General features: G+C 63.8%; 110 protein-coding genes and 2 pseudogenes (3 of these 112 cut by a window edge). 58 read left to right on the forward strand and 54 right to left on the reverse strand.

Annotated features, from left to right (window positions below; genetic code table 11):
- Window positions 1-29, forward strand: partial view of an amino acid ABC transporter permease gene (locus tag ACN2XU_RS13665; protein WP_419411010.1) — the end only. The gene continues 670 nt to the left of window position 1, outside the view; the window shows 29 of its 699 coding nt (coding positions 671-699); its start codon lies off the left edge, out of view; it ends in the stop codon at window positions 27-29.
- On the forward strand, window positions 1-732 hold the 3' portion of the coding sequence (locus ACN2XU_RS13670; RefSeq protein ID WP_419411011.1) for an amino acid ABC transporter ATP-binding protein. Its footprint begins 6 nt before the window's first position; only the last 732 of its 738 coding nucleotides appear in the window; its start codon lies off the left edge, out of view; its stop codon occupies window positions 730-732. The genes ACN2XU_RS13665 and ACN2XU_RS13670 overlap by 35 nt, the downstream gene beginning before the upstream one ends.
- Window positions 729-1613: a polysaccharide deacetylase family protein gene (locus ACN2XU_RS13675; RefSeq protein ID WP_419411012.1), complete on the forward strand. Its 885-nt coding sequence runs from the start codon at window positions 729-731 to the stop codon at window positions 1611-1613. Before ACN2XU_RS13670 ends, ACN2XU_RS13675 begins: the two co-directional genes overlap by 4 nt.
- On the forward strand, window positions 1610-2092 hold the full coding sequence (locus tag ACN2XU_RS13680; protein WP_419411013.1) for a GAF domain-containing protein: 483 nt from the start codon (window positions 1610-1612) through the stop codon (window positions 2090-2092). The genes ACN2XU_RS13675 and ACN2XU_RS13680 overlap by 4 nt, the downstream gene beginning before the upstream one ends.
- On the opposite strand, the gene ACN2XU_RS13685 is transcribed toward ACN2XU_RS13680, so the two are convergent.
- Genes ACN2XU_RS13685 through ACN2XU_RS13705 form a run of 5 tightly spaced genes read right to left on the reverse strand, consistent with a single transcriptional unit; the run spans window position 2072 to window position 6208 of the window.
- Window positions 2072-2665 carry a cupin domain-containing protein gene (locus tag ACN2XU_RS13685; RefSeq protein WP_419411014.1) on the reverse strand — a complete coding sequence of 198 codons (594 nt, stop codon included), beginning with the start codon at window positions 2663-2665 and terminating at the stop codon, window positions 2072-2074. The genes ACN2XU_RS13680 and ACN2XU_RS13685 overlap by 21 nt on opposite strands.
- A 60-nt stretch (window positions 2666-2725) precedes the next feature.
- Window positions 2726-3487 carry an ABC transporter ATP-binding protein gene (locus ACN2XU_RS13690; RefSeq protein ID WP_419411015.1) on the reverse strand — a complete coding sequence of 254 codons (762 nt, stop codon included), beginning with the start codon at window positions 3485-3487 and terminating at the stop codon, window positions 2726-2728.
- Entirely contained in the window at window positions 3484-4317 is an 834-nt protein-coding gene (locus ACN2XU_RS13695; RefSeq protein ID WP_419411016.1) for an ABC transporter ATP-binding protein, read from the reverse strand. Before ACN2XU_RS13695 ends, ACN2XU_RS13690 begins: the two co-directional genes overlap by 4 nt.
- Window positions 4317-5219 (reverse strand): ABC transporter permease, encoded by a 903-nt coding sequence (locus ACN2XU_RS13700; protein ID WP_419411017.1) that lies wholly within the window; start codon window positions 5217-5219, stop codon window positions 4317-4319. Before ACN2XU_RS13700 ends, ACN2XU_RS13695 begins: the two co-directional genes overlap by 1 nt.
- Entirely contained in the window at window positions 5219-6208 is a 990-nt protein-coding gene (locus ACN2XU_RS13705; RefSeq protein WP_419411129.1) for an ABC transporter permease, read from the reverse strand. The genes ACN2XU_RS13700 and ACN2XU_RS13705 overlap by 1 nt, the downstream gene beginning before the upstream one ends.
- Before the next feature lie 237 nt (window positions 6209-6445).
- Between ACN2XU_RS13705 and ACN2XU_RS13710 the strand changes: the two genes are divergently transcribed.
- Complete coding sequence (locus ACN2XU_RS13710) at window positions 6446-8035, forward strand: ABC transporter substrate-binding protein (RefSeq protein ID WP_419411018.1); 1590 nt, start codon at window positions 6446-6448, stop codon at window positions 8033-8035.
- A gap of 57 nt (window positions 8036-8092) precedes the next feature.
- On the opposite strand, the gene ACN2XU_RS13715 is transcribed toward ACN2XU_RS13710, so the two are convergent.
- From ACN2XU_RS13715 to ACN2XU_RS13745, 7 genes are all read right to left on the reverse strand, one after another.
- Window positions 8093-8842 (reverse strand): ABC transporter permease, encoded by a 750-nt coding sequence (locus tag ACN2XU_RS13715; RefSeq protein WP_419411019.1) that lies wholly within the window; start codon window positions 8840-8842, stop codon window positions 8093-8095.
- A gap of 80 nt (window positions 8843-8922) precedes the next feature.
- A complete protein-coding gene (locus ACN2XU_RS13720) occupies window positions 8923-9360 on the reverse strand; it encodes a cupredoxin domain-containing protein (protein WP_419411020.1) in 438 nt (145 codons plus the stop codon).
- 179 nt (window positions 9361-9539) lie between these two features.
- Window positions 9540-10712 (reverse strand): MFS transporter, encoded by a 1173-nt coding sequence (locus ACN2XU_RS13725; protein WP_419411021.1) that lies wholly within the window; start codon window positions 10710-10712, stop codon window positions 9540-9542.
- Window positions 10709-12031 carry a protoporphyrinogen/coproporphyrinogen oxidase gene (locus ACN2XU_RS13730; protein ID WP_419411022.1) on the reverse strand — a complete coding sequence of 441 codons (1323 nt, stop codon included), beginning with the start codon at window positions 12029-12031 and terminating at the stop codon, window positions 10709-10711. The genes ACN2XU_RS13725 and ACN2XU_RS13730 overlap by 4 nt, the downstream gene beginning before the upstream one ends.
- Window positions 12031-12882: an AfsA-related hotdog domain-containing protein gene (locus tag ACN2XU_RS13735; protein WP_419411023.1), complete on the reverse strand. Its 852-nt coding sequence runs from the start codon at window positions 12880-12882 to the stop codon at window positions 12031-12033. The genes ACN2XU_RS13730 and ACN2XU_RS13735 overlap by 1 nt, the downstream gene beginning before the upstream one ends.
- Window positions 12879-13691: a tryptophan synthase subunit alpha gene (trpA, locus tag ACN2XU_RS13740; RefSeq protein ID WP_419411024.1), complete on the reverse strand. Its 813-nt coding sequence runs from the start codon at window positions 13689-13691 to the stop codon at window positions 12879-12881. Before trpA ends, ACN2XU_RS13735 begins: the two co-directional genes overlap by 4 nt.
- Window positions 13691-14359 carry a phosphoribosylanthranilate isomerase gene (locus tag ACN2XU_RS13745; RefSeq protein ID WP_419411025.1) on the reverse strand — a complete coding sequence of 223 codons (669 nt, stop codon included), beginning with the start codon at window positions 14357-14359 and terminating at the stop codon, window positions 13691-13693. The genes trpA and ACN2XU_RS13745 overlap by 1 nt, the downstream gene beginning before the upstream one ends.
- Window positions 14360-14748: 389 nt before the next feature.
- Here ACN2XU_RS13745 and ACN2XU_RS13750 point away from each other — a divergent pair, with 389 nt between their 5' ends.
- The 3 genes from ACN2XU_RS13750 to ACN2XU_RS13760 all read left to right on the forward strand — a co-directional run bounded on the left by ACN2XU_RS13750 (window position 14749) and on the right by ACN2XU_RS13760 (window position 19531).
- Entirely contained in the window at window positions 14749-15639 is an 891-nt protein-coding gene (locus ACN2XU_RS13750) for an outer membrane lipoprotein-sorting protein (RefSeq protein WP_419411026.1), read from the forward strand.
- Window positions 15640-15711: 72 nt separating this feature from the next.
- Window positions 15712-18153, forward strand: a complete 2442-nt coding sequence (locus tag ACN2XU_RS13755) for an efflux RND transporter permease subunit (RefSeq protein WP_419411027.1) — start codon at window positions 15712-15714, stop codon at window positions 18151-18153.
- Complete coding sequence (locus tag ACN2XU_RS13760; RefSeq protein ID WP_419411028.1) at window positions 18140-19531, forward strand: UbiD family decarboxylase domain-containing protein; 1392 nt, start codon at window positions 18140-18142, stop codon at window positions 19529-19531. The genes ACN2XU_RS13755 and ACN2XU_RS13760 overlap by 14 nt, the downstream gene beginning before the upstream one ends.
- A 59-nt stretch (window positions 19532-19590) precedes the next feature.
- Here ACN2XU_RS13760 and ACN2XU_RS13765 read toward each other — a convergent pair whose 3' ends face one another.
- From ACN2XU_RS13765 to ACN2XU_RS13780, 4 genes are all read right to left on the reverse strand, one after another.
- Window positions 19591-20538, reverse strand: coding sequence for a D-ribose ABC transporter substrate-binding protein (locus ACN2XU_RS13765; protein WP_419411029.1), 948 nt, complete (start codon window positions 20536-20538; stop codon window positions 19591-19593).
- A 95-nt stretch (window positions 20539-20633) separates the two neighbouring features.
- Entirely contained in the window at window positions 20634-21683 is a 1050-nt protein-coding gene (locus tag ACN2XU_RS13770; protein ID WP_419411030.1) for an ABC transporter permease, read from the reverse strand.
- A 22-nt stretch (window positions 21684-21705) separates the two neighbouring features.
- Complete coding sequence (locus tag ACN2XU_RS13775; protein ID WP_419411031.1) at window positions 21706-23247, reverse strand: sugar ABC transporter ATP-binding protein; 1542 nt, start codon at window positions 23245-23247, stop codon at window positions 21706-21708.
- A complete protein-coding gene (locus ACN2XU_RS13780; protein WP_419411032.1) occupies window positions 23247-23894 on the reverse strand; it encodes a DUF2291 family protein in 648 nt (215 codons plus the stop codon). The genes ACN2XU_RS13775 and ACN2XU_RS13780 overlap by 1 nt, the downstream gene beginning before the upstream one ends.
- A 443-nt stretch (window positions 23895-24337) precedes the next feature.
- Between ACN2XU_RS13780 and ACN2XU_RS13785 the strand changes: the two genes are divergently transcribed.
- The 4 genes from ACN2XU_RS13785 to ACN2XU_RS13800 all read left to right on the forward strand — a co-directional run bounded on the left by ACN2XU_RS13785 (window position 24338) and on the right by ACN2XU_RS13800 (window position 29376).
- Window positions 24338-25906: an FGGY-family carbohydrate kinase gene (locus ACN2XU_RS13785; protein ID WP_419411033.1), complete on the forward strand. Its 1569-nt coding sequence runs from the start codon at window positions 24338-24340 to the stop codon at window positions 25904-25906.
- Between the two features lie 3 nt (window positions 25907-25909).
- A complete protein-coding gene (locus ACN2XU_RS13790; protein WP_419411034.1) occupies window positions 25910-27418 on the forward strand; it encodes a glycerol-3-phosphate dehydrogenase in 1509 nt (502 codons plus the stop codon).
- A gap of 1 nt (window position 27419) precedes the next feature.
- A complete protein-coding gene (locus tag ACN2XU_RS13795; protein WP_419411035.1) occupies window positions 27420-28352 on the forward strand; it encodes a sugar phosphate isomerase/epimerase family protein in 933 nt (310 codons plus the stop codon).
- 67 nt (window positions 28353-28419) lie between these two features.
- On the forward strand, window positions 28420-29376 hold the full coding sequence (locus tag ACN2XU_RS13800; RefSeq protein ID WP_419411036.1) for a sugar-binding transcriptional regulator: 957 nt from the start codon (window positions 28420-28422) through the stop codon (window positions 29374-29376).
- A 232-nt stretch (window positions 29377-29608) separates the two neighbouring features.
- Here ACN2XU_RS13800 and fsa read toward each other — a convergent pair whose 3' ends face one another.
- On the reverse strand, window positions 29609-30262 hold the full coding sequence (gene fsa / locus ACN2XU_RS13805) for a fructose-6-phosphate aldolase (protein ID WP_419411037.1): 654 nt from the start codon (window positions 30260-30262) through the stop codon (window positions 29609-29611).
- Window positions 30263-30266: 4 nt separating this feature from the next.
- Window positions 30267-31295, reverse strand: a complete 1029-nt coding sequence (locus ACN2XU_RS13810) for a class 1 fructose-bisphosphatase (RefSeq protein ID WP_419411038.1) — start codon at window positions 31293-31295, stop codon at window positions 30267-30269.
- Window positions 31296-31440: 145 nt separating this feature from the next.
- Between ACN2XU_RS13810 and ACN2XU_RS13815 the strand changes: the two genes are divergently transcribed.
- The 3 genes from ACN2XU_RS13815 to derI are packed head-to-tail and all read left to right on the forward strand — an operon-like array spanning window position 31441 to window position 33465.
- Window positions 31441-32226, forward strand: coding sequence for a DeoR/GlpR family DNA-binding transcription regulator (locus tag ACN2XU_RS13815; protein WP_419411039.1), 786 nt, complete (start codon window positions 31441-31443; stop codon window positions 32224-32226).
- Window positions 32223-32990: a triose-phosphate isomerase gene (locus ACN2XU_RS13820; RefSeq protein WP_419411040.1), complete on the forward strand. Its 768-nt coding sequence runs from the start codon at window positions 32223-32225 to the stop codon at window positions 32988-32990. Before ACN2XU_RS13815 ends, ACN2XU_RS13820 begins: the two co-directional genes overlap by 4 nt.
- A gap of 19 nt (window positions 32991-33009) precedes the next feature.
- Window positions 33010-33465 (forward strand): D-erythrulose-4-phosphate isomerase, encoded by a 456-nt coding sequence (gene derI / locus ACN2XU_RS13825; RefSeq protein ID WP_419411041.1) that lies wholly within the window; start codon window positions 33010-33012, stop codon window positions 33463-33465.
- Window positions 33466-33728: 263 nt separating this feature from the next.
- Here derI and ACN2XU_RS13830 read toward each other — a convergent pair.
- Together ACN2XU_RS13830 and ACN2XU_RS13835 are read right to left on the reverse strand one after the other, a co-directional pair.
- A pseudogene (locus ACN2XU_RS13830) lies at window positions 33729-34438 on the reverse strand (IS6 family transposase).
- Window positions 34439-34725: 287 nt separating this feature from the next.
- On the reverse strand, window positions 34726-35490 hold the full coding sequence (locus tag ACN2XU_RS13835; RefSeq protein WP_419411042.1) for an IclR family transcriptional regulator: 765 nt from the start codon (window positions 35488-35490) through the stop codon (window positions 34726-34728).
- A gap of 224 nt (window positions 35491-35714) precedes the next feature.
- Here ACN2XU_RS13835 and ACN2XU_RS13840 point away from each other — a divergent pair, with 224 nt between their 5' ends.
- From ACN2XU_RS13840 to ACN2XU_RS13920, 17 genes are all read left to right on the forward strand, one after another.
- Complete coding sequence (locus ACN2XU_RS13840) at window positions 35715-36551, forward strand: cyclase family protein (protein ID WP_419411043.1); 837 nt, start codon at window positions 35715-35717, stop codon at window positions 36549-36551.
- Window positions 36552-36677: 126 nt separating this feature from the next.
- On the forward strand, window positions 36678-37619 hold the full coding sequence (locus tag ACN2XU_RS13845) for an alpha/beta hydrolase (protein WP_419411044.1): 942 nt from the start codon (window positions 36678-36680) through the stop codon (window positions 37617-37619).
- Window positions 37620-37623: 4 nt separating this feature from the next.
- On the forward strand, window positions 37624-37968 hold the full coding sequence (locus ACN2XU_RS13850; protein ID WP_419411045.1) for a cupin domain-containing protein: 345 nt from the start codon (window positions 37624-37626) through the stop codon (window positions 37966-37968).
- Window positions 37969-37972: 4 nt separating this feature from the next.
- Window positions 37973-38782: an SDR family NAD(P)-dependent oxidoreductase gene (locus ACN2XU_RS13855; RefSeq protein WP_419411046.1), complete on the forward strand. Its 810-nt coding sequence runs from the start codon at window positions 37973-37975 to the stop codon at window positions 38780-38782.
- 4 nt (window positions 38783-38786) lie between these two features.
- The gene (locus ACN2XU_RS13860) at window positions 38787-39713 is read left to right on the forward strand and encodes a 3-hydroxyacyl-CoA dehydrogenase family protein (RefSeq protein ID WP_419411047.1); all 927 of its coding nucleotides are present in this window, start codon (window positions 38787-38789) and stop codon (window positions 39711-39713) included.
- Window positions 39714-39857: 144 nt separating this feature from the next.
- On the forward strand, window positions 39858-41126 hold the full coding sequence (locus ACN2XU_RS13865; protein WP_419411048.1) for an ABC transporter substrate-binding protein: 1269 nt from the start codon (window positions 39858-39860) through the stop codon (window positions 41124-41126).
- Window positions 41127-41199: 73 nt separating this feature from the next.
- Window positions 41200-41928, forward strand: a complete 729-nt coding sequence (locus ACN2XU_RS13870) for an ABC transporter ATP-binding protein (protein WP_419411049.1) — start codon at window positions 41200-41202, stop codon at window positions 41926-41928.
- Entirely contained in the window at window positions 41921-42628 is a 708-nt protein-coding gene (locus ACN2XU_RS13875) for an ABC transporter ATP-binding protein (RefSeq protein ID WP_419411050.1), read from the forward strand. Before ACN2XU_RS13870 ends, ACN2XU_RS13875 begins: the two co-directional genes overlap by 8 nt.
- Window positions 42629-42633: 5 nt before the next feature.
- Window positions 42634-43497, forward strand: coding sequence for a branched-chain amino acid ABC transporter permease (locus ACN2XU_RS13880; RefSeq protein ID WP_419411051.1), 864 nt, complete (start codon window positions 42634-42636; stop codon window positions 43495-43497).
- Complete coding sequence (locus ACN2XU_RS13885) at window positions 43494-44549, forward strand: branched-chain amino acid ABC transporter permease (RefSeq protein WP_419411052.1); 1056 nt, start codon at window positions 43494-43496, stop codon at window positions 44547-44549. Before ACN2XU_RS13880 ends, ACN2XU_RS13885 begins: the two co-directional genes overlap by 4 nt.
- A gap of 3 nt (window positions 44550-44552) precedes the next feature.
- A complete protein-coding gene (gene kce, locus ACN2XU_RS13890) occupies window positions 44553-45485 on the forward strand; it encodes a 3,5-dioxohexanoate:acetyl-CoA acetone transferase (protein WP_419411053.1) in 933 nt (310 codons plus the stop codon).
- Between the two features lie 99 nt (window positions 45486-45584).
- Window positions 45585-46577, forward strand: a complete 993-nt coding sequence (locus ACN2XU_RS13895; protein ID WP_419411054.1) for a TRAP transporter substrate-binding protein — start codon at window positions 45585-45587, stop codon at window positions 46575-46577.
- A gap of 58 nt (window positions 46578-46635) precedes the next feature.
- Window positions 46636-47145, forward strand: a complete 510-nt coding sequence (locus tag ACN2XU_RS13900) for a TRAP transporter small permease (RefSeq protein ID WP_419411055.1) — start codon at window positions 46636-46638, stop codon at window positions 47143-47145.
- Window positions 47142-48443, forward strand: coding sequence for a TRAP transporter large permease (locus ACN2XU_RS13905; protein ID WP_419411056.1), 1302 nt, complete (start codon window positions 47142-47144; stop codon window positions 48441-48443). Before ACN2XU_RS13900 ends, ACN2XU_RS13905 begins: the two co-directional genes overlap by 4 nt.
- Before the next feature lie 3 nt (window positions 48444-48446).
- Entirely contained in the window at window positions 48447-49403 is a 957-nt protein-coding gene (locus ACN2XU_RS13910) for a D-2-hydroxyacid dehydrogenase (protein ID WP_419411057.1), read from the forward strand.
- Window positions 49403-50572 (forward strand): M24 family metallopeptidase, encoded by a 1170-nt coding sequence (locus tag ACN2XU_RS13915; protein WP_419411058.1) that lies wholly within the window; start codon window positions 49403-49405, stop codon window positions 50570-50572. Before ACN2XU_RS13910 ends, ACN2XU_RS13915 begins: the two co-directional genes overlap by 1 nt.
- Window positions 50573-50584: 12 nt before the next feature.
- On the forward strand, window positions 50585-51550 hold the full coding sequence (locus ACN2XU_RS13920) for an amidohydrolase family protein (RefSeq protein WP_419411059.1): 966 nt from the start codon (window positions 50585-50587) through the stop codon (window positions 51548-51550).
- Here ACN2XU_RS13920 and ACN2XU_RS13925 read toward each other — a convergent pair.
- Window positions 51489-52049, reverse strand: coding sequence for a LysR substrate-binding domain-containing protein (locus ACN2XU_RS13925; protein WP_419411060.1), 561 nt, complete (start codon window positions 52047-52049; stop codon window positions 51489-51491). The two genes, ACN2XU_RS13920 and ACN2XU_RS13925, sit on opposite strands and share 62 nt — an antisense overlap.
- A gap of 42 nt (window positions 52050-52091) precedes the next feature.
- On the opposite strand from ACN2XU_RS13925, the pseudogene ACN2XU_RS13930 reads away from it, so the two are divergent.
- A pseudogene (locus tag ACN2XU_RS13930) lies at window positions 52092-52793 on the forward strand (IS6 family transposase).
- A gap of 104 nt (window positions 52794-52897) precedes the next feature.
- On the opposite strand, the gene ACN2XU_RS13935 reads toward ACN2XU_RS13930, so the two are convergent.
- The 15 genes from ACN2XU_RS13935 to ACN2XU_RS14005 form a co-directional block, all read right to left on the reverse strand.
- Window positions 52898-53593: an RraA family protein gene (locus ACN2XU_RS13935; protein ID WP_419411061.1), complete on the reverse strand. Its 696-nt coding sequence runs from the start codon at window positions 53591-53593 to the stop codon at window positions 52898-52900.
- On the reverse strand, window positions 53593-54276 hold the full coding sequence (locus ACN2XU_RS13940) for an alpha/beta fold hydrolase (protein ID WP_419411062.1): 684 nt from the start codon (window positions 54274-54276) through the stop codon (window positions 53593-53595). The genes ACN2XU_RS13935 and ACN2XU_RS13940 overlap by 1 nt, the downstream gene beginning before the upstream one ends.
- Entirely contained in the window at window positions 54273-55391 is a 1119-nt protein-coding gene (locus ACN2XU_RS13945) for a cobalamin-independent methionine synthase II family protein (RefSeq protein WP_419411063.1), read from the reverse strand. The genes ACN2XU_RS13940 and ACN2XU_RS13945 overlap by 4 nt, the downstream gene beginning before the upstream one ends.
- Before the next feature lie 73 nt (window positions 55392-55464).
- Complete coding sequence (locus tag ACN2XU_RS13950; protein ID WP_419411064.1) at window positions 55465-56430, reverse strand: cupin domain-containing protein; 966 nt, start codon at window positions 56428-56430, stop codon at window positions 55465-55467.
- A complete protein-coding gene (locus ACN2XU_RS13955; RefSeq protein ID WP_419411065.1) occupies window positions 56427-57416 on the reverse strand; it encodes a nuclear transport factor 2 family protein in 990 nt (329 codons plus the stop codon). Before ACN2XU_RS13955 ends, ACN2XU_RS13950 begins: the two co-directional genes overlap by 4 nt.
- Window positions 57413-58435: a LacI family DNA-binding transcriptional regulator gene (locus ACN2XU_RS13960; protein WP_419411066.1), complete on the reverse strand. Its 1023-nt coding sequence runs from the start codon at window positions 58433-58435 to the stop codon at window positions 57413-57415. Before ACN2XU_RS13960 ends, ACN2XU_RS13955 begins: the two co-directional genes overlap by 4 nt.
- Window positions 58435-59199 carry an SDR family NAD(P)-dependent oxidoreductase gene (locus ACN2XU_RS13965; RefSeq protein WP_419411067.1) on the reverse strand — a complete coding sequence of 255 codons (765 nt, stop codon included), beginning with the start codon at window positions 59197-59199 and terminating at the stop codon, window positions 58435-58437. Before ACN2XU_RS13965 ends, ACN2XU_RS13960 begins: the two co-directional genes overlap by 1 nt.
- On the reverse strand, window positions 59199-60251 hold the full coding sequence (locus ACN2XU_RS13970; protein WP_419411068.1) for an ester cyclase: 1053 nt from the start codon (window positions 60249-60251) through the stop codon (window positions 59199-59201). The genes ACN2XU_RS13965 and ACN2XU_RS13970 overlap by 1 nt, the downstream gene beginning before the upstream one ends.
- Window positions 60248-61558, reverse strand: coding sequence for a histidinol dehydrogenase (gene hisD, locus ACN2XU_RS13975; RefSeq protein ID WP_419411069.1), 1311 nt, complete (start codon window positions 61556-61558; stop codon window positions 60248-60250). Before hisD ends, ACN2XU_RS13970 begins: the two co-directional genes overlap by 4 nt.
- Before the next feature lie 2 nt (window positions 61559-61560).
- Window positions 61561-62097 carry an ester cyclase gene (locus ACN2XU_RS13980; protein ID WP_419411070.1) on the reverse strand — a complete coding sequence of 179 codons (537 nt, stop codon included), beginning with the start codon at window positions 62095-62097 and terminating at the stop codon, window positions 61561-61563.
- Window positions 62094-62813 (reverse strand): HNH endonuclease, encoded by a 720-nt coding sequence (locus ACN2XU_RS13985; RefSeq protein WP_419411071.1) that lies wholly within the window; start codon window positions 62811-62813, stop codon window positions 62094-62096. Before ACN2XU_RS13985 ends, ACN2XU_RS13980 begins: the two co-directional genes overlap by 4 nt.
- Entirely contained in the window at window positions 62810-63964 is a 1155-nt protein-coding gene (locus tag ACN2XU_RS13990; protein WP_419411072.1) for a carbohydrate ABC transporter permease, read from the reverse strand. Before ACN2XU_RS13990 ends, ACN2XU_RS13985 begins: the two co-directional genes overlap by 4 nt.
- Window positions 63964-64986: a carbohydrate ABC transporter permease gene (locus ACN2XU_RS13995; RefSeq protein ID WP_419411073.1), complete on the reverse strand. Its 1023-nt coding sequence runs from the start codon at window positions 64984-64986 to the stop codon at window positions 63964-63966. Before ACN2XU_RS13995 ends, ACN2XU_RS13990 begins: the two co-directional genes overlap by 1 nt.
- 125 nt (window positions 64987-65111) lie before the next feature.
- Window positions 65112-66320 (reverse strand): ABC transporter substrate-binding protein, encoded by a 1209-nt coding sequence (locus tag ACN2XU_RS14000; RefSeq protein ID WP_419411074.1) that lies wholly within the window; start codon window positions 66318-66320, stop codon window positions 65112-65114.
- A 60-nt stretch (window positions 66321-66380) separates the two neighbouring features.
- Window positions 66381-67427, reverse strand: a complete 1047-nt coding sequence (locus tag ACN2XU_RS14005; protein WP_419411075.1) for an ABC transporter ATP-binding protein — start codon at window positions 67425-67427, stop codon at window positions 66381-66383.
- Window positions 67428-67544: 117 nt separating this feature from the next.
- Between ACN2XU_RS14005 and ACN2XU_RS14010 the strand changes: the two genes are divergently transcribed.
- A complete protein-coding gene (locus ACN2XU_RS14010) occupies window positions 67545-68546 on the forward strand; it encodes an ester cyclase (protein WP_419411076.1) in 1002 nt (333 codons plus the stop codon).
- Between the two features lie 71 nt (window positions 68547-68617).
- Here ACN2XU_RS14010 and ACN2XU_RS14015 read toward each other — a convergent pair whose 3' ends face one another.
- Window positions 68618-69673, reverse strand: coding sequence for an MBL fold metallo-hydrolase (locus tag ACN2XU_RS14015; protein ID WP_419411077.1), 1056 nt, complete (start codon window positions 69671-69673; stop codon window positions 68618-68620).
- Window positions 69674-70106: 433 nt separating this feature from the next.
- On the opposite strand from ACN2XU_RS14015, the gene repA reads away from it, so the two are divergent.
- The 3 genes from repA to repC all read left to right on the forward strand — a co-directional run bounded on the left by repA (window position 70107) and on the right by repC (window position 73615).
- A complete protein-coding gene (gene repA / locus ACN2XU_RS14020; protein ID WP_419411078.1) occupies window positions 70107-71291 on the forward strand; it encodes a plasmid partitioning protein RepA in 1185 nt (394 codons plus the stop codon).
- A complete protein-coding gene (gene repB / locus ACN2XU_RS14025) occupies window positions 71291-72256 on the forward strand; it encodes a plasmid partitioning protein RepB (protein WP_419411079.1) in 966 nt (321 codons plus the stop codon). Before repA ends, repB begins: the two co-directional genes overlap by 1 nt.
- 261 nt (window positions 72257-72517) lie before the next feature.
- Window positions 72518-73615, forward strand: a complete 1098-nt coding sequence (gene repC, locus ACN2XU_RS14030) for a plasmid replication protein RepC (protein WP_419411130.1) — start codon at window positions 72518-72520, stop codon at window positions 73613-73615.
- A gap of 114 nt (window positions 73616-73729) precedes the next feature.
- Here repC and ACN2XU_RS14035 read toward each other — a convergent pair whose 3' ends face one another.
- The 12 genes from ACN2XU_RS14035 to ACN2XU_RS14090 form a co-directional block, all read right to left on the reverse strand.
- Window positions 73730-74113, reverse strand: coding sequence for a Na+/H+ antiporter subunit G (locus ACN2XU_RS14035; RefSeq protein ID WP_419411080.1), 384 nt, complete (start codon window positions 74111-74113; stop codon window positions 73730-73732).
- Window positions 74114-74123: 10 nt separating this feature from the next.
- Window positions 74124-74393: a K+/H+ antiporter subunit F gene (locus tag ACN2XU_RS14040; protein ID WP_419411081.1), complete on the reverse strand. Its 270-nt coding sequence runs from the start codon at window positions 74391-74393 to the stop codon at window positions 74124-74126.
- Window positions 74390-74881 carry a Na+/H+ antiporter subunit E gene (locus tag ACN2XU_RS14045; RefSeq protein WP_419411082.1) on the reverse strand — a complete coding sequence of 164 codons (492 nt, stop codon included), beginning with the start codon at window positions 74879-74881 and terminating at the stop codon, window positions 74390-74392. The genes ACN2XU_RS14040 and ACN2XU_RS14045 overlap by 4 nt, the downstream gene beginning before the upstream one ends.
- Before the next feature lie 3 nt (window positions 74882-74884).
- Window positions 74885-76519, reverse strand: a complete 1635-nt coding sequence (locus tag ACN2XU_RS14050) for a monovalent cation/H+ antiporter subunit D (protein WP_419411131.1) — start codon at window positions 76517-76519, stop codon at window positions 74885-74887.
- Window positions 76519-76926, reverse strand: coding sequence for a Na+/H+ antiporter subunit C (locus tag ACN2XU_RS14055; RefSeq protein WP_419411083.1), 408 nt, complete (start codon window positions 76924-76926; stop codon window positions 76519-76521). The genes ACN2XU_RS14050 and ACN2XU_RS14055 overlap by 1 nt, the downstream gene beginning before the upstream one ends.
- 1 nt (window position 76927) lies before the next feature.
- Window positions 76928-79804, reverse strand: coding sequence for a monovalent cation/H+ antiporter subunit A (locus tag ACN2XU_RS14060; protein WP_419411084.1), 2877 nt, complete (start codon window positions 79802-79804; stop codon window positions 76928-76930).
- A 147-nt stretch (window positions 79805-79951) separates the two neighbouring features.
- Window positions 79952-80686, reverse strand: coding sequence for a FadR/GntR family transcriptional regulator (locus ACN2XU_RS14065; RefSeq protein WP_419411085.1), 735 nt, complete (start codon window positions 80684-80686; stop codon window positions 79952-79954).
- Window positions 80683-81675: a galactofuranose ABC transporter, permease protein YjfF gene (gene yjfF, locus ACN2XU_RS14070; protein ID WP_419411086.1), complete on the reverse strand. Its 993-nt coding sequence runs from the start codon at window positions 81673-81675 to the stop codon at window positions 80683-80685. Before yjfF ends, ACN2XU_RS14065 begins: the two co-directional genes overlap by 4 nt.
- Window positions 81672-82721, reverse strand: a complete 1050-nt coding sequence (locus ACN2XU_RS14075) for an ABC transporter permease (protein WP_419411087.1) — start codon at window positions 82719-82721, stop codon at window positions 81672-81674. Before ACN2XU_RS14075 ends, yjfF begins: the two co-directional genes overlap by 4 nt.
- Entirely contained in the window at window positions 82721-84256 is a 1536-nt protein-coding gene (locus ACN2XU_RS14080) for a sugar ABC transporter ATP-binding protein (protein ID WP_419411088.1), read from the reverse strand. Before ACN2XU_RS14080 ends, ACN2XU_RS14075 begins: the two co-directional genes overlap by 1 nt.
- Window positions 84257-84377: 121 nt before the next feature.
- Complete coding sequence (gene ytfQ, locus ACN2XU_RS14085; RefSeq protein WP_419411089.1) at window positions 84378-85328, reverse strand: galactofuranose ABC transporter, galactofuranose-binding protein YtfQ; 951 nt, start codon at window positions 85326-85328, stop codon at window positions 84378-84380.
- A 92-nt stretch (window positions 85329-85420) separates the two neighbouring features.
- Window positions 85421-86014: a UbiX family flavin prenyltransferase gene (locus ACN2XU_RS14090; protein ID WP_419411090.1), complete on the reverse strand. Its 594-nt coding sequence runs from the start codon at window positions 86012-86014 to the stop codon at window positions 85421-85423.
- Window positions 86015-86250: 236 nt separating this feature from the next.
- Between ACN2XU_RS14090 and ACN2XU_RS14095 the strand changes: the two genes are divergently transcribed.
- The 21 genes from ACN2XU_RS14095 (at window position 86251) to gcvPB (ending at window position 107893) form a co-directional block, all read left to right on the forward strand.
- Entirely contained in the window at window positions 86251-87024 is a 774-nt protein-coding gene (locus tag ACN2XU_RS14095; RefSeq protein ID WP_419411091.1) for a response regulator transcription factor, read from the forward strand.
- 323 nt (window positions 87025-87347) lie between these two features.
- Window positions 87348-87878 carry an anthrone oxygenase family protein gene (locus ACN2XU_RS14100; RefSeq protein ID WP_419411092.1) on the forward strand — a complete coding sequence of 177 codons (531 nt, stop codon included), beginning with the start codon at window positions 87348-87350 and terminating at the stop codon, window positions 87876-87878.
- Between the two features lie 263 nt (window positions 87879-88141).
- Entirely contained in the window at window positions 88142-88888 is a 747-nt protein-coding gene (locus ACN2XU_RS14105) for an ABC transporter ATP-binding protein (protein ID WP_419411093.1), read from the forward strand.
- Window positions 88889-88893: 5 nt separating this feature from the next.
- Window positions 88894-90276, forward strand: coding sequence for an ABC transporter permease (locus ACN2XU_RS14110; RefSeq protein WP_419411094.1), 1383 nt, complete (start codon window positions 88894-88896; stop codon window positions 90274-90276).
- Window positions 90277-90386: 110 nt separating this feature from the next.
- Complete coding sequence (locus ACN2XU_RS14115) at window positions 90387-91178, forward strand: outer membrane lipoprotein-sorting protein (RefSeq protein ID WP_419411095.1); 792 nt, start codon at window positions 90387-90389, stop codon at window positions 91176-91178.
- Window positions 91179-91224: 46 nt separating this feature from the next.
- Complete coding sequence (locus ACN2XU_RS14120; protein ID WP_419411096.1) at window positions 91225-92739, forward strand: hypothetical protein; 1515 nt, start codon at window positions 91225-91227, stop codon at window positions 92737-92739.
- A gap of 69 nt (window positions 92740-92808) precedes the next feature.
- Complete coding sequence (locus tag ACN2XU_RS14125; RefSeq protein ID WP_419411097.1) at window positions 92809-93516, forward strand: response regulator transcription factor; 708 nt, start codon at window positions 92809-92811, stop codon at window positions 93514-93516.
- Entirely contained in the window at window positions 93513-94820 is a 1308-nt protein-coding gene (locus ACN2XU_RS14130) for a sensor histidine kinase (protein WP_419411098.1), read from the forward strand. The genes ACN2XU_RS14125 and ACN2XU_RS14130 overlap by 4 nt, the downstream gene beginning before the upstream one ends.
- Before the next feature lies 1 nt (window position 94821).
- Window positions 94822-95481 (forward strand): transglutaminase-like domain-containing protein, encoded by a 660-nt coding sequence (locus ACN2XU_RS14135; RefSeq protein ID WP_419411099.1) that lies wholly within the window; start codon window positions 94822-94824, stop codon window positions 95479-95481.
- Between the two features lie 293 nt (window positions 95482-95774).
- Window positions 95775-96155 carry an ectoine synthase gene (locus tag ACN2XU_RS14140; protein WP_419411100.1) on the forward strand — a complete coding sequence of 127 codons (381 nt, stop codon included), beginning with the start codon at window positions 95775-95777 and terminating at the stop codon, window positions 96153-96155.
- A 102-nt stretch (window positions 96156-96257) separates the two neighbouring features.
- Window positions 96258-97187 carry a beta-ketoacyl synthase N-terminal-like domain-containing protein gene (locus ACN2XU_RS14145; protein ID WP_419411101.1) on the forward strand — a complete coding sequence of 310 codons (930 nt, stop codon included), beginning with the start codon at window positions 96258-96260 and terminating at the stop codon, window positions 97185-97187.
- The gene (locus tag ACN2XU_RS14150; RefSeq protein WP_419411102.1) at window positions 97184-98407 is read left to right on the forward strand and encodes a beta-ketoacyl-[acyl-carrier-protein] synthase family protein; all 1224 of its coding nucleotides are present in this window, start codon (window positions 97184-97186) and stop codon (window positions 98405-98407) included. The genes ACN2XU_RS14145 and ACN2XU_RS14150 overlap by 4 nt, the downstream gene beginning before the upstream one ends.
- Window positions 98407-99588: an acyl-CoA dehydrogenase family protein gene (locus ACN2XU_RS14155; RefSeq protein WP_419411103.1), complete on the forward strand. Its 1182-nt coding sequence runs from the start codon at window positions 98407-98409 to the stop codon at window positions 99586-99588. The genes ACN2XU_RS14150 and ACN2XU_RS14155 overlap by 1 nt, the downstream gene beginning before the upstream one ends.
- Window positions 99589-99620: 32 nt before the next feature.
- Window positions 99621-101177 (forward strand): AMP-binding protein, encoded by a 1557-nt coding sequence (locus tag ACN2XU_RS14160; protein ID WP_419411104.1) that lies wholly within the window; start codon window positions 99621-99623, stop codon window positions 101175-101177.
- Between the two features lie 40 nt (window positions 101178-101217).
- Complete coding sequence (locus ACN2XU_RS14165) at window positions 101218-101469, forward strand: acyl carrier protein (protein WP_419411105.1); 252 nt, start codon at window positions 101218-101220, stop codon at window positions 101467-101469.
- A gap of 40 nt (window positions 101470-101509) precedes the next feature.
- Window positions 101510-102556 carry a hypothetical protein gene (locus tag ACN2XU_RS14170; protein WP_419411106.1) on the forward strand — a complete coding sequence of 349 codons (1047 nt, stop codon included), beginning with the start codon at window positions 101510-101512 and terminating at the stop codon, window positions 102554-102556.
- A complete protein-coding gene (locus ACN2XU_RS14175; protein WP_419411107.1) occupies window positions 102553-103263 on the forward strand; it encodes a beta/alpha barrel domain-containing protein in 711 nt (236 codons plus the stop codon). Before ACN2XU_RS14170 ends, ACN2XU_RS14175 begins: the two co-directional genes overlap by 4 nt.
- Window positions 103260-103691 (forward strand): response regulator transcription factor, encoded by a 432-nt coding sequence (locus tag ACN2XU_RS14180; protein WP_419411108.1) that lies wholly within the window; start codon window positions 103260-103262, stop codon window positions 103689-103691. The genes ACN2XU_RS14175 and ACN2XU_RS14180 overlap by 4 nt, the downstream gene beginning before the upstream one ends.
- Window positions 103692-103869: 178 nt before the next feature.
- Window positions 103870-104952, forward strand: a complete 1083-nt coding sequence (locus tag ACN2XU_RS14185; protein ID WP_419411109.1) for an ATP-NAD kinase family protein — start codon at window positions 103870-103872, stop codon at window positions 104950-104952.
- Between the two features lie 20 nt (window positions 104953-104972).
- Window positions 104973-106352, forward strand: a complete 1380-nt coding sequence (gene gcvPA, locus ACN2XU_RS14190; protein WP_419411110.1) for an aminomethyl-transferring glycine dehydrogenase subunit GcvPA — start codon at window positions 104973-104975, stop codon at window positions 106350-106352.
- A complete protein-coding gene (gcvPB, locus tag ACN2XU_RS14195; protein ID WP_419411111.1) occupies window positions 106349-107893 on the forward strand; it encodes an aminomethyl-transferring glycine dehydrogenase subunit GcvPB in 1545 nt (514 codons plus the stop codon). The genes gcvPA and gcvPB overlap by 4 nt, the downstream gene beginning before the upstream one ends.
- A 218-nt stretch (window positions 107894-108111) precedes the next feature.
- Here the strand turns inward: gcvPB and ACN2XU_RS14200 are convergent, their stop codons facing one another.
- The 5 genes in view from ACN2XU_RS14200 to ACN2XU_RS14220 are tightly spaced (at most 51 nt apart) and all read right to left on the reverse strand, a layout consistent with a single transcriptional unit that may run on beyond the window.
- Window positions 108112-108822: an SDR family NAD(P)-dependent oxidoreductase gene (locus tag ACN2XU_RS14200; RefSeq protein WP_419411112.1), complete on the reverse strand. Its 711-nt coding sequence runs from the start codon at window positions 108820-108822 to the stop codon at window positions 108112-108114.
- Entirely contained in the window at window positions 108822-109604 is a 783-nt protein-coding gene (locus ACN2XU_RS14205) for an SDR family oxidoreductase (RefSeq protein ID WP_419411113.1), read from the reverse strand. The genes ACN2XU_RS14200 and ACN2XU_RS14205 overlap by 1 nt, the downstream gene beginning before the upstream one ends.
- 51 nt (window positions 109605-109655) lie before the next feature.
- The gene (locus ACN2XU_RS14210; protein WP_419411114.1) at window positions 109656-110573 is read right to left on the reverse strand and encodes a dihydrodipicolinate synthase family protein; all 918 of its coding nucleotides are present in this window, start codon (window positions 110571-110573) and stop codon (window positions 109656-109658) included.
- Window positions 110574-110593: 20 nt separating this feature from the next.
- On the reverse strand, window positions 110594-111991 hold the full coding sequence (locus ACN2XU_RS14215; protein ID WP_419411115.1) for an aminotransferase: 1398 nt from the start codon (window positions 111989-111991) through the stop codon (window positions 110594-110596).
- Window positions 111992-112014: 23 nt separating this feature from the next.
- Window positions 112015-112085, reverse strand: partial view of an ABC transporter ATP-binding protein gene (locus tag ACN2XU_RS14220; RefSeq protein ID WP_419411116.1) — the end only. The gene runs 1048 nt beyond the window's last position; 71 of the gene's 1119 nt are visible here — the last part of the coding sequence; its start codon lies beyond the right edge, outside the window — the gene reads right to left on this strand; its stop codon occupies window positions 112015-112017.

A 112085-nucleotide genomic window follows, 5' to 3' on the forward strand; every position in this document is an offset into this window, starting at 1 on the left:
CACCTCGCGGTCAACGACATTCACGCTAACTACGGCAAACTCACCGTGCTGCACGGGATCGACTTCGACGTCGACCGGGGCGAGGTTGTCTCTCTCGTGGGGCCGTCCGGGTCGGGCAAGTCGACCGTGCTGCGCGCGCTGGTCGGGCTGACCCCCGTGACGAAGGGCGCCGTCGAGGTCGACGGCACCCGCATCGACTATGCGGCCCCGCGCGCGGTCAAGGCCGCCCGCGACCGCATGGCCATCGTCTTTCAACAATACAACCTGTTCCAGAACATGAGCGTGCTGCGCAACGTGACGCTGGCTCCGACCAAGGTGCAGGGCCGCCCGCGCGCCGAGGTCGAGGCCGAAGCCATGGATCTGCTCAAGCTGGTCGGCATGGATCACAAGGCGCACGCCTACCCCGACGAACTCTCCGGCGGCCAGCAGCAGCGCATCGCCATCGCCCGCGCGCTCGCGTTGCGGCCTGAAATCCTGCTGCTCGACGAGGTCACATCGGCGCTCGACCCCGAACTGGTAAACGAGGTGCTGGACGCCATCCGGCGTCTGGCCTCCGAAGGCATGACCATGCTTCTGGTCAGCCACGAAATGGCATTCGTCCGCGAAGTGTCATCCAAGGTCGTCTTCATGGATGCCGGCCGAGTGGTCGAGGCGGGCGATCCCGCCACCATCTTCGATGCCCCCAGCAGCGACCGGGCCCGCGACTTCTTTGGCAAGGTGCTGCGCGGATGACCGACACGCCCTATCATTGGCCGGAGGAACACTGGCGCGCCCGCGTCAACACCGTTCGCGCGGGGCGCCGCCTGTGCCCGCCGTGGCCCGGTGGTGCCCGCGCCGCTCTCGCGCTGTCGTTCGACTGCGATCATGAAACCTTCGAACTGGGCACCGGTCGCAGCGCCGTCGGCCGTCTGGCATGGGGCGAATATGGCCGCCGCAAGGGTGTCCCGCGCATCCTTGACACGCTCGCACGTCATCAGGCGCAGGCCACATTCTTCATTCCTGCGGTCTCTGCCCTGATCGACCCGGAGGAGCCGCGCCGCATCACTGCGGCGGGCCACGAAATCGGGGTGCACGGCTGGATTCACGAGGTGAACGGCACGCTCACGCCCCTCGAAGAGGCCGAAGCGCTCACCCGCGCCCGCGACACGCTGGAACAGATCACCGGCCAGCGGCCCGTGGGCCACCGCGCCGCGCATTGGGATCTGTCCGACGACACGATACGGCTGGTTGCTGATGCTGGTTTCCTCTACGATTCCAGCATGATGGCGGACGACGATCCCTACGAACTCCTGACCGGGGGCAACCCAACCGGGCTGATCGAACTGCCGGTCGACTGGAATCGCGATGATGCGGTCTATCTGCTTTACAACAGAACCCCGCCGACCCGCCCCACCCTGACACCTGATCAGGTGGGGGATATCTTCCTTGCCGAACTCGATGGTGCCCGGACCGAGGGCGGCCTTTGCCAGCTTGTCATGCACCCCTTCGTGATCGGCTACCGGTCCCGGATCGCGATCCTGGATCGCCTGCTTGCACAGGCGCGCGCGGCAGGGGATGTCTGGATCACGACCCATGCCGAGATCGCGCGGCATTGCGCACAGGAGATGACATGACCTTCCCACAGGACCTCGCCGCGGCCATCCGTGCGGACGACGCATGGCGCGCCTTGCAAACGCATGTCGAGACCACCGTTGGCGCAAAGCTCTTCACAATCATGACCGTTGACATGGAGGCGATGCTCGCCCGGCGCGCCTACAGCTCGGATCCGGTCAACTACCCGGCCGCAGGGACGAAACCGATCACTCCGAACCGCTGGTTCGATCATGTTCACGGCCGGGGAAAAACTTTCGTCGCCAACACGTTGGAAGAGATCGACACGGTGTTTCCCGATGCAAAGCTGATCGGCGCGTTGGGCTGCGGATCAGTGATCAATCTGCCGATCAGCGACAATGGCCATCTGGTTGCAACCATGAACATCCTGCACGAAGCAGGCCACTACACCCCCGAGCGTGTCACCCTCACCGAAGAGATGCTGGCCGGTCCCGCCCATGATGCCTATCACAAGGCGCGTTCATTCGGCCCGCTTTTGTGACGCGTTCAAATCGCCAAAGATGTCCAAAGTCCCGGTCCAGAGCACCCGGGCCGGCGTGTCGAACGGATTGGACCAGGCGTGCGCGCGCGTGCTGTCATAATGGGCGCTGTCACCCGCGGACAGCACCATGCGCTGCCCCTCAAGCGTGAACTCAAGCCGTCCATCCAGCAGATAGAAGGTTTCTTCCCCGGCGTGGCCGGTTTTTTCGGACTTGTAACCCGGTTGGATCGTCAACACGAAACACGACAGCTCGGAGCCGGGAAACACCGCGCCGAGCCGCTCATACGTCACCTCTGACGCGCCCAGCAAAAAGCGCGGGCGCGCGCCTTCGCGTGTAATACAATCCGCCGGCTGTGGCTTGCCGACAAAAGCCTCCATCCCCACCCCGAGCGCCGCAGCGATCCGGGCCAGCGTTGTCAAAGTCGGGGTGGCCTTGTCCCGCTCGATCAGGCTCAGGTAACCCGTCGAAATGCCCGCGGCCTCCGACACCTCGTTCAAGGTCATGTCCAGCTTTTGCCGACGTGACCGGATCATACCGCCGATCCCGAGCGTCTCTTCCAGAGTTCCGTCCAAATTCCGCCCTCCCTGCGCAGGTTTAGCACGGGTTTTCGTTCATGCACCCGCATAAGTGCACTACCCCGCATGGCGAACCCGCTCTCCGGCCCCAAGGCTCGCGGCATAAAGCTCCCGCGAATAGGGTGCATCCAGCCGACCATCGCGCAACCGCGCAACCGGGGCCTCTTCGACAAGCTGCCCTTGGCGCAACACCCCAAGCCTGTCGCACAGGAAGCTGACCACCGGCAGCGAATGCGTGACCAGGACATACGTCAGCCCCCGCTCCTCCCGCAAACGGACAAGCAGGTTCAGGATTTCCGCTTGCACGCTCACATCCAGCGCGCTTGTTGGCTCATCCAGCAACAACAGCCTCGGGTTCAGCATCAGTGCCCGGGCAATCGCCACCCTTTGCCGCTGTCCACCAGAAAGCTGATGCGGAAAGCGAAACCGATAACGCGGATCGAGTCCGACGCTCGCCATCATCTCGATGACGCGGTCATCGCGCTCTGCGATCCCATGGATCTGCAGCGGCTCCGACAGGGTGGCATCTACCGTGCGGCGCGGATGCAGGGAGGCGTAAGGGTCCTGAAAGACCATCTGGCAGTGGCGGGCGAATTCTCTCTGGCCGATGCCGCGCCGCATCGCCCCGTCGAGCGCAATGGTTCCGCGCCAATCCTGCGCCATGCCGACAACGGCACGCAGGATCGTCGACTTCCCCGACCCGCTTTCGCCAACCAGAGCGTAGCTTTCCCCCTGCGCGACACGCAGCGAAACATCCTGAACCACGTCGACGCGGCCATAACGGACGAACAGGTTTTCGATGGTCAGCGCGTCACTCATGTGCCGCCTCCGGCGTTGCGGTCCATGACCGGCAGGAATTTACGCGTCTCGTCCATGCGCGGCACGGACTCCAGCAGGCCACGCGTATAGGGATGTTTGGCAAGCTGCAGGGCACCGCCCTCCAGTTCCTCCACCACCTCGCCCCGATTCATCACCAGAATGCGGTCGCAGTAGCGCGCCACCAGATCGAGATCGTGGGAAATCAGGATCAGCCCCATACCGTTTTCCACGATCATCTCTTCGATCAGGTCAAGCACCTGCGCCTGCACACTGACATCCAGCGCAGACGTCGGCTCATCCGCGATCAGGATATCGGGCTTGGGGATCAACATCATCGCGATCATCACGCGCTGCCCCATGCCGCCCGAAACCTCATGCGGATACAGCCCCATCACATGCTCCGGATCGTTGATCCGCACCTTTTCAAGCATGGCCAGAACCCGTGCCCGCACCGCGCCCCGCGCAATGCGTTCATGCACGCGCAGCGCCTCGACGATTTGCGCGCCCACGGTCATCACCGGGTTCAGCGAATAGCGCGGGTCCTGCATCACCATGGAGATCCGCGCACCCCGGATGGCCCGCATCTCGCGGTCGCTCATGCCCATCAGATCACGGCCCTCGAAGGCCAGCCGCGCAACACTGACCCGCGCAGGCGGGCGCAGCAGCCGCAGAATGGCCCGCCCGGTCAGCGATTTGCCCGATCCGCTTTCGCCCACGATCCCGAGACGCTCGCGCCCAAGATCGAAGGTCACGCCACGCACCACCTCGACGCGCCCTCGCGGGCTGGGAAAGCTGACGCGCAGATCGCGCAGTTCCAGAAGCGGCGGCATCAGCGGCCCTCCCTCTGCTTCGGGTCCAGCACATCGCGCAGCCCGTCACCCAAAAAGCAAAAGCCCAGCGAAACGATGATGATGGCAAAGCCCGGCATCGTCGCCACCCACCACTGATCAAGAATGAACGAGCGCCCGCGTGAAATCATCGCGCCCCATTCCGGCAGCGGCGGCTGCGCCCCAAGCCCGAGAAAACCCAGGCCCGCCGCAGTCAGGATGATCCCCGCCATGTCCAGCGTCACCCGGATGATCGTCGAGGACAGGCACAGCGGGATGACATGCAGTCCGATCACCCGAAAATGCGACGCGCCCTGCAGGCGCACGGCGGCGATGAACTCCGAATTGCGGAAGGTCAGTGTTTCGGCCCGCGCGATCCGCGCATAGGCCGGCCAGGCCGTCACTGCGATGGCAATGATCGCATTCTGCAGCCCCGCCCCGAGCGCCGCGACGAAGGCCAGCGCCATGATCAGCTTCGGCAGCGACAGGAACACATCCGTCAGCGCCATCAGCACCCGGTCCACCCAGCCCCCGAAATATCCGGCCACGGCCCCGATGATCAATCCAAGCGGCGCCGAGATCACCGCCACCATGACCACGATCAATAGCGTGATCCGGGCGCCATGGATAATCCGGCTCAGGATATCGCGGCCCAGCTCATCCGTGCCCATCCAATGCGCCGCTGACGGCGGCAGGAGCCGATCACCCAAGTTTTGCCCGACCGGCGAATAGGGCGCCAGCCACGGCGCGAACAGGGCCACGATCACCAGCAGTGCGATGATCGCCGCACCCAGCATGGCCAGGGGATTACGCGCAAAGGCGCGCGCGATGGACCACGCCTGCCCGGCCTGCGCCTGAAGGCGGGAGGCGGGCGCATCATCGGTCAGCCAATCAATCAAGGCCATCAGCGACTCCTCGGATCGAACACGCGGTAAAGAAGGTCGGAGAGCCGGTTGATGACGATGAAAACCGTTCCGATCAGGATCGTCGCCCCCAGCACCGCCGCCATATCCGCCCGAAGCAGCGCCGTCGTCAGGTAGTTCCCGATCCCCGGCCAGCTGAACACGATCTCAACCATCACCGAACCTTCGAGCAGGACGGCATAGCTCAGGCCGATGACCGTGATCAGTTGCACTCGGATCGGGTAGAAAGCGTGTTTCCAGATCACCGCCCATTCGCTCACACCCTTGACCCGCGCGGTGGTCACGAACTCCTGTGCGAGCTGATCGAGCATGAAACTCCGGGTCATGCGCGCGATATAGGCAAGGCTGAAGAAGCCGAGAATGGCGGACGGCAGGATCAGATGGGATACCGCGTTGGCGAACACCGTCCAGTCCCCGGCGAGCAGCGCATCCACTGTCAAAAGCCCGGTGACCGTCGGCACCAGCCCGTCATAGAAAATGTCGATGCGCCCCGGCCCCGCGACCCAGCCAAGCCCGGCATAGAACACCGCCAGCCCGATCAGACCCATCCAGAATGCGGGCACCGAATAGCCAAGTAGCCCCAGTACCCGGATGATCTGATCAAGCCAGCTGCCCGCACGCGCCGCCGCGACCACGCCCATCGGCACGCCAAGCAGGACACCGATCGCGATGCCCACCGTGGCCATCTCGATCGTGGCCGGAAAGAACCGTTTGAGATCGTCCACTACGGGGCGGCCCGTGGTCAGGGACGTGCCGAGATCGCCGGTCAAGACGTCGCGCACATAGATGACAAACTGCGTCAGCAGCGGCTTGTCGAGGCCAAGCGCGATGCGCGTCGCGTCATAGACCTCCTGGCTGGCGCGATCGCCAACCACGGCCACGACCGGATCAATGGGCACGATCCGCCCGATAAAGAACGTGATCGCCAGCAGCCCCAGGAACGTCAGCAGCGTCACAACGACAAACTGCATCACACCGACTGCGATGTCAGCCAGTCGCGCGGTTGCTGAATGGGCGGTTTCGGACAGATCTGCGGACAAGATTGACCTCTAGCACGGGTTCTGGGTTAATATGTACGCATTACGAACAAAAGTTCTTTATATGTAAAGATCAATCTGCTTACAGTAAAATTATTTTACGACTCAGGTCCACCCGGGCCGAAAATCAGGCACCGAAAAAGGTGCAATCCGACCAACGGGAGTTGTCACATGAAAACACACCTCAGACATTTTACCGCTGCGCTCACGGCGCTTGCCCTTCTGGGAGCGCCGGCCAGGGCCGAAACGCCGCCCAATGTGCTTGTCGTGGCGCAGAACATCGACGACATCGTCGCACTGGACCCGGCACAGGCCTATGAATTCACCTCCAGCGAATACATGGCGAATGTCTATGACCGGCTCGTGCAGTACGACGCCGAAGATACGACGGCGCTTGTCGGCGGCCTTGCCGAAAGCTGGGAGATGGACGCCGACGCCCGCACCATCACCTTCAAATTGCGCGACGGTGTGAGCTTTCATTCCGGCAATCCGCTTACGGCCGCAGACGTGATCTACAGCTTCAAGCGCGTCGTGGCGCTGAACAAGAACCCGGCCTTCATCCTGACCCAGCTGGGCTGGACCCCCGAAAACTTCGAGGAGATGGTGTCCGGTGACGGCAATACGGTCACCCTCAAGTACCAAGGCGAATTCTCCCCGGCTTTCGTGATGAACGTTCTGGCCTCGCGTCCCGCGTCCATTGTCGACAGTCAGCTTGTCATGTCGCACGAGGTTGACGGCGACATGGGCAATACCTGGCTGAACACCAATTCCGCCGGAACCGGGGCCTTCACGATGCAGATGTATCGCCCCGCCGAAATGCTGCGTCTCAGCGCAAATCCCGACTACTACAAGGGCGCGCCGAAGATGGAGCAGATCATCATCCGTCATGTGGCAGAGGCGGCGACACAGCAATTGCTGCTCGAAAACGGCGACGTGGACATCGCGCGCAACATGACCCCGGAACAGGTGGCGGCCCTGCCCGAAGAGGGGTTCAAGGTCGGCATCCATCCTCAGGCCGCGATCCACTTCATTTCCTTCAATCAGAAGGTCCCTGCCCTGCAGTCAGAGGCGCTCTGGGAGGCCTCCCGCTATTTGATCGATTACGAAGGACTGACAAGCACCCTGCTCAAAGGGCAGATGGAAACCCATCAGGCCTTCTGGCCCAAGGGCTTCCCCGGCGCTCTGGAAGACACGCCCTTCTCCTATGATCCGGAAAAGGCCAAGCAGATCCTCGCCGATGCCGGTGTCGAGTTGCCGATCACCGTGGAAATGGATGTCTTCAACTTCGCGCCGTTCACCGATGTGGCTCAGTCGATCCAGGCCAGCTTTGCCGAGGCAGGGATCAACTTCGACATCGTGCCCGGCACAACCGCGGCGATCATCACCAAGTACCGCGCGCGCGAGCATGAAGCGATCATGCTGTATTGGGGGCCTGACTTCAACGATCCGCACTCCAACGCCAAGGCCTTCGCCTACAACAAGGACAACTCCGACGACGGGTATGCCTCCACCACAACGTGGCGCAACGCCTGGGCGGTGTCCGACGAGATGAACGCCCGGACCATGGCGGCCCTCTCCGAAAGCGATCCGGCCAAACGCGAAGAGATGTACCTGGATCTGCAACGGGACGTTCAGGCCAACGCGCCCTTCGTCATCATGTACCAGGCAACCTTGCAGGTCGCGATGGACGAGGACGTCTCCGGCTATGTCCACGGCGCCAGCTCTGATCTGGTCTTCTATCGGCTTGTCGAGAAGAACTGATCCCAGCCGACCGGCCAGACACGCCCGCGATCTTATTGATCGCGGGTTTTTCTGTTCTCAGGCGTGGCGCCAGCGCGTCACGTGCCGCTCCCAGGGCTGCAGCAGCACCCATTCCACCAACAGCATCACACAGATGAACGAAAATGCGTAGACCAGAACCATCGCCACGTCGAACAACTGAAAATACAGGTGGATCTGAAACCCGACCCCGGACGATCGGCCAAGGAATTCAACCACAAGCACGATCTTCCAGATTACCGCCACACCCGAGCGCGCAGCGGCGGCGATGAACGGGGCAAGCTGCGGCAGGACCACATGCCGAAGCCGGGTGATCCAGTTCAGACGATAAACCCGCGCCATGTCATCAAGCTGCGGATCGAGCGCCCGCGCCCCTTCCCGGATCACCGTGGTGACATTGGGCACCTTGTTCAGCGTGACCGCGAGGATCGCGGCGGTCTCGTTCAGACCGATCCAGAGATAGCACAGGACGATCAACACCAGCGCCGGCAGGTTGAGAAAGATCACCAGCCACGGATCGAGCCAGGCATTGAGCCGGGGCGAGCGCCCCATCGCCAGCCCAAGCGCCACACCAAGCCCCATGGCCAGTGTGAACGCCCAGATCACCCGCATCAGCGTCGCGCCCAGATGCATGAACAGCGCACCCGACCGCAGCTCCCGCACGAAGGGCTCAAAGAGATCCCATGGCTGCGGCAGGGTCTGCGGGTCCGCGGTCAGAAAGGCCGCCAGAACCCACAGGCTCAGAAGCCCCAGGATCGACAGAAAAGGGGTCAGGCGAGGATCAGTCACGAAGTCTCTCTATCACGGGATTCTGCGCCGGTCTCGCGCCCCGTACGGCATGACAACCGTCCGAAAGCGCAAAGCCGTGCCTACTGAATGGTGATGGTGACTTGCTGCGTCTCGCCGGTGGTGCCACGAATGCGGATCACATGCTGGCCGGGCTTGATCGCAACAAAGGACAGCTCCATCACGCCCGCCGCATCGAACTCAAACGAATCGATGGCCATCGGGCGGATTTCGATGTCGTTGATGACAATCTCGTCCATCCAGATGTTGCGGAAGAAATCCTTGCCCTCAAGGCCCATCTCGCCAGAGCCATCTGATGTGATCTCCATCTCGTAATACGCGCCAGACTGCAGCGTGACATCCTCGCCGAGCGGCTGCCCGGAGGACAACGTCAACTCAATCGTCTCGCCCCTGTTGCATTTGGCCAGAAGCCCGGCAAAGCCAAAACTGTCACACAGCGGCGCAGCATACGCGGGCGCACCCAGCAAGCAGGCGGCCAGCGCCGCACTCAGCATCTTCATGTCTTTCCTCCCTTGGTCCGGCGTCATGGTGCCGCGCAAAGGCTGCGCTCCGACACCACCAATGCGGCCACCTCCATGGCCACGTCGATGCCGGTCATGTCAGTCGAATTTCCCTCTCTTGTCAGCATGGACCTTTGTCGCGGTATCAAGACGAATCGCCCGCGCACCGGCGCACGGGCTCAGGCAATGTTCTGTGCGATCCACCGCCCCCACGGCCGCAGTCGGTCCCGCTTGGCATACAGGAACACAACCAGAGCAAGCCCGGCAGCCAGCGCGATGAAAGGCGCGCCCGCGCCGCCGCCCGACACCAGCAGCGCCAGCGCAGAGGCACTGACCTGCCCGGCATAAAGCGCCGAAGCAATCAGCCCCGCCGTGGCATTTGCCGTCTCCGGGCGACCCGCCGCCATGATCCGCCGCACGGTCAGCGGCAGGAGTACACCAAACCCCGCCCCGAGTAGCATCGCCGCGATCAGCAACGCGGCCACCGAAGCGCCCAGCCCGAATTCCACAAGCCCGAGGATCACCGCACCGATTGCCGCCACTTCCACGCTGCGCTCCGGCACGGCCTCCATCAAAGCGGCAATCTTCCAGGAGGTGATCCCGCTGACCAGCGTCGCGCTAGCAATGGTCAGACCGGCCAGCGCGGGCGCGGCGCTGAGCGCAGGCATGTAGGGCGCCTGCACCGGGATCAGGTAGAAGGCCGTCATGGCCAGCGCGATGGTCGCCAAGGGCCGTTTGAGCGGGGCAAGATCTGGCCGCACCGTCCCCTGCCGCAATGCTGGCTTCCAGTCGAAACCAGAGGCAAAGAACGCCACCGGCAAGGCCAGAAGATAGAGCACAAAGGGCACCCGCCAGCCCATCTGCGACAGCAGCCCGCCGAGCAGGACAAACACCACGCCGCCAAAGGTGTTGATCGCCGATTGGCGATTGATCACCTGGGCGCGCTCCGCCCCCTGATAAAGCGCCGCAATGGCCGCCGTGGCAAAGCAAAGCACCGCCGCCGTGGCAAGCCCGAGCCCGACCCGCGACAGCAACAGCCAGACAAACCCGGGCGCAAATCCGCCCAGAACGCCGAACCCCGCCAGCGCGCAGAGCGCCAGGACAAACCCCTTTCGCTGATCCATTCGCGCCGTCTGCCGCCCGATCCATGGACCGGCCAGCATGATCACAAGGGCAGGCAGCACAAGCGCCACCCGGCCCCATCCGGTCGCCGCGCCCGACAGCGCCGCGTCCATCAACGGCACCGCCGGGGCGATCGCCGCGCCGCTCATCACCGCAGAGGCGCTCGCCGCCCAGATCACCGCGCGCCGGGTCGGCGCGAGGTTTGGCAGGCTTTGGGCCCCGGCGCTCATTCCGCCGCCCACCGCTGGACGGGAACGCCGCGACGCTGCGCCGGGGCCAGCAGACGCTGCACCGCAAGATCCGCAGAGGTCAGGCACCCTTCCATGGTGTGCCCTTCGAGGAAATCCCCGGCGATTTCCAACCCGCTGATGCTTTCGGCGGCGCGCAGGATATCCTTCTTCACCGTAGTGAAATATGGCGCATAGCCGCAGATCCCGCCGGGATGCCGGGCCACATGCACCCGCAGACGCCCGGCCTTGATCGGCAAACGCTTCGAAAAGGTCTCCTCCGCGATCTGCACCAGATCCACATCGGAGCGGTCGAGGATATTGCGCGCCGCCTTGCCCGAGAGGGTGTAGCGCACATGATGCGGCGAATGCAGCCGGTTGGCCGAGCAATGGCCAAGGGGCGCGCCCGGCTCGAACATGATCGAATGCACCCCGTCCTTGAACACCGGCGCATCATAAACGACGTTCACCATGGCCAGCGGAAAATACCGCAGCTGATCCAGCGCCACCCGGCCATAGGCGGGTAGATCCGTCATCTGGCGCAGCACATGAGCAGGCACCGCTGAGATCACCCGGCTTGCCGGTATCATCCGCGGTCCGGTCTTTTCCTCCAGCATCAGACCGCTGACATGGCCTTCGTATGTCAGGATCTGCCGCACCTTGGAGCCAAAACGGATCGTCTTGCCCTTGGCAAGGTTGTCGTGGAACTGCCCGATGCCGCCCGCGATGGCATGGTGCGAGCCTTTGCCAAAGCCGGAGGCAAACAGCATCATCAAAGATGGATAAAGCTCCGACGGCTCCGCCCCGCCCATGATGATCGAAAACAGGCGCAGCGGCCCCTCGTTCAAACGTTTGGTGAAATGCTTGTCGATGGTCGCGTGATCCCAGCGCTTCTCCACCTGCTCGATCAGGCCCGAGGTGTAATTCAACCGATCCGCATTCTGCCGGGCATAGCTGAGGAAGTTGCGGAACTGCAATGCCCCGCGCGGCCCAAGCGCCGACGCCAGCCGCAGATCGCCCGTCAGGGTCTTGGACTTCTCCAAAGCCACCAGAGCATTGTTCATGACGATGTGAAAACCCGGATGCTGATCTTCGAACTCGGTGATCCCGAACTCCTGCAACAGCGCATTGAACCGGGGCCATGCGCTGGAGAAATTCTTGCCGCCGATCTCGAAGGCATGTTCGCCCTGCTGAATGCAGGCCGCGCGCCCACCGACATGAGAGCCAACCTCGTGAATGACACTCGGAATGCCGCGTGCGGCGAGATAATGCGCCGCACCAAGACCGGACACCCCGGCACCAATGATATGAACGGGATCCATCAGGATTCTCCTTGAACGGTTTTGACCCGGCTCTTGGCGCGGGCGGTTTGAATGGAACATTTGGCAAAAGGTTTCTGTCCGGCATAAAGCCAGGCACAGCGGCTGAGCCGCCCCCGGCCCATCTCGGTGAATTCCCGCGCCCCGCGCAGGTACACGCCCCCGGTCAGGTCCGACTGCGGCGCGATCTGCTCGATGCTGACGCCGGTCAGAATGTCACGCATGCGGTGATCGCCATCACCGGTGGCGTTGAGATATCGCTGCACCTGCATGAAGCACTCCAGCAGATAGAGCGGATGCACCGCCTGCGTCGTGTCGGCAAACAGGCACCGGGGCGAGATCGGCAACAGCCGCGCCTCGATGGACGCCTGAGACACAACCGGTGTGGTGATCAGCACATTCTCTTCGCGCCGCTTGTTGAGCAGCGCGCCGTCGCAGGGCACCAACCCATGCCCCGGCTGGAACGTGGCGCGGCGCGGCAGGGGTCGCAGTTGCCGTGTCAGATCGACATCGATCCGCGCCCGCACCCGTCCGTCCTGATGGATTTCGACCTTGCAGCATTGCCGCCCGTTGCGCTCCGCGCTGTAGGTCTCGACGGTCACCGGCGCATCGAACATCACATACTGGACGAATTCGGCGCGAATGGCGCTGACATAGCAGGGGGCCGTGGCGCAGTTCTGTGCCGCCTGCACCGCCCCCTCCAGCAGCAACAGCCCCGGCACATGATCGAGCGGATGATCAAAGAAGAACGGATGCGCCTGATCCACGATCAGCCGGGCCGCGCCGGGCCGATCCGATTGCACGTATTGCAAAACCGTGTTGCGCAGATCCATGCGGCGATCAAGAGCGCTCATATCCGCGTCTCCCGGTTCAGACTGTCAATGAAATCGGCCGTCTCCCGGGCCGGGTCCAGCCCGGCGGCGAGCGCAGCCTCGACCACCCCGGAAATCGCACTGCCGACAATCGCGATATCCGCCCCGGCGGCAAAGGCCCGGCCCACATCGCGCGGCGTTTTCAGCCCGAACCCGAGGGCAACGGGCAAATCTGTATGGCTGCGCAGCGCCTCGATCTGGCAGGTCAGATCCGCCGGATCGACCGAGCCCCCGGACCGGCCATAGCTCGAAACAAGGTAAATGAACGCACCGGCCCGGCCCAGAACCCGCTGCCGCACCTCCGGCAGGGCATTGGCATAGATCGTGCCGACCTGCGGCAAACCCGCCCCTTTGGCAGCAATATCAAACCGCGCTGTCAGGGCCGGCGGCAAACCATGCGGCAGCACACCGGCAAACCCGGCGCGTTTCGCCATGCCAAGGATTCGCTCGAATCCCTCGGGACGCAGGGTATGGCTCGAATCCGCCAGAAGGATAATGTCGATACGGTCGGTGAACTCCGCCGCCATCTCGATCACCGACTGTGCGCTGATCTCATTGCTCAACGCGCGCTTGTGCGCCTGCAGCAGCGTCTTGCCATCGGTAAAGGCATTGCGGAACGGCAGGCACAGCTCAACCATCGCAATCCCCGCCTCGGCACAATGACGCAGAAGCGCGCGGGTGACATCAAGCGACGGATCGCCCGCCATGATCAGCGGACAGAGCTTGCGCGTCCGCACCGGGGGAACGGACAGGATCGGGGTGGCCCGGAAAAAATCTGGTGTATGGTTCATCATGAAGCCGCCTGGAACAGGGTGGAGGGAGAGGAGGCGAGCACGAGCATCCGCGCCGCCTTGCGGTGAATGGCACCGCCTTTGATCCGCGCAGCGGAATCCACGTCCACCGCTTCGAATTCCGAGGTCTCGGACAGGTCGCTGATGCGATCCGGGGTCAGCCCCCCGGCAAGCCAGATCCGCGCATCGCCAAGACGCTCGCGCCAGCGAGCCGCCGTCGCGGCGCGCAGGCTCACACCGGTCGAGCCAATCGCCCCCCGACCACCAATCCGATCGATCAGGAACACGTCACAACCGGCCTGCCGGTAGGGATCAACCAGCCGCTCGATGGGGCTCTGCCCGGCATCATCCACATGCACCGTCTTTATAACGGTCAGCCCCTTGTCCTTGAGAAAGGCAATGTCCCGCGGTGCGTTGAACCCGTGCAATTGCACATGCCGCACCGGCGCGTGTTTCAGCAGCGCCCAGAGCTCTGCCACCGGCCGCCGCACACAAACGGCCACCGGCCGCACCCGCGCCGCCGCCTCGGCAAGCGCCACGAATTTCGCATCACTCAGGCTCTTTGAATGCCCGTCAATGCCGGTCCACAATCCCGCATACCCGGCACCTTCCTGTTCAAGAATGTCGAGCTCTTCGCGATTGGTGATACCGCAGATCTTCAAATCCATATTTATTTCTCCGGAATCATAATTACGGAATTCATTTCATGGATAGACGATACAAAAGTGCCGTGTGATGTAGTGTTCAATATTCAAGTGAGTTGTTTTCCCGGCGCACATTGCGTCATGCCCGGGAACAGTCTGTGACATTCGCGAAACCGTCACAATATCCTTGATACAAAGGCGTTACCCACGTCACCGTCACAAGAAAAACGCTTCAGGTTCCCCGAAAACAATCGTCAAGGTTGCGCCATACTCTGTCACAGGACCAAATGTTCTGTGTGAAAACGTCTTACAAAAAGTCGAAACGCCTTTTTGTTTTCACGCAGATTCAGGCGAGGTTGGCTGCGGAATAAAAATGACCGTTCCATTTCAAATCTGACCTGAGGAAATCAAAAATGTTCTCCAAGACCCGGACCTCCCTTTTTGCTCTCGCAACCGCCGCCGTCGCCTCCTTTGCGGGCATGGCCCAGGCCGACGCGCTGCTGCCGCAGGCAACGCCGACCTCGCCGCTGATGAATGATTGCCGCGATGTGATGGAAGCGGTGCAGAACCGCTACAACGGCTACGACAGCTGGCGGATCGTCCACATGAAGATCACAGACGAGACCGGCGCGATCAAAACCCGCCGCATTGCCGCCGCACACAAGAATGACGGCATCAACCGCCGTCTGCGCTCCTATGTCTTCGATCCCTCCGAGCTGGCCGGCGTCGAATCCTCCGTCCGCGACAGCTTCGAGCCGGGTCTGCCGGACAAGGTCTGGGTCTACCTGCCCTCCGCCGACAAGATCATCGACGTCAAATCCGAGGATCTGTCGCAGCGCCTGTATGGCTCCGATCTTGCCGTCGGCGAGATGCTGATCCGCCAGGCCGACGATTACGACTGCAAGATGCTCGGCACCGGCGAGTTCCGCGGCTACCCGGTCTACAAGATCTACGTGACCCCGCGAACCGAAGAGGAAGTCATCCGCCTTGGCCTGCGCGACGGTGAGCTTTGGGCCGACACAGAGACCTTCATGCCGATCTATTCGAGCTTCAACGCCGACGCCCCGAACGAACAGCGCGTCCTGGAAACGCTCGATCTGCGCTGGGTGAACGGCGTCTTTGCCCCGGCCCGCTACCGCGTCTCGACCATCAAGGAAGGCCGCGTCGTGTCCTTCTCCGATTTCGAGACCGAGGGCGAAGCCTTCAACATCGGTCTGCCGAGCCGCTGGTTCGAGCTGGACGATCTGTCGAACCCTGCCAGCGATTTCAAGGATTTCCGCTCCGACAACATCGCCGCCAACTGATCCGACACAGGGGCGCGGCCGCACCAAAGGCGGCGCCCCGATTTCCCCAAACCCTTTTCAGGAGCCTGATCCATGAACCCGCTTTCCTTCGTCGAAGGACTGATGACACGCTTTCTCCAGACGGTGTACACGCACCGAATCAAGGCCGTCGTCCTCCTTCTTGCCGTTGTCTTCGGCTATGTCGCGACCAATCTTCCCAACCTTCAGAAAGACGGCCGCGTCGAAGCCTTCATGCACGAAAGCGATCCGGCCCTGGCGGGCTATTACGACATGCGCCGCGAGTTCGGTCAGGACAATCGCCTGATCGTCGCGGTCCGGTCGGAGAACGTCTTCTCCACCGAGTTCCTGAGCAAATTCTCCAACATGCACCGCGACCTGGCGGACGATGTTCCCTACGTGTCGGAGATTTTCTCGCCCTACAACATTCCCTTCATCGAACATGAAGACGGCGGCGTGTACCTTGAAGAGCTGGTGCGCAACATGCTGCAGCGGGGCCGCGATCCGCAGGAGCTGCGCGAGCGTATCCTCGATACACCGCTCTATCAGAACTTCATCGTGTCCAAGGACGGCAGCACCGCCGCCGTGGTGATCGAACCTTATCGCTACGCCCCCGCCGCCAACGACTGTGTGCCCGATCCCTCCTCCGGCGCGACCTGCGAAATCGTCTTCACGCCGCTCAGCGAACGCCCGCTTCTCGGCGCGCCGCACTACGCCGAGATGACCGCCGCCGCCCGCGAGATCGCTGCGCGCTATCAGGCCGAGGGCTTTGACATCTCCATCGCCGGGGCGCCCGTCCTGTCGACCGAAATCGTCGCCATGATGGAAGGCGACATGCCGCGCTTCACCCTCGCCTGCGTGCTCCTGACCGTGCTCGCGATGCTGTTCCTGCACCGCAGCTTCCTTGTCGCGATCGGCGCGTTCCTGAGCTTCGCCACCGCGATCTTCTCGACCCTCGCCACGGTCTCGCTCACCGGCACGGCCATGACGCCGCCGGTACAGCTGCTCATCCCGATGACGCTGGTCGTGGGGCTGTGTACCTACATCCACTTCATCGCCACGGTTCTGAAAACCCGCAGCACCGAAAAGGATGGCCGCGAGGCGCTCAAACTAGCCGTGAAGAAGGCGAACACGCCGATCCTCTTTACCGCGCTGACCACCGCAGGCGGACTTGTCGGTCTTGCCGCCGCACCGCTGGCGCCGATCACCGCGCTTGGCATCTTTGGCACCGTTTCGGTCGGCGTGTCCTACCTCCTGGCCATGACCTGGGCGACGCTGGTTTTCCGCACCCTGCCCGAGCGCTACCTGAACAAGCAATCGGACAAGCCCGGCTTCATCGCCACCGCGCTGACCCGTGGCGCCATGATCGCCGCAGAGGCCCCGCGCCGCACCCTTGCCCTGTGTGCCGGTGTGACACTCGCCGCCGCTCTGGGGATCGTCAACCTCAGCTACTCGCACAACTCCCTGCTTTGGCTGCCGCAGGACAATCAGGCCCGCCTGTCCACGGAATTCGTCGACGACACCTTCAACGGCACCGTGAACCTCGAAATGGTCATTACCCCCGCCGAGGGTCTGGACTTCCGCGATGAAACCCTGCTCAAGACCGTGGAGGCCACGGCGCGGGAGGCCTACGCTACCGTCGACATCCCCATCGGCCGACACACCTCCATCATCTCCTTCATCGAAGAGACCAACCAGGCGATCAATGACGGCGATCCCGCCGCACGGACCATCCCCGGTCAGGACGAGATCTGGGATCAGCTGCTGCTGCTCGAAGGTCAGGGCATCGACGACATGAAGCGCTATGTCTCCATGGACTACTCCTCAGGCCGCGTGTCCTTCCAGACGCCGTGGCTGGAGGCCAAACTCTACACCGACGTGATCGAAACCATCGAGACCCGGTTCGAAGCCGCCCTTGGCGACACCGCCACGGTCGAGAGCACCGGCCTGATCGCCCTGCTTGCCAAGACCTCGAAGAAGGTTCTGGACAGCATGACCGTCTCCTATGCCATCGCGCTGACGCTGGTCACCGGGATGATGGCGCTTGCCCTGCGCTCCGTCGGCCTCGGCCTTGTGAGCATGGTGCCGAACATCGCGCCCTTCGCGGTGCTGCTCGGGATCATGGGCTATCTCGGCATCCCGCTTGACACCTTCACCGTGCTGATCGGCGGCATCATCACCGGCCTGATCGTCGATGACACGCTGCACTTCTTCCACGGTGTGCGCGATCGCCTGCAGGACGGTGACGAGATGAAGGAAGCGATCCGCAAGACCATGACCGACATCGGCCGTGCGGTCTTCACCACCACGGTTGTCGTGATGGCCGGGTTCGCGGTGTTCACCCTCTCCTCGATGTCGAACATCCAAAGCTTTGGCCTGCTGATGGCGACCGGGGCGCTGCTTGCCCTGCTCTCCGAGGTCTTCATCGGCCCCGCCGTGCTGATGGTCTATGACCGCCTGCGCCAGCCGAAGGAGACCCGTGGCACCGCCCCGGTGTTGACCGATGCCCCGGCCTGAGCCGCAAAAACCGGAGGCCGCGTGCGATCTGCGCGCGGCCCTCGCCAGCCTCAGAGGCCCGGCCACGCCGGGTCTCTTCCACGTCAAAACTGGCCTCACCCCGGATCAGGCCTGCACGGATTTCGCCTATGAACACGCCGGCCTGCCCGCCCGTCCCCGGCCCGGCGCGGAGCCCGCCGTGCTCTACAAACAGCGCAAGGGGCCGGACCTATTGCTCGGGCTTTACGGCTGCGAGGCGCGGCTCCGGGGCTGGCTTCCGGCGCTCGCCGGGCGCGCCATCCCGCAGGCGGTGCGCAGCCTCTCCCCCCTGCCGCCGCGATCCGCCCCCTCCGATCACATCGAAGCGGCGCTGGACCTCACCGCCCTGCCCATCCCGCAGATCACACCCCGCGATGCCGGACCCTACATCACCATGGGGTTTGTCATGGCCGGAGACACCGGCCCGAGCCTCGCCCTCTCTGCCCACCGCATGCTTGTCCTGGGAAAGGACCGCCTCGGCATCTCCATGCTGCCGAGCCGCGCCCTGCGCCACCTCGCGAAAAGCGCCCACGCCAATGGCCGCGACCTCCCGGTGTCCATCAACATCGGCGTGCCGCCCGCCGTCGCCGTGGCCTCCGCCACCGCAACCGCCCATCTGCCGGAGGAGTTCGACAAGCTCTCCCTTGCCGGGGCTCTTGCCTGCGAGCCGGTTTCCCTCGCCCACGGCGACGCGCCCTTCCTGCCACAATCGGAATACATCCTGCATGGCCGCCTGACGGCAAACACCGCGCCCGAAACTCTGAAGGATCGGCCCAAGGGCGTCGCCCTGCCGGAATTCCTTGGCTATGACGGCCACGCCGGGCCGGATCTGCTTGTCATAGACGTCGACCGGATCACCCACCGCCCGAACGCGCTGCTGCAATCCTGTATCGGACCGGGCAAGGAGCAATCCTCGATCCTCGCCCTTGGCGGCGTCCTGGCCATCGCGCTGGCGCTGCGCACACAGGGCGGGCTGTCCCAGATCGCCGACCTGCGCTACAGCGCCGCCGGGGGCGGGATGCTCCTGCTCTATGTCGCGCTGCAGCCGGGGGCCGCCGCGCAGCTTGATCTCGCGCAGCTGGCGAAAAGGCTCATCGGGGTCATGCCTTTCACCAAGACCATCGTCTTCACCGATGACGACATCGACCTGTCCAGCGATCATGACGTGCTCTGGGCGATGACCACACGCTGTACCCCGGCCCGCGACACCCATGCCATCCACGGTCTGCCGCCCCTGCGCATGGACCCCTCGCAATGCGGCGATTGGGAGGCCAACGGCGGCACCGCGCCCTGCCGAAGCTGGATCAACGCAACCGTGCCGGAGGCCCTGCGCACCCGGACCCGGCGCAGCTTTGCATAACGAAAAGACGCGCCCCGGGAGGGACGCGTCTCTGTCTGCCGATCAACAGGGAGTGAAGTTTACTCGGACAGAACGAACGGCGCGGTGTAGTTCGCCACATTCTCCGGGGTGATCAGGAGGCAATCGAACAGCTGCTTTTCCTCCGCGACCATCGGCTCGCCGTTCTTGATGTAGTAATCCGCCTGCTTGACCGCCTCGGCGGAGAACACGGCAACCGGCTGCAGCACGGTATAGGCCATCTCGCCCGCCTTCACCGCGTCCACCGCATCCGGGGAGCCGTCAAAGCCGCCGACGACCACACCCTCAAGCTTGCCGGCTTCCTTCAGCGCGGCAATCGCCCCAAGCGCCATCTCGTCGTTACCGGAGATCACAGCGTCGATTTCCGGGTTGGCCTGAATGATCGACTGCATCTTGTTGTAGCCTTGGGTCCGGTCCCAATTCGCGACTTCCTGCGCGACCTTCTCCAGATCCGGATACTGGCTCAGCACGGTGTTATAGCCGTTCGACCGCGTGGCGGCGTTGTTGTCGGACGGGTTGCCGAAGAACTCGACATACTTGCCGGAATCGCCGACCATCTCCTGCCAGGTCACCGCGCCAAGCGCCGCGCCCTGCGCGTTGTTGGAGACAAGCTGCGCGATGGCGATGCCGCTCTCGTTGATCTCGGCGTTCACGAGGAAGACGGGAATGCCCGCATCGGTCGCCTTGCGCACCACACCCACGGAGCCGTCCGCGTTGGCCGGGTCGAGGATGATCGCCTTGGCACCGTTGGTGATCGCCGCGTCGATCAGGTTGCTCTCGACGTTGGTGTCACCCTTGTGCGCCGAGACGCTGGCCTCATAGCCAAGCTCTTCGGCCGTCGCCTTGGCCACTTCGCCTTCGGTGAACCAGTAGGGGTTGGCCGGGTCGGTGACGATGATGGAAATCAGGCCCTCGGCCCAGGCGGAACCCGCCATCAACGGCAGCGAAGCCGCAGCAGCCAGAAGCGCGCGTTTGGTGAAGGTGATCATGTGTAGTCTCCCTTTGGGTTTATATGCCGTAAAGGCGGTTTTCGCAGCCGGGATCTCCTCACCCCGGCCAGCGCGAAACTGTCGTGGGGTGAGGGTCAGCCGCGCTTCCCCTTGCCCCCGTATTGAATGGAATTGAGCATCACGGCGAGCACGATGACCGCGCCGGTAAACACCGTCTGCCAGTAGGAGCTGACGCCGATGATCACGAGGCCGTCCGACAGAAAGCCGATGACAAACGCCCCGAGCAGCGTCCCGCGCACCGTGCCGCGCCCGCCCATCAGGCTCGCCCCGCCCACGACCACGGCGGCAATCGCCGTCAACTCATAGGTGGTGCCCGCCGTCGGACCAGCGGAGGTCAGCTGAGAACTCAGGACGAGGCCGGCAATCGCCGCACAGACACCCGACAGCATATAGACCGCGATCTGCACGTATTTCACCGGCACACCGGACAGCTCCGCGGCCCGTTCGTTGCCACCCGAAGAATAGAGCCAGCGGCCAAACGCGGTCCGCGACAGCAGCAGCCCTGCGGCAATCGCAACCACCGCCAGCACGATCACCCCAACAGGCACGCCCGCGAAGCGGTTGAAGCCCAGCCAGTCAAAGCCGGTGTTGCCGAAGGACGCATCGCCGCCAAGGTTGTTGTAGGTCAGCCCGTTGGTCATCAACAGCGCCACGCCCCGCGCCACATAGAGCGAGCCAAGCGTCGCCACGAAGGCCGGCACCTTGAAGAAGGCCACCAGAACCCCGTTGCAAAACCCCACGAACGCCCCGACCGCCAGCGTCAGCACCACAACGGCCCAGACCGGTGGATAGAGGATCACCCCGGCGCTCTCGATCTCGATGCCCTGCATCAGGAACCCGGCAAAAACCCCGGTCAGCCCCAGCACAGATCCGACCGAAAGGTCGATCCCGCCGTTCAGAATGACCAGCATCATGCCAATGGCCAGCAGGCCGAAGATCGCCACATGGTTCGCCATGATCAGAAAGTTCGACACCGTCGCATAATTCGGCGAAAGGATCGAAAAGGTGATGATGATCGCGATCAGCGCAAAAAAGGCCCGCCCTTCCAGCAGCAGATGCACGATGCCCGCGCCGCTGCGTTTCTTCGAGGGCCGCGCCCCGGCGGAGGTCGTTGTGTCCGTCATGTTGCGTTCTCCTCGCGTGTCATCAGGCGGCCCGGCTCTCGCCGGAGGCGGCCATGATCGCTTCTTTCGTTGTGTCTGCCGTGAACTCGGCGGCGATCTTTCCGCGCCGCATCACGATGATCCGGTGCGCAATGCTCAGGCACTCGCCGACTTCGGAGGTGGAATAGACCACCGCCATGCCGCGCATGGCGTGTTCGGCCAGGATGCGGAACACCTCGGCCTTGGCCCCGATGTCGATGCCCCGGCTCGGCTCATCGAGCAGGATCACATCCGGATGCGTCACCAGCATCTTGCCAATGACCACTTTTTGCTGATTGCCGCCGGAGAGCGAGCCGATCGGCGCGCCCGGGCCGTCGGTCTTGACGGTGACTTCCTTGATGGATTCGTCGATGATCCGCCGCTCTTCGCGCAGGTTGGTAAACAGCCCCCGGGTGAACCGCCCGATCGAGGACAGCGACAGGTTCCGCCCGACCGTCATGGTCTGCACCAAACCGTCGCGCTGCCGGTCCTCCGGCACGAGAACCAAACCGGCATCGATGCGCTGTGCAATGCTCATGCCCAGCACGGAAGTGCCGTTCAGCAAAACCTCGCCCGCGACCGGTGACAGGCGCCCCGCGACCGTCTCCATCATCTCCGTGCGCCCCGCGCCCATGAGCCCGTAGATACAGACGATCTCGCCCTTCCGGACCGTCAGATCCAGCCCATCCACCGCCAGACCATCGCCGGTGTGCGACGCCACGGACAGGCCCTTGAGTTCCAGTGCGGGCGCGCCGAAGGCGCTCTGCGGCGGCGCGCCAAGGTCGAAATTCTCCCCCACCATCGCGCGCACGATCCACTCAAGGTCGATGTCCGCGCGCGGCGCATAGGCCGTCATCACCCCGTCCCGCAGCACCACCGCATGGTCGGTGATGGTCAACGCCTCTTCGAGGTGGTGGGAGATATAGACAATGCTCACGCCCTTGGCCTTCAGGTCTTCGATGACCTTGAACAGCACCTCGACCTCGGAGGCGGACAGCGCGGAGGTCGGCTCATCCATGATCAGGATCCGCGAATTCACCGACAACGCCCGCGCGATCTCGACGATCTGCTGCTGCCCCAGACGCAGATTTTCCACCGGGGTCAGCGGATCGATGTCTTCTTCCAGCTCCCGCATGAGCGCGGCGGTCTGGCGGGCCTCTTCGGCAAAATCCACGCCCATCGGCCCGATGATCTCGCGTCCCATGAAGATGTTGTCCCGCACGGTCATGTTCGGCGCGAGGCTCAGCTCCTGATGGATGATCGAAATGCCCAGATCCCGCGCTTCCACCGTCGACTTGATCGCCACCGGCTTGCCATCGAGCAGCAATTCGCCCGAGGACGGCAAATGCACGCCCGACAGGATCTTCATCAACGTCGATTTGCCCGCGCCATTCTCTCCGAACAGGGTGGTCACCTGGCCGCGATGCACGTCGAAATTGACACCCTTCAGCGCCTGCACCGCCCCGAAACTCTTGGCGACATTGCGCGCGGCGAGCACCACCTCTCCGGCTTCCGGCTGCGCGGTCCGAGTCTCGTCATGGATCATCACTGCACCTCAAGCGTGACCGGTGTCACCAGCCAGTTCTTCGGGTTGATCATGGTAAACGCACCGGTGACGGTGATCGTCTTGCCCTGCAGGGTGTCCCGATCGAGACCGTCCAGCGTTTCGGCCGCCATAGCCCGGTTAATCCCCGCGCCGGCGTCCTGGTACTCGATCTGGTTCTTGAAGGCGCCGAACGCGATATCGCCGACCACGTCGCGCAATTCGGTGCCGTTGATCGCCGGACCGGTCTGCACGCGGATCTTCGTGCCTTCGGGCAGGTCCGCCACTTCCACCGGGACAATGCCGGATTTGCCTTCCCCCGCCACGCCGGTCAGCGTCACCGCCATCACCGGGAATGCGCCCGCCATTGTGCCATGCGCCGCGATCGCGGCGGCCTTGTCGGCCTTGAGATCGGCAGCCAGCGTCGCGGCCTCTGCGGCGCGCGCCTGCACCGCCTCCCGAATGCGCGGGAACTCTGCCGCGCCAAAGCGATCAGGTTCAAACGCCTGCTGCCGCAGGTCCGCCTCGGAGCCGACCGTCACCACGGTGGTATCCAGCGCGATGGCCCCCAGCACCACAACCGCCGCGATAGCGATATAGAGCCCGCGCCGCGACCCGGTCGCGCCTTTGGCTTTCGATGTCTCGCTCATGGCCATGGCCTCCACACCCCTTTCTGATTGCCCCCGAACAGCGTCACCGCCCGGCGCTCCGAACCTGCCACTGCAGGCCCCGTGATTCCCCGACCTCGACGGCGGGGCAAAACTTTATCGCAGGGTTTGGCCAAGCGTCTGTCTGCATTTGGCTTTCCTCCCCTCGCCGCCGCCCCTGACCTCCTCAGATCAGATGTGGGAACCGGCGCTCCGCAGGCCCATCGGGCATGGCGGATTGAACAGACCATATGTGAAATAAATTTCGATGTCTGCAAAAAAATTCAGACGATGGATTTTTTTTGTGCTACACCGGGATCAAACAGGGCGCGAAAAATCTGCCTCATGGTTGTGCGTGCCCTGCGCCGCCACAGGAAGAAAAGCCCGAAAACCAAAGGGGGGAGACGTGCTCACACGCGACCAGACCGAGCAGCCGGAGACCGGTCATGCCTGATTCGAGCGACCTCATCATCGGCATCGACGCGGGCACATCGGTGATCAAGGCCGTGGCCTTCGACCTCACCGGCCATCAGCGCGCCGCCGCCTCCGTGCGCAACCGCTACACCATGGGCGCGGGCGGCGCCGCCATCCAGAACCTCGGCACGACCTGGGACGATTGCTGCGCCGCGCTGCGCGGCCTGGGCGAAAAGATCGACAACCTCGCCGCCCGCACCGCGGCGCTGGCCCTTACCGGACAGGGCGACGGAACCTGGCTTGTCGGCGCGGGCAACAGGCCCGTCACGGACGCCTGGCTCTGGCTCGACGCGCGCGCCGCACCCACCGTCTCCCGCCTTGCCCTGGGCCCTTTGGACCGCGCCCGTTTCGAGGCCACCGGCACCGGCCTCAACACCTGTCAGATGGGCAGCCAGATGGCGCATATGCAGGCCACCCATCCAGAGATGCTCGATCAGACCGAAGCCGCCCTGCATTGCAAGGACTGGCTGTATCTGAACCTCACCGGCATCCGCGCCACGGACCCCTCGGAGGCCAGCTTCACTTTCGGCAATTTCCGCAATCGCCACTATGACGACACGGTGATCGAGGCGCTCGGCCTGACCCATCGACGCGGCCTCCTGCCGGAGATCATCGACGGCACGCAAACGACCCACCCCCTCAGCGAAGACGCGGCCGCCCAAACCGGCCTGCGCGCCGGAACTCCCGTCTCGCTCGGCTATGTCGACATGGTGATGACGGCCCTCGGCGCGGGCGTGCACACGGGCGACGCGGGCGCTGCATGCTCCACCGTCGGCTCCACCGGCGTGCATATGCGCGCCGTCACCTCCGATCAGGTCCACCTGAACGCCGAAGGCACGGGCTATGTCATCTGCCTGCCGGTGCCCGACCTCGTGACGCAGGTGCAAACCAACATGGCCGCGACGCTCAACATCGACTGGGCGCTGGCGCTGGCCGGGGATCTCATGGCCGAAATGGGCGTCACGGCCACCCACGCCGATCTGGTCGGCAAGATCGACACCTGGATGGCGCGCTCCACCCCCGGCGCCCTGCTCTATCACCCCTATATCTCCGAGGCCGGAGAGCGCGGCCCCTTCGTCAATGCAAACGCCCGCGCAAACCTCACCGGCCTCAATCAGACTCACCGCTTCGCTGACATCATGCGCGCCGTGATCGAGGGTCTCGGCATGGCCGCCCGGGATTGTTATTCCGCCATCGGAGCCATGCCGAGCGAACTCCGCCTCACCGGCGGCGCGGCTCGCTCTCCGGCCCTGCGCCGCGTGCTCGCCGCCGCGCTCAACACGCCCGTCAAAGTCTCCTCCCGGGAGGAGGCCGGAGCGGCGGGCTGCGCCATGATGGCGGCCGTCGCCATCGGCGCGTATCCGGACATGAACGCCTGCATCGCCGAATGGACGACCCCGCTTCTTGGCGAAGCCGAAGCGCCCGACGCCAAGCTCGTCCCGGTCTACGACCGGCTTTTCACCAATTACCAGGCCACGCGCACCGCCCTCCCGCCGATCTGGGACGGGCTCGCCGCCAGCCGCGCCGCAAGAGGACACTAAGCCATGAGCGATCCCATCAAGACCGATCTTTTCGTCATCGGAGGCGGCATCAACGGCGCGGGCATCGCACGCGACGCCGCCGGGCGCGGCCTCTCCGTTGTCCTGTGCGAAAAGGACGACCTCGCCGAAGGCACCTCCTCCCGCTCGGGCAAGCTCGTGCATGGGGGCCTGCGCTACCTCGAATACTACGAATTCCGCCTCGTCCGCGAAGCGCTGATCGAGCGCGAAGTGCTGATGAGGAACGCCCCGCACATCATCTGGCCCATGCGCTTTGTCCTGCCGCATTCGCCGCAGGATCGTCCCGCGTGGCTCGTGCGCCTGGGCCTGTTCCTTTACGATCACCTCGGCGGCCGCAAAAAGCTGCCCGGCACCCGCACCCTCGATCTCAAACGCGATCCCGAAGGCGCCGCGCTCAAGGACAGCTACACCAAGGGGTTCGAATATTCCGATTGCTGGGTCGATGATGCCCGTCTTGTCATCCTCAATGCCGTCGACGCCGCCGAACGCGGCGCAAGCGTGCTCACCCGCTCCCCCTGCATCTCCGCCCGCCGCGAAAACGGCGCATGGCATGTCACGACCAAGAACACCCTCACCGGCGAGACGCAGACCTTCGAGGCCAAACTGCTGGTCAACGCCGCCGGACCCTGGGTCACGGATGTCGTCACCCGCGTCGCCGGATCGAACTCCGCGCGCAATGTGCGCCTCGTCAAAGGATCGCACATCATCGTGCCGAAATTCTGGAAGGGCGAGAACGCCTACCTGGTGCAGAACCACGACAAACGCGTGATCTTCATCAACCCCTACGAGCGCGACAAGGCGCTGATCGGCACCACCGACATCGCCTACGAGGGCCGCGCCGAGGATGTCACCGCCGACGAAAGCGAAGTCCAGTATCTGCTCGACGCCGTGAACAGGTACTTCAAGGAACAGCTCACCCGCGAGGACGTGCTTACCACGTTTTCCGGCGTCCGCCCGCTGTTTGACGACGGCCAGGGCAACCCCTCCGCCGTGACCCGCGACTACGTCTTCGATCTCGACGAGACCGGCGGCGCGCCGTTGCTGAACATCTTCGGTGGCAAGATCACCACCTTCCGCGAACTGGCCGAACGCGGCCTGCACAAGATCACCCACCTGTTCCCGCAGATGCGCGGCGACTGGACCGAAAGCGCCCCCCTGCCCGGCGGCGACATGCCCGGTGCGGATTACGAAGACTTCCGCAATCGGATGAAGGCCGATTTCCCGTGGATGCCGCGCGCGCTGCGCCGCCACTATGGTCGTCTCTACGGCACCCGCACCGCCCGGATCGCAGGCTCCGCCACCTCGCTCGACGGGCTGGGCAAACATTTCGGCGGCTACCTCTACGAGGCCGAAGTGCGCTATCTCGTGGAGCATGAATGGGCGCAAACCGCCGAAGACATCCTCTGGCGCCGGACCAAGCACCGCCTGCACCTGAGCGACGCCGAACAACAGGCCTTCACCGACTGGTTCAACGCCCGCGCGGAGGCGGCCTGACATGCCGCTGACGCTCTCGCTCAACACAAATCCGCTGGTCAACCGCTTTGCCGATCCCGACGATCTGATCGACGCCATCGCCCGCGACATTCGCATCCGCGATATCCAGCTGACGCATGAGTTCATCAACCCAAGCTGGCCCGCCCCGGTGATCCGCCGCCTCACCCGGCAAATGGACCGCGCGCTTCAGCGCACCGGCGCCCGCGTCACCTCCGGCATGACCGGGCCTTATGGGCGCCTCAACCACTTCGGCCACCCGGACCCGGAGGTCCGCCGCTACTACGGCGACTGGTTCAAGACCTTCGCCGACATCATCGGCGATCTCGGCGGCGCCTCTGTCGGCACGCAATTCGCGATCTTCACCTATCGCGACTACGACAACGAGCAGCGCCGCGAAGAGCTGATCCGGATCGCCATCGAGCACTGGGCCGAGGTGGCAGAGCACGCGAAGGGCGCGGGGCTGGAATTCGTCTTCTGGGAACCCATGTCGGTCGGCCGCGAATTTGGCGAAACCATCGACGCCGGCCTGAGCCTGCAAGACCGCCTGTCCGCCGCCGACATGGCCGTCCCGATGTGGATGATGGCCGACATCGACCACGGCGACGTCACCTCCCCGAACCCGGACGACACCGACCCCTATGCCTGGGCGCGCGCTGTCCCGAAGGTTTCCCCGATCATCCACATCAAACAGTCGATGAGGGACAAATCCGGCCACCGCCCTTTCACCGCCGCGTTCAACGCCAAAGGCGCGATCCAGCCGGAACCCCTCCTCGAAGCCTTCGCGGCGGGCGGTGCACAGGACAACGAAATCTGCCTCGAACTGTCCTTCAAGGAACGCGAGCCCAACGACCGGCAGGTGATCCCGCAGATCGCCGAGAGCGTCGCCTTCTGGGCACCCCATATCGACAGCGGCGAGAAGGACCTGAAGGTCTGATCCCACGCCGACCTTGCTTTTTGCAAGGTTAACGGCAATGGAAAGAAGCCCGTGGAGAGAGAAGAACATGGCCAAGGACCGCAGCACAGCCGACAGCGAGCATTCCCTCGCCATCCGCGCCGCATGGCTGCACTACGTCGGCGGCCTGCGCCAGGCCGAAGTCGCCAAACGCCTCGGCGTGCCGTCAGTCAAGGCACACCGCCTGATCGCCCGCGCCGTCGCCGAAGGGGCAGTGAAAGTCTCGATCGAAGGCGAAATCATCGAATGCATAGAGCTGGAACAGGCCCTTTGCGCCCGCTTTGGCCTCGAAACCTGCGAAGTCGCCCCGGACCTCGAAGAGGACGGCCTGCCCCTGCGGACACTGGGCCTCGCAGGCGCATCGCGGCTCCGACGCTGGCTGGAAGGTGGCGAAGAACTGACCATCGGCATCGGCCACGGCAGAACCCTCGCCGAAGCTGTCCGTGCAATGCCCCGATTCAATGCAGGCACCCTGCGGTTCGTGTCTCTGCTCGGCGGCCTCACCCGCAACTTCGCCGCCAACCCGCACGACGTGATGCACCTGCTGGCAGAGAAAACCGGCGCCCGTGCCTATGTCATGCCGGTACCGTTCTTCGCCAACACCAGCGAAGACCGCGAAGTCCTGCTCTCTCAGCGCGGCGTGGCGGAAGTCTTCCAACTGGCAGAAACCGCACCCCTGAAAATCGTCGGCATCGGCACGGTGGAGCCGGAAACCCAATTGGTGACCTCGGGAATGATCGAACCGTCCGAGATCGACGCCATCTCCGCTGCAGGCGGCGTCGGCGAAATGCTCGGACACTTCTTCGACCCTTCGGGCAACGCACTGGAAACGCCTCTGACGTCCCGCACCCTCGCCGTCTCGCTGGACGACACCCGCAAAGACCGCATCATCGCACTCGCCGGCGGCGGAGAAAAAGTACGCGCCATCCATGCCGTCCTGAAAAGCGGCAGGCTATCAGGTCTGATTACCGACGAGGTCACCGCCCGCGCCTTGCTCAACATGTAATAAGTTGCGCCGCGCTTTGCGCGTCGCCCGGGGGCGCGGGCTGACGCCCGCGTAGGCTAAAAGCCCCTGTTCGTATGCATTCGAACCGGGCGCGTAACGAAAAAGTCTATTTGGATATTTGATCAGAGAAGAAACAGAGCGATGTGACCTGGATTCTTCTCTGTCCAAATATCCTCGGGGGTCCGGGGGCGAAGCCCCCGGCTGGTCGACGCGCGAAGCGCGGCGAAACCTCTCAGAGGATCGATTGCCCTGTCGCTGCCCAATCCTTCGAGAACTGCTCCAGGCCCTTGTCCGTCAGGACATGGCCCGCCAGCCCCTTGATCACGCCAGGCGGGATCGTCGCCACGTCGGCCCCGGCAATCGCAGCCTCTTTCACGTGATTCGCGGTGCGGATCGAGGCTGCAAGGATCTCTGTTTCGAACCCGTAGTTGTCGTAGATTGCCCGGATATCCGCGATCAACTCCATGCCGTCTATGTTAAGATCGTCCAATCGGCCAATGAATGGCGAAATATATGTCGCTCCCGCCTTGGCCGCCAGCAGCGCCTGATTGGCGGCAAAGCAAAGTGTCACGTTCGTCTTGATGCCCTTGCTGGTGAAGTGGCGGCAGGCCTTCAGCCCGTCCAGTGTCAACGGCAGTTTGATCACCACATTGGCCGCGATCTTCGCCAGGTGCTCGCCCTCGGCAACCATCCCGTCAAAGTCCAGCGCCGCCACTTCGGCCGACACCGGCCCGCCAACGATTGCGCAGATCTCGGCGATGACTTCCTTGAAATCGCGTCCGGATTTGGCGATCAGCGACGGGTTCGTCGTCACCCCGTCAAGCAAGCCGTAGTCGTTGAGCTCCTTGATGTCGTCGATGATGGCGGTGTCTACAAAGAATTTCATCTGATCAGTCCTTCTGTTCGGTCAGGTATGTTTTCACGGTGTTCACTTCGTCCACGCTGCCGAACACCAGCGGCACGCGATCGTGCAGATGCGCGGGGGCCAGATCGAGGATCGGGGTCACCCCATCGGTCGCCGCTCCTCCGGCCTGTTCCATCAGGTAGGCAATCGGAAACGCCTCGTAGGCCAGCCGCAGGTACCCGTCCTCATATCCCGGCCGCGTGTCGCCTGGATACATGAACAGCCCGCCGCGGCGCAAAATCCGGTGCAGATCGCCCACCGCCGCCGCGATCCAGCGCATGTTGAAGTCCATACCGCGCGGCCCGCTCGCCCCGTCCAGGACATCGCGCACATAGGACTGCAGGCCATCGCTCCAGCGCCGATAATAGGAAACATTGAACGCCACGGTCGTGGTCTTCGGTTTTACCGTCACGCCGGTCTCGTCGACAAAGAATTCGCCCCGGACCGGATCGAACGTCGCCAGAACGACCCCCGCGCCGGTGCTGAAGCCAAAGTCCACCGAATGGCCGAAGGACACGTAACACGCCGCGATCATCTCGCGCCCAGTGCGCAGGAAACTCTCCCCCGCCGGGAAGATCGCGAACAAAGCCCCCAGCGGCGCGCCGATCCCGATGCTGCCCGAGCCGTCGATCGGGTCCATGGCAACGTCGAAAATCCCCTTGGGATCAAGCGTCTCGACCTCTTCGGCCTCCTCGGACAGGACTTTGGCCACCCGCAGGCCGCGCATCGCGTCGATCATGTGATCATGCGCCGCCACATCGAGCGCCTTCTGCCGGTCGCCGCTGTCGTTCTCGCCCACGATATGGGTGGGATCACCGGGCAGCATGCCCTGGGCCAGACGCAGCGCCAGCGGCACCGCCTCATCCGCCAGCGCGAGGATCAACGTGGCCAGCGCCTGCCGCGCCTCATCCGCCCCGGCCCAGCCATGCAGGTACTCGGGCAGCGTGGGCGCGGCGATCGGCGCGTCGCGATCCAGCGTCAGGGGCATCACGTCGCTCGTCATTACATGGGGCATGGCTCTCTCCTTGCGTGGTTCCACCTATCATGGCCTCACGCGAAAACACAAGAATTAATCACATCCATAAATCCCAAAATCACATCATTGACGATATTTATGTGATGTGCGATGTTACAAAACAGACAATCTAGGGAACTCACCGGTGAAACGCGACGACAGGCAACAGGCGATCATGGATCTGCTGGTGACGGATGGCACCGTCGAGCTTGACGCGCTCGCGGAGCGCTTCGCCGTCTCCCGCATGACCATTCATCGCGATCTCGACGAGCTCGAAGGCGCCGGGCTGCTGCGCAAGCTGCGCGGCGGCGCCACCATCCAGTCCGGGACCCAGTTCGAATCCGACTTCCGTTTCCGCGAACGCCAGAACGCCAGCGCCAAGGCCACCATGTCCCGCGCCGCGCTCGACCTGATCGAGCCTGGCATGACGGTGATGATCAATGACGGCTCCATGACCGCCGTGCTGGGCCAGATGCTCGTGCAGAAGCGCCCGCTGACCGTCATCACCAACAATGCCGCCGTGATCGACACCCTGCGCGGCGAAAACGGTATCACCCTGATCGCCCTTGGCGGCGCTTATTCGGCAAAATACAACGCCTACCTCGGCAAGATTACCGAAGATGCGCTCTGCGGCCTGCGCGCGGACATTGCGTTCATCTCCACGCCCGCCGTCATGGGACTTGAGACCTTCCATATGGAGGGCGACGTGGTGCAATCGAAACGCCGCATGATGGATCAGGCCACCGCGCGGGTGCTCGTGGTCAATCACAGCCGCTTCGGTCAGGCCGCGCTCTACCGGCTCGCCGGCCTCGACGAATTCGATCACATCATCACCGATGCCGCCCCGAGCGCCGAGGCACGCGCCGCGCTCGAGGCCGCAGGCGTTCCCCTCACCATCGCATCCGACGACACGCAAAAGGCCACAGCATGAGCACCCCCGACATCTGGATCGGCACATCCTGGAAAATGAACAAGACCCTCGCAGAGGGCGAAATCTTCGCAAAAGCGCTGGCCGCGGCGGACGCATCGCGCGATCCCCGCATTCAGCGCTTTGTCGTCCCGTCCTTCACCGCGGTCCGAGAGGTTAAGCGGCTCCTCAAGGATACCTCGGTGAAGGTCGGGGCACAGAATATGCACTGGGCCGACGCGGGCGCCTGGACCGGCGAGGTCTCGCCCCTGCAACTGACCGATTGCAAGCTCGACATGGTCGAGCTTGGCCATTCCGAGCGCCGCGCGCATTTCGGCGAAACCGATGAGACCGTCGGGCTCAAGACCGAAGCCGCCGTGCGTCACGGGCTGACCCCGCTGATCTGCATTGGCGAGACGCTGGAGGAGCGCGAATCCGGCCGGGCAAGTGAAGTTCTGGAAAGCCAGGTGCGCGGCGCCCTGGGCAAACTCTCCGAGAGCCAGACATCCGCCCCCGTCCTGCTCGCCTATGAACCGGTCTGGGCGATCGGCGAGAACGGCATCCCGGCCACCTCCGACTACGCCGACGCGCGGCAGGCGGAGATCATCGCCGTGGCCCGCGACGTGCTGGGCCGCAAGATCCCCTGCCTCTACGGCGGGTCCGTCAATCCGGGCAACTGCGAGGAACTCATCGCCTGCCCGCATATCGACGGCCTGTTCATCGGGCGCTCTGCCTGGGATGTCGATGGCTACCTCGACATTCTGGCCAAATGCGCCAAAACCCTCTGACCCTGAAAAGGAACATGACATGAAAATTGCAGTTGCCGGAGACAGCGCAGGCGAAGGCCTCGCGAAAATCCTTGCCGAACACCTCTCCGCCAATCACGAGGTGTCGGAGATCTCGCGCACCGACGCCGGGCCCGACGCCTTTTACGCCAACCTTTCGGACCGCGTGGCCTCTGCCGTCCTCGCGGGGGACTATGAGCGCGCCATCCTCATCTGCGGCACCGGCATCGGCGTTTGCCTTTCCGCCAACAAGGTCCCCGGCATCCGCGCCGCGCAGTGTCACGACACCTATTCCGCCGGGAAGGCCGCGACCTCGAACAATGCCCATATCATCACCATGGGCGCCCGCGTGATCGGTCCGGAACTGGCCAAGGAGATCGCCGACACGTGGCTTTCGAAAAAATTTGACGAAAACGGCGCTTCGGCAGGGAACGTTCAAGCGATCAACGACGTTGACACCAAGTATAACAAGACCTGAGATCCTCCCCTTGCTTCAGGTCACCATGGCCCATGGCGTCTCCTCCCTCAGCGCCATGGGCCTTTTTGTGCCCGGCCCCATGCCCGTCAGGCGGGAATAGCCCAGGCCTCTCCCGGCTCCAGCGCCCGAAACCGCTCCGGCGCGACCCCATGCCTCCCAAGCGCGGCCTGCAACGCCCCCCAAGGGGGCCTCGCGCGCCTCATTCGTCAGGGGACTGTTGCCTTGTTTCTGCCGGTGCTTGAAAGCCCGGCAAGACGCCAGGGTCACACAGCATTTTCCAAGGGCCCGCAGATGAATTCGATCTCGCCTTTGACGCTTGGCTTCTTGTGACGGATATGCCCGCGTTTGATGGTGCGGATTGTCTGCTGCCGCTGAAGGGCGCCTTGGCCGATCGCAAGAATCGGAAGCTCTCACGATATCCGAGTCGCCGTTTCATGGCCGCGTGATCGCTCTCGATCAGATTGTTTCGCCACTTTCCATCAATGTGCCGGATGCTGTCAAAGCGAGGGTCATAATGGTGATTGACCTCTCGAATGACGCGACGATGGCTGTGCGCCTTTTCCGTCACCATCGTAGTTGGCCGGTGCAAGCGCACACGCTCGATTGCCTTGTTGGGAAAGGCCTGTGCCGCCTTGGCATCGCGTCGCGCGGTGAGGCGGAAGTCGACCATCCAGGCATTTACACCGATGGCGCGCCAGAAATAGCGCCCCTTGCCACCGACGCGGATGCAGGTTTCGTCGACATGCCTGTCTACACTTGCACGGCGTAAGTGTTTCTCGCTGCGCTTGGTCAATTCGAGGCCGAACTCGTGAACCCGGGGAAAGATGGTCGACCGGTCAACGATGACATCACGCTCTGCCAGGAGATCCAACACGTCCTGGCAGGACACCGGGTAGCGCAGAGACCAACGCACCGCACAAAGGACGATCTCACGCGGAAAGCGATGATGCTTGAACGGGGATTTACGCAGCATGCCCAACCTCAAAAGCGCGAAACTGACCAAACCAAACGATTAACGCAACAGCCCATGCATCGTGAGAAAGCCTGGGTCGTCACCGAGGGGCTGAACCGATTGCCGATGGCGATCGTCCGGATCGCTTCGGGTGCCGTGCTTCTGCGAACCGTTCCGCCGTCGTCCCGTTGGAGAAGTCCAATGGGCACGCCGCGTCCTGTAACCGATGCGGATCACAGGATCAGCGGCCCGTGGCACAGGGTTTGCAAGTCACTCGTCGACCGAGATGCCTTCTCTCGGGGCCCGGCTCAGCTCGACGACAGCAGCTTGCCCGCATGATCGCGGGCGCGACGGACGGCGGCCTCGACCGTGGGGCGGACCTCCTCGAAACGTGCAGAGGGGACCGGTACGGAGATACCGTACAGCCCACCGCTCCAGTCGCGTACCGCGACGCCCACCGCCGAGATGCCGTCAGTATGCGCGTCGAGGTCGTAGGCCAGACCAGTGGCGCGGATCTCCGCGAGTTGCCCCAGAAACTCGGCCTCGTCCCGCTGCAGGCCCTTGCGCTGCCATTCCTCGCGCGCGAGGTCGAGCGCTTCGCCCTCCTCCATCTCGGCAAGGCAGGCGAGACCGTTGGCCGTCGTCGTCAGCGGAAAGGCGTCGCCCACCGCTGACACGGTCCGCAGCCGGTGTGTGCCCGGGATCTGGTCGAGGAACAGCATCGCCCCGCCACGCAGCACCGAAAGGTCGGCTGTCTCGCCGGTTGCCTGCGACAGCTCCGAGAGCACAAGACGGCAGGTCTCGATCACCGAATTCCGGCTTTGCTCGGCCAGGGCGGTGATCTCTGGCCCGAGCCTGATTCGTCCCGCCCGCGATCCGGCGGCAAGCAGCCGTTCGGCCATCAGCGCGGCGACGATTCGCTGCACCGTGGAGCGCGGCAGCTCCACCGCCTCGGCGATCTGCCCAAGGCTCATCCCGGCCCGGTCATGCTTTAGCGCGCGCAGGATTTTCGCCGCGCGTTCAATGACCTGAATGCCGCCCTTTCCACTGTCTTCCCGTGTCGTCCCGACCATGATGGTGCCTCCTCCGAACCTGTCTTACCCGCCCGCATCGTGAGTGCAATGCTCTCGTGCACAACCCACAATACGGTACTTTGTTCGCGCGATAAAATACTATTTGACCGTATCGTGGTCATTCTGTATCGTTTTGAGCAGGGATGGGAGGAACCATACATCCTGCAGTTTCAATTCGGAAAGCCGCGCGACCTCAGGTCTGCGCGCACAGGGGAGCCATGCCAATGGTCATGATCAGAGGGATCGAATTCGAGGGAAACACCGACAACACGATGGGGGTAGAGTTCTACAACCTCAGCCATCGCTTCGGCTTCCAGAACCCGAACTGGCCGTATTTCGAAGACACCAAGATCGAGCGCATTCACTACATGGCGAAGTCCGGCGTGCTATCGCAGCGGATCACCACGACGATGCATGCAACCACGCATATTGACGCACCAGCCCACGTGGTTCAGGGCACACCTTTCATCGACGAAGTGCCGCTGCCGCATTTCTTTGGCACCGGCATTGTCGTGAACCTGCCCAAGAAGAAGTGGGAGCCGATCACGGGCGAGGATCTGGAAAAGGCCTGCGGTCACGCGATTCGCAAGGGCGACGTACTCATCATCAACACCGGCTGGCACAAGCAGTACGAGGATGGCGATTACTTTGCCTATTGCCCGGGCCTCGTGAAATCGGCGGCGGAGTGGATGATCGAGAAGGGTGTGAAGGTCGTCGGCCACGACACGCAGGCCAACGACCACCCGCTGGCCACCGCCATCGGCCCGCAGCGCAACGGCCCGCTGCTGCCGCATCTCGAGGCAGAGTACAAGGAATGGTCCGGCGGGCGCGGCTGGGAAGAGGACTTCCCGGAGTGGGAGCCGGTGCACAACCTGCTGTTCAAGAACGGCATTATGGGCATCGAGAATGTCGGCGGCGACCTTGACGCGGTGTCCGGCAAACGCTGCACCTTCGCCTTCTTCCCGTGGAACTGGGACCGCGGCGATGGCTGCATCGTCCGCCTCGTGGCGATGATCGACAAGGGCCAGCAATACCGCATCGAGGCCGGCGAAACCTTCTGACCAACGATCGTGGGGGCGCTCCCCCACCACCCCCCGAGACACCCTCGGGCCAGAACAGGGCGCGGCCGCCTCAGGCCGCCCCGACAAACACCGAAAGAGGAGCCGGTGCCTTATGGGAGGGGAGACATGAAATTCCTTTTGACGACCGTGCTATGCGCGTCCGGTCTGGCCGGAGCCTCCATGGCCCAGGTGTCTCAGACGCCGGACATCGCCGCCAAGCTGCCCGATCTGGGCCGCGAATTGAGCCGCGAGATGGTTGGCGGGACGAAGGCGCTTTATGCGCCGTTGCATGCCGCCGCGGATGAGACAGGGCTCAGCGTCCAGCGCGACCTGTCTTACGGGCCCGATGCCCGAAACATGCTTGATGTTTACGCGCCGGAGGCCGCGGACGGATCGAACCCGGTCATGATCTTCGTCCATGGCGGCGGGTTCGTGCGGGGCGACAAGGCGGATGTCGCCGGGATCGGTCGCTGGTTCGCCCGGAATGGCGTGGTGGCCGTGACCATGAATTATCGCCTTGCGCCCGACCATCCTTGGCCCTCCGGGGCAGAAGACGTGCGGGCTGCGCTGGAATGGATTGGCGCGCGTGTTGCGAACATGGGCGGCGATCCGTCGAAGGTTTTTGTCGTCGGCAACTCCGCCGGGGCCATGCATGTGGCGGATTACGTCTTTCGCGAAGATCTTCAGGCCGAGGATGACGGCGTGATCGGCACCACCCTGATTTCACCCCCGACCGTCGACCTGACTGCGCGCGACATAGATCCCTCTCGCGATGCGCTTTACTATGGCATCGACGGCGACCGGTCAGAGCAATCTGTCGTGAACGCTCTCGAAGGCCGGAAGATCCCGGTCATGATCGCCTACGCCGAGCACGAGCCCGACGTCATCATTAAGCAGACCCGCCTTCTGATCGAAGCGCTCGCAACGCGAGACGGCCGCCTGCCACTGATTACCGGCGTGCCCGGACATAACCACATCTCGATCGTCGAACATATCGGCACAGCGGACCAGTCGCTCGCATTCGAAATGCTGAGCTTCATGACGTCGCGTGCTTTGGAGGAGAAGTAAGCCCATGTTGTTGAAGAAGTTCGAAGACGCCCGCGCTTACGACGCCCCGAACCACTGGGGCTGCCACGGCCTGCGCCTGCAAGGCTTCGAGGAGGGCGGACCGACGAACCAGTGGGTCGGTTTCTCGCAATTCCTGCCCGGCGGCGGCGCCGGTCCCGACAGCACCCCCTTCGAAAAAGTCTACGTCGTGCTCGACGGCGAGATGACCGTCGAATGGGACGGTCACACCGAGGTGTTGCGCGCCATGGACAGCCTCACCGTTCCGCCCGGACAGGTGCGGCGCATCGAAAACCGCACGAACCACGTCTGCCGCATGCTCGTGGTCATCCCCTATCCGCCAAAGGACTGAGCTTATGAACCAGATGACACATGCACTGGCCGATCCGCTGTCGATGTTCGACGTAGAGGGCAAGGTCGCGCTGATCACCGGGGCCTCCGGGGCCTTTGGCATGGTGGCGGCGCGGGTGCTGGCGGGGGCGGGCTGCAAGCTCGTGCTCTCTGCCGGGAACGCCGAGGCGTTGGGCGAGATCGCCGAAGAGGTACGCGCGCTTGGCGCCACAGTCACCACCATCAACGCCCGCCCCGACACGGAGGAAGCCTGCACCAACATGGTGGCGCAGACCGTGGCGGCGCATGGGGCGCTCGACATCCTCGTCGTGGCCTCCGGGATGAACAAGGTCGCCAAGATCGACGAGATGGCGGTGGAGACATTCACCTCGGTCATGGATGCCAACGTCACCCAGAGCTGGATGTTGGCCAAGGCCGCGACGTCGCAGATGAAGGCGCAAGGATCGGGCGGCAAGATCGTCCTCGTCTCCTCGGCCCGCGGGCTTCTGGGGCATCCGGCGGGCTACACCGCCTATTGCGCCTCGAAGGCGGCGGTCGACGGCATCACCAAGGCGCTCGGCTGCGAGCTTGGCCCCACCGGCATCACGGTGAACGCCATCGCGCCGACGGTCTTCCGCTCGCCGCTGACGGCCTGGATGTTCGAGGACACAGAGCAGGCACAGACCGTGCGCAATGGCTTTCTCACCCGCGTTCCGAAGGGCCGTCTGGGAGAACCGGAAGACCTCGCCGGGCCGCTGCTCTTCCTCGCCTCGAAGGCGTCGGATTTCTACACCGGGCATATCCTCTATGCCGACGGCGGCTACACGGCGGGCTGAGCGGATGGCGAAGAACCAGCAGATCGCCGTCATCGGCGCAGGGCTCATGGGCCATGGCATCGCGCTGACGCTGGCGCGGGCGGGGCAATACGTGGCGGTCTCGGACCCGGTGCCCGAGGCGCTTGCCGCCCTGCCCGACCGGGTCCGCGACAGCCTGACCCTCATGGGGGCGGACGACGCCGAGATCGCCCGCGTTCTCAAGCGCATCGAGCTGATGGACAGCCTGCGCGGCGCGGTGCGGCAGGCGGCCTTCGTCTTCGAAGCCGCGCCGGAGAAGCTGGCGCTGAAGCAGGCGATCTTTGCCGAAGCCGAGGTCCATGCGCCCGAGGACTGCATCCTCGCGTCGAACACCTCGGTCATGCCGATCACGCAGATCATGTCGGGGCTCAGGCGGCGCCATCGCGCGCTCGGCACTCACTGGTGGAACCCGCCGCACCTGATCCCGCTGGTGGAGGTCATCCGCACGGAATGGACCGACGATGCGGCGATGGACGCGATGATGACCCTGCTGACCGGCGCCGGGAAGACGCCGGTGCGGGTCGAAAAGGACGTGCCCGGCTTCATCGGCAACCGGATGCAGCATGCGCTCTGGCGCGAGGCGATCAGCCTCGTCGAACGCGGCATCTGTTCCGCGGAGGCGGTCGACACGGTGGTAAAGAACTGCTTCGGGCGCAGGCTCTCGGTCCTGGGGCCGCTGGAGAACGCGGACCTCGTGGGCACCGACCTGACGCTCGACATCCACAACACGGTGCTCGCCGATCTTGAGGACCGCAAGGGGCCGTCGCCCTACCTCGAACGACTCGTGGCCGAGGGACGGCTGGGGATGAAAAGCGGCGAGGGCTTTCGCAGCTGGACGCCGGAGCAGGCGACGCAGACGCGTGACCGGGTGACCACCCATCTGCGGCGGCTGGACGGCATCCTGACCGACTGACGCCGGCTTGAGGCCGGACGGAGACGACGAGACATGACGGGACGGAGGCGGCGCCAAGACCGCCCCGGCCACTGCAAGGGCAGAAGGAGCCCGTGCACAGCCCTGCCGCAGAAGCGGTCGGGATTCCAAAAGGGAGAAAAGACAATGACGCATCCAAGGACACGTCGCCAGTTCCTGACCGGGACCGCCGCGATGCTTGCCGCCCCAGGGATCCTGCGGGCCAGCCGCGCCTATGCCGCGACGCCGATCCTGCGCGTGGGCCATGTCAGCCCGCGCACCGGCCCGCTGGCGGGCTTTGCCGAAGCGGACGACTACGTGCTGCGGCAGGTTCAGGAGATCTACGGCGCGGGCATCGAAAACAACGGCAAGGCCTGGACTGTCGAGATCATCTCGAAGGACAGCCAGTCCAACCCGAACCGCGCCGCAGAGGTGGCCGCCGATCTGATCCTCGGCGACGAGGTGGATATCATCGTCGCCGCCTCGACCCCGGACACGGTCAACCCGGTCGCCGATCAGGCCGAGGTGAACGAGGTGCCCTGCATCACCACCGACTGCCCGTGGCAGCCGTATTTCTTTGGCCGCGGCGGTGTGCCAGGCGAGGGTTTCGACTACACCTACCACTTCTTCTGGGGGCTGGAAGACGTGATCGCCGCCTTCCTCGACATGTGGGGTAAGTCCGGCGTGGCACCCAAGGTCGGCGGGCTCTTTCCGAATGACGCCGACGGCAACGCCTGGGGCGATGCGGAACTGGGCCTGCCCAAACCGCTGGCCGCCGCGGGCTATGACCTGATCGATCCCGGTCGCTACCAGCCGCTGTCGGATGATTTCTCCAACTACATCGACGCCTTCAAGGCGGGCGGCGTGGAGATTGTCACCGGCAACATGATCCCGCCGGACTTCGCGACCTTCTGGACACAGGCAGCGCAGCAGGGCTTCGGCCCAAAGCTCGTGACCATCGGCAAGGCGCTGCTCTTCCCGAGCGTGATCGAAAGCCTCGGGCCGCGCGGCGACGGGCTGTCGTCCGAGGTCTGGTGGTCGCCCGCGCATCCCTTCACCTCCTCGCTCACAGGGGCCAGCGCGGCGGATCTGGCGCATGGCTACACCGAGGCCTCGGGGCGGCCATGGACCCAGCCCATCGGCTTCAAGCACGCGCTCTTCGAGGTGGTGGCCGACGTGATCGCCCGGGCCGAAGATCTCGACGATCCCGATGCCATCCGCGCCGCGATCCCGCAGACCGACATGGACACCATCGTCGGTCGGGTGAATTGGTCCGACGGGCCGATGGCCAACGTCACCAAGACGCCGCTCGTCGCCGGGCAGTGGCAGAAGCACGGCGACGCCTTCGACCTGAAGATCGTCGCCAACGCCCATGCGCCGATGGTGCCGACCACGGGCGCACTGAAGCTCCTCTGAGTGCGCCGCCGCGCGGGGAGGGACGCCCACCGTCCCTCCCCCATCTCCAGACACATCCGAACGGTCCAGACACATGACGCCCATCCTCGAACTCGACAGGCTGACCAAGCGCTACGGCGCGGTGACGGTCGCGGACGACCAGAGCTACGCGCTCGCGCCCGGCGAGGCGCTCGGTGTCATCGGGCCGAACGGCGCGGGCAAGACCACGATGTTCAACCTCATCACCGGTACGGTCACGCCCGACAGCGGCAGCGTCCGCTTCGAAGGGCGCGACGTGACCCGGCTGAACGCCGCCACCCGGTCGCGCATGGGCATCGCCCGCAGCTTTCAGGTGCCGCAGCCCTTTGCCCAACTCACGGTCTTCGAAAACGCGATGATCGCCGCGACGCAGGCGGCGGGGCTGTCGGGCCGCACGGCGGAGCGACACTGCCTCGCGGTGCTGGAGCAGACCGGCCTGCTGCCCCGCGCCAACGACCGCGCCGGGGGGCTGACGCTGCTGTCGCGCAAGCGGCTGGAGCTGACCCGCGCCATGTGTGCGAAACCGAAGCTGCTGCTGCTCGACGAGATCGCCGGAGGGCTGACCGAAGCCGAATGTCGCGCGCTGGTCGACACTATCAAGGACATCCGCGCCACCGGCGTCTCGATCATCTGGATCGAGCACGTGGTGCATGCGCTGCTCGCCGTGGTCGACCGGCTGATCGTCATCGATTTTGGCCGCAAGATCGACGAAGGCGTCCCGCGCGAGGTGATGAACAGCAAGGCGGTTCAGGAAATCTATCTCGGGATCGAAGCCGATGCCTGATCCCATCCTGAAAATCCGCGGACTCGCCGCCTTCTACGGCGACTTTCAGGCACTTTACGGGCTGGACCTGCATCTCGACGCGGGCGAGGTGCTGGCGATCATCGGTGCGAACGGAGCGGGGAAATCGACTCTGCTGCGCTCGATCTCCGGGCTGATGCGCAACGGGGCGGAGCAGATCGCCTGGCGCGGCCAGCCCATCGGCGCGCTGCGCGCCGATCAGGTGGCAGAGCAGGGCATTGCGTTGGTCCCGGAGGGGCGGCAGCTGTTCCCCTCGCTCTCGGTCGAGGAGAACCTGATCATCGGCGGCCGCATCGGACGCCCCGGACCATGGTCGCTGCGCCGGGTCTACGATCTGTTTCCGATCCTTGAGGAACGGCGGCATCAGGCTTCCACCTCGCTCTCGGGCGGGCAGCAGCAGATGGTCGCCATCGGCCGTGCGCTCATGGCGAACCCCGACCTCATCCTTTTCGACGAGATCAGCCTGGGCCTCGCGCCGATCATCATCCGCGACATCTACGCCGCCCTCCCGGGCATCGTCGACGGCGGCATGAGCGCGATCCTCGTCGAGCAGGACATCACCAAGGCGCTGGCGGTGTCGAGCCGCGTCTATTGCCTGCAGGAGGGCCGGATCTCCCTCGAAGGCGCCTCGGGCACCATCTCGCGCGAGGCGATCTCGCGCGCCTATTTCGGAATGGAGTGACGGGCATGGACTGGATCAACGCCATCGTGCAGGGGACGCTTCTGGGCGGTCTCTATGCGCTTTTCGCCGCCGGGCTGTCGCTGATCTTCGGCGTCATGCGGCTGGTCAACATCGCCCATGGCGATCTTATCGTGCTGGCGGCCTATCTCGGGTTGACGACGTCGGTCGCGCTGGGGCTGCATCCGCTGCTGGCGCTGGTGGTTGTCGTTCCCGCCATGGCCGGGATCGGCTACGCGCTGCAGCGCGGCGTGCTGAACCGAACACTGGGCGAGGACCTGCTGCCGCCGCTGCTGGTGACCTTCGGCCTGTCGGTGATCCTGCAGAACGCCCTGCTCGAAGGCTATTCCGCCGATCCGCAGAAGCTCGACGCGGGCTCCATCGAGACGGCGAGCGTGACGCTCGGATCGCTGACGCTGGGCTGGATGCCGGTCCTGACCTTCGCAGTGGCGGTGGCGGTGATCGCGGCGCTGCAGTGGATGTTCTACCGCACGCCGCTGGGGCGAGCGTTTCGCGCGACCTCGGACAATCAGGACATCGCGCAGGTCATGGGCCTGAACAAGGCGCATGTCTTCGGCCTCGCCATGGCGCTGTCGCTGGCGGTGGTCGCGGTGGCAGGAATCTTCCTCGGCATACGCACCAGCTTCGACCCTTCCATCGGCGGCGGTCGCCTGATCTTCGGCTTCGAGGCGGTGATAATAGGCGGTCTCGGCAACCTCTGGGGCACGCTCGCAGGCGGCGTGATCCTCGGCGTGGCGCAGACCGTCGGCGCGCGGATCGATCCGGGCTGGCAGCTTCTGGCGGGGCACCTCGTCTTCCTCGCGATCCTTGCCCTGCGCCCCAACGGCCTTTTCCCGAGGATGAACGGATGACCCTTGCAGACTACACCGTCCAGCGCACGTCGCGTGCGGCCCGCATTGCCGCAACGCTCGGCGCAATCGCCCTCGTGGCGCTGATCGCCGCCCCCTGGTGGGCCGGTCGCGCCGACATGCGGCTGATCTCGGAACTGTGCCTCTATCTGGCACTTGCCAGCCTGTGGAACCTGATGGCGGGCTACGCCGGGCTCGTCAGCGTCGGGCAGCAGGCCTATGTCGGCCTCGGCGGCTACGTGCTGTTCGCGCTGACCATCCTCGCCGGGATCGACCCGCTGGTGGCCATCGGGCTCGCCGGGATCGCGGGTGCGCTGATCTCCGTTCCGGTCGCGACGCTGATCTTCCGCCTGAGGGGCGCCTATTTCGCCATCGGAACATGGGTCATCGCAGAGGTCTTCCGCCTGCTCTTCTCCCAGCTCTCAGTGCTTGGCGGCGGCTCGGGCACCTCGCTGCCCGCAGGCATCGTCAAGGGCTTGGCCGACAGCCGCGACGGGCGCGAAGCGCTCTCCTACTGGCTGGCGCTCGGCGCGGCGGTGGCGGTGGTCGCGGCGGTCTACCTGTTCCTGCGCTCGCGCAAGGGGCTGGCCCTCACCGGCATCCGCGACAACGAACTGGCCGCCGCCTCGCTCGGCATCGACATCTGGCGCACCAAGTTCCTCGTCTACGTCGTGACCTCGGCCCTGACCGCAATGGTCGGTGCGCTGATCTTCTTGCAAACGCTGCGGATATCGCCTGACGCGGCCTTCAGCGTCAACGACTGGACCGCCTTCGTCATCTTTATCGTCGTCATCGGCGGCATCGGCACCATCGAAGGCCCGATCATCGGCACGCTGATCTTCTTTGCCCTGCGCGAGACGCTGGCAGACCTCGGCACGATCTACCTGCTCGTGCTGGGCCTCGTCGCCATTGTCGTGATGCTGAAAGCACCGCGTGGCGTCTGGGGGCTAATCCGCGACCGCTTCGACACCGACCTCTTTCCGCTGGGCTACCGCGTTATGGCGCCCGCCCGGCAGACCTCGAAACCGACCATTGCCAACACCAAGGAGGCCTGACCCATGGCCCGCAAACCCCGCACCATCATCACCTGCGCCGTCACCGGGGCGATCCACACGCCCACCATGTCGGACGCCCTGCCCTACACCTACGACCAGATCGCCGAGGCCGCCATCGAGGCCGCCGAGGCCGGGGCCTCCATCCTGCACCTGCATGCGCGCAATCCCGAGACCGGCGCACCCTCGGTCGATCCAGAGGACTTCAAACCCTTCCTGCCGCGCATCAAACAGGCGACGGATGCGGTGGTGAACATCTCCACCGGCGGCTCGCTGACCCTCTCGATCCAGGACCGCATCCGGCCCGCGGCGACCTTTTCCGCCGAAATGTGTTCGATGAACATGGGGTCGATGAACTTCAGCTTCCATCCGCTGGCAAAGCGCTACACCGACTGGAAATTCGACTGGGAGAAGGACTACGTCGCGGGCTCAGACGGCAACATTTTCCGCAACACCTTCCGCGACATCGAGGAAGCGGCGAAGACGCTGGCCCCGCACGACATCAAGTTCGAGCATGAATGCTACGACGTGGGGCACCTGTACAACCTGCGGTTCTGCATGGACATCGGTCTCTTCAAGGCGCCGATCTTCATCCAGTTCGTCATGGGCATCCTCGGCGGCATCGGCGCGGACATCGACAACCTCGTCTTCATGAAGAAGACCGCCGACAAGCTGTTCGGTGACGACTACCGGTGGTCGATCCTCGCGGCGGGCGCGGCGCAGATCCCCATGGCCACCACCGCAAGCCAGATGGGCGGCAATGTCCGCGTCGGGCTGGAGGACAGCCTCTTCATTCAGCGCGGCGTGTTGGCCGACAGCAATGCCCAGCAGGTGCACAAGATCCGCCGCATCGTCGAGGAACTCGGCTGCGAGGTCGCCTCGCCGGAGGAAGCCCGCGAGATCCTCGACCTGAAAGGCGGCGACCGGACGGCGTTCTGAGGCAGTCCCGGCGGAAGAGGAGCCGCCGGGACCGCCGCGAGAACGCGAAAGACGGAGGACGGGCCGCATCCCGTCCGCGACAAGGGAGGACTTATAATAATGATGATGATGAAGACATTCCGCGCGCTCGGCGTGATGACTGTGCTGATGCTGGGCACCGCTCCGGCCATGGCGGAGACGCTGAAGGTGACCACCTTCCTGCCGCCCGCCCATACCTTCGTCGAGGCGATCAGGGACTGGGGCGCAGAGATCGGCGCGGCCTCCGGCGGCGAATTGCAGCTCGAGGTCTTTCCCGCCGCCCAGCTCGGCCCGCCGCCGCGCCAGTTCGACATCGTGTCGTCGGGTGGCGCCGACATCGGCATCTTTTTGCACGGGCTGACGCCGGGCCGTTTCCCGCTGACCGAACTGGCGGGGCTGCCGCTGACTCATCCCTTGGGCGGCGACAGCAGCGCCGTCAGCTCGCGCCGCCTGACCGAACTCGCCCCCGACTACCTCGCCGCAGAGCATCCCGGAACAAAGATCCTGTGGCTCGCTGTGACGCCGCCGCTGAAGGTGAACCTCGCCAAGGCGAATCCGGCGGACCTGGGCAACCTGAAGGGGCTGCGCATCCGCTATGCTGGCGAGACATGGCAGAAGATCATCGAGGCGATGGGCGCCGCGCCGGTGCCAGTGCCCCCGGGCGAGGCCGCCGATGCCATGGCCAAGGGTGTGGTGGACGGGGCGACCTTCCCCTTCGAGGCGACCAAGGCCTTCGACCTCGGGCCGGTCACCGACTACACGCTGGAGCCGGGGCTGGCCTCCGCGACCTTCGCGGTGGTGATGAGCCAACGCAGCTACGACCGTCTCTCGCCGGAGCTGCAGAAGATCATCGACGAGACCACCGGCCCCGACCGCGCTGCGTGGTTCGGCGAACGCTGGGACGCAGGCGAGGCCGAGGGGCGGCAGTACATGGTCGACGCCGGGGTGAAGATCGTGACTTTGGACGACGCCGGGATCGACGGGCTGAAGACCGCCTTCGAGACCATTGTCGCCGACGGCATGGCTCAGGCCGGCGACAAGGCAGATGCCTTCGTCGATGCCTACACCAAGTGACGCGACCGGGCGCAGGGTCGACCCCTGCGCCCTCCCCACGATGGAAAAGGATCGAAGCATGACGGAAATGGACAGGGACGGCGACCGGATCACCCGCGCGATGCATGCGGTGGCAGGGGTCGCGCTGGTGGTGATGATGCTTTGCGTGGTGGCGGACGTGATGCTGAGGGCCGCCTTCGACACGCCGGTCAAGGGCGCTTACGACGTGGTGAGCATCGCGCTGCTGGTGATGACCATGTTCGGCATCGCGCCCGTCGTGGCGCGGCGCGGCGAGATCCTGATCGACCTGATCGACGCGGTGCTGCCCCCGCGCGGGCTGCGGGCTTTGAGCGTGCTGGCGGCGGTGACGGGGATCGTGCTGTTCGCCTTCCTCGGTTGGGCGATGATCCAGCCGGCGATGGACGCCTGGGCCTGGGGCGAGCGCTCGCTTGAACTGGGCATTCCGAAATGGCCGCTCTGGGCGGTGGCTTTCGTGGGGCTGGCGGGTATCTTCTGGGCCTACGTCCTGCAACTGCGGGTCGTGCTGCGGTCGGTCCCCACCGCCCCCAACGAGGAGGGTGCGCTGTGACCCCCTTCGTCACCGGCCTGTCCGGCATCACGCTGATGCTGATGCTGCTCTTCCTGCGCCAGCCGGTCTGGCTTGCGCTGACGTTGATCGGGCTTGGCGGGAACATCCTGCTGAACTCCGTCTTTTCGGCAAAATTCCTCGCCGGGACGACTATGTTCGACGTGGCGTCGAGCTACAACCTCTCGGTCATCCCGCTGTTCATCCTGATGGGAGAGATCGCCACCGGATCGCGCATGTCCGCCGAGCTGTTCAACGCGGCGCGCGTGATGCTGTCGGGACTGCGCGGGGGCTTGGGCATCGCGACGCTGACCGCCTCGGCGGCCTTCGGGGCGATCTGCGGCTCCTCGGTCGCCACCGCCGCCAGCATGACCCGCATCGCCATGCCCGAGATGGCACGCGCCGGATACGATCGGGGCTATTCAGCGGCGACGGTTGCCTCGGGCGGATCGCTCGGCATCCTGATCCCGCCGTCGATCATCCTTGTGATCTACGCCTCGATCACCGAGACCTCCATCGCACGGCTCTTTGCCGCCTCGATGATCCCGGGCCTCGTGCTGCTGCTCCTTTACATCGCGATCGCCATGCTCGTCGCGGGCCGTGGCGAGACCACGCGCGAGGCCCCTGCCACGCTGCGCCAACGCCTGACCGCCCTGCGCGAACCCTGGCAGTTCGTCCTGCTCTTCGTGCTGACCATCGGCGGCATCTATGCCGGGCTCTTCAGCCCGACCGAGGCGGCCTCCGTCGGGGCCTTCGGTGCCATCACCCTCGGATTTCTGCGCGGCACGCTGAAGGTCGACGGGCTGATCGAGGCGATCCGCAACAGCGTCGCTGTCTCCTGTGCGCTTTTCATGATCATCATCGGCGCGACGCTGTTCTCCAACTTCGTCGTTCAAACCCGGCTGCCAGACAACCTGCTAGGACTGGCGGAACAGGCGGGACTGTCGGTCTGGATGGTCATGGCTCTGATCGTGGCGATCTACATTCTGCTCGGCTGCTTTCTCGAAGGCATCGGCATGGTGCTCATCACCGTCCCGGTCTTTCTGCCGATCGTGGTGCAATACGGCTTTGATCCGATTTGGTTCGGCGTCTTCGTCGTAGTGCTGGTGGAGCTGGGGCTGATCACGCCGCCGGTGGGGATGAACCTCTTCATCATCCGGGCGCAGGTGCGGGACATGCCGATGGCGACGCTCTACCGAGCGATCCTGCCTTTCTTGCTGGCGCCGGTCGTGCTGGTGGCGCTGTTGTTTGCTGTGCCGGGGCTGGCTCTCTGGCTGCCGCGCGTCCTGTATGGAGGCTGACCCATGACCCGAAAGACCGTCCTGATCTGTCACGAGCTGCCCGACTGGAGCGATTTCTACGTCGCGAAGCTGGGCGAGACATGGCCGCAACACCGCTTTCTGGCCGCCCATGACGAGGCTCAGGCGATGGACCTCGCGCCGCAGGCGCAGGTCTATATCGGCCTCGCGCCCAAGATGACGCCCGCGCTGGTCGCCCGCATGAGGCAGCTCGAATGGGTGCAGTCGCTCACCACCGGGATCGACGCGCTGCTGCACATGGAGAGCTTTCCGCGCGGGCTGCCGATCTCGCGCGTGGTGGGGGTGCAGGGGCCGCAGATGGCCGAGCTGGCGCTGACGCTGATGCTCACTCTTGCGCGGCGGGTGCCGGATCTACTCGCGGCGCAGGCGCGCGGGGACTGGGACCGGCGACCGCAGGCGCTGCTGCACGGCAAGACTCTCTGCCTGCTGGGGCTGGGCCAGATCGCCGAGACGCTGGCGCTTTATGCGCAGACGCTGGGGATGACGGTGACGGGTGTCTCGGGCCGCGAGAGCGCACCGCGTGTGGACCGCATCTTCCCCCGCCGGCAGATCAAACAGGCGGTGGGGCAAGCGGATTTCACCGTCGTGCTGACACCGCTCACCCCCGAGACGCGGCACATCGTCGACGCGGAGCTGCTGGCGGCGATGAAGCCCACCGGCTTTCTTGTGAACCTCGCGCGGGGCGGTTGCGTCGACGAGACGGCGCTGCTCCATGCGCTGACCTCGGGACAGATCGCCGGGGCCGGGATCGACGTCTTCGAGACCGAGCCGCTGCCCGCTGACAACCCGCTCTGGTCCGCGCCGAACATCGTCATAACGCCGCATGTCGGCGGCTTTGCCGACTGCTACCACGAACAATGCCTGCCAACGGTGCGCGAGAACTTCCGCCGCTACGCTTCGGGCGGGCCAGACGCGCTGGCCGACGCCGCAAGGAGGTCCTGATGCAGACCAATTCCCCGATCACCCCGCAGGAGCTGGAGCGACGCTGGACCGTCACCCGCAGGGTCATGAGAGACCTCGGCCTCGATGCGCTGGTGACGCAGGCGCGCGAAGACTGGATGGGCGGCTACGTGCGCTGGCTGACCGATGTTCCGGCGAACAACGGCTATCCCCGGACGGTGATCTTCTTTGCCGACGGACCGATGAGCGTGGTGGAGATGGGGGCCTTCGGCACCGACCGCGCCACCGACCCCGACGATCCCGCCACGCGCGGCGTCTCGCGCGTGCTGGGCACGCCATCCTTTCCGACGATCCATTACACCATCGACTACGACAGCCGCCTAGTGACCGAGGCGCTGCAGGCCCGCGGGGCGCGGCGGATCGGGCTGCTTTGTCCCGGCGCCCTGCCCCACGGGCTGATGTGTGCCCTCACCGAAGGGTTCGAGACGGTGGACACCACCGAGGCGTTCGACACCGTGAAGGCGGTCAAGAGCGCCGAGGAGATCGCGCTGATTCGTCAGACCGCTGCCCTGCAGGACAGGGTCTTTGCCGAGGTCTGCGATTTCATCCGGCCCGGGGTCACCGACCGCGAGGTCTCGGACCATGCCGAAGCGGTTGGGCGCAGGCTCGGCTCGGACCAGGGCATCCACCTCGGGCTGTCCGCACCGGTGGGCGAGGCCTCGCGCTTCCTCAACCGCCCCTTCCAGACGCGCGAGATGCGAGCGGGCGATCACCGCTCCATCCTGATCGAGGTCAACGGACCCGGCGGCATTTACCTCGAGATCGCGCGGACGCTGGTTCTGGGCAAGGCGCCCGACGCGCTGCTCGCCGCCTTCGAACATGTGAAGGCGGCGCAGGACCACACGCTGCGCCAGATCCGCCCCGGTGCCGCCCCTGCCGACATCGCCCACAGGCACGACGTCTGGATGCAGGCGCGCGGCCTGCCGCCGGAGACCCGGCTCTATGCCCACGGGCAGGGCTGCGAGATGGTCGAACGCCCGCTGATCCGCCACGACGAGACCATGCCGCTGGCGGAAGACATGCTGCTCGCCGTGCATCCGGGCTACGATGAAGGCAACGTCTTCGCGGTAATCTGCGACAACTATCTCGTGACGAAAACCGGCGTGAGCGCCTGCCTGCACCGTACTGAAAAGAAGATCTTCGAAATCTGAAGGACGATCACCATGACAAAGACCCCGAAAATCGCGCTCGAGGAACATTTCCTGCATCCCGATTTCGTCGACTACTGGGCGACCACCGCGCCCAACATCAGCCCATCCCTCTTTGGCAAGGCCCGCACCGCGCTGGAGGATTTCGGCGAGATGCGACTGGCGGCGATGGACAGCATCGGCGTCGAGCGGGCGATCCTGTCGCTAGCCGGGCCAGGGGTGCAGGCGGAGACGCGCACTGACACCGCCGTGCGGCTGGCGCGCAAGGCGAATGATGTGCTCGCAGAGCAAATCGCGAGACGTCCCGAGCGTTATGGCGGCTTCGCCCATCTCGCGATGCAGTCGCCACAAGACGCCGCCGACGAGCTGGAACGCTGCGTGCGCGAGCTGGGCATGCAGGGCGCGATGGTGAACGGGCAGACCGGCGGAGCCTATCTCGACGACGACCGCTATGCGCCCTTCTGGGAGCGGGTCTCGGACCTCGAGGTGCCGGTCTACATCCACCCCAACAACCCGCCGGAACAGACACACATGTACCACGCCCACCCCGAGCTTTGGGGGCCGGTCTGGTCCTGGACGGTGGAGACGGCGACCCATGCGCTGCGGCTGGTCTTTGCCGGGACCTTCGACCGCTACCCGGGCGCGCGGCTGGTGCTGGGGCATCTGGGCGAGACCCTGCCCTACCTGATGTGGCGGCTCGACAGCCGATGGGACATCTCGAACCGCGGCGAGATGCGGCTCGAACGCAAGCCATCGGACTATTTCCGGCAGAACATCTGGGTGACGACCTCGGGCATGTGCGCCGACGCGCCGCTGCGCTGTGCGCTGGACATGCTGGGGCCGGAGCGGGTGATGTTCTCCGTTGACTACCCCTTCGAGCGCAGCGCGGAGGCGGGCGACTGGATCGAGGCGGCCCCGCTCACGGAGCGCGAGCGGGCGCAGGTTTGCCACGAGAACGCGCGGGCCCTGTTGAAGCTGTGAAGAGCAGGGCGCTGACGGGCGGACCGCAGGGAAAGCGCCGCCCGAACGCAGCAAGGGTCATGGCGGGGCTGTTGCCCCGCCTGGCTCCCCGCGCGACTGCGCGGTCGACGCGATACAGGCCCGCGCCAGCTTGCCGTTCAGCTTCGCCAAGGTGTCTTGGCGAGGATATCCATGAAGGCCTGACCGGCGGGCGCACCAGACCGATGCCCCGCTGCAGGCCAAAATCGCCGATCTTCGGCCGGGGCAGCCTGTCGGTGCGTGGCACGGCCAGCGTCAGCTCCGGCAAAACGGTGATCCCGAGACCCTGCGCCACGAAGGCCCCCGCCGTGGCGAGATGCGCAACCTCAAACCGCGGCAAGAGCGTGTGACCCAGCCGAAGGCAGGCGCTGTCCGGCAGCGCCCGCACCGAGGTTCCCTGCGCCATGGCGATGAAGGGCATGTCGAGCAGATCGGTCAGACCATAGGGCCCGTCCGGCGCACCGATGGCAACAAAGGGCATTGCCAAGGTGTTGGGGGTTACGTTCTCGACTAGGTGGAGGGTCTGAAAGGGACGGCCGAGATGCCGCGCCTGAAAGGCTACCGTTTTCCGCGCGAGATCATCGCCTAGGCGGTCCGGTCCTACCATTGCTTCGCCCTGAGCACGGCGGATGTTGAAGACCTGCTGGCGGAACGCGGAGTGATCGAAAGTCGGGAGGCCGTCAGGCAAAGGGTGAACCGATTTGGAGACCACTTTGCGCATAATGTAAAACGTAACAGCCCGGCAGCGGCGGTCATATGGCACCTGGACGAAGGTGTTGTGCCGATCGCAGGCATGAAATTCTGGCTCTGGTGGGTAGTCGATGCAAACGGTGACGTTCTGGACATGCTTGTGCAACCGCATCGAAACGCCAAGGCGGCAAGGCGATTCATGAAGCGGGTGATGGCCCGTTCCGGCTATCCACGCGTTGTAATCACAGAAACATTGCGCAGCTAAATCAAGCAGATCCGTGATCTCGCCCCGAACACGGAGAACCCGGCGCACAAGGGATTGAACAATCGCATTGAAGGCTCATATCGGCCAACCCGGAAACGCGAAGAGCTGATGGGGCGATTCAAGTCTGCGCGCCAGGCGCAGCGCCGCCCACGACCAGATCAATATCGTTTTCCGCCCCGCCGCTACCGCATGTCCGCGAACGCCCGACGCCAAACCAGACCCGACGCTTTCGATCTATGGCACGGATGCACCCTCGAGATGACCGCCTGACGCCACCACCTCCTGCTAACCGCGTCAAGTATCCGACAACTTGTCAATGCCGGTCGTTGCCCTCCTGCACGCTGCCAAAAATCCGCACGATACGGAAATATGGATCAGGTGCGGGATGCCTCGAAACTCGTCCATGCCTTTTCGAAAGCATCGAAGTCAAAGCCGTCTGCGCTTGCCGGTTCAAGGATCAGCTTCTCGGTATCCTGCAGTTTGTGAATGGCCGCTTTCAACGTAGGGATAACTTCGGGCGGGATGACCAGCCCGCCATGCCGGTCCGCATGGATCAGGTCGCCATCACGCACCTGCATCCCCATGATCGTGACCGGCGTGCCGATCTCGCGAACATGAACAAATCCGTGGCTGGGCCCGATGGAACCTGCCACCACAGGAAAGCCATTCGGCAGGTCGCCAAGGTCGCGCATCACACCATTGGTCAAGGCGCCAGACAGGCCAAAGCCCTTGTGGACCGTCGTGTTGATCTCGCCCCAATAGGCGCCGATGCAGTTGGGGTAATCCATGTCCTCGACCACCGCGACGGCGGGACGCGGCCCGCTTGCCATGTGGCGGTAATAGTCCATCCGGCGGGCTTTGATGACCTCGGGGGCCTCGGTCGGCGGGGCCAACGCGGCGATGCGCGCGGTGCGGGCGTAGCCGACCATGGCGCACGCGCCAGGATCAGAGGCCTGCATCGTGCCACGGGTAAACGCGGCAAAGCCGCGCTTGCCCTGCGCGGTTTCGATGGCGTTGCAGACGGTGGGCGTGTCGACCTGTTTCAGCAGGGTCAGAAGGGCGTCGTTCATCAGGCCTCCAGCCAGCGGCGCAGGGCCGCCGTTGTCTCGGTTGGTTTTTCCAGCGTGGGCAGGTGCCCGGCCCCGTCGATCACGGTCAGGGTGGCATCGGGCAGCAATTCATGCATCAGGGTATGGCGGTGGACCGGGCAGAGCCGGTCTTCGGCGCCGCACAGCACCAGCGCAGGGCGGTCAAAGGCGCGCAGCGTATCGCATTGGTCCGGGCGATCGCGCAGCGCCAGCGACTGGTTGACAAAGGCGTCAGGCCCCAGCGTAAGCGCCATATCCATGCACAGGTCAAGGATCGCTGCGTGGTGCGGCCCGTCCGACAGGTAATGCGGCTTCATCTCGTCGCGCATCACTTCGGCCAGCTTGCCCGCGCGGACCCGGTCGATTTGCGGACCACGACGGGCCTGCACCTCGGGCGTCTCGGCCAGCGGGTTGGTGTCCAGCAGCGCCACCCGGTCGACCCGGTCCGGGGCCTGCCGGATCACTTCCATCGCGAGGATGCCGCCCATCGACAGCCCGACCAGCGCAAACCGATCCGGCAGATGCCGCAACAGCCGCGCCGTCATGGCCTGCACCGTGTCATCTTGCATCGGCACAAACACCGTGCCGGGCAGCTTCGCGACCTGCGGGCCAAAGAGCCGGGCATCGCACATCATGCCCGGCAGGTAGATCAGCGGCAGGCTCATGCCAGCGCCGCGCCCTCGGCCAGTGCGCCGAGCTTGGCATAGGCGATTTCCGGGTCCACCGCGCCAAAGCCCGCAAAGGTGCCAAAGCCGCAATCGCTGCCCGCGATCACGCGGTCCGCGCCAACGATATCCGTAAACCGCGCAATGCGTTGCGCCACCAGTTCGGGGTGCTCGACGAAGTTCGTGGTGGTGTCGACGACCCCCGGCACCAGAACCTTCGCTTCGGGAATGTCGCCCTTGCGGTCGCGGAAGACGGTCCATTCGTGACCGTGGCGCGGGTTCGACGTTTCGAACAGCACATAGCGCGCCTTGGCCGACATGAGCGTGTCGAACATCCTGGCCATCGGGATATCGCAGACATGCGGTCCCTCGTAATTGCCCCAGCAGATATGGATGCGGACCTTGTCCTCTGGCACGTCCTGAAGCGCGTGGTTCAGCGCCTCCACATGGCTGGCGGCAACCTTGACGAACTCGGCGTCGCTGAGGTCGTTGAACAGCATGTGCCGCGACAGGGCCAGATCAGGGCAGTCCAGTTGCAGGTCCAGCCCGCTGGCGACGATGGTTTCGTATTCGGCCTTCATCGCGTCGGCCAAAGCGGCCAGATAGGCCTCGCGCGTCTTGTAGAAATCGTTCTGCAAGAAGAGCGAGATCACCCCCGGCGACGCCGCATTCATGAAGCCGCGTTCGACGCCATGATCAGTCATCGCCGCCTTGAGGTTGGCAATGTCCTTTTCCAGCTCGCCCTGCCCTTTGGATTTCACCTCACCCACACACATGGGCCGGGCATATTGCGGCGTGCCGCCGCTATCGGCGATGCGTTGCAGGAAGCCGGGGAACAGCTTGAGATCGGCGGGCGCGTTGCGCGGGCTGTCGCCGTCGAAGCCGGTGTAGCGGTCCTTGACGTAAGTCGCGTAGCTGATCTTGGACGTCTCGCCATCGCTGACGATATCGACGCCAGCCCTGGCCTGCTTGCCCACGGTTTCCGACACGGCGGCGGTCATGCAGGCGTCAAAGGCGGCTTGATCGTAGGCCTCGCCCCGTTCACGGGCAAAGATGAAATCCACCACCGCCTGCGTGCGCGGCAGCGATCCGACATGGGTTGTCCTGACGGGCATTGCTGGCTCCTCCGTCTGCGCTGCCCGCCGAATTGTCAGCTGACAACTTATTAATTTTCATTAACTTTTTCGATCAGCCCTGCCACGTCAGCCCGGCCGGATCGCCGGTTCCGACGACGTGATACAGAGCCGCTTCGCCGGTCATGGACGGCACCGCGCTGTGGGCGAGGTGTTCCGGCACGGACATGGTGTCGCCGGGGGCGAGCGTGACGCTGCCGTCGTCCCACGCCACGCGCCAATGCCCCTTGACTGGCATCAGGACGGACGGCCTGTCATGGCTATGTTTGGCCTCGGAGACGGAGGCGCGGGTGATGAAATCGACCTCGAACCCCGGCTTGTCCTTCAGCAGGCCGGTTTCACCGATCACCTTGCAGGGCTTGCGATCCGCCAGCGCGACCATGTCCCAGTAGCGCGCGACGTGGTTCGGCAGGACTTCCGCCGTGGTGGGTTCGGGGCGTTTCGCCAGCTCCTCGTCGTTCATGAGCGGCATGGGCTTGACGCCCTCGGGCAGGCGCTGCTGGCGCGTGGTGTCATAGAGCTTGCCATCCTCGCCCAGAACCAGGCCGTGGTCGGCGGCGTCCTGGATCACCTGCGGCGCCCACATCACGCCCCCGCCCGCGTCGTCGCCGCCAAGGATCGCCATGATCATCCCGTAATCGGTGCCGATATTCTCGAAGCCCCGGAAGATGCCGGTCGGGATGTTGAAGATGTCGCCCTGCTCCAGAACGACCTCGCCCGCCGTGCCCCAACGCCCCCAGAAAAAGCGCCAGCGCCCGGACAGGACAAAGAACGCCTCGGCGGTGCGGTGATCGTGCAGGCTGTTGCGGCATTTCGGCGGCTGCCCCGCCGCGCCGATGTTGAAGCCGTGCGGGATGGTGATGTGCACGTGCTGGTCGGGGGATTCCGACACACCGCCGCCGATGATGGTGAAGTTCTCTTTCTGGTCGGAGCCGGGCGTGTGGGCGTCGATGAATGCGGTCTTGCACGGTTGCAGATCGCCGTAGCGGACGATGCGGGGTTCCATTTCGGCGGGGGTCATAGATCACCTGTATGCAGAAGAATTTGTTTCCAGATCGCGGTTTCGTCGAACAGCGTCCATTCGCGGCGCAGTTTGGGCTGGCCGCCGATCACCGCGCCCCATTCGGCGTGGCTGATCCCGAGGACAAAGATTTCGGCACCCGTGGGATTGCCGAAGGCGCCATAGCCCTCGTGCTTGCCATGCAGGGTCCAGCGAAGGGCCGAGCGCGGCGGCATCGACGGGTCGTCTCGGCCGATCTGGTGCGTGATTGTGAAGGCCGCGTTGGGCAAGGCCGCGCGCAGCCCCATCCAGAACTGGTCCGCCCCGTCATGCGACAGCGTATCGACGCCGCCGGGGTAATGCAGGTTCGCGGCGCGATCGTATTCCGTGGGGATGGCAGTGAAATCGGCCCCCATGATGCGCTGCAACAGATCTGCGTGCCGCTGGCCCCATTCATTGTCGTTTCCGGTTCCGCTGTAGGGCCCCGGAACCTCGGTCGCGGGCGTGTAAGGGCGCACGCAATTCGCCGCGCCGCCCTCCCGCGCGATCAGATCACGGGCATGGTCACGCGGATCGATGCCCAGTTGCCGGACGATGGCCCCCTGATCACGGATCAGCCATTCGTCGTTGATCCGGTTGTTGATGGCGTGGCAGTCGGCGAGGATGCGATAGTGCAAGGTCTTGCCGGTCGGCGCGCCGTAGACGCCGGGGCGCGCGTGGGTGGCGGTGGAATGCAGACGGTGCGACGACAGCATGCCCTCTTCCGGCGTGCCGGACCAGATCACGTCCTCGCCATACAGCGTTCGGTCGGGAAATTCGGCCAGCGTGGCCATCGTGGCGGCGATCACGCCCTGATTGCCCGTCACCACAGACGCGGGCGACCGCACCACGATATCCGGCGCGTAATAGTCATGCAGGGTTGCGATGCCGCGATCTTCCCAGATCTCTTTCGTGATGCCGATGATGTAATCGGGGAAGTCGGTGAATTTCGGATCAAAGCCCTTCATGGTGTGTATCCTTCTGGAATGCGGGCCGATCCGCGCAGGATCAGCGGGCTGTCGATGACGATCTTGCCGGTTTCGGCGTCCGGGTCCTCGATGCGGGACAACAATGCCTTGACCGTTTCATCGACCATGCGGTTGGCGCGTTGGCGCACAGACGTCAGGTCATAGGCGGGCCAAGCGGCGGGCGGTACGTCGTCATAGCCCACCACCGACACGTCGCCGGGAACGGACAGGCCCAGTTCGAACCGGATCACATCCATCACGGCGAACGCCATGTGATCGTTCGCGACGAACACGGCGTCGGGGCGGTCGGGACGGTCGAACATCGCCCGCGCCGCATCCCGTGCCTGATCGAGGTTGAAATTGCCCACGCCGCGCGCTTGCAAATCGACCCCTGCCGCCGCAAGCCCGCTCAGGAAGCCGGCCTCTCGGTCACGCTGGGTCGAGGCGCCCTCCCACCCGGCGATATGGGCAATCCGGTCATGCCCGCCCGCCAGCAGGAATTCGGCCACCTTGCGACCGCCCGCGACATTGTCGGACGTCACCGAGCTCACGCCCTCGCGGTCTTCGTAGCGGTTGAACAACACCACCGGCACGCCCGCCTGTTCGCAGCGTTCGGCAATGTCCGATGACATGGCGACCGACGCGAAGACGATGCCATCGACCTGGTAATCGAGGATTTCCTCGACCACCGCGTCGATGTTGTCTGCCGTCTGCGAGGCCATGAAGACCAGCACGTGGTAGCCCTGCACCTGCAACGCGGTCGACAGCTTTTCCAGCGCTTCGGGGTAGAAGTAGTTTTCAAGGTAAGCGACCACCAACCCGATCATCCGGCTTTTTCCCGACGCCATCGCGCGCGCCAGGATGTTGGGCCGATAGCCCAGTTCCGCCGCCGCCTTGCGCACTTTTTCGACGGTCTTCTGCGATGCCGAGGCGCCGGGGGTGAACACCCGGCTCACCGCCGACTGGCTGACCCCGGCCCGCGCCGCCACATCCGCTGCTGAAACCTTGACCCGTTCCATCAATCCGCCGTCCAACCTCCGTCGATCAACAGCGAGGTGCCGGTGATCAGCGCCGCCGCATCGGAGGCAAGAAAGACCGCAGCGCCCATGATGTCTTCGACCTCGCCGACGCGGCCCAGCTTGATCTTGTCCTCGATCCATCGGCGTCTTTCGGGGATCGCCAGCGTCTGTTCGCCCAAGGGGGTGCGGATGAAGGTCGGGCAGATCGTGTTGACGCGGATCGCGTGCGGCCCCCATTCGATGGCCATCGCCTTGGTAAAGCCTTCGACCGCGTGTTTGGTGGCGCAATAGACCGCCCGGTCGATGCCGCCCACATGCGCCATCTGGCTGGAAATGTTCATCAGCGATCCGGGTTTACCGGCCGCGATCAGCCCCTTGGCCACGGCGCGGGTCAGGAAATAGGCGGCCTTGACGTTCAAATCGGTGACGGCGTCGTAATCCTGCGCTGTGGTGTCCACCGCAGGCGTATGCCGCGCCAGCCCGGCCGAATTGACGAGGATGTCGAACGGGCCGCGCTGCACCACGGAGGTGTCGGTCGCAGCAAGGTCGGTGATGTCCAGCGCCAGCGCCTCGGCCTGCCAGCCCGCATTGCGCATCTGCGCCACGGTCTCGTCCAATGCCTCGGCCCGCCGCGCGACCAGCGTCACATGCGCCCCCGCCTCGGCGAGCGCCACGGCACAGGCCTGCCCGATCCCGGACGATGCCCCGGCGACAAGCGCGCGGCGGTTTTCAAGACGAAAGGACGGGGTGCGGGGCAAACTCATCAGCGATCTCCTACCGGAAAGGGAACACGGCCCGGCACGCGGGCCTTGTTGAACTCGCGCATCCGCGCCAGCACGTCGACCCCAAGCTGCCGGTAGGCATCGAGAATATCCACCAGCACCCAGTTCTCGCGGATCAAGCCGTTCTCCAGCCTCCAGAAATCGAGACTGCGCATGGTGATCTTCTGCCCTGCGGGCGCGATGCCCATCCAGCCGTCATGCGTCACCGTCTGGATCATGTCGGGCCAGCCGGTCACGGCGGCGTAATCGCCGTCACCGAAGAAATGATATGTGATCTCGTCCACGAATTGCCCGCGATCCGGCATGGCTGAAAGGAACGGGATCTGGTGCCAGTTGCGAAAGCCCGCGATGCCGCGCCCGGTGCCGATGCCCGCAGGCCCGTACCAATTCATGCGCGGATGCCAGAACCGCTCCATCTCCATCACCTCGGGGCCGCCTTGCGACGGGTGTCGCTTCATGTGATCGAGCATGTCGATGATGTGCTGCTGGGACGTGTTCGCTCGTGCCGCATCCCACGGACCCGGCACGATCCCGTTCTGGGTCATCGGCCCCGGAATGCAGAATTCGAGCCCCAGCGACGGCGCCATCGGCCACGCGCCCGCCTGGATCATGACTTCGGGAATGTCCCAAAGCGTCTGAATCTCGGTGACGCGGCCCTCTTCGAACCGGTAGAATTCGTGAAAGCGCATATGCGCCAGATGGCCGGTCGGCGGGATGTCGAGCCACGGCCCGACGAAGGTGCCGACATAATGCCCGCCGCAACCGACCCAATCGGCCACGTGTTCATCCGGTCCGGCCATGACGATCCAGTCGCGGCGTTCGAGGTCCGGCATGGCATCGAACAGCGGCGCATAGCAGGCATCGAAGAACGCCCCCGGCCCGGTCATATCCCCGAACGGGTGCGGCATGTGGATGACCGCATCCGGCGCGATGACCTCGGCCAGCGCCTTGCGCACGGCGTCAGGATCGAAATCCGCCATCGCCGCGCGCAGCGGCGCCAGCGCCGCCTTGTTCCGGGTGTGCACGTCGCTCATTCCGCCGCCGTCCCGTAGGCGACGTTCTTGCCGCCGTAGCGACGCACCCGGATGTTGCATTGTTCGGCATGGCCGACAAAGCCTTCGAGCATGCACAGACGCGAGCCGTATTCGCCCACCATCGCCGCCGCCGCGTCGGTCGTGACCTTCTGATAGGAATGCGTCTTCAGGAACTTGCCGACCCAGAGCCCGCCGGTGTAGCGCCCGGCCTTCTTCGTCGGCAGGGTGTGGTTGGTGCCGATCACCTTGTCGCCATTCGCCACGTTGGTGCGCGGCCCGAGGAACAGCGCGCCGTAGCTGTGCATGTTCTCCAGATACCAGTCGTCGCGGTCGGTCATCACCTGCACGTGTTCGTAGGCCATGTCGTTGGCCACTTGCAACATTTCGTCATGGGTCTCGCACAGAACCACGTCGCCGTAGTCCCGCCAGCTGACCGATGCGGTGTCCGCCGTGGGCAGGATCGCCAGCAGGCGGTCGATCTCGGTCAGGGTGTCCTCGGCCAGCTTGCGGGACGTGGTGATAAGGCAAGCTGGCGAGTTGTAGCCGTGTTCCGCCTGCCCGAGCAGGTCCGTCGCGCAGAGTTCCGCATCCACGGTCTCGTCGGCGATCACCATCGTCTCGGTTGGACCGGCGAAGAGGTCGATGCCGACGCGGCCATAAAGCTGCCGCTTCGCCTCGGCGACGAAGGCATTGCCCGGGCCGACCAGCATGTGCACCGGGTCGATGCTTTCGGTCCCCAGCGCCATCGCCCCGACCGCCTGGATGCCGCCAAGGCAAAGGATCTCATGCGCGCCGCCCAGATGCATGGCGGCGACGATGGCCGGGTGCGGCTGGCCCTTGACCGGTGGGGCGCTGGCCACGATGCGCGGAACGCCCGCAACACTGGCCGTCAGCACGGACATATGCGCGCTGGCCACCATCGGGAACTTGCCGCCCGGCACGTAGCAGCCGACAGACTGCACCGGGATGTTGCGATGCCCGAGGATCACGCCCGGCAGGGTCTCGACCTCGACGTCGGTCATGCTGGCGCGCTGCGCTTCGGCAAATGTGCGGATCTGCGTCTGGGCGAACTTGATGTCCTCCATGTCGCGCGCGCTGACCTTCTGCATTGCGGCCTCGATCTCGGACGGCGTCAGGCGGAACGCCTCCGGCGTGTAGCCGTCGAACTTGGCCGACAGGTCGCGCACGGCGGCATCGCCGCGGGCCTGGATATCGGCCAGTGTCGTCTCGACGACGCTGCGGACCTTGGCATCCTCCTCGGCCTTTTCACTGTCGGACTTGCTGCGTTTCAGGAACTCGATCGCCATCTCTATCTCTCCTCCTCGGGGCGGGGCGGCACGCGGTCGCCCCGGTCATAGGCTTCCCAGCCCTCGCCGCCGAACACGTCGACGCCAAGCTGGGCCAGAACATGCGGAAAATCGACCATCACCCAGTTGTCGGTGATCTTGCCGTCTTCGACCTTCCAGAAATCCATGTAACGGATCGTGACCCGCTTGCCGGTGGGCGCGACCCCCATGAAGGGGCCGGAATGCGTGGCCTCCTGCCGGCCAAAGGCCGCGGCCCATTCGCCCATGAACAGCCGTGCCTCGTCGACGCAGACCTTGTCGGAAAACGCCGCCTGAAAGGGGCGTTGCCAGTTGTCCTGAAATTCCTTCAGGCCGGTCTTGGTGCCGCAGCCCTGATTGCCCATCCAGCGAAAGCTCTCGGCAAAGAACTGGCCGATATCTTCGATGCGGTGATCGTTCAGCCCGTCCACCATGCCCTCGATCACGCGGCGGGTGTCGTCGGTCTTGGTCATGTCCGTGTCGCGGGACAGAACGGCTTGCTCTGGTCGTGATCCCTTCATCCCTTCACACTCCTGTTCCAATGCTCTCTCACGGCCTGCATGTCGATTTCCTTTGGGAGCGACACAGTCTTTCCGCTCAGATGTGCGTAGTCCGGCTGAATGATATCTGAGACGAGAATTCGGCGAGTGCACGGATCGATAGACAATAAGAACAGGTCGAAAAGTCGGTGAAGATCCCGACGCAGGAGTATACCGTTGGCCTTCAGATCAGAGCCACCCTCGGAAACCGGTCTTATGTGACAGGCTTCAAGTGCTTCGGGCACGCGGTTGCCGGAGAAAACGCATGTGGCCAAACAACTTTCCATAAGGCGCGCCCGAAATACTGCTTGTTCAGGTCTGCCCAAGACCTTTCGAAACTCTGCCTCTCTCTCCTTGGTCAAGAATTCCGGGCGCCCCTTGCCCCTAGGGACGGGGTTGTGGAGAACCTCAAATCCTAAGAATTTCAAAGCATCCGCGTAGACCGGCGAGTGGTAGTTAGATGTTTCGCCTGACGCCCTCAACAAAGACATTCGAGCCAACGCTTTCATTGGCAAGAGTGATAGTTTGTTGACAAGAAAATAGGATCGCGACCGCGTGACGGCCGGGCCTCCGACTTGGTCCATCTCCCTGTTTGCACGGGCTAGGTATTCGTCTTCTCCAAGCCTTGTAAGCTCGTCGATTTCGTAACGCACGCCGTCGCTTGAGATCAGTGCCTTGACATGATCGAGCCTGTTCATCCCTTCACCGCCCCTGCCGTCAGCCCGCTGACGATCTGCCTCTGGAAGACCATCACCAGCAGGAACAGCGGCGCGGTGATGGATACGGCGGCGGCGACGGCGACGACTTGATCGGTGGTCGTCGTCTCGCGGTTGAACATGCCCGCGATGGCCGGGACCATCGTCTGGTTCGACGCGTCCAGCAGCAGCGAGGTCACGAGGAAATCGTTATAGGCCAACAGGAAGCTGAACAGCCCCGTGGTGATCACCCCCGGCCACATGACCGGCATGATGACACGGCGGAAGGCCTGAAAATGCGAACAGCCGTCCACCCGCGCGGCTTCGTCCAGCTCTGACGGGATGTTCTGGAAGAACGAGCGCAGCATCCAGATGGTGAAGGGCTGGTTGATCGCAACCAAGACCGCGATCACCGCCCACGGCTTGCCGTAAAGCGTCGGCGCACTCTCCCCCATGATGGGTGCAAGCCATTCGTTGGACGAGATGAACACAGGCAGGTAGCCGGCCACCAGCACCGAATGCGGCAGCGCGCGGAAGATCAGCGCGATGATCAAAATCCAGAACGCCAGCGCCGAGCCGGACCGCGCCAGCCCGTAGCCCGCCAGCGTGCCGACGGATAGCGAGATGGTCACAACCCCCACTGTCACGATCAGCGAGTTCTGGAAATTCTGCGCAAAGCCCCGATCCACCCAGACGGTCCGATAGTGTTCCGTCGTGGCGCCGATGATGTCGCGCCCCAAGGGGCCGAGGACCGGGTTCAAGGCGTCGCTGACCATGGGCAGCGCTCCAAAGAACGCCACGACAAAACCCAGGCCCAGCACCAGCGCCCCAATCACCCAGCCCAAGGGCACCCAGCCGCGCGGGCTGAGGTCTTCGACCCATCCGGGCAAGCGGCGCGTGGCGATGCGGGCGGTGACCCAGGTGATCGCGATGGCCAGTGCGATATCCAGTACCGACCACCCCTGCCCCGTGGACCGCGTTTCCGGGCCAAAGATGACGTTCAGCGGATTGCTGTCGAAGGCGTCGATCGGTGCCTTGAAGCTCATGACCGTGATCCACAGGATCGGAAAAGCGGCGATCAGGCACCACAGGGCGAGGAACCCGCCCGAGGCGATGCGCAGGCTCAGCGGTTGGCGAAAGGCTTTGGCGGACATCAGCGTACCCCCTTGTGATCGCGCCACGTGCGGCGCAGCAGCGGCACCAGCAGGATGGCGATGCCGATCATGGTCAGCATGGCCGAGGCAGACGCGCGGGAAATCGACCGTGTCCCTGCCTCGTTCGGTGTCAGGAAATCATAGGTCAGCCATTGCAGCGAAATGACGTGGCCTTGGGAGCGGAAGCCGACGATTTCCTCGAACACCCGGTAGGTGTCCATCAGGTGGATCATCGCGACGAAGACGATCAGCGGCATCAGGTGCGGAACGATGATATAGCGCAGCCGGTCCAAGCGCGACGCCCCATCCAGCAGGGCGCTTTCGATGCTGTCACGGTTCACCGTCTGAAGACCCGCGTAGAAGATGATACCGGCAAAGGGTGCCACGTGCCAGACCCGGTAGAACATCATGATCAGCTCGATCGTCCAGGCCTGCGCGAACATGGCGATGTCGCGGCCCGTCCACCATTCCAGCCCGGCCGTCAGGATGCCGTCGCCCCGGAACAGCCAGTTGATCGACAGCGCGCCGATGACGGGCGTGATGATGAAGGGCAGCAAGGAAATGAAGATCACCGGACCGCGAATGCCCTTGGCAGCGTTCTCGATCACCAGCGCGATCAGCAGGCCGGTGCCGACCACCAAGGGCAGCGTCACCAGCGTGAACATCAAGGTGAATCGCAACGCCTTCCAGAAGTCGATGACGTTCAGCGCTTGCCATGACCCGGCCTTGATGGCGGCCCATGCGCGGTCGGGTTCGATGACATTTCGATAGCTTTCGAACCCCACCCAGCGGGTGGTCGTCATGATCTGCCCGGCCTCGTCCAGAACCGGCTGGGTCTTGACCTCTGTCACGCAGGTTTGTTCCAGAAAGCCGGGGGTGCAGGTTTCCACCTCGACTTGTTCGTAGACCGGCAGGGTGACCTTGAAGCTTTGCAGGAACACGCTGACCAGCGGCGCGGCGATGAACAGCAGCATCATCAGAACCGAAGGCGCGACGAAGGCGGCGAAGGTCTTGAACTTCATGCGACGTTCCTTTGATGAGGGCGTTCTGTGAAATCGGCACCGACGAGGATGGGATCGGTGATCGGCGTGCTGCGGCTGCCATCGGGGGAAGCCGGGGGCGGCGACGCGCCGCCCCCGACCTTGGATCAATCGACCAGACCGGATTCCCTGGCGGCGGTCAGGTAGGCGGCCTCGATATCGGCCAGTGTGGTCGCGGCGTCCTTGGCACCGGTCAGGTAGTCGGCGATGCCGTCACCCAGCGCGGTGTGCATGATGCCCATGGCACCGGAGGCCGGATAGGGCTTTGCCCCCGCCATCGCGGTGGCGGCGGCACCGGCGGCCAGACCACCGGGCACGTAACCCTCGATCAGCCAGACGGCGACGTCGTTGTTGGCCTGCACCATTTCGGTGTCGATGCCCTCCATCACGACCTTGAAGGCGGCTTCGGCCTCTTCATCCGAGATATTCGACGCAATCACGATGCCATCCCACCAGATCGAACTTGCCGGGGCTTCGGAGCCCATCGGCGCGGCGGCCATCTTGACCTTGCCCACGACCTGGCTTTCTGCGGCGTCATCCATGGCTCCGGCGCGCGAGGCCCAGAGGTTTGCCATGGCGATCTTGCCTTGCTGGAACTGCTGCTGAACGTAGGTCGAATCCGACACGAGATATTCGGGATCCATGTATTCGGTCAGCGCCTTCATGGTTTCCAGCGTCGCGAGGCCCTTTTCATTGTTGATGTTGGGCATGTTGCCGTCGGCAAAGAAGGTGCCGCCTTCGCCAAGGAAGGTGTTCACGAATTCCTCGCCCAGGTTCCAGCCGGTCATGAAGGTGCCGCCGATCGGATAATCGACCACGCCGGCCTCGTTGATCTTGGCGGCGGCGTCCAGCATCTCGGCATAGGTGGTGGGCACCGCGATGCCAAGGTCGTTCAGGATGTCCTCGCGGTACATCAGGTGTTGGTTGTTCACCATCATCGCCACGGCCATCACCTTGCCGTCGATCTTGATCAGCTGGTTGGGCTTCAGCTGTGCCCCATGCGCCGCAACCAGATCATCCAGCGGGCGGATGGTGCCTGCATCCAGCAGCGGGATCAGGGTCGAGTTCGCCACGCCGCCGATATGATAGAGCGACGGGTTCGCGGCAAAGGCTTCGGGCTGTTTCAGGCGGAAATCCTGATCCAGGTTGGCCTCGACATTGCCGCATTCGGCCATCGCATCGGTCACGGCTTTCCACGCCTCGAACCCGGCGGTGAGCGATTTCACCGGCACGGTGTTCTCGAAGGCACAGCCCGCCCAGGCGCCGGTAGCGGCGAGTGAGACGGCGCTGGCCATCAGGATCTTCTTCACGAACATGGTTCTGGTACTCCCGGTTGGTTGGGGCTGCCCTGCAGTCGCAGCCCGTGGATTGCGGGGTCATTCCCCGATACGCGCCCCTGTCGTTGCATCGAACAGTTGGCAGTGTTCCGTCGGAATGCGGATCGAAACGGTCTCGCCGATCTGCGCACGAAAGCTTTTGTCCGCCTTGACGCTGACCAGCGTGCCGCGGATGCGGATGGTGACCATCGTGGCATCGCCCAGTAGTTCCAGCGTATAGATCGGCGCGGTAATCTGACCGCTGTCCGCGACCTGCGCGTCCTCGGCGCGAAACCCCAGCGTCACGGCCCCATCGGGTGCAGAAAGATCGGGGATGTTGGTGTTTTCGGCGGTGAACACACCGCCGGAAATATGGCCTTCGATCAAGTTCATGGCGGGGCTGCCGATGAAACTGGCAACAAAGGTGTTGGCAGGCCTGTCATAGATTTCGGTCGGGCTGCCAACCTGCTGAACGATGCCCTTTTCCATCACAACCACACGGTCGGCGAGCGTCATCGCTTCGATCTGGTCGTGGGTGACGTAGATCGTGGTGACCGACAGTTCGTGGGACAGGTTCTTGATTTGCGCCCGGGTGCTGACCCTCAGTTTCGCATCGAGGTTCGACAGCGGTTCATCCATCAGGAAGACATTCGGTTCGCGCACGATGGCGCGGGCCAGGGCGACGCGCTGCCGCTGCCCGCCCGACAGTTCCGCCGGTTTGCGGTGCAGAAACTCGTCGAGTTCAACCATCGCGCTGGCGCGGCGCACCTTTTCGTCATGGGTGTCGGGGTCGATGCCGCGCACCTTCAGCGGAAAGCGGATGTTCTCGTAGACGTTCATGTTCGGGTAGAGCGCGTAACTTTGGAACACCATCGCCACGTCGCGGTCCTTGGGTTCCAGATCGTTCACGATCCTGCCGCCGATGGTGATCTCGCCATCGGTCGGATCTTCAAGGCCCGCGATCATCCGCATCGTCGTTGTCTTGCCGCAGCCCGACGGCCCCAGCAGCACAAGGAATTCACGGTCGGCAATCGTCAGGTCGAACTTGTCGACACCGACGAAAGACCCCCAACGCTTGGACACGTTGCGCAACTGGATTTCGGCCATCGCGTCTGGCTCCCTGTGTTGACCCAGCACATTTTGCATGCGCTTGCAAAACTGTAGACAGAGCTGCATCATTTCGGCAAGGATTTTTTGCAAGCGCATGCAAGATTGGAAAAAACGATGAGTTATCAAGCAGAAAAGCAGCTGGTGCGGGATTTCTACGCGGCCCTCGACGCCGCCCCGCCCGACCGAATCAACGACACGCTCACCCGCGTCATGGCCGCTGACGCGCTGTGGCGCGGGTTTCATCCCTTCGGCGAACTGATCGGACCCGACGCGATGGCCGACACCTTCTGGACGCCGTTGCGGCAGTCCTTGACGCGGATGCAACGGCGGCAGGACATCTTCTTTGCGGGGCGCAACGAAATGGATGGTTTTGCCAGCACATGGGTCGTGTCGATGGGCCACCTGATGGGTCTGTTCGATTTGCCTTGGCTGGGCATCGCGCCCACGGGCAAGATGGTCTTTCTGCGCTATTGCGAATTCAACCGGGTTGCCGATGGCAAGATCGTGGAAACAGCGATGTATTTCGACATTCCGCATTTGATGATGCAGGCGGGGCTGAACCCTTTCCCGCCGCAGACCGCCGCGCATCTGGTTCAGCCCGGCCCCTTGACGCATGACGGCCTGCTGTTCGACGACGCGCCCGAGGCCGAGGGACAGGCAACCCTGGCCGCCATCAACGCCATGATCGGCGACCTCGGCACATGGCAGTTGGGTTTGCCGCTGGAAGAAGAACTGGCCCGCACGTGGCATGACGACATGATCTGGTGGGGGCCCGCCGGGATCGGCGCCACCTACACGATCGAGCGTTACGCCAAACAGCATTCCGCCCCCTTCCGCGCCGCGTTCAAGGACCGGTCGAAAACCACCCATATCGCGCGGCTGGCCGAAGGAGCCTATGGCGGTTTCTTCGGCTGGCCGAATTTCACCGCCCTGCATACGGGGGGCTTCATGGGCATGCCTGCGTCGGATAAACGCGGCGAGATGCGGGTGATCGACATTTACCGCCGCGACGGCGACAAGCTGGCCGAGAACTGGATCTTCATCGACCTGCTGCACTTCTGGAAGGGGCTGGGTGTCGACATTCTTGACCGGATGGCGCGCGTGCCTCGGACCTGAATTGGAACGGCGGTGAGACAGTCGGCCACGGTAGCGGCGCTATGGGCCTTTTGTGCCCGGCCCCATGCCCGTCAGGCCGGAATAGCCCAGGCCTCTCCCGGCTCCAGCGCCCGAAACCGCTCCGGCGCGACCCCATGCGTCCCAAGCGCGGCCTGCAACGCCCGCAGGGGGGCCTCGCGCGCCTCATTCGTCAGCTGGATCGTGCCCCAATGGTGGCCGACCGCGTGCCGCGCTCCGGAGATCTTGAAGCCCTGCACCGCCTCATCCGGGTTCTGATGCTGATCGCGCATGAACCAACGCGGCTCATAGGCGCCGATCGGAAGCAGCGCCGCCCGCACCGGCCCGAACCGCTCCGACAGACCCGCATAGGGCCGCCCACGGTCAAATCCCGTATCCCCGATGAAATGCACCGCCCCCGCAGGCCCCGTCAGCATGAACGCCGCCCAGAGCGCCATGGACCGATCGCCCATCCCGCGCGCGGACCAATGATGGCTCGGCAGGCAGTGCACACCCAGATGCGCCGCCTCCGCGCTCTGCCCCCAATCCATCACCGTCACGCGCAATCCGGTCCCCGCGAGCAGCGCATCATTGCCAAGCGGCGTGATCACCAGCGGATCATGCCCAGCCTTCAGCCGCCGCAACGTCTCCAGATCCAGATGGTCGTAGTGATTGTGCGAGAGCAGAACCACATCGATCTTCGGCAAGGCCTCGAACCTGACCCCCGGCGCACTCACCCGCTTTGGCCCGGCAAAGGACACGGGCGAAACCCGCCGCGACCACACCGGATCGGTCAGCACATTCAGCCCGGCGACCTGGATCAGCATCGTGGCATGGCCGATCATCGTCACCGTCAGATCGTCCACCCGCGCCGCCGGTGTCACCGTCTCCACCGGGACCGTTTCGGGCCAGGCGGCACGAGCCTCCCCGAACTGCCAGCGCATCAGATCCGCAAAGCCGCGCGGCGCGCTGCCATCGGGATTGAAGAACCGCACCCCGTCGAAGTGATCGCTCTCAGGGCCGTCATAATACCGATTGCCGCGCACCGCGCTGCTGGTAGAGGCCAGGCCCCCGGCGGCCCCGATCCCCAGCAGGGCAGCGGCAGAGCGAAATAACGTACGGCGTTTCATGGGATCATCCTTCGAGGGGAAGCGTGCGAAAATCACCTGTGACAAATAGGGGGCCCTGCCCCGCGCGCCACCCCGCCCTCCTGCCGGCGCTGCAAATTGTGCGACACCACATGTCGTGGCCCGGCAGTCGCGCCGGCCCGCGCGAATCTGCCCGCTCCTCCCGCCCGTCGCCTGCTTGCCCGCCCGGAACAGGCTCTATTCAGGCGGAACAGAGCCTGTTATACACCGACGGGCAACCACCGGCTGAAGCCCTGACATTACAAGCACTTAACGCACCCGGTCTGTAAAGGCCCCGTTAACCTACCAGATCTGGTATTGCCGCCAAAACCACGCCCTGTCAGGATTTTCTTGCCAAACGCCCATCATCCGGCTTAAAGAAACGATAAACAAAGCGCTGTCGTTAAACAGCGTTACCGAGCGAGGCGATGACACGATGACCGGATCCACTCCGATCCATATCAATACCCGTATCCGGGAGAACGCGGAAAATCTGGCCTCTGCGCTTGAATCGCACATGCTGAGCAGCTTTGCGCCCGACGCGCGCAAGCAACTGCGCCTGTTTTCCGCCGGGGAGGCCGCCGATCTTCTGGGCATCTCTGCCAGTTTCCTGCGCAAGCTGCATTTCGACGGACGCATTGCCGATGTCCACACCTCCACGGGCGGCCGCCGTCATTACTCCGCCGCAGATCTGAACGCCATTCGGGCCGTGTTAGAGACGAATGCAAAGGCCAGCGGCACCTATCTCAAAGGTCGTCGCCCCGGCGACAAGGTTCAGGTTCTCTCCTTCCTCAACTTCAAGGGTGGCTCGGGCAAGACCACCAGTTCGATCCACGCCGCGCAGCGCTTCGCGCTCAAGGGGTATCGTGTGCTCTGTGTCGACATCGACCCGCAGGCGTCGCTGACAACCTTGTTCGGATATCAACCGGAAGTTGATTTTTTGCACTCAGGCTCAATCTACGATGCCATTCGCTACGAAGACCCCCTGCCCTTCTCGGAGATCATCCAGAAGACCTATTTCACCGGACTGGATCTCGCCCCCGGCGGGCTGATCTTGCAGGAATTCGAGCACGAGACCCCGACCGCGCTGCGCAACAACGTGCAGCCTGCGTTTTTCGCCCGCATGGCCGCGGCGCTGCAGGAGGTGGAAAATGACTATGATATCATCATCTTCGATTGCCCGCCGCAGCTTGGCTATCTGACCATGTCGGCGCTCTGCGCCTCTACGGGCGTGCTGATCACCGTTGTGCCCAATATGCTCGACGTGGCCTCAATGAGCCAATTCCTGCAAATGTCCGCCGACCTGCTCGACGTAGTCTCGAATGCCGGGGCGCGCATGGATTTCGATTTTCTGCGGTTCCTGATCAACCGCTACGAGCCCTCCGACGGGCCCCAGCAGCAGGTCGTCGCCTTCCTCCGGCAGCTTTTCGGAAGCGAGGTCATGGTCGCGCCCATGCTCAAATCCACCGCAATTTCCGACGCGGGCCTGACGCAGCAGACCATCTACGAGGTCGAGCGCAGCGCCTTCCACCGATCCACTTATGACCGCGCCATCGAGTCGCTGAACGCTGTGAACGACGAGATCGAGGCGCTGGTCCAACACGCTTGGGGACGCGACTGATGGCACGAAAGGGTATCCTGAATATAGGCTCTAACACGCCTCAAGACCGCAAAAAGCCTGACGCCCCGGCCCAGCCGCGCGGCGCCGTTGGCGCATTGCAAAGCTCGCTCACCCGGCTTCAGGAAAACGCGGTTCAGGATCTCGACCCGCATCTGATCGACGCCGCCGGGATGCAGGACCGCCTCGGTGTCGACGAGACGGCTGACAAGAATTTGCTCGACAGCCTGCAAACCTACGGCCAGCAGGTCCCGGTCCTTGTCCGTCCGCACACCTCGAAACCCGGCCGTTACGAGATTGTTTATGGCCGCCGCCGCGTGCTCGCTGCGCGCGACCTCGGCATGACCGTCAAGGCGATGGTCCGGCATCTCGACGATCAGGCGCTGGTTCTGGCACAGGGTCAGGAGAACACCGCCCGGCAGGACCTGTCCTTCATCGAAAAGGCCAGCTTCGCAGCCCAGCTCGACGCCTCCGGCTATGACCGCGCCACCATCGCCGCGGCCCTGTCGATCGACATGCCCATGGTCAGCCGCATGCTCAAGGTCGGCCGCGCCTTCGATATCGCCTTTCTGCAGAAAATCGGCTCTGCCCCCGGCATCGGACGCGACCGCTGGATGATGCTCGCGGATCTGATGGAGCAGGAGGCCGTGCGCACGTATCTCGACGAAATGATGGTCGTGCTGCCCTACGTCGACGGCTCGGACGCGCGGTTTGAAAAGGTCCTGGCCTGGGCCAAGGGCGAACGTCCGCACGTGCATCAGGCCAAGCCGGACAAGCCCGGCCCCCGCCTGCTGCGCAGCGCCGATGGCGCGCCTCTGGCCGAGGTAAGGCGGGTGGCGAAGGGTCTGACCCTGACCATCCCGGCCAAGACGTCTGACGGGTTCGATTCGTGGCTCGAAGACCACGCAGAGACCCTGATCCAAGACCTTCATGACCGCTGGCAAACGCAGCGGCACGAAGACAACTGAGGCGAAACGAGCAGCAAAAGGAGGCACGACACACCCGGAAACAGACAAAGAAAAAGCCCCCCAGGACAAATCCCGGAAGGCTCTCTCAACGTTTAGCACCTTTGAGATACCCGCCCTCTACCAACACTGTCAACTCTGCTGATTCGCAGAGCGGGGATTTTTTGTCTTTTTTTGCCTGAACGGCCTGCACACCCCCTGCCCCGGCGCTCAAACGCGAGTCCGGGACCGGGAAACTGCGGCCTGAGGGCTGTCGTGAAATTCATGATGAAACAGGTGTCCAACCTTGGGATTGGGCAGCCCGTGACGGCTTGCCTGCAGGATGGCAATCAGAGTGGCGGAACGGCTGACAAATGGGAGTTGCTCCGGGTTCTGGCCCGGGCGGCGGAGGGCATGGGTCTCAACCACCGCACTCTGTCCGTGCTGCGCGCCCTGCTCAGCTTCTTCCCCGATCGCGCCCTGCCCGACCGGCCCGGCGCGGCGGTCGTGTTCCCCTCGAACGCGAGCCTGTCGGAGCGGCTGAACGGGATGCCCGAAAGCACATTGCGCCGCCATCTGGCAAAGCTGGTGCAGGCCGGAATTGTCAGCCGTCAGGACAGCCCCAACCGCAAGCGCTATGCCCGGAAATTCGGCCTGTGCTATGGCTTCGACCTCTCGCCACTGGCACGGGGCGCCTGCGCACTTCAGAGCGCGGCTGAGGCGGCGGAAACCGCGCGTCAGCGGTGCCTGGCACTGCGGGACCGGCTGGCCCTGATCCGGGTACGACTGATCGAGGAAAGCGGCTTGAATGAAAGCGATGCGCGGCTGGAACGCGCGCGGTTGATGCTGCGCCGCAAGGCCGATGAAAGCCTGCTGACAAAGATGATCGAAACGCTGGAGCCGCTGTTGAAAACCGCTGTACCCAACGTGCCGGAAACCGAAGAAATGAGCGGCAGCGACAGGCAAAATGAGCGGCACATACAGGATACAAATAAGATAACTTCTGTAAGTAAGGCCGAGGCGGAGAATTGCGCCCGGACGGCTGACACCGTGAGCCTGAATGAGGTGATGCGCCATTGCCGCGAATACGGCAGCTTTTTTCCTGACGCCCCGCGAACATGGCATGGGGTGGTGCAGGTCGGTGAACGGCTGCATGGAATGTTGGGGATCGAGCGCGGGGTGTATGACAGCGCCATGCGCAGGCTTGGGGTGCAGGCGGCCGCGACGACCTTGCTTTGTATGCTGGAGAAAATCGGGTCGATCCGCAGCCCCGGAGCGTATCTCAGGGGGATCGTGGCCAAGGCCGAGCGCGGTGAGTTTCACCTTCGGGCCATGGTTCTGGGATGTGGTCGGGAGAAATTGTCAGCTGACAATTTTGCCTGATGAGCGGCGGACAGGGCCGGGCGGATCAGGAATTGTCAGCTGACAATTCTGCGCGGCGAAGACCCGATAAATGGATCGTGCGGTGCAGAAGCGAAAAATTGTCAGCTGACAATTTCAGGCGTTGGGAGCCTTTTCGGCCTCTTCGATGGAGGGCGGATCCTGATAGATCGACCAGCCGACGGGGCGGCCGCTGTCCGGCAGATCGCTCTCTTCACGGTGCATCCGCAGGTAGGTCTGGGCCATGAAATGCGCGGTGATCGGCGCGGTGATGAACAGGAACAGCGAAATCAGAAGCTCGTGGAAGGACACGTGACCGTCGACAAAGCCGAAATAGATCATCGAGCCGATCAGAACGCCGCCGAGACCAAGCGTCGTGGCCTTGGTCGGAGCATGAAGACGCTGCATCGCGTCCTGCAGTTTGACGAGGCCGAAAGAGCCGACCAAACCGAAAATCCCGCCGAAGACGACAAAGACGGAGATGATGATATCTGCAATCATGGGCTTCTCCTTATTCGATGATATCGCCGCGCAGCAGGAAGCGGCAAAACGCGACGGTAGAGACGAAACCAACCATGGCGACCAGCATGGCGGCCTCGAAATAAACGGCGGTGCCGTTTTTCATGCCGTAGAGCACGAGGATGCCGATCATGTTGATGACCATCGTGTCGAGCGACAGGATGCGGTCCGCGCGGGTGGGGCCACGCAGCAGCCGCCAAAGGCAGAACAGCAGTCCAATCCCGAAACAGCTCAAGGCAAAGGTGAGGGCGTATCCGATCATGCGAAGATCTCCTTCAGGCGGGCCTCATAGCGGGTCTTGATCTCATGGATGACGGCTTCCGGATCGTCGGTGTGCAGGCAGTGTACCAGAAGGCTGCCGCCATCGGCGGAGAGCAGGGCGGTCACGGTGCCGGGCGTCATGGTGATGGTCCCCGCCAGAACGGTGATCGCCTCCGGCGTGGTCAGCTCCAGCGGCACGACGATCCAATGCGAGCGGATGTTCCTGTGCCGTTTGAACAGGATGATCAGGGCGACCTGAACATTGGCGACAACGATGTCCCACATCACGATGAGGATATAGCCGACGCTCTTGAACGGGTGTTTGATCTCCGGGCGGCCGGGCCAGTAGGCGGCGGTCATGATGGGCAGGGCAAAGCCGATGATCACGCCAAGGATCAGATTTCCAAGGGTGACTTTGTTGACCAGCATGGTCCAGACGATGACCAGCAGCAGGCTGAGCAGGGGATGGGGGAAGATGCGTTTGAACATGGCTTAATGGCCCTCCCCGGAACTGTGCGTGGTGTCGCCGTGATCGGTCTTGTCAGCCGGCATGTCGGTCTTTTCGGCCTCAAGGGCGGCATCCCCGAACACCTTGGTTTCCGCATCGGGATCAAGCACGGCGTCGATATAGCCCGCAGGGTCAAACAGCTCGGTCGCGCCGCCTTCTGCATAGCGCATGGCAGGCCCGGCAAAGATCGTCAGCGCGGCCAGCGCGAGGATTGCCAGACCGGCGGGCGCCCATTCGAGAAAGGGCGCCTGAGGCGGCGGGGGCAGGGCGTCGACAGGTTCGGTGCCTTCTTCCGGGGTCACGGATTCGGACTTCCAGAACAGGACAGACCCGGCGCGGGCAAAGCCCAGGATGGTCACGAGGCTGCCGAGCAGGATGGCGATCCAGGCCGGTGTCATCCACTCGCCGCGCAGCGAGTCGAGGATCAGCAGCTTGCCCAGAAAGCCGGAGAGCGGCGGCATCCCGGCCATGGCGATCGCGCCGCCAAAGAACAGCGCGGCAAAGAGGCCGTTTTGCAGGGTCTTGGGCTGCGGGCTGAGGATGTCGTTGCCGCGCCGGGTGATCACCAGATCAGCGATCATGAAGAGCGCGGCGGCGGCGAAGGTCGAATGGATGATGTAATAGAGCGCGGCGCTCATGGCGTAGGGTTCAAAGACCGAAATGGCGAGCATGAGCGTGCCCATGGAGCCAATCACCGAATAGGCCAGCACCGACATGAGCCGCCGCCCGCCAAGCACGCCGATGGCCCCGATGGCGATGGTGATCAGCGCGGCGGGAAAGAGCACGGTGGTGATCAGACCCTCGGTGGCCGGCGTGCTCGGCCCGAAGATCACGGTGTGAATCCGGATGATGGCATAGGCGCCGACCTTGGTCATGATCGCAAAGAGCGCGGCGACCGGGGCAGGGGCGTTGGCATAGGTGGCGGGCAGCCAGAAGTGCACCGGGAAGATCGCCGCCTTGATGGCGAAGACGATCAGCAGAAGCACCGCCGCGACGCGCAGCAGGGCGGCGTCGTCGGGGCTCATTTGCTGAACCTTCAACGCCAGATCCGCGATGTTGAGCGTGCCGGTGGTGGCATAGAGCGTGCCGAGCGCGATCAGGAAGAGGGTGGACCCGGCGAGGTTCATCACAACGTACTGCAGCCCGGCCTGAAGGCGGACGCGACCACCGGAATGCACCATGAGGCCGTAAGAGGCGATCAGCAGCACCTCGAAGAAGACGAAGAGGTTGAAGGCGTCGCCGGTGAGGAAGGCGCCACAGATACCCATGAGCTGAAATTGCCAGAGGGCATGGAAATGTCGCCCGCGCCGATCCCAATTGCTCGCGATGGCATGCATCAGGACAATCAGCGCAAGCACGGCGGTGAGCAGCACCATGGTGGCGCTGAGACGGTCGAGCACGAGGACGATGCCGAAGGGCGCGGGCCAGTCGCCGAGGCGGTAGACATGCACCGTGCCGTCCCCGGCCATGGCCACGAGGCCCGCCGCGATGGCGACGAGCAGGATGTTTCCGGCAACCGAAAACGCCCGGGCCACGGTGATGTCGTGCCGCATGACAAAGCCGATCAGCGGCGCGATGATGGCGGGCAGGATGACGGGGGCGATGATCCAGTGGGTGATCATGAACGGTCCTCCTGCGGCTCTGCGTTCATGTCGAGTGCGATGCCTTCGACGATGGGTTTGTCCACGTCCGGTTCCACCTGATCCATGTCGATCTTGTCATTGCCCGCTTCGAGATAGGCCCCGAGGGTGAACATCACCAGCACGGCGGTCATGCCGAAGCTGATGACGATGGCGGTGAGCACGAGCGCCTGGGGCAGGGGGTCGGTATAGACGATGTCCGTGGCGTAGGGATCGAGAATGGGCGCGGCGTTGGTTTTCAGCCGCCCGGTGGAGAACAGGAAGACGTTCACCGCATAGGACAGCAGCGAGATCCCGAGAATGACGGCAAAGACGCGCAGGCGGAGGATCAGGTAGACCCCGCAGGCGGTGAGGATGCCGACGGCGGACGCGACGAGCAGTTCCATCTCAGGTCTCCTTGTCCGAACGGAAGCCATCTTCGAAGAAGTGGGTGGCCCGGGAAGGATCGTAGTCCATCGGTTCTGTGTTCACGGTTTCTCCGGAATGGCGGGCGAGGCGGGAGAGCGAATAGAGCATGAGCATCACCGCCCCAAGCACGCAGAGGAAGACGCCGAGGTCGAAGAGCGCGGCCGTGGCCACCTCGAATTCCTCGATCGGGGGAAGGTTCACATAGGCAAACCACGAAGTCAGGAACGGCGCCCCGGCGAGGATGGCCCCGAGGCCGGTGAGCCCCGCGATGACCACGCCAAAGCCAATTAATCCATGATATTCAATGCGTTGGCGTCTTGTCGTCCATGCGAAACCACTCGCCATGTACTGAATCAGCAGGGCGATGGAGATCACCAGACCCGCGACGAAACCGCCGCCGGGTTCGTTGTGACCGCGCAGGAAGATGAAGATGCCGACAACCCCCGCGATAGGCAGCATGAGGCGCGCCGCGATGACCATCATCAGCGGGTGGCGGTCGTGGCTGCGGTCGTTGTTGTAGCCGGAATTGCGCAGGCGCGCCCCGGCGGGACCGCTCAGAAGCGCCTCCATCAAGGCATAGATGGCCAGACCGGCGATGCCGAGGACGATGATTTCGCCGTAGGTGTCATAGCCCCGGAAGTCCACGAGGATCACGTTGACGACGTTTGTGCCGCCGCCGCCCTTGTAGGAATTGGCGAGGTGATAGCCGGAAATCGAGTCGAAATCGCGGGTCATGAAGGCAAAGGCCAGCGCGCCGATGCCGATGCCGCAGGCGGCGGCGATCAGCCCGTCGAGGCGGCGTTTGCCGATGCTGGATTCAACCGGCGTTTCCTTTGGCAGGAAGTGCAGGGCGAGCAGCAGAAGCATGATCGTCACGGTCTCGACGCTGATCTGGGTCAGGGCGAGATCCGGGGCGGAGAGATAGACAAAGCCGACGGAGATCACGAGGCCGATCACCGAAATCGCGATCAGCGCGGCAAAGCGCATGCGGTGCATAACGACCACCAGAACGGTGGCCAGCACCAGCAGCGCCCAGCCGATCAGCGTCAGCGGCGGGGTCGGGAGCATCTCGCGCGTGGCCGGGGCAAGACCGCCGCCACGGTAGGCGAGGTACCCAATCGCCACGGTTGCGGCCGAGAAAATCGCCAGATAGCGGCTCAGCGCGCCATTGTGCAGCCCGTCGTTGATGCGGCGGGTCAGGCGGACGACGGCCCGGATCAGATCGTCGAAGAGGCGTTTGGCTTCGGGGCGCGGTGCGGCGATCCACGCGGCGTCCAGCGGGCGGTGCAGGAGCAGCAGGACGATGCCGCCGACGATGGCCGCCATGGACATGAAGAGCGCCGGTTTGAAGCCGTGCCAGAGGTAGAGATGCGCTTCCACGGGCTCGCCGACGACGGCGGAGGTGGCCATGCTGACGACGCCTTCGGCCAGCCCCGGAAAGATGCCGAGCAGCACGACGAAGATCGCCAGCAGGGCAGGGGAGGCGTACATGCCGAAGGGCGGATCGTGCGGCTTGGCCGGGTAGTCGTCGCGCACCGGACCCTCGAAGGTGTGGAAGATGAACCGCAGCGAGTAGGCGACGGAGAAAACCGCGCCGAGCGTGGCCAGCGCGGACACGATCCAGGGATTTTCCCACCACGTGGTTTCGGCGGCTTCCGCCAGCATCATTTCCTTTGAAACGAAGCCGTTGAAGAGGGGAATGCCAGCCATGGACAGCGCCGTGATCGTGCCGATGGTGGCGGTGATCGGCATGAGTTTGCGCAGCCCGCCGAGGCGTTTGATGTCGCGGGTGTGGGCCTCGTGATCGACAATCCCCGCAGTCATGAAGAGCGCGGCCTTGAAGGTCAGGTGATTGAGGATGTGGAAGACGGCGGCGATGGCGGCGGCCTTGGTCCCGAAGCCCAGAAGCATGGTCAGAAGGCCAAGGTGCGAGACGGTGGAGAAGGCGAGGAGCGCCTTGAGATCGTCCTTGAACAGGGCAATGACCGCGCCGAGCACCATGGTGATCAGACCGGTTGTGGCGACGATGTAGAACCATTCCGGCGTCCCCGCGAGGGCGGGCCACATGCGCGCCATGAGGAAGACCCCGGCCTTCACCATCGTGGCGGAGTGCAGGTAGGCGGAGACCGGCGTGGGTGCGGCCATGGCGTGCGGCAGCCAGAAGTGGAAGGGGAACTGCGCCGATTTGGTGAAGGCCCCGAGCAGGATCAGGATCAGCGCGGGGAGATACCAGTCGTGGGATTTGATGAGATCGCCCGCGGCGAGGATGTCCGTGAGGTTGTAGGAGCCGACGATATTGCCGAGGATCAGCATCCCGCCGATCATCGCAAGACCCCCGGCGCCGGTGACGGTGAGCGCCATGCGCGCGCCCTGCCGGCCCTCGGGGAGGTGCTTCCAATAGCCGATCAAAAGGAAGGAGCTGAGCGAGGTCAGCTCCCAGAAGATGAGCAAAAGCAGGATGTTATCGGACAGCGTGATCCCCAGCATCGCGCCCTGAAAGAGCAGCAGATAGGTGTAGAACTGCCCCATCGGGTCCTTGCCCGAGAGGTAGAAGCGGGCATAAAGCGTGATCAGCAGGCCAACCCCGAGGATCATGCAGGCGAACATCAGGCCAAGGCCGTCGAGGAAGAACGAGGCCTCCAGACCCAGTTGCGGAATCCACGAGAATTGCGTGGTGTAGACCGTGCCGCTGTAGACCGAGGGCGCCAGCGTGCCGAGCATCACCAAAGCAAGCAGCGTTGGGGCGGCGGTGAAGGCGGCACAGGCGTTGCGCCCGGCCCGGATCATGATGCCGGGCATCAATGCGCCGATGAAGGGCAGGATGGCGATGATGGGCAGAAGGCTGATTTCGCTCATTCAAGGCTCCGCAAATAGGCAGTTTAACCGTTTTTGTCGGAGAAGAAGGCCCCCAACGCAACCGCAATCCTGACGCATTTAGGAGAGATTAACAAATTTCCCAGAAAGAGCGGGGTCGATTTTTCTGTTTTTTTTGTTTTTTTCGGTTCAGGCGGTCAGACGGTGGCCGGGTATGGCATTGTCGAAGCCATCGGTGATGACCGTCTGCATCGCGGCGCGGGCCTCGGCGGCGGCGCCGGAGGCGATGGCGCGGGCGATTTCGCGGTGGCGATTGACCACGAGTTCACGGCGTTCCGGGAAGTCTTCCTGGCTTTCGGAGAGGAAGAGCGCGTAGAGCGCGGTCTGCACCAGATCGCCGAGCGATTGCAGGAAGCGGTTGCCGGAGAGGCGCAGCACCTGTTTGTGGAATTCGTAGTCGGCGACGGCGAAATCAGCGCGGCTGTTGGCGGCGGCGAGAGTGTCGCAGAGCGCGAAGAGCACATCGCAGTCGACCTGATTGGCGCGGGTTGCGGCGCGTTCTGCGGCGGCGGGCTCGAAGATCATGCGGATCTCGTAGAGCTCTTCGTAAAAGCGCGTGGGGTTCTTGACCGAGGCATGCCAGCGCATGACGTCCTGATCGAACATGGTCCATTCATCGGCCGGGCGGACGTGGGTGCCGACCTTGGCCTTGGATTGGATGAGGCCCTTGGCGATCAGGGTTTTCTTGGCTTCGCGCACGACGGTTCGGGAGACGCCGAACATCTCGCACAGGTCCGGATCGAGCGGCACCATCGTTTCCTCGGGATATTCACCGGCGACGATGGCGCGTCCCAACTGTTCCACGACAAAGGCCGTGTGATTGGATGCGCGATCTGCCCCGCCCCCGGCTTGCAGAAGGGTCATGAAGGAACGGCGGAGCCAGTCGCTGTTTTTCGTCTTGTTTGCGTTGCCCACGTCAGCCCTTTCTGAAGGAGGATGAACGCGAACAGCAGCCCTCCGATGACAATCTTTGTCCACCAGCTCGACAAGGTGCCGTCGAACACGATGTAGGTTTGTATCAGACCCATGATGAGAATGCCAAAAAATGTTCCCGCGACAAACCCATAGCCGCCGGTCAGGAGCGTTCCGCCGATGACGACGGCGGCGATGGCGTCGAGTTCGACACCGACCGTGGCGAGGCTGTAGCCGGCGGAGGTGTAGAGCGAGAAGACGATGCCGGAGAGACCCGCGAGCCCGCCGGAAATGGCGTAGATGCCGATGGTGGTGGAGGCGAGGGGCACGCCCATGAGTTTGGCGGTCTGGGGGCCGCCGCCCAGGGCGTAGACGTTCTGGCCAAAGCGGGTGCGATGGGCGACGAGGATGCCGACGAGGAAGGTCAGCACCATCAGCCCGCCGATGAGCCGGAACCGCCCGCCCGAGGGTGCCTTCCAGTAGAGGCCCTGGAGGGTGTCGTAGAATTCATGGGTGATCGGCACGGATTCGGTGCTGAGCACATAGGCCGCCCCGCGCGCCAGGAACATGCCTGCCAGCGTCACGATGAAGGGTGGCATTTCGAGGTAATGGATCAGCGCGCCCATGGCGCCGCCGAATGCCGTGGCGATGGTCAGGGCCAGAGCAAAGGCCATCAGCGGGTGAATGGCGGTGTCGCGCAGGATCACGGCAAGGAAGACCCCGGTGAAGGCGATCACGGACCCGATGGAGAGGTCGATGCCGCCCGAGAGGATCACGAAGGTCATGCCGACGGCAGCAATGCCGAGAAAGGCGTTGTCCGTCAGAAGGTTGGCCACGACGCGGGTGCTGAGCATCGCGGGGTAGGCATAGCCGCAGAGCGCAAAGGCCAGAACGAAGGTCGCCAGCGTGACGATCAGCGGCAGGTGGGTTGAACGGATCATCGCGCCTGTTCCTTTGGCTCGTGGGGCAGGGGAGGGCGGTCCGGTTGCGGCTGTGGACCGGACGCGCGCAGCATGTAGATCAGCGTGGCAATGCGCGGGCTCTGGATCACGAGGATGCCGAGGATCAGGATCGCCTTGATCACGAGATTGAATTCCGGCGGCAGCCCGGAGAGCAGGATCACGGAATTGACCGACTGGATGATCAACGCCCCGATCAGGGACGCAAGGATCGAGAAGCGCCCGCCGAGCAGGGAGTTGCCGCCGATGACCACCGCCAGGATGGCGTCGAGTTCGAGCCAGAGCCCGGCGTTGTTGGCATCCGCCCCCTTGATGTCGGCGGCGACGATCACACCCGCCAGCGCGGCGCAGAGGCCGCTGACGAGATAGACGCAAACGAGCAGCAGGCGGGAGTTGATGCCCGCAAGGCGCGAGGAGCGTTCATTGATGCCGATGGCCTCGATCAACATGCCAAGCGCGGTCTTGCGCACGGCGAAGATGATCAGCGCGCCAAGCACGATCCAGATCAGGATCGGCGTCGGCACGCCGAAAATGGTGCCCGCGCCAAGATGGATCAGCCCTTCGTTCGAGAAAGTAAGGATCTTGCCCTCGGTGATGAGCTGGGCGATGCCGCGTCCCGCGACCATGAGCACCAGCGTGGCGACGATCGGCTGAATGCGCAGGATGGCGACGAGAATGCCGTTCCAGAGGCCACAAAGCCCCCCGGCGGCCAGCGCGGCCAGCAGCGCGGTGCCCCAGCCGTGGCCATTGGTGACCATGGCGGCGGCGGTCGCCCCGGCGATGGCCATGACCGCGCCGACGGAGAGGTCGATGCCCTTGGTGGCAATCACCAGCGTCATGCCGATGCACAGAAGCGCGACGGGTGCGCCCCGGTTCAGCACGTCGACGATATTGCCGAACAGGCGGCCGTTGCGGAAATCGACGTGGAAAAACTCGGGGAATACCAGAACGTTGAGCAGCAGCGCCGCGGCGAGGATCAAAAGCTGTGGCGTGATCCGTTTGAGGATCGAAGGCTTGGGGCCGGGCATCAGGCAGGCTCCTTTTGCGGGGCGTCGGTGTCGTCGGCGATGGCGCGGACGATGTTGGCCGGGGTGATCTCATCGCCCTTGAGTTCCTTCACCTGCTTGCGGTCACGCAGGACGACGACGCGGGTGGAATAGGCGACAAGCTCCTCCAGTTCGGAGGAGGCCACGAGCAGGGCCATGCCATCGCGGCGCAATTGTTCGATCAGGGCGATGATTTCGGCATGCGCCCCGACGTCGATGCCGCGTGTCGGCTCATCGAGAATGAGGAAGTCGGGGTTGGTGGCGAGCCAGCGGGCGAGCAGGGCCTTTTGCTGATTGCCGCCCGAAAGCAGGCGGATCGGCATGTCGAGGCTGGCCAGGCGGATGTCGAGGGCGCGGACGTAGCTTTCGGTGATTTCCTCGACCTTGGCCCGGGGGATCGGACGCATCCAGCCTTGCCGCGCCTGCAGTGCGAGGATGATGTTGTCGCGGACCGACAGATCCCCGACGATGCCTTCGGTCTTGCGATCCTCGGGGCAAAGGGCAAAGCGGTGGGCGACCGCGTCGCGCGGGTTGCCAACCTTGATGGTCTTGCCGCGCAGGCGGATCGTGCCGCTGTCGGACTGGACCACGCCAAAGATCAGGTTGGCGGTTTCGGTGCGTCCCGAGCCGAGCAACCCGGCCAGGCCAACGACCTCGCCTTCGTGAATGGTCAGGTCGATCGGCTCGATCATGCCGCGTTTGGTCAGCCCTTCGATGTCGACGAGGGACGGGCCGGTGCTTTGCTCCACATGTTTGTGTACGCGCTCTTCGAGCTGGCGGCCGAGCATGAGCGTGACCACATCCGATTGCGTGACCGTGGACAGATCGCGGGTGCCGACGACACGGCCATTGCGCAGGATCGTGGCACGGTCCGAGATGTCAAAGACCTGATCGAGGAAATGGGTGATGAAGACGATGGCGAGGCCACGGGCCTTGAGCTGCCGGATGACGCGGAACAGCAGTTGTACTTCGTCGCGGTCGAGGCTGGCGGTGGGTTCGTCGAGGATCAGCACCTTGCCGGACATTTCCACGGCACGGGCGATGGCGACGACCTGCTGAATGGCGACCGAGTAATGGGTCAGCGGCTCGCCGGGGTCGATGTCGAGGCCGTAGCCGGCAAGGCTTTCACGGGCGAGGGCATTCATCCGGCGGCGATTGACGAACCCGCGTTTGCCGGGCTGGCGGCCGAGGTAGAGGTTTTCCGCCACGGTGAGATTGGGCAGCAGGTTGACCTCCTGATAGACCGTGCCGATGCCGAGCCGCTGGCTGTCGGCGGTGGAGGTCGGTGTCACGTCCTGACCATCGAGCATGATGGTGCCGCCATCGCGCGGGTAGGCGCCGGTGAGGCATTTGATCAGGGTGGATTTGCCCGCGCCATTTTCACCGAGCAGGGCGTGGACCTCGCCCGCGTGCAGGATCAGTTCGACCTCGTCGAGGGCAATGGTGCCGGGGAAAAACTTGGAGATGCCCTTGGCGTGCAGCACGGGGGCGGCAACGGGGCGCGTGTCATCTGTCATGACCGGACCTTATTCGCGGGGCTGGATATTTCAAAGCCGTCAAAGCGGAAAGGGCCGGGCCGAGGAAGGGCCCGGCAGGGGCGGGACAGCCGGGAGGAAGCCGCCTGTCCCGCGAAAGGCGTCAGTAACCGAGGTCTTTCTTGACCTCGTAGATCGCCTGATTGTCATCCGCGCTGGTGAAGAGCTTGGATTCGGTCTGGATCCACTTCGCCGGCTCGGTGCCATCGGCAAAGTAGGCTTCGAGCGCGTCAAGCGCCGGGCCTGCCATGTTCGGTGTCAGCTCGATGGTGGCGTTCATCTCGCCATTGGCGATGGCAAGGTGCGCGTCCGGCACGGCGTCGATGGCGACGATCTTGATGTCGGTTCCGGGGTTCAGACCGGCTTCCTTGATCGCCTGGATCGCGCCGACGGCCATGTCATCGTTATGCGCATAGAGCGCGCAGATGTTCTCGCCGCCTTCAGCCTTGAGGAAGCTCTCCATGACGACCTTGCCCTGCGAGCGGGTGAAATCGCCGGTCTGCGAGCGAACGATTTCGAGGTTGTCGTGGCCCGCGATGCCCTGCTCGAAGCCGGTCTTGCGGTCGATGGCGGGGGAGCTGCCGGTGGTGCCTTGAAGCTCGACGATGCGGCAGTCCTCGCCGTTCATCTCGTTGACCAGCCATTCGCCGGCAACTTTGCCCTCGTGCACGAGATCGGAGGTCACGGCGGTGAGATAGAGCGATTTGTCGGCGTCGACGGTGCGGTCGAGCAGGACCACGGGGATCTCTGCGTCCTGCGCTTCTTCGAGCACTTCGTCCCAGCCGGTGGCGACGACGGGTGCGATCAGGATCGCATCGACGCCCTGGGCGATGAAGCTGCGGATCGCCTTGATCTGGTTTTCCTGCTTCTGTTGCGCGTCGGCGAATTTGAGGTCGATGCCGCGGGCCTCGGCCTCTTGTTTCGTGACGGTCGTTTCGGCGGCACGCCAGCCGGACTCGGAGCCGATCTGGCTGAAGCCGATGGTCATCTCCGCTGCGGCCGCGACCGGTGCGAATGCGATGGCGCTCGCGAGGAGCACGTTTTTGAGTGTCATGGTATTACCTCCCTGAAAGAGCGTCCTCCCGCTCTGTGAGGGCATTAAGTAATATTTTATCACTTATGTAAAGTGTGATGTTCACGCTGCCGTTATCCGGCGGTGTCGTCCTTCCAGCGCGGGGCGAGGGTGACGGGAATGCCAAGCGCATCGAGCCAGCGCTGCACCTGGTGATTCACCAGATCGTCAAGTGTCTGACCTTGCGTATAAAACGCCGGCATCGGTGGAGCGATGATCGCGCCCATTTCCGTGGCGGCGGTCATGTTGCGCAGATGGCCGAGGTGCAGGGGCGTTTCGCGCACCCCGAGCACGAGGCGGCGGCGTTCCTTCAAGGTGACATCGGCGGCCCGGGTCAGAAGGCTGGAGCCGATTCCATTGGCGATCTCGGCCAGCGTCTTGACCGAACAGGGCGCGATGATCATGCCGTGCGCCCGAAACGAGCCAGAGGCAAGGGACGCGCCGATATCCGCGTTGGAATGGAGATGATCGGCAAGCGATTTGGCCAGGTCCAAGCCGTTTTCCGTCTCGACCGCGAGGGTCTGAACCGCAGCCTTGGAGATGATCAGATGCGATTCGACAGAGATCCCCTGCAAAACCTCAAGCAACCTTAAGGCGAACGGCATGCCCGACGCGCCGGACAGGCCAACGATCAGGCGGGTCGGCGTCTCGCTTCGCATTTCTGTCATGTTTACCTGATTATAAATGGCAGGTTTTCTTTCCCGAGTATCCATGAAATATGCACCATAGGTTGTAGACATGCGGCCATATCTTCTTTAAGCCGAAGCTGGGTGATGATTAACGTAAGGGAACGTTCATGCGAGAGACGCCACATCAGCAAGATCGACTGAGGCCTTGCCCGGAGAGTAGACGCCGCCCGCCCGCCAGACACATGTTTTTTTATGTTATTTTCGAATAGATTGTCATGATACGCGTTCTTTTGATTGATGATGATGTCGAGCTTGCGTCGCTGACGGCGGAAGTTCTGAAGAATTACAGCATCGCGCTGGATGCCGTTCACAGCCCGAGCGCCGGATTCGCCGCGCTGGAGGCCAATCAATACGATCTCGTGTTGCTCGACGTCATGCTGCCCGAGATCAATGGGCTGCAGATGTGCAGCCAAATCCGCTATTCCAATGCATCTTATAAGGATGTGTCGATCATTATCCTGACGGCGCGGACCGAATTGACCGACATGGTTGTGGGGCTGGAGACCGGGGCGGACGATTACGTGAAGAAACCGTTCGAGCCGCGCGAGCTTGTCGCGCGGATCAATGCGATTCTGCGGCGCACACGCGCACCCGAGACAGCGGCGCAGACCGGTTCGCCCGCACCGGCACAACAGGCGCCGCAGGGCAAGTCCGGCCTGTTCTGTGAAATCACGCTGGAAGGCGATGTGATGCAGATCGAGACGCAGCGGGCGCAGGTGCTGGTGAACGGGACCAAGCTCGACACCACGTCGATGGAGTTCGAACTGATCGCGGCGTTGGCGCAGAAGCCGGGCGAGATCCTGAACCGCGACGACCTGCTGGGCGAGGTGCATGGCACCACGGTGATCTATTCGCGCAGCATCGACGCGCTGATCTATCGCTTGCGGACCAAGATCAAGGATGCGGGCGCGCAGGTGGATTTCATCCGGACCGTACGTGGCCGGGGCTATTCGCTGGTGGGCCAGGTGACGACGCCCGCTGTCGCCTGAGTCGGGCTTGAGTCGAGAAAACAGGGGGCGCGCCGGTCGGCGGCCTCCCCGGCCGGATCACATCGCGTCACACAACTATTGCGGGCACGCGTGAAGACATGGCGCGGTGCGGGCGAGAACCGTGACGAAACCCGGCGGAATCTGATCATGGGATCACAGAGCGTATGCCGGGGCGTGACGGTGTGTGACAGAGTGTCATATTCAATCATTTATCCCGGAAATACCCCTTTTTGTCGAGTGTTGTTTGGAGCCATTCCGAAATTGCGGGACATGCGCTATTCTCTTCTGCAGTAAAACGCCATCTGTCAAAGAGAGTCTCATCCATGTTTCGACTCAATTACATACTGTGCCTTGTCCCCATCGTGTTGTTCGGAGCAATTGGTGGGTTCTTTTATGCTTATTCGGTTTCCGTGATACAGGGTCTGAACACGCTGCCGGAAATCAACGCCATTCAAGCCATGCAAAAGCTGAACCAGGGGACGCGGAATGGCGTGTTCCTGTTCACCTTTCTGTTCACCCCGATCATCACGCTTGGCTGTGCGGCCTTGCTCTATGTCCGGGGAAAGCAGATGGCGGGTCTATTCCTGCTTGCGGCGGCGGCGGTGTATTTCGGCGGCTCGTTCCTGCCCACGGTGAATATCAATGTGCCCCTGAACCATGCGTTGGAAGCGCTTGATGCGGGGACGCTTTCGGGGGCAGAGGCGGGGCCGATCTGGAGCGAGTACAGCGCGGGCTGGTATTTCTGGAACACCATGCGGGCAGTTATGGCGCTGATTGCGCTGGGTCTGGCCGCATCGGCGATGCACGGATTGCAGCGCGGCACGGTGGTTTCGGCCCGCGCGCAGCTCGCCTGACCCCGCCGCCCGTAACAACTTTAGACGACACATGCCGCCGAAGGAGCCCGCGCTTCTTTGGCGGTTTGTATTCATTCCTTTTCGCTTTGTGATTTTATGGCGCGAATATGATTGAGTGTGAGCGTCCTGTTCTGGTTTTCGCCATATCGTCAAAATCCCATATTCAAAGCGCGTTGATTTAGCACTCTTTGTTGTTTGAGTGAATCGCCTCTTGGTCCGTAAATTGGATGCAGATGAAACATCCACCCGTGAGGACCGAAACCGTGAACACCGCCTATAACCCGCAGTCGTTCCAATACGACATGGCGCACAATCCCGGGGCGCATGGCGCCCGTGATGTCGCCGTCAGCTTCAAGGGGCTGAGCAAGATCTACAAGATGGACCGCGTCGAGGTGCCCGCGCTCAGGAGCGTGTCCGGCACCATTGCCAAGGCCGAGACCACCTTCATTACCGGCCCGTCCGGTAGCGGCAAATCCACGCTGCTCAATATGGTTGGTCTGCTGGATCGTCCGACGAGCGGCGTTCTGGAGATCCTCGGCGAGGATGTGACGGGGCTGAGCGACAGGCAGGCGGCGGATTTCCGGGCCAAACACATCGGGTTTGTCTTTCAGAGCTTCAACCTGATCCCGGTGCTGTCGGTTCGGGAAAACGTCGAGTTCCCGCTGCTGAACCGCAAGATGAGCGGCGCGGCGCGCAAGGCCAAGGCGCTGGACTATCTCAATGCGGTGGGTTTGAGCGAGTACGTTGATCGCCGCCCCGGCGAGATCTCCGGCGGCCAGCGCCAGCGTGTGGCCATCGCCCGCGCCCTGGTCAGCGAGCCGACGCTGCTGATCGCGGATGAGCCGACGGCCAATCTCGATACCAAGACTTCGCGCGAAATCGTGGCGCTGATGGATCGGATCAAGGCCGAGCTGAACACCTCCGTGGTGATCTGCACGCATGACACCGATCTGATCACTCCGGGCAGCGCCATCATCAACATCATCGACGGCCAGACGGCCGGGGAGTAACGGATATGATCTGGAAAATTGCCCTTCGCAATATCTTCAAGAACGCGCGGCGGTCGGTGACCACGGCGCTGGCCATCGGGATCGGCGGGCTTGCCGCGCTGCTCTTCGGTGGTTTCGTGACCTCGATCTGGTACGGGGTGCAGACCTCGATGATCCAGGAGCAGGGGAACCTGCAGATTTATCGGGACGGCTATCTGGAGTTCGGCGCGGCCAACCCCGATGCCTACACCATCAAGGACTGGAACAAGGTGGCGGCGCTTCTGGCGGCTGATCCGATGCTGTCCGAGTCCCTCGCGGTGATCACGCCGCGGATTGATCTGGCCGGTGTGGCCGGGAACGCCGAGACCGGCAATTCCAAGACCTTCATCGGCACGGGCATCGTACCGGCGGAAATCGACGCGATGCGCGGCTGGGATGGCTGGAACATCGGGCAGGTGACGCCGGCAACGGGGCTTGCGGCGGACGGCTCGGAAAGTGTGATCGTCGGTCTGGGCATGGCGCGGCTGATGGGGCTTTGCGCGGCGCTGAACGTGCCGAACTGTCAGGATGCGCCGGTGGATGCCGTCGCCCTGGCCGGGGAAGAACAGGATTTCTCGTCGCTTGTCGGAACAGAGGCCGGTCTGGCCGATCAGGGCAATGGCTCGGCGCAGCCGCAGCTGAATGTCATGGCGGCCACCTCCTCGGGCGTGCCGAACATTGCCCGCGTCGGCATCGAGAGCGCACAGGCGCAGGCGATCCGCGCGATCGACAACAGCTTTATCATGATGCACTTCGAGCAGGCGCGCAGCCTTCTGTATGGTGACAGCCAGGAAGCCACGGCGCTGATGCTTCAGGTCGCGAACCCGGCCATGGTCGATGCCGTGAAGGCCCGCGTCGAAACGGTGATGAGCGAGGCCGGTCTGGACCTGAGTGTCTATCACTTCACCGAAGTGGACCCGACGTTTGACCGCATCTTCGGCATGTTCACCTTCATGTTCATCGTGGTCAGCATCGTCCTGTCGATCGTGATCGTCTTTACCATCGTCAACACGATTTCGATGACCATCGTCGAGCGGGTGAAGGAGATCGGCACGATCCGGGCGCTTGGCTTCCGCAAGGGGTTTGTCCGGGCGCTGTTCCTCACCGAAAGCACGTTGATCGGTGTGATCGGTGCGGCGATTGCCCTCGGCTCCGCTGTCCTGATCTCCAATGTGATCAATGCCGCCGGGCTGCAGTGGACGCCGCCCTCCAATGCCACGCCGCTGACCGTGCAGCTCATGGTGCTCGACAATCCGACCTTTGCGATTGGTGTGGTGGCCGTGCTGGTGACGCTGTCCTTCCTCGCCTCGGTCTGGCCGACGTTCAAGGCCGCGCGTCTGAACATCGTCGAGAGCCTGCAGCGCGCTTGACGGCAGACAGTGAACCAAGACAGGGGGCCGCGCCCCGGCCCCCTGAGATTTCAACCGAAACCCCAATTCCATGCAGCCCCTCGCGTGCTGCCACACGAAAGGAAAGACCAATGGAACTCGATCGTCGTGCATTTGCCAATCTTCTCCTCGGCGGGGCAACCGCCGCCTCCATGGGCTCGCTCGGCTTGCCGGCCTTTGCCGCCAACAACGCCGCCTCGATCCTGCGCAAGGCCGATGCCATCCGCAATCCGCAGACGAGCTTTGCGGTCGATGTCGCCCTGATCAACTATGAGCGTGGCCGGGTGAAGGAAAAGACCACGGTCACCACCTATTCCCGCCCGACGGGCAGCCAGTTTCAGACATTGGTTCACATCAATGCGCCCTCGGCTGACCGTGGCAAGATCCTGCTGCGCAATGGCAATAACCTCTGGCTCTATGATCCGTCGTCCAAGGCCTCCGTGCGGATTTCCCCGCGCCAGCGCCTGCTTGGCAATGCCTCGAACGGGGATGTTGTCAGCTCGAACCTTGTCGGGGATTACAATGTCTCGCTCGTCGGGTCCGAGACCGTGGCGGATGGCGACAAGAAAAACCACGATTGTCACAAGCTGCGCCTGACGCAGAAGGCCAGCTCCGCCCCCTACAGCGCGGTGGACTTCTGGGTCGATCAGAGCAGCAACCAGCCGATCAAGGGCAAGTATTACACGAACTCCGGCAAGCTGATCAAAGTCGCCTGGTATCGCAAGCTGAAGGGCGCCATGGGCGCAACGCGGCCGACCGAGATCATCATCGCCGACGGGTTTGATCCGAACAAGGTGACCGTGATGACCATGGGCAACTACCGCTCCAAAAACATTCCGGCAAGCTGGTTCCAGAAGGAATGGCTGCCGAATTTCAAGGGCTGAGCCCGGCCCTGTTCCCTGAACTTTTGACAAGAAAGGAGACACATCCATGACCCGTCTTCTGATGCATTCGGTCGCTCCGGCGCTCGCTCTCTTTCTCGCCCTTCCCGCCGCGGCCCAGGATTTTGACCTCCCGCCTGATCTGCCCGGCGCCGGTGATCTGAGTGGTGTTCCCCAAACCGAAGCGGGCCCCGCGCCGAATGCGTCGGAAACTGCCGAAGCCGCTCCGGGGGAGGCTGAGCTTCCTCCGGATGTGGCGGGCGCGCCGGTGGTCCCGGAGGGCGACATTGATCCGGAGGCCGAGGCGGTCATGCTTGCCGATGTGGAGGAGGACCGCTGGCGGCCCCGGCATGGCACGCTGGAGGTCGAGGCGCGCGCCTTCCACAACACCGATCTGGCCGGCGATACCCAGAATGCCTTTCGCCTCTCGGCGCATTACTTCGGCCAGCGGGAGATCACCGACAGAACCAGTCTGCTGTTCAATCTGCGGGCGCGGGCGGATACGGTGTCCGGTCGGGCGTTCCGCTTCGAGGATGACTTCAATTTCGACGTGCAGGAGCTGGCGCTGAGCTTTGCGCTCGGGCCGCAGACCACGGTGCAGTTTGGCCGGATCAACATCCGCAATGGCGTGGCGACGGGCTACAATCCAACAGATTGGTTCAAGGATGACAGTCTTGTGGTGACCGGCAGTGCCGCCCCGGCGGACCGGCGCAACGAGCGGCTTGGGGTGTTGGCCCTGACCGGGACAACGACGATTGGTCAGACACTGGTGACCGCCGGTTACCGCCCGGAGATCGACGCCGACATGGGCACGGTCTGGACCGATGCGGACAACTATGGTTTGCAGCTGCACCGGACGAACCCGACAGAGGCGTGGTTTCTCAAGCTCACGCCGCCCACAGGAAACAACCTTTCGTTGACTGCCAATGCGGTGATGATCGACGGCGATCCGGGCCTCGGCTTTGAGCTGAGCGGCGGTGTCGGGGACAATCTGGTGCTCTATTCCGAGGTCATGGCGCAGCAGCGTCTGTCGATTGCGGACGAGGCGTTGGGCACGTCTCTTGGCTCTCTCGGGTTTCGCAACGGCGTTGGCGCAGGGCAGGGCAAAGACTGGCACTGGAGCGCGGCGCTGGGGCTGAACTGGGCCTTGCCGACGCAGATCGTCGGGCAGCGGGATATTTCCCTGACGTTGGAATATCATCTGAATACAGCGGGGCTTAGCGGCTCTGAGATTGACGCGCTTGCCGGGGCTGCGGGGCCGGATGGTGCGGCGGCTGGTGCGATCTACGGTGTTGCGGCGCGCCGCCAGGAACCGCTGGCCCAGCAGCAGATTTTCGCCCGCGCGGCGTGGAACGATATCTGGGGCGACAGCGATATTTCGCTGCTTGGCTTCTATGTACAGCATGATGGTAGCGGCCTGGCGCAAATCTCCTACGATGTGCCTGTGGGGCGGAATGGATCGTTCAACCTGCGCGGTATCACGACGTTTGGAGATGACAGCTCGATCTATGGCGCGAATCCGAACAAGAGCTCCGTGCAGATGGGCCTTACCTATACCTTTTGACGCGGAAGGCCGCGCCGGTCGCGGCCCGCGTCTCCCACAGTCACGCTGAATGAAAAAAGGACAAAAGACTTGCGCGTACTGATTCTTGACGACGATGAGGAGCTGGGCAGCCTGATGCAGCCGGTATTGGCAAAATACGGAATGGCGCTGAGCCTGTCCCATGCCCCGTCGCAGGCCTTTGAGCAGCTTGACCGGGACGCGTTCGACGTGTTGCTGCTGGACATGATGCTGCCCGAGCTGGATGGCATGGCCGTGTGCCGCGCGATCCGGTCCAGCGGCAAGCCTTACGCGGAAATTCCGATTGTCGCGCTGACCGCGCGGGCGGAGCTGACGGACCGTATCGTGGCGCTGGAAGGCGGGTTTGACGATTTTGTCGCCAAACCGGTGGAGATGCGGGAACTCGTCGCCCGGATTGGTGCGGTGGTGCGGCGCAAGCGCGATGACGGCGGGGTCGTTGCCCCGGAGCCGGAAGCGGATGCGCACAGCGGCTTGCACTTGTCGCCGACGCATATGTCTGCGGTCTACGGGCCGTATGCGGTCAACCTGACGGAGCTGGAGCTTCGGGTTTTGACGGCGCTGGCGGATGCGGAGGGCGTGATCCTGAGCCGCGCCGATATTCTGACCCATATCGGGTACACCGAGCAAAGTGATCCCGCTATGATTGATACGATCATCTACCGGGTGCGTCAGAAGTTCCGCGATCAGGGGCTGGCCTCGGACTTCATCAAGACCTTGCGTGGACAGGGCTATTGCATAAAGGCAGAGCAGAATTCATGACTTCCGCGATCGAGCAGGCGAAACTCTGGGTGCGCACCCGGTCCGTCTTCAGCCATCTTCTCTGGGCGACGCTGGCGTCGACGGCGCTTCTGAGCCTTGTCCTGGTGCTGTCGCTGCAGCGTGTGGCGGACGAACATCCGCGCCGGTATCTGGCGCGTGCGTTGTTCGATGCCTTCACCGAAAGCGCATTGAATCCCGGCGAGCGGGTGAAGGTGATCGGCGAGGAGCCGATGATCCTGATGACCCGGCAGGAGGCCGAAAATTCAAGGTTCGCAGCGATTTACGAGGATGCGGTGGATGACAAGGATGGCATCGCCATTCGGCGTCTGGGCGACAATTACGCCGCCGTGTCGGTGCGCGGCGATACGGTGAGCGTCCTGCCGAAATTCGGGCGGCCGATTTCGACCTATGCGCTGTTTCTCGTCGGGATCGTGGTCATGTCGGTGCTGTTCGCGATTGCGGCGATCTACCTGCTGATCCGGCGCCTGACGCTGCCCTTCGATGTGCTGACGCTTGGCATTCGCCGGGTCGAGGAGGGGGATCTGAGCTATCAGATCCCGCTTGAGAAGACCTTCGGCGAATACCGGACCTTTGCGGATGGTTTCAACAAGATGGTTGCGGAGCTGCAGCGGATTCACGAAAGCCGTCGCCATATGCTCCTGGCGCTGCCGCATGAGATCCTGACGCCGCTGTCGCGCCTGAAAGTGCGCAAGGACATGGTGCCCGACGCGACGCTCCGCGATCAGATCAGCAAGGATATTTCGGTGGTCGAGGAGATCCTGTCGTCGATCCTCGCCGCGGAAAAGCGCAGTTCCGGTGAGAGTTCGGCCGATTTCATCGACATCGAGCCCTATGCCCGCGAACAGATTGCGCAGCTGACCCATCAGGGTGTGGATATTTCGATCCGGAACGATACCGGACGCAAGACCGCCTATTTCGACAGTTTCCTGACCAGCGTGCTGCTGAAGAACTTTGTCAGCAACGCCGTGCGATATGGCGAGGGAAATCCGATTGTGGTGCGGTTTTCCGGCGACGGCGAGACGGGGTGTGACATGCGCATCGCGGTCAAGGATCAAGGCATCGGCATCGCCGCCGATCAACTCAGTTATATGACCGAGCCGTTCTGGCGCGCCGATGAATCCCGGGGACGGGCGTCGGGGGGCTATGGGCTTGGGCTTTATCTTTGCAAGACCATCGTGAACGGGCTTGGCGGGCGTATTGATATCGAAAGTACGCTTGGGATCGGCACGGAAATCAGCGTGGTCTTGCCCAATGCGCTCTGCACCACTCTGGAGGATATGTGACATGACACCCGAGACTCTCGCACCGACCGAGTTCCTGGATTACGACGATCCCGGCGTGGCGGCGTTTTTTGACAAGGCCACGGCAAACAGCGGTGACGATCCCAGGCAGATTGCCGTGGATCTGTTCTACGCGGTGCGGGACGGGCTGTTTTACGAGATCTACAACGCGGATTTTTCGCGTCCGAAGATGCGGGCGAGTGCAATTCTGAAGCGGCGCTCGGGCCTGTGTATTCACAAATCCATCGTCTATACCGCGCTGCTGCGCCGCGCCGGAATCCCGGCGAAGCTGTGGCTGACGGATGTGAAAAATCACCTGTGCTCACCGCAACTTGCCCGGATGATGGGGACGACGGTGTTCCATTATCACGTGCTGGTTTCGCTGCAGCTCGATGGCCGGTGGATCAAGGCGACCCCGGTGTTCAATGCGCGCCTGTGTCAGCTTTATGGCATGACGCCGCTGGAGTTCGATGGCGAGCAGGATTGCGTTCACCATGCTTTTGACGATTCGGGGCGCGCATATATGGAGATAATGTGTGATCATGGCGAATATTGTGATTTGCCCTACGATATGATCCTGGGTGGCCTGCAGGAAAAACATGCGACGATGTTTCAGACAGAAACAAAGTTCAAATCCGGATCGCTTGTCGCCGATATGGCGTGATCTGGCGCAAATACCATTCCATTATTCGATTTAATCCCAGCGAGGCTGCCGTATAACGGCGGCCTTTTTCGTTCCAACCGATTGTTAATAATGGGTTAAATACTTTGTCACAGGGCGATCATGCTGGGTGAAACCCTCTGCCCATGTGGTGAATTTTTCGTGTTCAACAAAAATAGTTCGCAACAAAACTGCAAACTATCCACGAAGTATATGGGGTATACATGATTCATGCCAGGGTGGCGGAAACATAAGCTCAATATCCTGGACGATTTCTAATTTCACACGAGGACACCATGATTATCAATTCGCTTGAAAAAATCGCCAATACCGAACGCGATGTGGATTGGGGCAACGGCAAAAGCCGCCGCCTTCTGATCGAAAATGACAAGATGGGCTATTCGCTGACCGACACCGTGGTCGAGGCTGGCTCGGCGTCTTTGCTTGAGTACAAGAACCACCTGGAAGCCTGCTACTGTGTTGAGGGTGAAGGCGAAGTTGTCGACGAGCAGACCGGCGAGACGCATGCGATCACACCCGGCACGATGTACGCGCTCGACAAGCACGACAAGCATTGGCTCAAGGCGAGCAAGACCATGCGGCTTGTCTGTGTGTTCAACCCGCCGCTCAAGGGCAATGAACGTCATTCGCTGGGCGGTGACAGCTCGGCTTATTGAAACCTCGTTCGTTTCTACTCCCTGTCCGCGCCGCGGTCGCCACTCCTCCCAGGTGGCCGAGGCGCATTTATCCCCACCGACTGACCAAAGGGTTGCACTGACATGACGGACAGCATCGTAATATCGGCGAGTCTGGCCGATGCCGCGAACCAGGACTTCCTCCCTCCGGAGCGGCCCGTGGCAGATGCGCCCTTTGGTCCTTTTCCTGTTTATTACCTCGATCATGGCGCGGCAGAGGCGGACGCCCGGACCAGCCGTGGACGGCATACGCGCGTCTCGCACCGGCTGGATCGCATGATCGCCCGTGTCCTGACGCAGGCCGGGCTCAGCCGCGCGGCGATTGCCGGTCCGCGCACCGGGCTGATTTCCGGCTCGCATTATGGCTGCTCGCAGGTGTTCGAGATGCATTTTCGCCTGCGCCGGAAGGGGCCGCGCGGTGTCGATCCGGTGAGTTTTGCGCAAGCGACGCACAATTATCCGGTCTCTGCGGCGGCCATCGAATACGGAATCGAAGGGCCCTGCCTAGCGGCAGTGAGCCTTGAGGCGGCCGGGCTCGATGCGCTGCAGATCGCCATGGATTGGCTGAACGAAGGGCGTTGCGATCGCGTTTTGGTGGCGGCCTACGAGGATTTCGCGCCGCCGATTGCCGATCACCTGTCCGCCCGCGCGCAGAGCACACCGGGCAAGGCCTTTGGCGAGGCGATGGTGCTTTTGCTGCTGGAGCGGGAGCGCGATGTGCTGGCCCGTGGCCGGGCCGGACTGCCGGTGATCACCGCCGTGCACAGCGCGCCTGTGGACCCGCCGTCTTCCGACTTGATCGCGGTTTGTGCCGATGAGGCCGCCGCGCCGACGTTTTCCCCCCGCCCGCTCGACTTTCTCGGTGCGGGCGGCCTTCTGGCCGTGCACGACCTGCTGCACAGCCCGGATGTGGGCCATCGCGGCCCGGAGCATTGGCAGATCGCAGCAGCCGCCTCGGCGGGCAGCGGCGTTGTTGCCCGCATCGGGATCAGGCAGATGGACCTGTGCACATGAGCCGGGGTGTTGTCGTGACCGGGCTGGGCGTGGTGGCGCGGGGGGCTCTTGGGCTTGATGCGTTCGAGGCGCTCTTGATGGGGGGCGGCCCGGGACCGGATGCTCCGCCGCAGTTCGATACCAGGGGCTTTCGCGCCCGGCGCGCCTTTGCCGCGGACCCTTGCGCGACCGAAGGGGCATTGAGACAGGCCGCGCAGACGGGGCGGATCGCGGACCTGACACAGGCGCAGATCGACTGCGCCGGGCATGGCCTGCTTGCGGCGCTCGAAGCGATTGGTATGGCGGGGCTGTCGCAGATGCCTGCGCGGATGGGCTGCGCCGTGGCGACGACCTCGGGCGGGCTGATGGATGACTACAGCGACGCGTTGATGGCCGGGCAGGGGGAGCGCGTGGCGCCGGACCTTGTCACACCGGCGAGCGCGGCGAAGGTTCTGGCCGAGGTGTTCGCGCTGAGCGGGCCGGTGTGCGGGTTTTCCTGCGCCTGCGTGTCGTCGCTCGGGGCGATGTCCTATGCGCTGTCGCGGGTGCGCAGCGGCGATGCGGATGTGATGCTTGTCGGTGGCAGCGATCGCATGCGCGAGGCGGATTTCGCCGGGTTCAACGCGCTGCGCGCCATGGACCGGGACAGTTGTCGGCCCTTTGATCGCACCCGCAAGGGCATGGTGATCGGGGACGGTGCGGCGATGTTGGTGATCGAAGCCGAAGAGCACGCCCGCGCGCGCGGCGCGACGCCGATCGTGCGGCTGAGCGGGATGGGTCTGTCGAGTGACAGCCACCATATCACCAGCCCGGACGCAAGCGGGCTGACCCGTGCGATGCAGCAGGCCCTGGCGCAGGCCGGACGGCAGGCGGAGGAAATCGGCTATGTCAATTGTCACGGCACCGGTACGCCGTTGAACGATGCGGCGGAGGCCGAGGCGCTTGGCCGGGTGTTCGGACCGGAGGCCGGCGATCTGATCATCAGCTCGACCAAGGGCAGCACCGGGCACCTGCTCGGCAGTGCGGGCGCCATCGAGATTGTCGCGACGATCCTCGCGCTGAGATCCGGGAGCGCGCCGCCGATGCTGACCACGCAGGACCCCGAGGCCATTCCATTTTCCCTACCGCTCGCCGGGACCGACCGGCGTCTGTCGTCCGGCGTGGCGATGAAAAACTCGCTGGGGTTCGGCGGGTTGAACGGCAGCCTCATTCTTGAACGTCCCGATATTGGAGAGATGTGATGCGCACGATCCGCAGTCTGCCGCTTGGCGGTGTTTCCGAAAATTACCGCCCCGACATGATGGCCCCGCTGCTTGAGGGGTTGGCGCAATGGGCGCCGTCCTTCAACGCGGGCTGGCAGGACGATGATCTGATGAGCCGCTTTGGCGCGGATCGTTGGCGGGCGGTGGTCGAGGCGGGGCTGACGAGCGTTGTCACCGGCGAAGAGCATGGCGGGCTGGCGCTGTCGGTGCCGGAACTGGCGGAGCTGTTTGAGGCGTTCGGGGCGCTCTGCGAGGACAGCGGGCTTGGGTTTTCGCTCTCGACGCATCTGTGCAGCACCTGCCTGCCGGTGGCGCGCTTTGGCTCGGACGCCCTGCGCGCCGCGCTGCTGCCGAAGCTGGCCGAGGGGGCACTTGTGGGCGCCCATGCGATCACCGAGCCGGACAGCGGCTCGGACGCCTTTGCGATGAAGACGACGGCGGTGCGGGACGGCGATGACTACATCCTGAATGGCGAGAAGTGCTTTATTTCCAACGCGCCGATTGCCGATGTCATGGTGGTCTACGCGCGCACCCATCCGACGAAGGGCGCGCTTGGCGGCTTTTCCGCCTTTGCCGTCGATACCGCGTCCGAAGGCTTCACCATTGGCAAGCCGCGCAAGAAGATGGGGTTGCGGACCGCACCCATGGCGGATCTCCATTTCGACAGCGTCCGTGTGCCGGCGGGGCGGCTGATCGGGCGGGAAGGGCAGGGTTTCTCGATCCTCGATTACGTCATGCGTTGGGAGATCCTGACCATCTTCGCGCTGCAGACCGGGGAGATGCGTCGGCAGCTGGATCGTTGCATCGAACACGCCAGGACGCGGCAGCAATTCGGTGCGGCCATTGGAAGCCATCAGGCGATTTCCCACCGGGTCGCGGATATGCATATGCGGCTGCAATCGGCGCGCAGCTGGCTGAGCCGCATGGTGATTGCGATGGAGGGGGGTGGCAATGCCTCGCTGGAATTCGCCTCGGCCAAACTGGCGATTTCGGAGGCGCATGTGGCCAATTCGATCGACGCGATCACCCTGCATGGCGGCTCCGGTTACATGACCGAGACCGGGATCGAGAGCCATCTGCGCAACGCCATGGGCGGGCTGATCTATTCGGGCAGTTCCGACATTCAGAAAAACCGCATCGCTGCGATGCTGGGCCTTTGAACAGAAGCGATTGATCCAAGGGGGATTGTGACATGCTGCATCAGGAAAGTTTTCAGATCGTTGGCACGCGGGCCTTTTCCGACTGCCTGCGCGTGGAGATGGACAAGACCCCGCGTGCGGCGGTGTTCGACAGCGCCGGGGGCAAGGTGAGCTATCGCGCGTTGCAGGCGATGGCCGAAGCGATTGCCGCGCATCTGCCGGGGCCCGGGATGATGGCCGAAGAGAGCATTGCGATCTGTGCAGAGAAAACGCCCGATTGTCTGGCGGCGGTGCTTGCGGTGCTGTCGGGGGGGCGGGCCTATGCGCCGCTGGACCCGGCGCACCCGGACGGGCGGCTGATGGACATTCTGGCCGATCTCCACCCGTCGGCGCTGATCGTGGACGCCAGTACCGCGCCGCGCCTTGCGGGGTGGGCCGTGGAGGCCGGGGTTCCCTTGGTCGATCTGAGCGAAATGACCGGACCGGGCGCCACGCCGCAGCATGTGGCGGCCTCCGGGACGGGATTGAATGTGGTTGTTTCGCAGCAAAGTCTGGCTGCGGTGCTGCACACTTCCGGCTCAACCGGCAGGCCGAAGCGGGTGGAGATCGAAGCCCATGCCCTGAACGTGTTTCAGGATTGGGTGGTGGACGAGCTGGATCTGAACATCGACGATTGCCTGCTCAGCCATGCGCCTTTTGCCTTCGATCTGTCGTTCCTTGATATTTATGCCTCGCTGATGTCCGGGGCCGACCTTGCGCTGGCCGATGCCAGGACCGCGCGCAATGGCGCAAAGCTGATCGAGATGATGCGGCAGGCGGGGGTGACGGTCTGGCACTCGGCGCCCTCTGCGCTGAAGCTGGTGGCCCAGACGCCGGGCCATCCGGTGCTGCCCGAGGTGCGCTGTGTGCTTTTTGCCGGGGAGCCGATGCCTGCGAAGACTCTGCAGCGGCTTTTCGCGATTTTCCCCAATGCGCGCGTGCTGAATATCTATGGCTGCACCGAAACGAACGACACCTTCTATTACGAAGTGCCGCGCGAGAACCCGCCCGATCCGCTGCCGCTGGGCCGCAAGCTGCCTTATGTCGAATACCTGCTCGCAGGCCCCGAGGGCGCGGTGATCGAAGGTAAGGGCGAGGGCGAATTGTGGGTGCATTGTCCGACGATGATGCGCGGGTACTCGGATCCGGAGCTGACGGCGCGCGCGACAGTGCAGCACGGTGGCAAGCTCTACTACCGCTCTGGCGACATTGTTCGGCGGGACCGCGCCGGGTTGATCCATTTCGTCGGGCGCAATGACAGCATCGTCAAGCTCAGCGGCGTGCGGGTGGACCTGAACGAGGTAGACGGGCATCTGAACGCCCATCCCGGCGTCTGCGAGGCTTTGTGTTTTATCACGAAATCCGGCGACGGCACGGTGCTGAACGCCTGGGTCAAGACCAAGGCCGACGGGCTGACCAGTCTCGACTTGCGGCTGCATTTGATGAAGCGGCTGCCCGTCGCCGCGATCCCGCGCAATTTCACGATTTCCCTGATGGCGGTTCCAAAGAACTCCAACGGGAAGGCCTGCCGGCGCATGCTGGCTCAAAACTGCCAGAGCGCATCCGCGTGATGGCCTGACAGACCTACGGACAGCCAAAAAGGAGATTTCCATGTCCTATCCTGCCCTGCGCACATTCATTGCCGAAGAATTCGCGGTGGATATTCCCGCCGCCCAGCTCACCGACGATCTCGATCTGATCGACACGGGCATTGTCGACAGCCTTGGCGTGCTGAAGCTGATCGCCTTTCTCGAAGGCGAGTTCGAGCTGACCATCACGCCCGATGAGCTGGACGCGGATCTGTACCGCACCATCGGTCAGATCGAGACGATGATCGACGCAAAGCAGATGCAGGCGGCCTGACGGGCGCCGGTCATACCACACCGAAAAAGGAGCGAAGGCCATGACGCCGGAAAAGACCGCAGGGCAGCTGATCGCTGGCCGCATTCCGACCGAAGACGCGATGCTGGACTATTGGCGGGCGACCGACGATGGCCTTCGCCCCAAGGCCGAAACCGTGGCGGTCCTCGCCGCGCTGTCGGCGATGCCGTCCGCCCTGGGGATGATGCGCAGTTTCGTGCGCTTCATCCGCGAGACCTACCCGCCAGAGGCGTTGCCCGCCGCGAAATCGGCTGTGAACATCGTCGGCACCGGGGGCGGGCGCTCGACCTTCAATATTTCGACCACCGCGGCCTTTGTCGTGGCGGCGGCAGGCGGCAAGGTGCTCAAGAGTGGCTCCTCCGCCTATTCTTCCTCCGTCGGATCGGGGGACATCCTGAACGCGCTTGGCCTTGCCCGGACCGCGTCGGACGAATTTACCAATGCCATGCTGGACGATTGCGGCCTCGCCTTTGCCGCGCCGCAGCGCTATGCGCCGCTGTGCAAGCGGCTTGCGATTGCCGCCATGCCCCTGCCGTTCAAGATGATCGGGCGGTTCGTCAATGCCCTGGGGCCGCTGATCTGCCCTTACGAGATGAAAGCCCACGTGATCGGCGCGTCGTCCCAGCGGCTGTTTGAACAGGTGCATCAGATCGCCGGATCGCTTGGCATTCCGGCGGTGGTTGTGCATTCGAACCTCGGGGTTGACGAGCTTTTGAGCGTCGGCACCAACCGATGGGTTCGAGCAGCGGAGACCCTGCCGCATCGGCTGATCCCCGGCGATCTCGGGCTTGGGCGGGACAGTGGTCTGTCCGATCTGGCAGGCGGGGATCTTGCGGAGAATATCGCAATTCTGACCGACATTCTGAAAGGCCGGGGCAGCCGGGCCTGCACCGAAACCGTGGCGCTCAACGCCGGGATGGCGCTGCATGCGGGGGGCGTGGTGCGCACCCTGGCCGAAGGCACGTGGTTGGCGCTGGATTGCATGGCGGATGGCGCGCCGTACCGGACGCTTGAGCGGGCGCAGGCCTTTGCCAGCGCCGAAGCGCCGAGGCTGGCGGCGATGGCATGAGGCAGCGGTTTCACGAGGCGTTGAGCGGCGAGGATTGCCCGCTCATTGCGGAGATCAAGCCAAGCTCGCCCAAGGTGGGCCCGCTGCTGGCCGAGCGGTCGGTGCGGGAGATTGCACGGGACTACCTGCATGCCGGAGCGCCCTGCCTGTCGGTGACGACGGGCGCTTGGCACAAGGGCCATATCGGCATGGTGACGGAGATGGCGGCGCTGGGTCTGCCGGTGCTGCGCAAGGATTTCATCACCTCGGCCCGGCATCTGGAGGCGTCGAAGGATGCCGGGGCGGCAGCGGTCCTGCTGACCTGCACTTTGCTGCGCCGGGCTGATGTGCTGCGCTTGGCGGAGGCTGCCCTGAGCATGGGTTTGACGCCTTTCGTCGAGGCGGCGAGCGCGGCCGAGCTGGATGGGCTTCGCCTGCCCGGCGGGGCTGTTCTGGCGATCAACAACCGCGATATCCGCGCGCAGGAAACGGATGACGGCGGGATCGAGCAGAGCGAAGCGCTGTATGCCCTCGGGCGGGCGCAGCACGGTGGCCTGCTGATCAGTGCCTCGGGCCTGACTTCGCCGGAGGCCGTGCGCCGGGCCGTGGCGGCGGGCTTTGACGGGGTGCTTGTGGGCACCGCGCTGCTGTCGGGACCCGAGAGCGCATATGAGACGACCCGGAGGTATCTCCGGGCCACAAGAAAAAAGGCAGGACTACCCGCGTGACAAAAGCCTCATGCCCGCCGCCCGTCGGTGGAGAAACAATTGCGATCCTCGGCACCACGCAGATGCCGGGGTTCGTTCTGAATCAATGCCTGACTTGTCGGGGGTTCCTCCCGATCATGGTGACGCGGCCGCAGGAGGCGGTGAACCTCATTGAGAAGGCCATGGTTTCAGCGCTGGTGATCATGGAAAGTGTGCCAGTCGACACCGTGCACAGCCTGTGCGGGACGCTGCGGGCGCGCAACCGGGTGACGCCGATCATCGCGCTTCTGAGCGAGGCCAACCGCAGCCGGGGCATTGCCCTGCTGGAGGTCGGAGCGGATCACTTCGATGTTCAGCCGGTTTCCGTGGAGGACCTGCTGCGGGCTCTTTACGCCTTCACCCGGCGGACTTTTCATTTACCGGAGCAGGTGCGGCTTTTTTCGTCGTGACCGTGGCGCGGTGCGGCGCTGTTGGCGGATGGAGCGGTGAAGGGCGGGGTGTCGTTTCTGCCCTTCAGGGCGGTTAAGAACATATGTTCGCCATGCGATAAAAACCGCTTGCGCATCGAAGCTTGCTTCGGCAATGTTTCATTATGCGAACAAGTGTCCGAAAATATGCGGCGGTGCCATGAATCGGGTCGGGGTGGTCATCAATCCGATTGCCGGGCTTGGCGGTGCGCTGGCTCAGAAGGGCAGCGACGCGCCTGATATCGCGTCGATGGCCGCCGCATTGAGCCATCGGTCTCAGGCGCCGCAGAGGGCGGCCCGAGCCATGCGCGCGCTCAAGAGCCGTGGCGACGTGCAGGTGTTCGTCGGTCCGGTGGCCTCCGCCTGCGGTGGCGGGGAGCGGATTGCCGTGCCGCCCCTGACCGGGACCGCAGAGGATACGATGGCCAGCGTCGCCGCGATGCAGGGCAAGGTAGATCTGATCCTTTTCGCCGGCGGCGATGGCACGGCGCGGGATATCTGCGCCGCCAATTCGGGCGGTGTGCCGATCCTGGGTATTCCGTCGGGGGTCAAGATGCATTCGGGTGTCTTTGCCCGCAGCCCGGAACGGGCCGGTCTCATGGCTGCGGCGTTTCTGGCCGATCCGCGACGGCGCACAGAGATGGTCGAGATCCTCGATATCGACGAGGTCGCGCGGCGGGCCGGGCGGCTGTCCGCGCAGCTGCATTGCGTGGCGCGCACGCCATTCGACGGAACGGGCGCCCGGCAGCACCCGAAGGCGGGCAACACCGATACGGCTGGGGATCTTGGGGCCGCTCTTGCGGCCTATGCCGCGCGTTTGCGCGATGACACCCTCTATGTCCTCGGGCCGGGCGCGACGATGATGGCGCTGAAGGACCGGATCGGCGGCGGGACGCTCCTTGGCGTGGATGTGGCCGAACGCGGCCAGATCACAGCGACCGACCTGGACGAGCACGGATTGCTCGCGCGCGTTGCGGGGCGGACGGTGTGTGTCGTGCTGACGGTTGTCGGCGGACAGGGGTTCGTTCTGGGACGTGGGAACCAACAGATTTCACCGGCTGTGCTGCGCGCGGCCGGAGTGCCGCAGATCGATGTGATCTGCGGCGCGGACAAGCTGGCGGCGTTGCGCCCGCCCGAACTGACAATCGACACAGGCGATCCCGAGCTGGATTGCCTGCTTGCGGGATACTGGCCGGTGATCACCGGTGTGGACCGCAAGCAGGTGATGCGCGTGGTCGCGTAAGGACAAGACAGGAGAGGACGATGAAAGCACATCCATGGATGGCCAATTCCGGCGGCACGGCCAAGGCCGAGATGCTTGCCGCGCTTGGGGTGGACGATATCGAGGCGCTGTTCGCCCAGATCCCCGAAGACCACCGCATGACGCGCCCGCTGGACCTGCCGCCGCAGCTCGCCTCCGAGGTCGCCCTGTCGCGGCATCTCGATGATCTGATGGCGAAGAACACGGTTTTTGCGCAGGCGGCGTGTTTTCGCGGGGCCGGGGCGTGGCCACATTATGTCCCGGCGATCTGCGACGAGGTGGTCGGGCGATACGAATGGCAAACATCGGTTTTCGGCTCTCCGACGTCGGATCACGGGCGCAATCAGGCATGGTTTGAATTCACCAGCCAGATCGGCGCCCTGGTGGAGATGGATTTCGTCGGCTTGCCCGTCTATTCGTGGGGCTGTGCGATTGGTCACGCGGTGCGCATGGCATCGCGCATGACCGGTCGGCGCAAGGTCGTCGTGCCGGAGGTCATGGACCCCGAACGCCGTCTGGTTCTGGAGACCTATTGCGAACCCATTGAAATGGCGCGGCATATCGAGATCGTCACCGTGTCGGTCGGAGCCGATGGATGTCTGGATCGGGAGGATCTGCGCGCCAAGATCGACGGGGCGGCGGCGCTGTATTTCGAAACACCGGGGTATCTTGGCGTGATCGACGCCGACCCGGCGGCGCTCTGCGCCATTGCGCGGGAGGCCGGAGCCGAGGCGATTGTCGGCGTGGACCCGCTGTCGCTCGGATTGCTGGAAGCGCCCGGCGCCTATGGGGCAACACTGGCCGTTGGTCCGACGCAGCCATTGGGTGTGCACATGTATGCGGGCGGCGGTGTCGGCGGTTTCATCGCGTCGCCCGATAACGAGCGCTATGCCCGGGAGTACAACACGCTGAACATCTCGATCTCCGAGACGCGCGAGCCGGGGGAATATGGCTTTGGCCTGACGCTTTTCCATCAATCGTCCTACGGGATGCGGGAGGAAGGCAAGGATTGGACCGGGAACTCGGTCTACCTGTGGTCACTGGCCAATGCGGCCTACATGGCGGCGATGGGTCCGGAGGGTTTTGCCGAGGTGGGGCGGCTGATCATGGCGCGCGCGCGCTCAGCGGCGCAGGCGTTGAACGCGCTCACGGGGGCGCAGGTCGATCTGTCCCGCCCCGTGTTCAAGGAATTCGTGGTGACGTTCGACAGGCCGGTGGCAGAGGTGAACGCCGCGCTGCGTGCGCAGGGTATTCTTGGTGGCAAGGATCTGACCGGCGAGGCCGGTATTGCCGGAAACGCGGCGCTTTATTGCGTGACCGAAGTGCATACCTCCGATGATATCGACCGACTGGTCACAGCAGTGAAGGAGGCCCTGGCATGACCGCTCCCATCAAGGATTACCTGAAAACGTCCAAAGGGTTTCGCGCGGCCAAATGGTCCGAACCCGTTGTGATGGAAATGACCGGCACGGGTCGGCGCGGCATCGTGTTTGACGATGCGCCCGCGCCCGACCTGCCCGTCAAGGCCGCCCGCAAGACCGCGCCGGCGCTGCCGGAAGTGACGGAACACGATGCGCTGCGCCATTATCTGCACCTGTCCCAGATGACCATGGGCATGATGGGCGTGTCGCTGTTCGGCACCTGTACCATGAAGTACAACCCACGGATCGGAGAGCGCGCCACGCTGGAGCATCTCAAGGGTCTGCATCCGCTGCAAGAGGCCGAAACCTTGCAGGGCGTACTGGAGCTTTATGACAACTTCAGCGATTTCCTGTGCGAAGTCAGTGGCATGGATCAGTTCGTCTTTCAGGCGGGCGGAGGGGCGGATGCCGCCTATACCCATGCCTGCGTGACGCGTGCCTATCACGCCAGCCGGGGTGAATTGCAGCAGCGTGACCAGATCATCACCACGATCCAGACGCACCCTTGTTCGCCTGCGACGGCCAACACGGCCGGGTTCGAAGTGATTACCCTGTCTCTGGAGGAAAACGGATACCCCTCCATCGAGCAGCTGAAATCGGTGGTCGGCCCGCGCACGGCGGCGCTGATGGTGAACAATCCGGACGACATGGGGATCTACAACCCGGACATCAAGGAATGGGTCAGGATCGTTCACGAGGCCGGGGGCCTGTGCTTCTACGATCATGCCAACTTCAACGGGGTGATGTCGCGTCTGCGGGCGCGCGAGCTTGGCTTTGATGCCTGTATGTACATGTTGCACAAGACCTTTGGCGCGCCCAAGGGGGGCGGTGGTCCGGCGGTGGGAGCCTATGGATGCGCCGAACATCTGGTGCCGTTCCTGCCCGCCCCGGTTGTCGTCAAGGAGGGTGAGAGCTACAGGCTGGACGAGGATCGCCCGCAGAGCATCGGGCGCGTGCGGGAATTCTGGGGCAACGCACCGCAGGTCATGAAAGCCTATGCATGGGCGCGTGCCATGGGCGCCGAGGGGCTGCGCGATGCGGCGGATATCTCGGTCCTGGCCAACAATTACATGGACTTGCGGCTGGGGCAAGTCAGGGGCGTGAGCCGCTCGAACCCCGGGATCGACGCGCCGCGCATGGAGATGACGCGCCATTCGGTCGAGCAGGTCACGGCGGATACCGGCTGTACGGTCTTCGAGATCTCGAACCGCATGACCGATTTCGGCATCGACGCGCTGTGGCTGAGCCATGAGCCGTGGCTGGTGGCGGAACCCTTCACTCCCGAGGCGGGCGAATTGTGGTCGAAAGAGGATATCGACTACTGGATCGACGTGATGGAGCATGTGGTCGGCGAGGCCTACGCCGATGCGGAACTGGTCAAGACCGCGCCGCACAACGGGCCGATCCGGGCGCTGACCTCTGCGCTCGATGAGCCGGGGGTCTGGGCGACCACGTGGCGCGCGCATATGCGCAAGCATGGCAAGGTCATGGCGGCGGAATAACGTGCGGACGGGAGAGGGAGCCTGCGCGCCTCTCCCGTTTTTCCGCGTGGTGCGAAACGGGGGCAGGGTTGATAGCCGCCGGCGGCGTCGAAATGCGCTGTTGCCCGGGGCCTACACGCGACCAGACCGCGCGCCCGCCCCTGTCTGGATCAGGAGCGGGGCATTTGCGTCACGCTGGACGCTGCTGGCAATGTCAGAGGGATATTTTTTCGATCGCCTCAGATTGTGCTTTCCAAGCGGGTGTTCGCGGTGATCTCCGGGATGCTTGCCTGGTTGGGGAGGCTGAGCACCAGCGAGACAATCGCCGCCACATCGTCCGGTTTCAGCCGCTCCGCCTTGGGCGTGACGCCGGGAATGCCGTCGATCATTTCCGTGTCGATCGCACCGGGACAGATGGCGGTGCCGCGCAGCCCGTCCTCCCACCCGGCAAAGCGCACCGCGTGTGTCATCGCCAGAAGCGCCTGTTTGGTCATGACATAACCAAGCGACACCGAAGCGTCGCGATACCGCTTGGCGTCCGTGGAGGCGATGTTGACCACACGGCCACGGCCCGAGGCCCGAAGATGCGGCAACGCAGCGCGGATCAGCCGGAAGGGCCCCTTGACGTTGACCTGCCAAAGGTCGTCGAGGTCGGTTTCATCGCCCCGCGTGAAATCCACCATCCGCAAAATACCGGCGTTGTTGATGAGCGCGTCAGGCGCGCCCATCCGTGCCACGGTGGCATCGACCCAGTCCTGCGCGGTTTCGGGCGCGGCAGTGTCAAAGCGATGTGCCATGAGCCGATCGGCAGGCACATCCGGAAAGGCCTCCGCAACCTTTGCCGGATCGCGCACACCGATGGACAGGCGATGCCCGTCGGCAAGGCAACGGCGGGCGATGGCCGCCCCGAGACCGCGCGCGCCGCCGGAAATCATCACAAGGCGGGACATCAGAACAGCCCCTGATAGACGCCGCCGTCGTTGATGATGTTCTGACCGACGATAAAGCCCGCTTGGGCGGAGCAGAGAAAGGTCACGAGGTCTCCGCATTCCTTTGGATCGGCAAAGCGGCCTGCGGGCACGCTCTGGATGCGGTTTTCGACAATCGCCTCATAGGTCGTGTTTCCGCGCCGGGCGTGGTTGTGCAGATTGGTGTGCAGCGCATCGGTGTCGAAAAATCCCGGGCACACGGTGTTGATCGTCACATTGTCGCGCACGGTTTCCTTGACCAGCGACGCGATGGCCCCGGACAGCGCCAGACGCGCTGAATGGCTGTGTGCGAAATGCGGCTGCGGGAACTTGATGAAGCTGACGGAGATGTTGACGACGCGCCCGAATTTGCGGGCGCGCATACCCGGCAGCACACTGGTGATCATCTCCAGCGAAGAGAAGAAATGCGCGTTGAACCATTCGTCCCAATCGGCGCGGGTCCAGTCTTCGTATTCGCCCGGAATCTGCCGGATGCCGGGGTTGGTGACGAGGATATCGGTCTCACCGGCTTTGGCGAGAATTTCCGCGCGGCCCTCTGCGGTAACGAAATCGGCGGCAACGGTCGTGACGTCGACGCCATACGCGCGTCGGATGTCCTCGGCCGTGGCTTCGAGAGCGTCGGCGCTGCGCGCGTTCAGCACGAGGTTCACGCCTTCGGCGGCAAGCGACATGGCGCAAGCGCGGCCGAGGCCCTTGCTTGCGGCGGATACGATGGCGCGACGGCCTTTCAGACCCAGGTCCATGGGGGTTCCTTCCTTGGTTCGGTGTCAGGTGGCGCGTTTTGCGCCCCGGATTCAAGCCGCCGTTTCAACGGCCTGTAGAAAATCATCCAATCCGCGATGCAGGCCGGCCAGCGGCTCGCCGCTGAGCGGTTGCAACGGCGCCCTCGGGACGCCGCCACCGGGCAGGCCAAGATAATCCATCGCGGCCTTGGTGGCGGGATAGAGCGTGCGCCCTCCGGTGACGAACAGGTCGGTCAGCTCCTGCGCGCGCGACTGCAGCGCCCAGGCGCGGTCGAACTCGCCCGCCTGAATCATCGGCCAGATATCGAGCAGGCCGGTCCAGACATTGGGAAAGCAATCCACAAGACCGTCGCATTGGGCCAGCATGGCGGGAACGCCGATGGTGGAGGACGGCCCGCAGAAGACCCGGATCCGATCGCTCGCGATGGACAGGGTGCGATGGAAGTTCAGCCAATCGCCGGAGCTTTCCTTGATGGCGACCACGTTTTCCAGATCCGCCAGCTCGTCCACGATCTCTGGGATCAGCGCGTTGCCCGCGTTGCCGGGGATGTTGTAGAGCATGATCGGCAGGGGCGCGGCGTCGTTGACGGCGGTGAAATGCGCGATGATTTCCTCCCGCGACAAATGGGCAAAGAACGGCGGCATGACCAATGCGGCCTCTGCCCCCGCCTTTGCCGCGTCTTCCATCGCCGCGATGACGTCGCGCGGCGTAATGCCTGCGGCCCCGACGATGGCCGTTCCGGCATCGCCCACGGCAGCGCGCGTCGTCTGGTAGACCTCGCGCCGTTCTTCGGCGCGCAAGGACCAGAACTCACCGGTGCAGCCCGCGGCCAGAACGCCGGTCGCCCCGGCATCCAGCAGCCGCTTGATGTTGGCGGTCAGGGCGTCGTGATCGACGTCGTTCCCCTTGGTGAAGGGGGTGGTGATTGCGGGCATGGCACCGGACCATGTGATCGAGTTTCTATCCACGGAACTCTCCTTGGCTTGCGTTACAGAAAGGCGTGCGCGTCATCGGCGCGCAGCGCATCGCAAACCGCCCCGGCGGCCTTGCGAACGGTCGAGACGGCAAGGTCGATCTCTTCCGGGGTGATGGTGAAAGGGGGTGAAAACGAAACGGCATCGCCATTGGGCAGGGCGCGGCTGATGACACCGTCATTGAGCGCCGCGCGTACGATACGTGGGCCAACCTGGAGCGATGGGTCGAATTTTTGCCAGCCCTGCTTTGACGGGCGGGCAAATTCCACAGCGGCCATCAGACCCTTGCCGCGCACCTCGGCGACGATGGGAAGATCGGCGAAGGCCCGCGCCAGGGCGGCATTCAGGTAATCGCCCATTTCACCCGCGCGGGTGACAAGGTTTTCTTCTTCGACGATGTCCAGATTGGCCAAGGCCGCCGCCGCCATTACCGGGTGCGCGGTATAGGTGTAGCCATGGCCGAACGCGCCGTATTTGGCCGCGCCCTCTCCGCTGATCACCTGCCAGACCTTGTCGCCCACGAGCACACCGGAGAGCGGAGCATAGCCGGAGGTGATGCCCTTGGCGACGGACATCAGGTCGGGCGACATGCCCATCGCCTGCGCGCCGAACCATGATCCAAGTCGGCCGAACCCGCAGATCACCTCATCGGCGATCAACAGCACATCGTAGCGATCCAATACGGCCTGAATGGCCGGGAAATAACCCTCGGGCGGGACAATGACGCCGCCCGCGCCCATGACGGGCTCTGCGATGAAGGCGGCAACCGTTTCCGGCCCTTCGGCAAGGATCGTGTTTTCGAGTTCCTGTGCAAGGCGGGCCGAGAAGGCGGCATCCTCTTCGCCCTCCAGACGGGTCCAGATGCCGTGCGGCGCCGAGACGTGGCGGATCATCGGCAGCGGCAGGTCAAACCCCGCGTGCAGGCCCGGCAGGCCGGTCAGCCCCCCGGACAGGACCGTGACACCGTGATAGCCACGATCGCGGGCGATGATCTTTTTCTTCTCCGGCTTGCCCCGGGCGTTGTTGTAGTACCAGACCAGCTTGGCCTGTGTGTCATTGGCGTCGGAGCCGGACGCGCCGAAGAAGATCTTCGAAAACCCGCTTGGGGCCTTGGCCATCACGCGCTCCGCAAGAATGGCCGCGGGTTCCGTCGCCATCGAGCTGAAACCATGGAAGTAACTCAGCTTGCGCGCCTGATCGGCCAGAGCATCGGCGATGCGTTCGCGGCCATAGCCGACGTTGACGCACCACAGCCCGGCCATTGCGTCGAGATGCCGCTTGCCGGTGTCGTCGGTGATCCAGCAGCCTTGCGCGCTCCGGGCCATCATCAAGGCACCGCTTTGTTCATGGCCTTGCGCGGCGCTGAAAGGGTGAAAGACGAAACGTCTGTCTAGATCGCGGGGATCGTTCATGCCCGTCCTCCTGTGCTTCGGGATTACTTGGATCGCATCGGGATCACCGATGCGGGGGTGTGATCGAGATTGAGGCGCGCGCCGTTCTCCGTGG

Origin of the sequence: Pacificoceanicola niger (genome assembly GCF_048553275.1) — a bacterium.
Taxonomy (GTDB): domain Bacteria; phylum Pseudomonadota; class Alphaproteobacteria; order Rhodobacterales; family Rhodobacteraceae; genus Pacificoceanicola.

What these genes read in the sequence shown, in the direction of transcription:
- ACN2XU_RS13675 (WP_419411012.1), top strand. Translation starts at nt 729, where the DNA reads ATGACCGACACGCCCTATCATTGGCCGGAGGAACACTGGCGCGCCCGC.
- ACN2XU_RS13680 (WP_419411013.1), top strand. Translation starts at nt 1,610, where the DNA reads ATGACCTTCCCACAGGACCTCGCCGCGGCCATCCGTGCGGACGACGCA.
- ACN2XU_RS13690 (WP_419411015.1), bottom strand. Translation starts at nt 3,487, where the DNA reads ATGAGTGACGCGCTGACCATCGAAAACCTGTTCGTCCGTTATGGCCGC.
- ACN2XU_RS13695 (WP_419411016.1), bottom strand. Translation starts at nt 4,317, where the DNA reads ATGCCGCCGCTTCTGGAACTGCGCGATCTGCGCGTCAGCTTTCCCAGC.
- ACN2XU_RS13700 (WP_419411017.1), bottom strand. Translation starts at nt 5,219, where the DNA reads ATGGCCTTGATTGATTGGCTGACCGATGATGCGCCCGCCTCCCGCCTT.
- ACN2XU_RS13705 (WP_419411129.1), bottom strand. Translation starts at nt 6,208, where the DNA reads ATGCAGTTTGTCGTTGTGACGCTGCTGACGTTCCTGGGGCTGCTGGCG.
- ACN2XU_RS13710 (WP_419411018.1), top strand. Translation starts at nt 6,446, where the DNA reads ATGAAAACACACCTCAGACATTTTACCGCTGCGCTCACGGCGCTTGCC.
- ACN2XU_RS13720 (WP_419411020.1), bottom strand. Translation starts at nt 9,360, where the DNA reads ATGAAGATGCTGAGTGCGGCGCTGGCCGCCTGCTTGCTGGGTGCGCCC.
- ACN2XU_RS13725 (WP_419411021.1), bottom strand. Translation starts at nt 10,712, where the DNA reads ATGAGCGCCGGGGCCCAAAGCCTGCCAAACCTCGCGCCGACCCGGCGC.
- ACN2XU_RS13730 (WP_419411022.1), bottom strand. Translation starts at nt 12,031, where the DNA reads ATGGATCCCGTTCATATCATTGGTGCCGGGGTGTCCGGTCTTGGTGCG.
- ACN2XU_RS13735 (WP_419411023.1), bottom strand. Translation starts at nt 12,882, where the DNA reads ATGAGCGCTCTTGATCGCCGCATGGATCTGCGCAACACGGTTTTGCAA.
- trpA (WP_419411024.1), bottom strand. Translation starts at nt 13,691, where the DNA reads ATGAACCATACACCAGATTTTTTCCGGGCCACCCCGATCCTGTCCGTT.
- ACN2XU_RS13745 (WP_419411025.1), bottom strand. Translation starts at nt 14,359, where the DNA reads ATGGATTTGAAGATCTGCGGTATCACCAATCGCGAAGAGCTCGACATT.
- ACN2XU_RS13750 (WP_419411026.1), top strand. Translation starts at nt 14,749, where the DNA reads ATGTTCTCCAAGACCCGGACCTCCCTTTTTGCTCTCGCAACCGCCGCC.
- ACN2XU_RS13755 (WP_419411027.1), top strand. Translation starts at nt 15,712, where the DNA reads ATGAACCCGCTTTCCTTCGTCGAAGGACTGATGACACGCTTTCTCCAG.
- ACN2XU_RS13760 (WP_419411028.1), top strand. Translation starts at nt 18,140, where the DNA reads ATGCCCCGGCCTGAGCCGCAAAAACCGGAGGCCGCGTGCGATCTGCGC.
- ACN2XU_RS13765 (WP_419411029.1), bottom strand. Translation starts at nt 20,538, where the DNA reads ATGATCACCTTCACCAAACGCGCGCTTCTGGCTGCTGCGGCTTCGCTG.
- ACN2XU_RS13770 (WP_419411030.1), bottom strand. Translation starts at nt 21,683, where the DNA reads ATGACGGACACAACGACCTCCGCCGGGGCGCGGCCCTCGAAGAAACGC.
- ACN2XU_RS13775 (WP_419411031.1), bottom strand. Translation starts at nt 23,247, where the DNA reads ATGATCCATGACGAGACTCGGACCGCGCAGCCGGAAGCCGGAGAGGTG.
- ACN2XU_RS13780 (WP_419411032.1), bottom strand. Translation starts at nt 23,894, where the DNA reads ATGAGCGAGACATCGAAAGCCAAAGGCGCGACCGGGTCGCGGCGCGGG.
- ACN2XU_RS13785 (WP_419411033.1), top strand. Translation starts at nt 24,338, where the DNA reads ATGCCTGATTCGAGCGACCTCATCATCGGCATCGACGCGGGCACATCG.
- ACN2XU_RS13790 (WP_419411034.1), top strand. Translation starts at nt 25,910, where the DNA reads ATGAGCGATCCCATCAAGACCGATCTTTTCGTCATCGGAGGCGGCATC.
- ACN2XU_RS13795 (WP_419411035.1), top strand. Translation starts at nt 27,420, where the DNA reads ATGCCGCTGACGCTCTCGCTCAACACAAATCCGCTGGTCAACCGCTTT.
- ACN2XU_RS13800 (WP_419411036.1), top strand. Translation starts at nt 28,420, where the DNA reads ATGGCCAAGGACCGCAGCACAGCCGACAGCGAGCATTCCCTCGCCATC.
- fsa (WP_419411037.1), bottom strand. Translation starts at nt 30,262, where the DNA reads ATGAAATTCTTTGTAGACACCGCCATCATCGACGACATCAAGGAGCTC.
- ACN2XU_RS13810 (WP_419411038.1), bottom strand. Translation starts at nt 31,295, where the DNA reads ATGCCCCATGTAATGACGAGCGACGTGATGCCCCTGACGCTGGATCGC.
- ACN2XU_RS13820 (WP_419411040.1), top strand. Translation starts at nt 32,223, where the DNA reads ATGAGCACCCCCGACATCTGGATCGGCACATCCTGGAAAATGAACAAG.
- derI (WP_419411041.1), top strand. Translation starts at nt 33,010, where the DNA reads ATGAAAATTGCAGTTGCCGGAGACAGCGCAGGCGAAGGCCTCGCGAAA.
- ACN2XU_RS13835 (WP_419411042.1), bottom strand. Translation starts at nt 35,490, where the DNA reads ATGGTCGGGACGACACGGGAAGACAGTGGAAAGGGCGGCATTCAGGTC.
- ACN2XU_RS13840 (WP_419411043.1), top strand. Translation starts at nt 35,715, where the DNA reads ATGGTCATGATCAGAGGGATCGAATTCGAGGGAAACACCGACAACACG.
- ACN2XU_RS13845 (WP_419411044.1), top strand. Translation starts at nt 36,678, where the DNA reads ATGAAATTCCTTTTGACGACCGTGCTATGCGCGTCCGGTCTGGCCGGA.
- ACN2XU_RS13850 (WP_419411045.1), top strand. Translation starts at nt 37,624, where the DNA reads ATGTTGTTGAAGAAGTTCGAAGACGCCCGCGCTTACGACGCCCCGAAC.
- ACN2XU_RS13855 (WP_419411046.1), top strand. Translation starts at nt 37,973, where the DNA reads ATGAACCAGATGACACATGCACTGGCCGATCCGCTGTCGATGTTCGAC.
- ACN2XU_RS13860 (WP_419411047.1), top strand. Translation starts at nt 38,787, where the DNA reads ATGGCGAAGAACCAGCAGATCGCCGTCATCGGCGCAGGGCTCATGGGC.
- ACN2XU_RS13865 (WP_419411048.1), top strand. Translation starts at nt 39,858, where the DNA reads ATGACGCATCCAAGGACACGTCGCCAGTTCCTGACCGGGACCGCCGCG.
- ACN2XU_RS13870 (WP_419411049.1), top strand. Translation starts at nt 41,200, where the DNA reads ATGACGCCCATCCTCGAACTCGACAGGCTGACCAAGCGCTACGGCGCG.
- ACN2XU_RS13875 (WP_419411050.1), top strand. Translation starts at nt 41,921, where the DNA reads ATGCCTGATCCCATCCTGAAAATCCGCGGACTCGCCGCCTTCTACGGC.
- ACN2XU_RS13880 (WP_419411051.1), top strand. Translation starts at nt 42,634, where the DNA reads ATGGACTGGATCAACGCCATCGTGCAGGGGACGCTTCTGGGCGGTCTC.
- ACN2XU_RS13885 (WP_419411052.1), top strand. Translation starts at nt 43,494, where the DNA reads ATGACCCTTGCAGACTACACCGTCCAGCGCACGTCGCGTGCGGCCCGC.
- kce (WP_419411053.1), top strand. Translation starts at nt 44,553, where the DNA reads ATGGCCCGCAAACCCCGCACCATCATCACCTGCGCCGTCACCGGGGCG.
- ACN2XU_RS13895 (WP_419411054.1), top strand. Translation starts at nt 45,585, where the DNA reads ATGATGATGATGAAGACATTCCGCGCGCTCGGCGTGATGACTGTGCTG.
- ACN2XU_RS13900 (WP_419411055.1), top strand. Translation starts at nt 46,636, where the DNA reads ATGACGGAAATGGACAGGGACGGCGACCGGATCACCCGCGCGATGCAT.
- ACN2XU_RS13910 (WP_419411057.1), top strand. Translation starts at nt 48,447, where the DNA reads ATGACCCGAAAGACCGTCCTGATCTGTCACGAGCTGCCCGACTGGAGC.
- ACN2XU_RS13915 (WP_419411058.1), top strand. Translation starts at nt 49,403, where the DNA reads ATGCAGACCAATTCCCCGATCACCCCGCAGGAGCTGGAGCGACGCTGG.
- ACN2XU_RS13920 (WP_419411059.1), top strand. Translation starts at nt 50,585, where the DNA reads ATGACAAAGACCCCGAAAATCGCGCTCGAGGAACATTTCCTGCATCCC.
- ACN2XU_RS13925 (WP_419411060.1), bottom strand. Translation starts at nt 52,049, where the DNA reads ATGCCCTTTGTTGCCATCGGTGCGCCGGACGGGCCCTATGGTCTGACC.
- ACN2XU_RS13935 (WP_419411061.1), bottom strand. Translation starts at nt 53,593, where the DNA reads ATGAACGACGCCCTTCTGACCCTGCTGAAACAGGTCGACACGCCCACC.
- ACN2XU_RS13940 (WP_419411062.1), bottom strand. Translation starts at nt 54,276, where the DNA reads ATGAGCCTGCCGCTGATCTACCTGCCGGGCATGATGTGCGATGCCCGG.
- ACN2XU_RS13945 (WP_419411063.1), bottom strand. Translation starts at nt 55,391, where the DNA reads ATGCCCGTCAGGACAACCCATGTCGGATCGCTGCCGCGCACGCAGGCG.
- ACN2XU_RS13950 (WP_419411064.1), bottom strand. Translation starts at nt 56,430, where the DNA reads ATGACCCCCGCCGAAATGGAACCCCGCATCGTCCGCTACGGCGATCTG.
- ACN2XU_RS13955 (WP_419411065.1), bottom strand. Translation starts at nt 57,416, where the DNA reads ATGAAGGGCTTTGATCCGAAATTCACCGACTTCCCCGATTACATCATC.
- ACN2XU_RS13960 (WP_419411066.1), bottom strand. Translation starts at nt 58,435, where the DNA reads ATGGAACGGGTCAAGGTTTCAGCAGCGGATGTGGCGGCGCGGGCCGGG.
- ACN2XU_RS13965 (WP_419411067.1), bottom strand. Translation starts at nt 59,199, where the DNA reads ATGAGTTTGCCCCGCACCCCGTCCTTTCGTCTTGAAAACCGCCGCGCG.
- ACN2XU_RS13970 (WP_419411068.1), bottom strand. Translation starts at nt 60,251, where the DNA reads ATGAGCGACGTGCACACCCGGAACAAGGCGGCGCTGGCGCCGCTGCGC.
- hisD (WP_419411069.1), bottom strand. Translation starts at nt 61,558, where the DNA reads ATGGCGATCGAGTTCCTGAAACGCAGCAAGTCCGACAGTGAAAAGGCC.
- ACN2XU_RS13980 (WP_419411070.1), bottom strand. Translation starts at nt 62,097, where the DNA reads ATGAAGGGATCACGACCAGAGCAAGCCGTTCTGTCCCGCGACACGGAC.
- ACN2XU_RS13985 (WP_419411071.1), bottom strand. Translation starts at nt 62,813, where the DNA reads ATGAACAGGCTCGATCATGTCAAGGCACTGATCTCAAGCGACGGCGTG.
- ACN2XU_RS13990 (WP_419411072.1), bottom strand. Translation starts at nt 63,964, where the DNA reads ATGTCCGCCAAAGCCTTTCGCCAACCGCTGAGCCTGCGCATCGCCTCG.
- ACN2XU_RS13995 (WP_419411073.1), bottom strand. Translation starts at nt 64,986, where the DNA reads ATGAAGTTCAAGACCTTCGCCGCCTTCGTCGCGCCTTCGGTTCTGATG.
- ACN2XU_RS14000 (WP_419411074.1), bottom strand. Translation starts at nt 66,320, where the DNA reads ATGTTCGTGAAGAAGATCCTGATGGCCAGCGCCGTCTCACTCGCCGCT.
- ACN2XU_RS14005 (WP_419411075.1), bottom strand. Translation starts at nt 67,427, where the DNA reads ATGGCCGAAATCCAGTTGCGCAACGTGTCCAAGCGTTGGGGGTCTTTC.
- ACN2XU_RS14010 (WP_419411076.1), top strand. Translation starts at nt 67,545, where the DNA reads ATGAGTTATCAAGCAGAAAAGCAGCTGGTGCGGGATTTCTACGCGGCC.
- ACN2XU_RS14015 (WP_419411077.1), bottom strand. Translation starts at nt 69,673, where the DNA reads ATGAAACGCCGTACGTTATTTCGCTCTGCCGCTGCCCTGCTGGGGATC.
- repA (WP_419411078.1), top strand. Translation starts at nt 70,107, where the DNA reads ATGACCGGATCCACTCCGATCCATATCAATACCCGTATCCGGGAGAAC.
- repB (WP_419411079.1), top strand. Translation starts at nt 71,291, where the DNA reads ATGGCACGAAAGGGTATCCTGAATATAGGCTCTAACACGCCTCAAGAC.
- repC (WP_419411130.1), top strand. Translation starts at nt 72,518, where the DNA reads ATGATGAAACAGGTGTCCAACCTTGGGATTGGGCAGCCCGTGACGGCT.
- ACN2XU_RS14035 (WP_419411080.1), bottom strand. Translation starts at nt 74,113, where the DNA reads ATGATTGCAGATATCATCATCTCCGTCTTTGTCGTCTTCGGCGGGATT.
- ACN2XU_RS14040 (WP_419411081.1), bottom strand. Translation starts at nt 74,393, where the DNA reads ATGATCGGATACGCCCTCACCTTTGCCTTGAGCTGTTTCGGGATTGGA.
- ACN2XU_RS14045 (WP_419411082.1), bottom strand. Translation starts at nt 74,881, where the DNA reads ATGTTCAAACGCATCTTCCCCCATCCCCTGCTCAGCCTGCTGCTGGTC.
- ACN2XU_RS14055 (WP_419411083.1), bottom strand. Translation starts at nt 76,926, where the DNA reads ATGGAACTGCTCGTCGCGTCCGCCGTCGGCATCCTCACCGCCTGCGGG.
- ACN2XU_RS14060 (WP_419411084.1), bottom strand. Translation starts at nt 79,804, where the DNA reads ATGAGCGAAATCAGCCTTCTGCCCATCATCGCCATCCTGCCCTTCATC.
- ACN2XU_RS14065 (WP_419411085.1), bottom strand. Translation starts at nt 80,686, where the DNA reads ATGACCCTTCTGCAAGCCGGGGGCGGGGCAGATCGCGCATCCAATCAC.
- yjfF (WP_419411086.1), bottom strand. Translation starts at nt 81,675, where the DNA reads ATGATCCGTTCAACCCACCTGCCGCTGATCGTCACGCTGGCGACCTTC.
- ACN2XU_RS14075 (WP_419411087.1), bottom strand. Translation starts at nt 82,721, where the DNA reads ATGCCCGGCCCCAAGCCTTCGATCCTCAAACGGATCACGCCACAGCTT.
- ACN2XU_RS14080 (WP_419411088.1), bottom strand. Translation starts at nt 84,256, where the DNA reads ATGACAGATGACACGCGCCCCGTTGCCGCCCCCGTGCTGCACGCCAAG.
- ytfQ (WP_419411089.1), bottom strand. Translation starts at nt 85,328, where the DNA reads ATGACACTCAAAAACGTGCTCCTCGCGAGCGCCATCGCATTCGCACCG.
- ACN2XU_RS14090 (WP_419411090.1), bottom strand. Translation starts at nt 86,014, where the DNA reads ATGACAGAAATGCGAAGCGAGACGCCGACCCGCCTGATCGTTGGCCTG.
- ACN2XU_RS14095 (WP_419411091.1), top strand. Translation starts at nt 86,251, where the DNA reads ATGATACGCGTTCTTTTGATTGATGATGATGTCGAGCTTGCGTCGCTG.
- ACN2XU_RS14100 (WP_419411092.1), top strand. Translation starts at nt 87,348, where the DNA reads ATGTTTCGACTCAATTACATACTGTGCCTTGTCCCCATCGTGTTGTTC.
- ACN2XU_RS14110 (WP_419411094.1), top strand. Translation starts at nt 88,894, where the DNA reads ATGATCTGGAAAATTGCCCTTCGCAATATCTTCAAGAACGCGCGGCGG.
- ACN2XU_RS14115 (WP_419411095.1), top strand. Translation starts at nt 90,387, where the DNA reads ATGGAACTCGATCGTCGTGCATTTGCCAATCTTCTCCTCGGCGGGGCA.
- ACN2XU_RS14120 (WP_419411096.1), top strand. Translation starts at nt 91,225, where the DNA reads ATGACCCGTCTTCTGATGCATTCGGTCGCTCCGGCGCTCGCTCTCTTT.
- ACN2XU_RS14130 (WP_419411098.1), top strand. Translation starts at nt 93,513, where the DNA reads ATGACTTCCGCGATCGAGCAGGCGAAACTCTGGGTGCGCACCCGGTCC.
- ACN2XU_RS14135 (WP_419411099.1), top strand. Translation starts at nt 94,822, where the DNA reads ATGACACCCGAGACTCTCGCACCGACCGAGTTCCTGGATTACGACGAT.
- ACN2XU_RS14140 (WP_419411100.1), top strand. Translation starts at nt 95,775, where the DNA reads ATGATTATCAATTCGCTTGAAAAAATCGCCAATACCGAACGCGATGTG.
- ACN2XU_RS14145 (WP_419411101.1), top strand. Translation starts at nt 96,258, where the DNA reads ATGACGGACAGCATCGTAATATCGGCGAGTCTGGCCGATGCCGCGAAC.
- ACN2XU_RS14150 (WP_419411102.1), top strand. Translation starts at nt 97,184, where the DNA reads ATGAGCCGGGGTGTTGTCGTGACCGGGCTGGGCGTGGTGGCGCGGGGG.
- ACN2XU_RS14155 (WP_419411103.1), top strand. Translation starts at nt 98,407, where the DNA reads ATGCGCACGATCCGCAGTCTGCCGCTTGGCGGTGTTTCCGAAAATTAC.
- ACN2XU_RS14160 (WP_419411104.1), top strand. Translation starts at nt 99,621, where the DNA reads ATGCTGCATCAGGAAAGTTTTCAGATCGTTGGCACGCGGGCCTTTTCC.
- ACN2XU_RS14165 (WP_419411105.1), top strand. Translation starts at nt 101,218, where the DNA reads ATGTCCTATCCTGCCCTGCGCACATTCATTGCCGAAGAATTCGCGGTG.
- ACN2XU_RS14170 (WP_419411106.1), top strand. Translation starts at nt 101,510, where the DNA reads ATGACGCCGGAAAAGACCGCAGGGCAGCTGATCGCTGGCCGCATTCCG.
- ACN2XU_RS14175 (WP_419411107.1), top strand. Translation starts at nt 102,553, where the DNA reads ATGAGGCAGCGGTTTCACGAGGCGTTGAGCGGCGAGGATTGCCCGCTC.
- ACN2XU_RS14185 (WP_419411109.1), top strand. Translation starts at nt 103,870, where the DNA reads ATGAATCGGGTCGGGGTGGTCATCAATCCGATTGCCGGGCTTGGCGGT.
- gcvPA (WP_419411110.1), top strand. Translation starts at nt 104,973, where the DNA reads ATGAAAGCACATCCATGGATGGCCAATTCCGGCGGCACGGCCAAGGCC.
- gcvPB (WP_419411111.1), top strand. Translation starts at nt 106,349, where the DNA reads ATGACCGCTCCCATCAAGGATTACCTGAAAACGTCCAAAGGGTTTCGC.
- ACN2XU_RS14200 (WP_419411112.1), bottom strand. Translation starts at nt 108,822, where the DNA reads ATGTCCCGCCTTGTGATGATTTCCGGCGGCGCGCGCGGTCTCGGGGCG.
- ACN2XU_RS14205 (WP_419411113.1), bottom strand. Translation starts at nt 109,604, where the DNA reads ATGGACCTGGGTCTGAAAGGCCGTCGCGCCATCGTATCCGCCGCAAGC.
- ACN2XU_RS14215 (WP_419411115.1), bottom strand. Translation starts at nt 111,991, where the DNA reads ATGAACGATCCCCGCGATCTAGACAGACGTTTCGTCTTTCACCCTTTC.